Origin of the sequence: Natronorubrum halalkaliphilum (genome assembly GCF_009834785.1) — an archaeon.
In the GTDB taxonomy this organism is placed as follows: domain Archaea; phylum Halobacteriota; class Halobacteria; order Halobacteriales; family Natrialbaceae; genus Natronorubrum; species Natronorubrum halalkaliphilum.
The window spans coordinates 135173-243796 of record NZ_WUYX01000070.1; the positions used below are offsets into that span (position 1 = coordinate 135173).

Here is a 108624-nt window from a genome sequence, read left to right on the forward strand (position 1 = left end):
GCGACGGCGTTCCCGTTCCGGCATCGCGACCGCGGTCCGACGGATCAGCTACTCGCGAGTTGATCTTCGAGCGAGTCCGTCTCGTCGAGGCCGGGGAGATCCTCGACAAACCGCTTGATAATCGCCTCCTCAGCCCGGTGGAGCGTCTCGCTACAGGTCGATTTCGCGATATCGAGGTGCCCCGCGAGCTCCGTCAGCGAACAGCGTCGCGGGGTGTCGTAGTAGCCCTCCTCGACAGCTGCGGCGACTACCTCGAGCTGTCGTTCCGAAAGCAACTGGCTCTCGTGGAGGCGCTCGCGAACGTGTTCGATCCGGTACTGGAGGCCGAACTGCTCGAGCTGTTCGGCGAGCTGGGCGAGCCGATCTCGGGAGCCGGTCACTTCGATCGTCGCCTCGCCGTCGTTGATTTCGACGGGGAGCTCGATCGGCATCCCCGATTCACGAGAGGAGAACAGCAGTAGCGGCGCCGTCGTCTCGAAATGAACGGTTACCTCGTTGTCGCTCCACTGCGCGAGAGACAGTTCGGTGATCTGGGCGTGGTCGCGCATGTCCTCGACGACGTCGGCCACGTTCGGACCGGCGATTCGGACGAGCGCGAATCCGCTGTCCGATCCGGGGACGGCCGCCAGTACCCGAAACGTGGCCTCGGGATACGCCGTCGAGAGCTGTTGAATCCAGACCTGTTCCGGCATCGTGATGGTGAGTGTCGCCTGAGCCATAGCACGGTCGACAGTATACACCCCACAGTCGAATATCTTCGCGGCGGTTCCCAGCCGGTGGGAAGAGCCCCGTCCGTCGAACACGTTCGCCCGAAATGCCACCCGTCTGCGTCCGAACTATCGAACATGGCAACCGACCCCAACTCGGCGGCATCGATCCTCGACGTTCGCGACATCGACGGCCCACCGTTCGACGACATCATGGCCGCACTCGAGAATCTCGAGTCCGACGAGCGACTCCGACTGATCGCCCCGTTCGAGCCAAAACCGCTCTACGAGGTCCTCGAGGCACGCGGGTTCACGTACGAAAGCGAACAGCGTGAGGACGTCTGGAACGTCCATATCGAGCACGCGTAGCGAATTCCGGACCGGAACGAACACGTTCGGACGAACACCCTTGCAACCACACACCCCAGATCCACCTGCATGACACGACTCGACGTCAGGGACATCCCACCGGTTGACCGCCATCCGACCATCCACGACGCCTTCGACGACCTCGCGCCCGGCGAGACGCTGACGATCGTCAACGACCACGAGCCCAAGCCGTTGTTCTACGAGTTTCAGGCCGAAGTCGACCAGTTCGACGCCGACGACTACGAGGTCGAACGGGTCGCCGCCGACGAGTTCGTCGCCCGGTTTCCGAAGGGGGACGCATAGCGAGACTCGGTAGCACCGGTTTGGGACCGTTCGGACCATACCGGACGACCAACCATCTGCACTCCTGCACCATCCGACCACCTGCGTTACCCTTCTTTCTCCGCAGCCGAACACGTACGGGACGAAACCGAGGTAGCGACGGCCCGAACCGGTACGTATGCAGTCAGCCGACACCGTACTCGACCGCACCGACGCACCGACCGACCGGCCGCGAGAGATCCTCGACGTGCGCTCGCTCGGCCCGCCCGAACCGCTCGCACGGACCCTCGAGACGCTCGCCGAGGGCCCCGACGAGACGGTGCTCGTCCAGCGCAACGATCGCGCCCCGCAGTTCCTCTATCCGAAACTCGAGGATCGCGGCTACGTCTACGAGACCGTCGAACTGGATGCGGAGGTCGTGACCGTCATCTGGCGGGAGTAGCGTTAGAAGTGGTCGCACAGGAGTTCCGCTAGCCGCGCGGGCCGTTCGTGCTGGACCCAGTGGCTCGTCTCCGGGAGGAGTTCGAGCCGGCTGTTTTTACAGTACTGGTCGGCGTCGATCGCCAGTTCCGTCGCGAGCGCCGTGTCCGCCTCGCCCCAGACGATCAGCGTCGGCACGTCGATCCGCTCTCGAGGCAGCGACGGCGGATAGCGTGCGGCCGCCCGATACCAGTTGAGCATGCCCGTGAGCGCCCCGTCTTTCCGCCAGGCCCGTCGATAGCGCGTGAGTTCGAGGTCGGTGAACGTCCCCGATGGGGCGGTCTCCCGGAGCGCCCGCTCGAGCAAGCGAAAGTCGCCAACCCGGCACGCGAATTCGGGGAGCCGCGGCAGCTGAAAACAGAACGCGTACCAGCTGCGGCGCAACTGATCGGGATTCGAGAGCAGGTGGTGACGATAGACGACCGGGTGGGGTGCGTTGACGATCGCGAGTCGGTCGATCACCCCGGGGTGGCGCAGTGCGAGATCCCAGGCGACCGCACCGCCCCAGTCGTGGCCGACGACGTGTGCCTCGTCCTGACCCGCGGTCGCGATCAGTTCGGCGATATCTCGCGAGCACTCGCGAGTCCGATACGAACGGACGCCGTCCGGCTTTTCGCTCAGGTTGTACCCGCGCTGGTCCGGGACGAGTACCCGATACCCGGCGTCGACCAGCGGTTCGATCTGGTGTCGCCAGCCGTACCAGAACTCGGGAAACCCGTGGAGCAAGACGACCAGCGGGTCGGCTTCGTCGCCGGCGGCGACGACGTGTAACCGGGTTCCGTTGACGCGTTGGACGGTGGATTCCAGATCGATCGTCGACAGGGACGCCGCGTCCATCTCGAGGCGCTCGGCCGAGATTCCGTTCATGCGTCGTACGCCAACGGAGGGGCAGATACCAATTGGGGATCCGTCCGCAGCGACGGTTTGTCGCCGATCTTGAGACGGCGAAAATCGCGACCGAGCGGCTCTCGAGTAGGTCACAACGCCGTTCCACTACGACGTTACCTAGCCGAACATATCCGCCTCTTTACTACGGGGTGAGAATTGTCGATAGGGATGACCGTCCGTACACACTACGTAGAAACGAGGAGAAGCTCAATGACTACAACGACCGCAACCCGACGAACCGTCATGCAAACGATCGGCGCGACCGGCGCAATAGCACTCGCCGGCTGTCTCGACACCGACGGCTCGGAGCCCGGAACGGACGCCAACGCGTCCACCGATGACACGGGGCTCCCGCCGGCAGCAGCGGTCGACGTCGACCGCATCGCTGCCGACCCGACCGACGTTCCGCCCCCGGTAGACTGGGACGAGCCGCGAACCCACGAACTCACGCTCGAGACCGTCGAGCTCACGGCGGAAGTCGAACCCGGCGTCACGGTCGACTTCATGACCTACGACGGCCAGATCCCCGGCCCGATGATCCGGGTTCGCGAGGGAGATACGGTCGATCTCACCTTCGAGGTGCCCGACGAGCACAACAAAACCACGCACAACGTGGACTTCCACGCCGTGTACGGACCCGGCGGCGGCGCCGTCGCGACGACGATCTCGCCCGGGGACGACCCGGCCAGACTCCGGTTCAAAGCGATGTTCCCCGGCGTCCATATCTACCACTGTGCCATCCCGGCGATGGACCAGCACATAAGCCTCGGAATGTTCGGCGCGATCCTCGTCGAACCCGAGGACGGAATCCCCCAAGTCGACCGGGAGTTCTACTTCGGACAGCACGAGCTGTACACCGACGGCGACACCGGCGAGGAGGGCCACCACCACTTCGACTTCGACGCGGCCGCCGACGAAGACCCGACCTACGTCCTCCTGAACGGCGGCGTCGGAGCGATCACCGAGGACGGTCACGGTCCGGTCACCGCAGCGGTCGGCGAAACGGTGCGGGTATACTTCGCCAACGGCGGGCCGAACGCCACCAGCGCGCTCCACCCCATCGGCAACGTCTGGAGCCGCTACTACCGCGACGGCGATCTCCTGACGGCCCCCGCCAGGAACGTCGAAACGTCGCCTGTCGCACCCGGGACCGTCACCGCGGGCGAGATGGAACTCCACGTTCCCGGCCCGATCAAGATCGTCGACCACGCGCTCTCGCGAGTGGTCCAGAAGGGCGCGATCGCCGTCATCGACGTCGAGGGCGAACCGAACCCCGAGATCTACGACGACGATCTGTGAGTGGACAGCCTTCCGACCACCGCCGTTCCGTTCTCCGCCGTGTCCGTTATCCGCTACAGCTCCCGGCTCGCTCCGTCGAATCACGTCCAGACGCGAAGACAGTCGCTCGAGCAGAAGTGCAGATCGACCTGCTCGTCCGGACGCTCGGAAACGTGGGTCGTCAGGGTGTAGGCGACTTCCGCCGCCGCACAGTTATCGCAGTTCATACGCCGACGTTCGGCGTACCCGATATTCACTATGCGGTGACTATCATCTCTTCGAGGCCGTTAGCGTCGGAATAACTCGAGTCAAGTCGCCGTTGACGACGAGCAGAAATCGACAGCAAAGAGGGAGAGTCGAACGGAACGAAGAACCGAGAGCGATCAGGCCGGCGCGTTCTCTTCGGCCTCGAGCAGTTCGTGGTACCGGTTCCGAATGGTGACTTCGGAGATGTTCGCGACGTCGCTGACGTCGTTCTGGGTAACCTTCTCGTTGGTCAGGAGCGCAGCGGCGTACACTGCCGCGGCGGCGAGACCGACCGGCGACTTGCCGCTGTGGACCCCCTGTTCCGTCGCCGCATCGAGCAGGCTGCGAGCGCGGCGTTCGGTTTCATCCGAGAGGTCGAGGTCGCTGGCGAACCGCGGGACGTAGCTCTTGGGGTCGGCCGGCTGCACCTCGAGGCCGAGTTCCCGAATGACGTAGCGGTAGGTGCGGGCGACTTCGTCTTTCTCGATGCGGCTGACGGCCGAAATCTCGTCGAGGCTTCGCGGTGTCCCGGCCTGTCGAGCCGACGCGTACAGTGAGGCGGTCGCGACGCCCTCGATCGACCGCCCCGGAAGGAGATCCTCCTCGAGGGCGCGGCGGTAGATCACGCTGGCGGTCTCCCGAACGTTCTTGGGTAACCCGAGCGCGCTGGCCATCCGGTCGATTTCGCCGAGGGCCTGTTTGAGGTTGCGCTCTTTCGAGTCGCGGGTGCGAAAGCGCTCGTTCCACGTGCGAAGCCGCTGCATCTTCTGGCGCTGGCGACTCGAGAGTGACTTCCCGTAGGCGTCTTTGTTCTGCCAACCGATGTTAGTCGAAAGCCCCTGGTCGTGCATCATGTTCGTCGTCGGGGCGCCGACGCGAGACTTTTCGTCCTTCTCGGCGGAATCGAACGCTCGCCACTCGGGGCCGCGGTCGATCTCGTCTTCGTCGACGACCAGTCCGCAGTCGTCGCAGACGGTTTCGGCGTGTTCGTCGTCGGAGACGAGTCGGCCGCCACATTCCGGGCACTGCTGCCGTTCGTCGGTTCGCTCGCGCGATTCGTCCGACTCCTGCTGGCGTCGCTCACCGCTCCGCGTTCGAATCGTAGTATCTGTCATTGTGTTCTCACGACGATCGCTGGAAAACGCGCTCTCGTAGCAGTTATATAGCAACTCCGTCACTTAAATTCTTCGATAGTCTCGCGAGATGAACGGCGCGCTGTGCTGCGATACCGTCGGCTACACACCGACCGTGGGGGGCTATCTCGTGGACCGAACCCGTTTGCGTGCCGTCTGTCTCCGCGTATCGAAACCCTTACTCCCCACTGGCAAGTCCGCTCAATCATGAGCGACGACGCCGTTAGTCCCGAGGAGGTCCGCCACGTCGCGGAACTGGCTCGCGTCGATCTCGACGACGACGAGGTCGACCAGTTCACGCGGCAGTTTGCGGACATCCTCGAGTACTTCGAGACGCTGGACGAGGTGCCGGAGGTCGACCGGGACGCCGACCTGACGAACGTGATGCGACCGGACGAGGAGCGTGACTCGCTTGACCGCGAGGCGGCACTCGAGAACGCTTCCGAAACCGAGGACGGGCGCTTCAAAGGCCCGAACGTATCCTGATCATGGCCGAGGATATCTTCATCACCGAGGAGACGATCGAGGGCGACGGCAACGGCGACGGGCCGCTCGCGGACGCGACCGTCGCTGTCAAAGACAACATCTCGACCGAGGGCGTCCGAACGACCTGCGGCTCGCGGATGCTCGAGGACTACGTGCCGCCCTACGACGCGACGGTCGTCTCCCGGCTAAAAGACGCCGGCGCGACCATCGTCGGCAAGGCGAACATGGACGAGTTCGGGATGGGGTCGACGAACGAAACGTCGTACTTCGGTTCGGTCGACAACCCCGCCGCACCCGGTCACGTCCCCGGGGGCTCCTCCGGCGGTTCCGCCGCCGCCGTCGCCGCCGGCGAAGCCGACGTCGCGCTCGGCTCCGATACCGGCGGCTCGATCCGCTGTCCCGCCGCCTTCTGTGGCGTCGTCGGGATCAAGCCGACGTACGGACTGGTTTCGCGATACGGGCTGGTCGCCTACGGGAACAGCCTCGAGCAGATCGGCCCCTTCGGCGAAACCGTCGAAGACGCCGCCGCGCTGCTGGACGTGATCGCGGGCCCGGACGACCGCGACGCGACCACCCGCGAGGCGCCCCTCGAGGACGGCGAAAGCTACGCCGACGCCGCCACGGGCGACGTCGACGGCCTACAGATCGGCGTTCCCACCGAACTGCTCGAGGGCGCCGACGAGGGCGTCGTCGAAACGTTCTGGGACGCCATTGCCGACCTCGAGGCCCAGGGCGCGGAGTACCACGAGGTGTCCCTGCCCTCGGTCGAACACGCCGTGGAAGCCTACTACGTGATCGCGATGTCCGAAGCCTCCTCGAACCTCGCGCGGTTCGACGGCGTCCGCTACGGTCACTCGGCCGACACCGAGGGGAACTGGAACGAGACCTTCGCCCAGACGCGAAAGGAAGGGTTCGGCGACGAGGTCAAGCGCCGCATCCTGCTCGGTACCTACGCCCTCTCGGCGGGTTACCACGACAAGTACTACAAGAAGGCTCAGGACGCCCGCGCGTGGGTTAAACAGGACTTCGACGAGGCGCTCTCGGAGGCCGATGTGCTCGCGTCGCCGACGATGCCGGTGCCGCCGTTCGAACTCGGAGAGAGTCTCGAGGACCCGCTGCAGATGTACCTCGCCGACGCGAACACCGTCCCGGTGAACCTCGCCGACCTGCCCGCGATTTCGGTTCCGGCCGGCGAGACCGACGGGCTTCCCGTTGGCCTCCAGCTCGTCGGTCCGGCGTTCGGCGAACGACGGCTCGTTCGCGCCGCGAGCGCTCTCGACTGAGCCACGGAACTCGCAATTCGTTTTCGCGTTGCTCCCCGCCGCTGGTGAAGCCACTGCGTAGCGTCGAGAAACGGTGTCGAAAAACAGCGTCGCCGTGTCCGTCTGATCAACCGTCGGTGGCCGTGCCGATCAGTCCTCGTAGGCGAGATTCATGATCCACTGCGAGAACGCGTCGTTGTTGGGATCGACTTCCTCCTCGCCGATAAACGGCGAGAGCATGTCGCCGGCCATCAGCAGCGTGAAATCGAGATCGCGGGCGGTCGGCGTGATGTGGTAGGTGTTGTGTCCGTCGTACACCGTTTCCTCTCGGTCGACCAGTTCCTTTTCGACGAGCGATTCGACGATCCGGCTGCCCTTGCGCGAGGAAACGTCCAGTTCCTTCCAGAAGTCACTCTGGTGGATGCCGCCGCTCTCGCGAACGAGTTCGAGTCCGGCCCGCTCGTCCTCGGAGAGTTCGGCTTCGGTCGCGGAAATACTCACGGTGACCACCTCTCCGTACTCGTCGCTACAGGCAGGAGTGCGTCCATACACGTATGAGATGGATCGAGGCGCATGAATCTACCGCTCTCCGTCGGTCGCCGGGGATCTCCGCTCGGCCGCAGAGCGACTTCTGTCCGCGAGGGACTGTGCAGACCTCGAGCCGGACTACGCGATCACACCAGACCCTCGAGGTCGCGATCGATCTCGGGGTCGACCGACTCGTAGGGCGTTTCACAGGGCGGTCCCGGCGCGAACGCGTACCCCGCTGCCCGCTCGTCGCCGAGTGCAATCAGCGACGACGATCGCGTGCCGAACCCGTTCCCGTGAATGCAGACGCCGTACTCGTGGTCGCCGAGAACGTTCCCGGCGCGCTCGAGCCACGCCGAGACCGATTCGTCGCCACCGTTCTCGACCGCCAGCGTCTCGCGGACCGCTCGAGCGTTGTCGGCCTGCTGGTGCCCGACATCGGAACGGGTCGGCGGAACGTCGACGATATCGTCGACGGCGACGTTGACCACGACGTGGACGCCGGGATCGAACTCGATGCGGGAGCGCTCGCCGTCCCAGACGTAGCAGACGGCAGTGTCGGCGTCCGCGATCACGAGGTAGAAGCCGTCGTACTCGTCCCGTTCGGTCGCGTCCTCGAGAACTGACGCCGCCTCCGCGGCCGACTCGGCCGAGAGGACGTCCGCGACGAGCAAGCCCCGAGAGCGCTCGCCCGCGAGGTCGCCTTTCGCCCACTTGTTCGTGATCCCGGCGAAGACGCCGTGTTCGTTGTATCCGATCCAGGTCCCGCCCGCCTCGGCGTCCCGCGGGGCGACGATCAGCGGCTCCTCGCGGTAGCGACTCGGCGGGAGCGACTCGCGCTCGAGAGACTCGTCCCGGTTCGCGGCGACCGCGACCGGCGCGTCGTCGAACACCTGCCAGGCGAGGGCCAGTGTACACACGGCTTGTGGAAGGAACGCCAGCGCCTTAACTACGGGTCCACCGACAGCGTGGAGTTGCATAAGTAGAGCCGAGTCGAGTTGAGTGACGGCGCGACCGGCGGAGAACGCCCACACTACTCATACGGATTGCTGTAACTAGTTACCGCCGATCACCAGGGACGGGGTCGGTGATCGGCGGTCATTGACTACAGTAAACCGTATCAGGACAGCTCTTCCGCGTCGGTTCCGCTCTCGAGCAGTTCCGTTCGGACCGCGTCCCGATCTACCGTCCCGGATGCGGTCCGGGGCATCGACGCCGCGACGCCGAGCGTCTTCGGCCGCTTGAACCCGGCGAGTCGTTCGCCACAGTGGACGAGCAGCGATTCGAGATCGATCTCCTCACTACGGTCGACGGGAACGACCAGCGCCGCGACCCGTTCGCCCCACTCCGGATCCTCGAGTCCCACGACCGCGGCGTCGTCGACCACCGGATACGAGCGCACCGCCTCGAGCACTTCGCCGGGATCGACGTTCTCGCCGCCCGTGACGATCCGGTCGCTTCGGCGGTTGAGGACCCACAGCCGGCCGTCGGCATCTTTGTAACCGATATCGCCGGTGTGCAGTCCGCGGTCGCCGAACGCGGCCGCCGTCTCCTCGTCGGACAGATAGCCGGGCGTCACCGTCGGCCCGGAGACCACGAGTTCGCCGGGTTCGCCGGCCGGCACCGGCGCTCCGGAGTCGTCGACCACCGAAACGTCGGTGACGACCAGCGGCTGACCCACGGTTCCCTCGTGAGTCCTGACGTCCGCCGGCATCGCCGTCGCGATCTGGGAGGCCGTCTCGGTCATCCCGTAGGTCGGTGAGATCGGCACGCCGGCCGCCAAACAGCGCTCGAGCAACTCGCTCGAGGCCGGCGCGCCGCCGAGCAGGACGAACCGCAGCGCGTCCGCTGGCTCCCAGCCGGCGTCGAGCAGCCGTTTGCACATCGTCGGCACCAGCGAGACGCCCGTGCAGTCGTACCGCTCGAGGACCCGCTGGGTCTCTTGGCGGTCGAACTCGCGCTGGATGACGACCGTCGTCCCGTACAGCATCGAACGGAGGGCGGGAGCCAGCCCGCCCATGTGATACATCGGGAGACAGCACAGCCAGCGATCGCTCGGGTCGACGCCTAACCGGAACGCGGAGGCGGTCGCACTCGCGACGAGGTTCCCGACCGTCAATCGGACGGCCTTGGGCTCGCCGGACGTGCCGGAGGTGAACATGAGCAACAGCGTGTCCTCGCGCTCGAGGGGGACGGGATCGATCGACTGCGGGTCGCTCGAACTCGAATCCGACGGGCTGCCGGTGCCGTCTTCGTCGGCCGTACGTAGTCGTCGCGTCTCTCCTCTCGCCGGATCGTCGACGCTCAGGACCGGTACCGACATCGGCATTGATACCGACTCCGGATCCGGCGCCGAGTCGTCCGCCGACTCGACTCGCGCCGCGGTCTCGAGCGCCGCCGACTCGGTCTCGCGTTCGCAGACGATCGCGTCGAGATCGGTCCGGCCGGCTTTCCCGGCCAGTTCGCCGACCGTCTCGCGAACGTTCAGCGGAACGACGGTCACTCCGGTCCGCATGGCCGCGAAAAAGACGGTAACGAACGCGGGCCTGGTGTCCATGAGTACGCCGAGTCGACGCTCGAGCGTCTCGGTCGCCTCGAGCGCGGCGGCGACTCGGTCGACCCGTCGGTCGAGTTCCCGGACGGTCCACGACGAACCCGTCTCGTGATCGATCAGCGCCGTCCGCTGTGGCGTCGCCGCCGCCCGGTGTGAGAGAAGATCTCGAGCGGGCCAGTCGACCGGCGCGCCCATCACTCGGTCCACACCCCCTCGACGCCGAGGCCCTTGGCCTGCGGGACGACGGCCGACCCCTTCTCCAGCAGGACGGGATCCCGTCCGAGGTCGCTCGCGAGCAACTCCGCGGTCGCCACCCCGCAGGCCGGCACGTCGGGAATCGAGGCGGCGAGATGAACCGCCGCCGTCCGCGCCACGACCCCGTCGATCGTGGTCGTCACGATCGGCGTGATCTCGAGTTCCTGTACCCACGCTGCGGCTTTGCGGGCGACGTCGACGCCGCCGAGCGCCATCGGTTTGAGCACGACCGCGTCGGCTGCCTGGGCTTCACAGATCGCGTCGACGCCGTGTTCGAGGAACCCTTCATCCAGGGCGATCTGGACCCCCTCGCCCCCTTCGTGTTCGCGGAGATCAGCGTGGCCCGCCAGCGACCCCGCCGGAAGCGGCTGCTCGAGGATCGACACGTCGAGTTCGCCGAAGGCCTCGAGCGCTGTCACCGCCTCGTTGTAGGTCCAGGCCTCGTTCGCGTCGACTCGCAACTCGACCTCGGGACCGACGGCCGATCGAGTCCGCCGGACCCGTTCGATATCGGCCTCGACGGACCGGCGGCCGACTTTCAGTTTGCAACAGTCGAACCCGCGTTCGACAGCGTCGCTGACGTCGTGGACCGTTTCGCTCGGCGACCCGTCGCCGATCGTCGCGTTAACCGGGACCCGCCCGACCATCGGCCCCTGTCCGACGTAGCGGTACAGCGGCGTCGCCTCGCGGGTCGCCTGCAGATCTGCAAGCGCGAGCGCGATCGCGTGTCTGGCCGCAACCTGTCGGTCGGCGGCCTCGAGCGCCGCTGCCGGCGACGTTCGGATCTCGTCGCTGGCACGCTCGAGGGCGGCCTCGCAGTCCTCGAGGGATTCCGTCCAGCCGGCCAGCGGCGTCGCCTCGCCGTAGCCGACCGCCGCTTCGTCCCCGTCGGCAGCCGTATCGGTGATCCGGACGAGGAACCCGTCTCGTGAGTCGATCGTTCCGCCGGCCGTCTCGAGCGAGGTCGCGAGTTCGAGCGAGAACGGGCGGTACTCGAGTTCGAGCGTGGACTCGCGCTCGCCATCGTCATCGCCATCTCCCTCACCACCACCGCCTCGATCAGGGTTCTCGTTCATAGGATCACCCCGACGGCGAACAGGGCCGCGTAGATCGCGAGCAGTTTTCCGGTGCCCTCGAGTGCGGGATTGAGGGCCTCGCCGTCGGATCGGGTACAGACCGTTTGTGCGATCGCGAGCGCATAGGGGAGCGAGACGAGCGGCAGCAGGACGCTGCGGCCGACGCCTTCGACGAGCCAGAACCACAGCGGCGTGACGTAGGCGAGTGCGAGCAGGGACACGTACTCGACGCGGCTCCAGCGATAGCCGAGTCGAACCGCGAGGGTTCGCTTGCCGGCTTCGGCGTCGGTCGCTAGATCACGGATGTTGTTCACCACGATGATGGCCGTCGAAATGGCGGCCACCGGAAGGCTCGCGATGAACGCTTCTCGCGTGACCGTCCCCTCAGGAATCGTCGTGATCAGCGGCTCAGTCGGCATCGCCGCCGCGGCCTGGACGTAGTAGGTCCCCATCACGGCGACGATTCCGAAGAAGACGAACACGAAGAGATCGCCCAGACCGTGATACCCCAGCGGGTAGGGGCCGCCGGTGTAGGCCCAGCCGCAGAAGACGCTCACCAGCCCGATGACGAGGATCGGCACGCCGCCGACATAGACCAGATACGTCCCGGTGAGGATCGCCAGCGCGAACGTCAGGATCGTCGCCAGTTTGACCTGCTCCGGCGAGATGAGTCCCGACTGGGTGACCCGGGTGAACCCCTCCCGATCCTCGGTGTCGGCACCCTTGACCGCGTCGTAGTAATCGTTCGCGAAGTTGGTTCCGATCTGAATCAGCGCCGCACCGACGAACGCCATCAGCGCCGGTAGCGGGGCGAACACGCCCTCGTGGATCGCGAGTCCCGTGGCGACGATCACCGGTGCCGCAGCCGCGGGCAAGGTCTGGGGACGTGCAGCCATCAGCCACGCCTTCGTGCGTGAGATATCGACCTCGGCCGTACTCATTGCTCGTGTCTCCACCTCGCGGGAGTGTCAACGTTGGCATTGCGGTCGATCAGCGCCTTCGAGGGCCAGGACCGCCGTCTTCACCCCGTGAAACCGACGTTATCCGCTCGATAGTTCATGGTCGGATTGTCGATGATCGACGATCGGCTGTTGGCTATCGACTACCGGCGGCTGAACAAAAAGAGGAGTGCAACGATCCCGCCCAGCGTCACTAACGGTGTGAATCCCGGCACCGGATCACCCCCATCGCCGCTCGAGTCCGCGTCCGTGTTCTCCGTCGTCTCGTTGGCCTCCGTCACCGCCTCATCGTCGCCGTCTTCGTCGTCCGCGAGCGTGATCCCGTCCGGATCATCGTCGGCACTCTCCTCGTCATCCGGCGCGCCGCCCTCGACGTGGACGGTTGTGTCCCGTTCGAACGACGCCTGCGGGTTGCCGTTGATGAGCCTCGCTTCCGCATCCGTAATCTCGAGCGTCTCCGTCGTCGGCGAAAGGTCCTCGGCGACCGTAAGCGTCAGCGTCGCCGCGGTGTCGGTCGATTTCGCGCCGTCACCCGATGGCGTCCGCTCCTGGTCGACCGTCACCGCGCCGCCGTCCTCATCGATCGCGACCGAGCCATCGACTTCGGTATCATCGTCGCCCGCAGTCAGCATGGGCCCGTGTTCGACGTCGGTCACGGCGAACGCGTCGGCATCGTACTCGATCGTGAACGACAGTTCGTCGATGCCGTTGCCGGCGAGGTCACCGTGGCTACTCGCGACCAGATCGATCGTCACCGTTTCGCCGGCGTCGGCCTCGATCTCGCTCGGCTCGAGGGAGAACACCGTCGCGTTGTCACCGGCGCCGACCGTCGCCGGGACGAGCAGGCCGACGACGAGACCGCACGCGACGATGGTTGCGGCCGCGATCGAGAGCGAGCGACGGGAGCGAGAATCCGTACCCATCATCACCCCTCCGGCACCGTCAGTTCGATCGGCGGCATCTCGAGGAAGGCCGTCTCGTACCCCTGGTGGCGAGCGACCTGCGGCGGCGATTCGATCGTGATCGTGACGGCGTCGCCCGGTTGAACGTCGCCGAGTGACGCCCCGTAGTGGAGATCGTACTCGCCGTCGATGGTCTGGACGAGTTCGGTGTCGGCGACCGTCTCGCCGTCGCGCTCGATCGTCGCGCTCAGAGCCATGTCCGCGAGGGGCACTCGATTGTACGGCGTTCGGGGCGAGACGAGCAGATAGCGGTCGTCCCCCTCCACGAGCCGGGAGCCGGAGTCGAAAAGCGTCGCGAGAAATGCCGCGTCGCCGCTTCGAGGGAGGTCGGTGTCGGGGTCGTCGATTGGCTCGAGGAGCGTTCCGGGATACGCGTCGGCCGCCGGGAGCGCGGAGTAAGGGATGTCGTCGTGGTTGTGGTGGTCGTCGCGCCCGTCGTCGTGGTCGCCATGGTCATGATCGTCGTGTCCGTCGTGGTCGTCGTGGCCATCATGGTCGTGGTCGTCGTCATCGTGTTCCTGCTGATCGCCGTGGTCACCGTGACCACCGTGGTCCATCGGCTCGAGTGCCCCGCGTTGGCCCCAGTACTCCTCGTCGAGATACTCGACCTCGCCGACGACGTGGTCCCAGAACGCCTCGTCGTAGTCGAACTCGAACGTCGCGGTCGCGCGCTCGGTGAACCGACCCTCAAGTTGGCCCGTTGTCCGCGTCGAAAGCGGCGGTAGTTCGACTTCGACTGTGTAGGTGCCGTGGTCATCCAGCGGGACGTTGTCGCCGAAGTGAAAGCCCATGGCCTGTGAGATCATCGTCCAGGCCGATCGGGGCGAGCCGACCTGCTCCCCGTCCCGAAAGACTCGGATCGCGTTCCCGCTGTCGACCGGCAGAACGACGCCGGTGTCATCGTCCCAGAGGGTGAACATCATGTGCACGCCGTCCATCTGCTCGGGATCGTTGCGCTCGATTTCGCCCTCGCCACCGGCACCGCCGGTCAGGATCCAAAACGGATGCGGGTACGACAGCATCGGTGCGATGGTGTAGTCGCCGGCCTCGACCGGCTCGAGCATCCGCATCGACTCTCGGTGTGTCGGGACGTACACCGCGTCCGGCGGATCCTCGACTTCCGGAAACGCCGGCGCCTCCAGATCGTCGTCGGTTTCCTCCGTCGTGTCGTCGTTATCGTCGTCATCGTCGGTTCCCAGACAGCCCGCCAGCGCGAGCAGCCCGGTCACTGCGCCTGTCCGCCTGACGAACGTCCGTCGATCGAAATCGTGGTCCTGCATGTGTCTTATTCCGTGATCGATTGTCTCTCGGTGGTTAGGTCTCCTCGCTCGAGTCGTCGCCCGTCGGGTTCGCCGGTGGCAACGCCCGCAGCGAACGCGGAGGAATCAGGTAGTTGCCGCGTTGCGTGACGAAGATGTAGCTGCGGATGCCGTTGTTCGCGTTCGCGACGCCCAGATCGTCGCCGGTCATCGCCTCGCGAACGCGGACGAACGCTTCGATATCCTCCTGGAGAGAGAGGAAGTGCAGTCCTGGACTCTCGCCGTCGACCGTATTGAAGTCGCGTCGCAGCAGCGGCGGTTCGCCGTCCACTCTGGCTCGAGCGGCCTTCTGGGCGTGGCCGACGACCCCGCGGGTGCGAGCGTCGTCCTGGGTGGACTCGATCCGCTCGTCGGTCAACGCGTTCGTACTCGTCAGGGCCTCGCCGATGTCGCCGACCAGTTCTTCGTCGGCGTGTTCCGGGCTGAACATCTTCGTGACGCGCTGGTAGTGGTTGTCCTGCTCGAACCAGATCCGGAGCTGAAGATCCATCGAGGAGATCTGTTGGGTCGTCCCCCCGCCGAACGGTCCGTCTTCGATCGTCACCCGATCTTCGGTGGCCTGACTCCGATCGAAGCCGGAGCGAAACCCCATGAAGAACGGGGCCTCATCGGGAATCGAGTCGGGGACGCCCGAGAGCTCCGTGTGCTCGGCGGGCAGCCCCTCGCCGACGAAGCCGGTCCGGCGCTGGTCTTCGACACGTTCGAAGACGCCCGTCAGACCGGTCTCGACATCGACGCCGTTGAGTTCATCAGCCTCGCCGAACAGCCCTGCTTCGGCCTCGAGAACGACCTGCGAGCGGTCGCTGGCGAGGTGGAGCACGGCGTCGAACTCGTCGAACGTCGGGTCCTCTCGATCCGTCAACGGTTCGGGCTCCGGCAGGTCGACCGTCTCGGGCAGCGAATCGTCGAACCGATCGAAATACGCCGGCGTGTACCCCAGTGTAAAGACCAGCCCCTCGTTGCTCCACTCGTAGGCGCGCTCGAGGATTTCCAGCGCGTCTTCGACCCGCTCCCGTCCGTCGTCGCTCGGCTCGTCGATCAGCGACAAAGCGACCAGCACGTGGTGTTCCGGCGGCTGGACGTTGCCGTGGTCGTCCCGCGAGAGGGCGTCGTTCCAGGCGTGCTGTCGAGCCGGAAGCGAATCCGGATCGTCCGTGCCGGTCGGAACGTCGACGTCGTCGCTTTCGGAGACGCAAGCGCTCAGTGCGGTCGCGCCGCCGACGGCGACCAGTGCTCGGAGGTAGTCCCGGCGGGAGAGCGAAGACCGATCGGGAAGTGTCACTGGCGATAACTTAGTACCGGAGCGTTCAAAGCGTTGTCCTTCGCACCGATTCTACCGCCATCGCCGATGGAGTCGTGACGCCGACTCTCGCTTCGGACGGGCTGATACAACGTCGTTCCGTCACGTGTGAACGGTTCCGGATCGAACGGTGTATCGTAGATAGCAGCAACCATTGCCGCCGATTGTAGAGTGCCGGAAACGACTCAGTAGTGCCACGGGTAGTCGTCAAAGTCGGGGTCGCGGCCCTCGACGAACGCGTCTCGGCCCTCCTCGGCCTCGTCGGTCATGTACCCCAGTCGGGTCGCCTCGCCGGCGAACACCTGCTGGCCGACCATCCCGTCGTCGGTCATGTTGAACGCGTACTTGAGCATCCGCATCGCCGTCGGGCTCTTGGCGTTGATACGGTCGCCCCACTCGAGAGCCGTCTCCTCCAACTCCTCGTGTGGAACGACGTCGTTAACCATCCCCATCTCTGCTGCCTCCTCGGCGGAGTAGGTCTTACCGAGGAAGAATACCTCTCGAGCCTTCTTCTGGCCGATCTGTTTCGCGAGGTAAGCCGAACCGAAACCGGCGTCGTAGCTCGCCACGTCGGGATCGGTCTGGAGGAACTTCGCGTGTTCCTCGCTCGCGAGCGTGAGATCGCAGACGACGTGCAGCGAGTGCCCGCCGCCGACGGCCCACCCCGGGACGACGCAGACGACGACCTTCGGAATGTGGCGGATCAGCCGCTGGACCTCGAGGATATGCAGCCGTCCCTGTTCGGAGGATCGCTCCTCATCTCCCTCGTACTGATACCCATCGTCACCCCGAATAGTCTGATCCCCGCCGGAGCAGAACGCCCACCCGTCGTCTTTCGATGACGGCCCGTTCCCCGTCAGCAGAATGCAGCCGACGTCCGTCTGCCGTTTGGCGTGATCCAGCGCGTCGTACAGTTCGTCGACCGTCCCCGGCCGGAACGCGTTGCGCACGTCGGGTCGATCGAACGCGATCCGGACCGTTCCGGAATCGACCGCCCGGTGGTAGGTGATGTCCTCGAACTCGTCGTTCAAGTCGGCGACCGACTCCCACTGCTCCGCGTCGAAGAGTTCCGAAACCATTGCTCGTGTTTGGTGGGCAGCAGGTGAAATAGGTTCGCGTCGTGTCTCGAGGCGTGTCAACAGGACCAGCAAATGAACGAACCGGGGGCTGCGATTCGGATGGATCGACCGTGAACGACATAGCCGTCGGTATCCTGTACCACGGACGATGACAGCCGACCAACCCGATACCGACGAGCGAACGACCATCCGACCGGGCCGCAACTTCGAACGGGAGTACCGCCTCGACGCGAGCGATGCGGGCGAGTTCCTGATCGCACTCGGCAAACAGCTCCGCGACGGAGACGAGCTCACGATCAGCGACGACGAGTGGACGCTTCCGTTCGCCTTCGGCGAGCCGATCGAACTGGAAATCGACTTCGACGGCGTCGACGAACCGGAACTCGAAATCGAACTCGAACTGCCCGGTCGAACCGACGACTCGGCCCCGCGGATCGAGTAACCGGGGGTCTCGAATTCGAGTTCTCGCGAGTCAGCGAACCGAGTCGGTTTCCACCTTCCGTTTGTTGCGACCGGACTCCAATCTGGCCGCATACAGCTTTGTACGGCCAAAATGCGGCGTATCCGTCGGTTTTCAGTATCGGGAGACACTCAGCATTTGATATAGCGAATAGCAGTTTATGTGTTGGCTCTGGCCCGCTACTGATCGCTCGCTGAACGGTCGTTTGAGAACAGCCGAAGTGATTTTCACCGCTGATTACATATCGCTACGCAGTCGATGGGCGAGACGTACTACGAAGTCCTCGGGGTCGACACCGATGCCTCTCAGGACGAGATTCGGGCGGCCTATCGGGAACGCGTCCTCGAGACCCATCCCGACCACAACGACGCACCCGACGCCGCCGAACAGTTCCAGTGCGTCTCGACGGCGGAGTCGGTGCTCACCGACGGCGCCGAGCGGGCTCGATACGATCGACTCGGCCACGAAGCCTACTTGCGGCTCGCCCAGCAGACGACCGACTCGAGTAGCGCAACCGCTGACAACTCGAGCACCAGTCACGACGCCGAGGAGACGACAAGATCGAGTGCCGAGACCGCAAACTCGACCGCGTCGGGCCGAGATCGTTCGCGAACCGGTACCCACCGTTCCACTACTCGAACCAGTCATACGCGTACGGGGACGGGACGAACCCACTCGAGGACCTCGAGAACCGGCTCGGAGTCAGCCGACCAAACTACGAGTCATCACGCGCGACAGCGGAACCGACGACAGCGACGGACGACCCAACAGCAGACTGAAAACGGCTGGCCGTTCGCGTCCGGCGGTGACGACACGACCGCGAGTACCGCGACGAGTACGAAGAGCGGCCGGTCCGACGGCGAGTCGGCGTCGGGGTTTCGGTACGCCGTCCACGACTGGGACGGCGATATCGACCTCGAGTGGGACGGTCAATCGATCGATCACGCGACAGCGGTGACGCTCGGCTGTCTCTGGGCGCTCTATCCGGTGTTGGTCGGCTCGATTCTGTTTCCGGCGTTTCCGCTGGTCGTCAACGCGATCGTCGCCGCGTGTACGCTCGTTCTCGTCGGGTATCTCCTCACGAGACCCCGTTTTGCGACGGCGCTGTTCGGGTTCTGGAGTCTACTGTTCCCGCTCGGACTGCTCCTGACGGGGGTATCCCCGGTCTCGATCACCGGACTCGTAGCACTCGGATTCGTGTGGGTACCTTTCGGCTACGCCGTTGCCCTCTGGTGGGCGCTTCAGCCGTGAGATCCCTCGAACGAGTGTAAGCTCGGTCCACTGTTCATCAGTTACAGACTCACGCAACGTACCACCCAGAACCGAAGTACAGGCCCCAAAACGCCGAAGAATCAGTCCATCGACTCGCCCTCGAGCGCGCTCGACACAGCCTCGTTGACCTGTCGCTCGAGTTCCTCCCGCCTGCGGTGACTCGTTTCCGATTCGAACTGGACCGAGAGAACCTGCGTGCCCTCGCGCTCGAGGGATCGTCGATACGCCGCCGCGAAGTCGGCGGGATCGACGCGTTCGAACTCGAGGCCGTAGAGTTCCGCGAGCGAGTCGAACTCGAGGTCGTGGGGCGTCTTGAACTGATCCGTAAACGGCGGCTCGAAGTCTTCGATCGGAAGTTTGTGGAAGATTCCGCCGCCGTCGTTGTCCAACAGGACGATGGTCGCATCGACATCACAGCGATCGACGGCGAGCAGCCCGTTCGAATCGTGGTAGAACGCCAGATCGCCGGTGACGAGCACGAGCGGGTCGTCGGTCGCGCTTCCGGCACCGAGAGCCGTACTCGCGATGCCGTCGATACCGCTTGCACCCCGGTTCGCGAGTATCGTCAGGTCGGCCGATCGCGGACGGCCGAATCGGTCCGCGTCCCGGATCGGCATGCTGTTCGAGACGAACACGGTCGCCGGATCGGGCGCGTGTTCGAAGACGGCCGCGAGCACGGCCCCCTCGAAGGGGTCCGACTCGAGCGCGTCGTCGCGAACGTCCCAGTGTCGCCGCTCCGCGTCGGCGTACCGGCTCAGCCAGTCGGTTCTCGTCACTCGAGGGTCAGCTCCGTCGGTCGGTCGGCGCTCCTCGAACGTCTTCGCGAGCGTCTCGAAGACGGGGCCGGGCGCCGCCGCAACCAGATCGGTCGCGGTGAACGTTGCCTCGCGCCACGCGCCCGCGGGGTCGAGCAGGAACTGGCGGGCATCCGAATCGCGCAACGCGTGTCGAAGCGGCTTCGACGTCGGCGACGCGCCGAAGCGGACGACGACGTCCGGCGACGGGAGCGAATCGATGTAGCCGTCGTAGCCGCCATACACGATCGGGACGGCATCGTCCGACCCGGACCCATGCTCGACGCTGTCCGCAACGTGGCGACCGAATCGCAGATCCGAGAGCGGATCCGCGAGGATCGGCGCGCCGAGACGCTCGGCGACGGTAACGACGTGTTCCGGCTCGAGGCCCGTCAGATCGGCGGGGTCGGCCGGGCCCGCCACGATCATCGGTCGGTCGGCGTCCTCGAGCGAACGAACGAGCGGACGGTACTGACTATCAGCAAGCGTCTGCGTGCCGGAATCGGTTTCGACGAACGCCCCCTCGCGCCCTCGTCCGGCCAGCGTTTCCGCAAACGAATCCGGCACCGCATCCGGCACCTCGAGGGGCTCGAGTGGCTTTTTGAACGGACAGTTCAGGTGGACGGGGCCGGGTTCGGGCCCGCCGGTCTCGGACAGCGCCCGTGCGGCAGTGGTCCGGAGGCTTCGAACCGTTCGCTCGTCGGCTTCGGGTTCCGGAAGTTCCGCGTACCACCGGACCGCGTCGCCGTAGAGTTTGACCTGATCGACCGTCTGATTCGCGCCGCTGTCCCGCAGTTCCGGCGGTCGATCCGCCGTGAGTACGAGCAGCGGTACCCGCGCTTGATCGGCTTCCATCACGGCGGGGTGGAAGTTGGCCGCCGCCGTTCCCGAGGTACAGACCAGCGCCGTCGGCTCGCCGGTTCGTCTCGCACGACCGAGCGCGAAGAAGGCCGCCGACCGCTCGTCGAGATGCGAGTACACGTCGATTTCGGAGTGTTCGGCGAACGCGACCGTCAGCGGCGTCGACCGACTGCCGGGCGCGATACAGACGCCCTCGAGCCCGCCCTTTGCGAGTTCGTCGGCGAGGACGCGACCCCACAGCGTCGCTCGGTTGGGTGCAGCCATCGGATCACCTAAGTTCGTCGAGGATCGGTCGGAACTTCAGCTGTACTTCGTCCCACTCGTCGGCGGGATCGCTGTCGGCGACGATGCCGTTGCCCGCGAAGAGCGTGACCGTCTCGTCGGTCGCGACCCCCGAGCGGATGCCGACCGCGAACTCCCCGTCCCCGTCGGCGTCGAACCAACCAACTGGCGCGGCGTACCAGCCGCGGTCGAACGTCTCCGTGTCTCGAATCGTCTCCCAGGCCGCTGCCGGCGGGACGCCGCCGACGGCGGGCGTCGGGTGCAACGCCTCGACGAGTTCGAGAACGTGTCGATCCCCGTCGAGCGTCGCCGTGATCGGCGTCTGTAAGTGCTGAATCGTCGCTAACCGTCTGATCGTCTGCTCGTCGATCGAGAATTCCCGCGCGAGCGGCTCGAGTTGATCGCGGATCGACTCGACGACGAGCCCGTGTTCGCGCTGCACCTTTTCGCTGTCTCGCATCCGATCGGCGTGTGCTTCGTCTTCCTCCGGCATATCGCCGCGGGGCACCGAACCCGCAAGCGCCTCCGTCTCGACGCGTTTGCCGCGTTTCGAGACGAGGCGTTCGGGCGGTGCACCGAAGAACGTCCCGCCGGTGTCGTGGCCGATCAAGAACCGATAGCAGTTCGGATACTGCCGGCGCAGACGCTCCAGCGTGCCGGAGACGTCGACCGACTCCTCGAGCGCGACCGAAAGCGACTGGGCGAGGACGACTTTCGTCAGCTCGTCCCTGTCGATCCGCTCGAGGGCGGTTTCGACCTGTTCGGTCCAGGCTTCGGGAGAGGTCGTCCGCCGGGTCGAGACGACACCGGGACTGATTCCGCTGGGTTGCATCGCCGGCAACTCGGCTACCCGCTCGCTCCAGCGCTCGAGACGCGCCGTCGCCTCCTCGGACTGGGTCGCGACGGCCGTCAGCCACGTTTCCGCCTCGCTTCGGACGACGAGTACCTGTGGAACGACGAACGCGGCCGCGCCGAACCCGGTCCAGGGCGGCCCCGGCTCGTGTTCGTCGTGAAACGAAAACCCGCCGAATGCTCGCGGCCGGGCCACTTGCGGCCCGTCGTGTTCGAGCCCGTCGAACGTTCGATCGGCCCGCGTGCGGATTTGCTCGAATCGGTCCGGGCCGCTGGCGGTCACCCGAGCGGCGACGCCTCGGCCGACGACCTCGAGACCGTCGGGTGTCGCCCACTGCACTCGCGACTCGGCAGTGGTGTCGACGATCGCGCCGAACGAAACGTCCTCGAGTTCTCGACTGCGGCTGACCAGTGTGGGTGCGGCGTCTGCTGGCTGTTGGCTCGATTCAGCTGCCAGCCGACGGTCACCCGACGATCGATCCATCGAACGCAGTTCAGGACCGCCGCGCCTTCAGCCTAACTATTCCAGAAAGAGCCTAGCTGTATCGCTCTTCGGCCCACGGGTTCGCCGTCTGGGAGTAGCCCCGCTTCTCCCAGTAGCCGCGCTCGGGTTCGGTGAGGAACTCGACGCCGTCGACCCATTTTGCGCCCTTGTACGCGTACTTGTGCGGCGTGACGACGCGCAGCGGTCCGCCGTGATCGGCGGGGAGTTCATCGCCGCCGTACGCCCACGTGAATAGCACTTCCTTGCGCATGCATGCCTCGAGCGAGAGATCGGTTGTGTAGTCGTCGAGCGCGGAAAACATGACGTGGACGGCGTCGTCGTCGACGCCGGCACGCTCGGCGAGCTCGGGGAACGGAACCCCCGTGAACTCGCAATCGAATTTGCTCCAGCCGGTGACGCAGTGAAAGTCCTGTCGCTGCGTTTCGGCGGGTAGATCACGGAACTCGTCCCACGAGAACGTGAGTTCGTTTTCGACGGCACCGGTGACGGTAAACTCCCACGTGTCGGGGTCCCAGTCCGGCGTTCCGCTCTTCGAAAGCACCGGAAACGCAGACGTTTCACGCTGTCCCGGCGGCAGTCGCTGATCGTCGAACTCCCGATAGAGTTCCGTGACGTCCTTGGCCATACGTGGGCGTTCGTGCGGACGAACGTAGATGTGACGTCTCGAGACGGAGGCAGTTCTCGAGGTGATACGAGCCGACACGATTCGACGGCACCGCCCGTTCCGTCTCCTCGCGCTCGTGTTCGGCGCTTCCGCCTCGAGAGAGATGATTTCCGACCGGTAACCACGTATTTCCGGGACGTGGACGCCGCCGAAACGGACTGTAATAGTCGGGTCACCGTCACAATTCAGGGCCTTCCTCGCGAAACCCTCGCCATCCCTTAGTACGGTCTCGGCTATTCTCTCCCTGTATGGCGAGCAGACAACAAATGACGGAACGGGAAGTATCTGGACAGACAGCAGAAGAAGTCGGCGAAGAAGCCATGGGGCCCGCATTCATCGCGTCGGCCGCGTCGGTCGGGCTCTCGCTGTACTACTTCTTCATCCGTGGCGAGCGCGAGCTCGGCACGTTCATCGGCCTCTGGCCGCCGACCATCCTCGCGTTCGCGAGCTACTTCAACCAGCGAAAGATGCGAAACCAGCTCGATTCGATTACCCAGCCCGGGACGACGCTGAAGAACGCGTTCGACTCGATGATGGGGAACAAGTAACGACTGCAACGCGACCGATGACGACTCCGAAATCGGCGACTGCGGTCTCGAATCGATTCGGAGGCTGACGGTCGCCGGTTTTCGGCAGTGTCGAAATAACCGAGACGGCAACGGTACCGATCGCACCGCGTACGTGCGAATTACGTTCTTCCTCGTGAGCAGTCCCTCTCGTTCACCACCGAGTAACGACCGGAAAACGGCCGAAATCCGCCGCCATAAACGTAAGTACCACCGACTGAGTCGTCTCAGGCTGTATGGAGTCCCCGTCAAACCTAAATACCCCCTCGCCGAAAGCCGAATCAGATGCCGAAAGTAGAGATCACCATACCGGAACACCTCGAGATGCAGATCGCCCAGATGGTCGAACGCGGCGAGTTCGTCAACCGTGAGGAGGCAATCGAGGACCTCCTCTCGACGGGCATCAAGGCCTACAAGACCAGTGGACCGATGGACGAAGAGGAAGGAACGAGTGGTGGCACCGGCCTCGAAGACGATGGCATGATGGGCCACGACGACGAGTACGTCTTCTAACTCCCGGTTTCCGCTCCCGTTCGTTTTTCTAGAGTCCGACCGTGAGCAGCGGGATTCCGAACGCGATCACGGCGCCGACGACCATGATGATGAAGCCGATACCGGCCTCGCGAAGCGTGAACTCACTCATCGGGGCGGTCGTTCGCTCGGCCGCGAGGTCGTGGCCGACGTCGGCGGCCGAATCCTCATCCACTGCTGGGTCCGTGTCGTCTGCCATACCCGTCCGTTGTCGCCTCGAGTCCTTAAAAACACCTACACGGAGCGACCATCGGGTCGCCACGTCGCCGGTTGGTCCATTCCTCATCGCTTCAACAGGAAATATTTACTAATAGACCAACAACTGGGAGTGATGCCCTCCAACGGAACGATCTCTCGCAGGCGGACCCTCGCCGCCACCAGCGGCGTTCTCGGTGCCGTACTCGCCGGGTGTGCCGGCGAAAGCGAAAGCGAAAGCAGTTCGACGGCCGAATTCAACGAAAGCGACGGGGCCGCGTACGAATCGACCCACGAGTACGAGGTACTGTCCGTGCGCTCGACGGACGATGAACACTTCGTTCACCCGAGTAAAGATGAGGCGTCGGCTGAGGACGATGCCGATGACCGGCTTTCCCCACGGTACAGGCGGACGCTGCAGTTCGTGCTCGACGAGGACGAAGCCGACGCGCTCTGGATCGAGGACGACCGCACTGACGGCGACGTGCGAGACCTTCGGGAGTTCGTCGATGCCACGGACTTCGACACCCAGACGATCGTCATCGATCAGCGAACCATCGACGACTGCTACGAACGCCGCGTTCGGGGCGTTCTGGCCGAGAGCGACAGTCTCCGGACGCGGTACTGTCAGCGCCTCAAGCCCCCCGAAACGCCCTGCGAAGCGGACAAGACGGTCATGGAAGCGGTCGTCTTTCGGATCGAACGGTCCTACGAGGAGTCGCCCTCGAGTCGCGGCAGTTCCGAAGGGATGTCGTGTCGCGGGCCGGTCGTCGCCACCAGGTCCGATGCCCACGCCGACACCGTGGAGGGGAGCGACTAATGAGCGGATCTGGCAACCGAGGCCGACGAGAGCGAAGGAATCGGCCCGGACACAGCGGTAACGGTAAAGGCGTACGCGGAGGTGGAAACGGAAGTGGGAGCAACGGCAACGCCGAGGCCGAAGGCGGACACGAACGCAACCGCGTACGGCCCCACCGCCGTCAGTTCCTCGCTGGCGTCGGTGCAGCCACCGGCGTCGCCATCGCCGGCTGTGGCGACCTTCCCCTGATCGGCGACGAGACGGCCACGACGTTCCCCGCCGGCGAGGTCGATAGCGTCCTGCGCGACGAGGAGCCGCCGATCGAGTGGCCGGCTCCGGTCCAGCCCGATTCGAGCGCCCTCGAGGGCGAACTCGAGCGGGTCGGCGAACTGCTGGCCGAGGTCCCGGAATCGATCGGGCGCGAGGACGTTCCGAACGGTGTCGTCAGGGAGACGATCGAAGAACAACGAACCGAAGCGACCACGTCCCGCGACGAAGCTGCCGATACGGTACGTAAAGAGCTGTACCACGGACTCCGGGATCTACGAGACGGCCGCGAGACAGCCCGCACAGCCGCAGTCACGTGGCTCGCGGTCGACGCGGACGAGGAACAACTCGTCGACGAACTCCGGGACGAACGCGACGCGGTTCGGTCGACAGTCACCGGCCGACTCGAGGACGGTGAGTACCACGGCTCCGATACCGACGACGGACGGCTCCGAGCGGCGCTGTATTTCTTTCGGCGCGAGACGGATCTCGGTCACGCCGAGCGGAGCCTCGAGCGAGCGAGTGTTACCCACCACCACGCCGTCATCGATATCGGCGAGTCGGCGGGGACCCTCGAGTTCGGCGCGGCGACGGCCGGTATCTGGGAGCACTTCGACGAGCGGTACGACGCGGCGTTCGACGACGGAGTCGCGCTCGAATCCCCCTTCGAAACGGCCCTCGAACGATCGATCGACCGTGCCGAGACCGCCGACTTCCCGGCGCAGGACGGCGAGGAGTGGTACGAGGCTGTCGGCGTCGGGGTGGAGGACGATCAACTCGAGCTGACAGTCTGGCACGCCGGCAGGGACGTGTTGAATGCCCGAGACCGGATGCACGACGCCCTCGACGCGGGGAACCTCGGAACGGGACTCTACGGTGCCCTCCGGTTCGAACAGCGGTTCCGGGCGTTCGAGCGACTTCGTGATCGGATCGCGGACGGGGCGGTCGCCGCGCCGGAGACCGTCGGCGAAATCCGGGACGAACGGGAGCGAGCGCTCGAGGCTGCGGCCGCGGCACGCGAGCAGCTTTCGCGGCCGTCCCTCGGCGAGTACGCGCTCGCCGAAACGCTGCAGGAACTCGCGTGGGTCGACGACGGCGTTCGGCGCGCTGCTGACGCCGACCCCGAAACGTCGGTCTCGATCCGTGACGAGTACGGCGACTACGCTCGCCGCGAGGCGGAGCTTACTGTCCTCCCCGACGCGGTCGATGTGTTTCGGGCGCGGCTCACGGACTGACCTGTGATCTGGGCGGAACGGTCGGAATTGTTCGATCCAGACGGCTTTACTACCCTCGGTGCGAACGGTCGGTTAACGACCATATGGTACTGACCAAGCGTATCATCCCGTGTATCGACGTCGACCTGGACGAGGATGGGAACCCGGCGGTCTACACCGGCGTTCACTTCGAGGACCTGAAATACACCGGCGACCCGGTGGAGATGGCCAAAGCGTACAACGAAGCGGGAGCCGACGAGTTCGTCTTCCTCGATATTACCGCTTCCGCGGAGGGCCGCGAGACCATGCTCGACGTCGTCGAGCGCGTCGCCGACGAGGTTTTCATCCCGCTGACCGTCGGCGGCGGCATCCGCACCACCGACGACATCAAGGAGACCCTGCGCGCCGGCGCGGACAAGGTCTCGATCACGACCGGCGCGCTCGAGCGCCCCGAACTGATCACCGACGGCGCGAGGGCCTTCGGCAGCCAGTGTATCGTCATCAGCGTCGACGCCAAGCGGCGCTACGACGAACAGGGCGAGCACTACGTCGAAATCGACGGCGAGTCCTGCTGGTTCGAGTGCACGAAAAAGGGCGGCCGCGAGGGAACCGGGATCGACGTCCTCGAGTGGGCCAAGGAGGCCGAGTCCCGCGGCGCAGGCGAACTGTTCGTCAACTCGATCGATCAGGACGGCACGAAAGAGGGGTACGACATCCCGCTGACGGCGGCCGTCAGCGAGACCGTGGATACGCCGGTCATCGCCTCGTCGGGCTGTGGCGGTCCCGAGGATATGCACGAAGTGTTCACCGAGGCCGACGCTGACGCCGGTCTCGCAGCGTCGATCTTCCACTTCGACGAACACTCCATCGAGGAGGTCAAGACGTATCTCGACGAGCGGGACGTTCCCGTTCGGTTGTAACGTCCACGAAGCGGAACCCGTCGCCCCGTTCTGTCTCAGTATACTTTTCAAGTATCTAATCGAATCCGTGGTATGCGAATCGCTGTCATTTCCGACACGCACGTTCCGGAGCGAGCCGAGGCGATCCCCGAACCGTTCCGCGAGCGGATCGAGGCCGCCGATCACGTAATTCACGCGGGCGACTTCGAAACGCCGGCGTTCCTCGAGGACGTTCGCGATCTCGCATCCGAACTGACCGCCGTCCACGGCAACGCCGACCCGGCCGAAGCCGCGCTCCCCGCCGTTGCGGACGTCACCCTCGAGGGCGTCACTTTCGTCGTTACCCACGGGACGTTGAACCACGTCGAAGCGGCGGTCTACGGCCACGACGGGATGGTCATGAGCCAGGAGGACTGGCTGAACGCGATCGCGGACACGGCCAGGGCCCGGACACGTGCGTGGGACGGCGACACTCTCGTCGGAATCGGCGGCCACACGCATCGGGTCGAGGACGACGTTCACGAGGGGGTTCGCGTTCTCAATCCCGGCTCCGTGACGGGGGCGGACCCGGCCGAGACGGCGACGATGATGGAACTCGACGTCGAGGACGGAACCGTCGACGTCAGCCTCCTCGAGGACTAACCCGGGACGTACTCGAGTTCCGATCGCCGTATCGGCTCGAGCGGATCGCCGGTCTGACTCGGAGACGGAACGAGGACGGATCCACAGAGCCGTCCCAATACGCTTATTTCGTGGGCGTCCCGCTGTACTACCTGTGAAGTGGCGGTGTACGTGGTGTGGCAAACCACACGAGGAGAACGACCCTCCCTGCGACAACTGCGGCCATAACAAGTTCGAGAAGGCCATCGTCCGCGAGGGGGAAGGCGAACAAGAACCCGGGACCGGAGACGACACCGCAGCGGGGACCGTCGACACCGGCACCCAGTACATGTGGGTCTGCGACGACTGCGGCCGCCAGCACATGCGAAACAACCCGCCGTGCTCGCGCTGTGGCAGTCACGACCTCGAGAAGATCGAACAGCGCTACGACGACATCGATCGAGAGCTCGAGACGCCGAGCTGGTTCGAGGTCGCGAAACCCTACACGCCGATTTTCGTCGTTATCGGGCTGGTCGTCGCGCTCTTTGCGACCGGCATCATCCCGCTGTCGGTCCTCCCCGGACTCGGCGAGCCGTCGCCACCCGACGCACCCGGCGAGGGAACCGAAGCCGCGGGAATCGACCTCGAGGCTACGGAATCGGCGGTACACGATCGACTCGAGGCCGAGCGCGACGTGTCGCGAACGTACGACGACGGACTCGCGGCCTACGCCGAGTACCTCAATCGAGCCTTGATCGCGATCGAGTACGAGGACGCCGATCCCGAAGGGGTAGAGCCCGGTGACTTCGGCGTTGACTGCCAGGACGAGTTGCTCCACGGACAGTTGCCGGTGACCCTGACGATTACCGACTACGACGACGAGGGAGCACTCGCCGACGACGTCGTCGACTCGCTCCGCGAGAGCACCGGCGGCTCCGAGTTCGGCGGCGAAGGGCTGGACCTCCACGTCGTCGACGGCTCGGTTTACGTCTTCTACGCGGCGTGTTGAACGGGCGTTTTTATCGCCGGTATTCATCCGACGCCTTCGTCGAGCGTCGGTGGTGTCACTCGGAGCTCAGAACCCGGAACTGAGTACTCAGAACCCGGAACTCGAGACTCCAACCCAGCCGACTGCGAAAACGAGAAAACCGACCGATCGAGAGTCGAGAACGCCCGTAGTTTACGCCGCGGCTTCGAACGCCTCGCGGAAGGCGACCGTCTTCTCGCGGACGTCGACCGCCGCTTCCTCGAGCGCTTCGAGGGGATCGACGCCACCTTCGGTCTTGATCGTGAGAATCGGTTCCGTCTGGCCGCCCGACTGTTCGGGGTTTACGTCGTAGGTGGCGGCGCTTACGTCGTCGTGCTCGAGCAGTGCACCCTTGAGGACGTTCATGAACGTGTGATCCTCGCCGGCGATTTCGATCGAGAGTTCGTCCTCGGTGCTCTCGGTGACCCGCAGTTCCATGCTCCGTTCTCCGTTCGTCGGCTGCTTGTACCTTTCCTTTCCGCGGCGAGCGCGCGGACTCGCCGGGGGACCGGCGACGCGAAGCGGCCTCTCGAACGTAAATCCCTATACAGCCTCGCTCGAAGCACATGGTATGCTTTCGATCGCGTCCCTCCTGACGCTCGCGCTCGCGATCGTCACGGTGGCGACGCTACTCGGTTCCATCGCGGTCGTCGGTCGACTCTACCCGGGACCGCAGATAGGCGAGATCGCTCGCTCGAGGCTCGTGATGGGGGTCCCCTGGGGAACGCTGCTCGTCATCGGTCTCGTCTGCTGTGTCTACCTGTTCGTCCAGGACGGGATCACGGCGTTCGACGATCCCGTGACGATCCCCTACCGGGCGTACTCTTACTTCTATCCGCTGGGGATGCTGACGGCGTCGTTCTCCCATGCGGGGCCGAACCACCTCATCGGAAATCTCGCCGGTGCGGTCGTCGCCGCGCCCATCGCGGAGTACGCCTGGGGCCACTATCCGGACGAACGGGACGACCACTCGTCCGCGTCGTGGCGAGCGAACCCGTGGGTACGGGCGCTGGTAATCTTTCCGCTCGCCGTCGTCGCGGTGACGATCGTCACGAGTCTGTTCGCGCTCGGCCCCGTGATCGGCTTCTCGAGCGTGGTCTTCGCCTTCGCCGCCTTCGCCCTCGTCCACTATCCGATCGTCACCATCGTCGGCGTGCTCGGCGTTCAGGGCGTCGTCCTGACCCTGTACCGGTCGTTTCTGGACCCGATCGCCGTCTACGTCGCCCAGCCGAGTCCGCCCTCAGCACCGTCGTGGGCCGGAATCGCAATCCAGGGACACGCGCTCGGCTTTTTTATCGGCCTCCTCCTCGGGATTGCAGTGCTCCGCCGGCGAGACCACCGCCCCGATCCGTTCAGGCTCTGGCTCGCCGTCCTGCTCTACGGCTTCGGACAGGGGCTCTGGCAGATCTACTGGTTCGGCGAGGAGAACACCTACTTCCTCTTCCGCGGTCCCGGCGTCCTGCTCGTCACCGCGCTCGCGCTTGTGGTTACGCTCGCGGTCGCGGGTCCCGAACGGTCCGTCGTCCCGGCGCGAGTCGATCGGCTGTTCGCTCGAGAGGATCGGGCGGACGTCGATTCACCCGTCGAACGGCCCCTGGAGATCGCCGCCGGGCAGTTCGAAGAGCGGACCGACGCTGCCGCCGCCCGACTCGAGCGGATCCGCGAGATCGCCGGTCGCACCCGATCGCGAGCACACGGATCCACCCCGCTGTCGGAAGTCGGCCAGCGCCAGACGGCTTACGTCCTAGTCCTCGTCGTCTTTGCAGTCCTGGCCGGCGTCGCGATCCCCATCAACTTCACCGTCCCCGCCGGCGACGCCGCCGGTTCCGAGACGGCCGTGCAGGTCGAGGATTACACGATCGAGTACGCCGAGGACGTCGAGAACGAACTCACCTCGCCGATCAGGATCGGCCCGCTCGAGGAAGCGGCCACGCTCGAGTACAGCGGCGTGATCGTCACGAGCGAGGAGCGCCACCTCTGGTCGGAGGTCATCCCGGCCCACCGGCTCGCGTTTTCGGGCGAGGAGTCGGTCTCCGTGGGCGGCCCCGGCTGGCGCGAGACCGTCCACGTCGAGCGGACCGGCTGGGAGCCGGTCAGCAACGACACCGTCTATCGGGTCGAAATCCGGGCGGACGGCGAGGAGTCCCAACTCGCGTACGAGTCCGACAGTTCGCGCGCGGACGTTCGCATCGACGGCCGAACCGTCACGATCGCGCCCGAGGACGGCGAGTTCGTTCTCGAGGTCGAATCGAGCGCGGGCGACGCCGTGGCGACGACGGCGGTGCCCGAGGACGGCGAGTCGACGACGGCGGGTGGGATCGGGTTCGAACGTGCGGACGGGACCGTCTACGCGGCTTCGAACGGAACGCAGGTCGCCGTCGCAAGCGAGGAGACGTACGAGGACTAGCAATCGCTGGCCCGGTCGGCCACCCTGAGTTCTCGGTGTCCCCGCGACGGCCGTAGGGGCACACCGGAACAAACTACAGCAGTTTGAGTGAATCGGTCGGGCACAGTACCGTATTTACGACGCTTCGATCGAGTGTAGTGTCATCGTAAGGTTGCCGTTTCGTGACCGTCCCGGAACTCGTCACCGCGTTGGACGAGTAGTACCGTCGCTCGTAGCGTCCCTTTCCTGAAGATCGAGCGACGGCCCGAACGACGGGTAAAACGGATCTCTCCGCAGAACGAACGCGACGGTGCTTCGAGTATCTGCAGGCGACTGTCTGTTGTACATGGAGGTTTCGAACGGTCCGACGTTGGATTCGTGGCGCGAAATTCATCGCCGTAGCTGACCGTCGGCTTCTCCTCACAGTGTCGCTTGGAAAACAGTTCATCGCCGATCAACGATCCGGTTAACGGCATCATGGCTGTGGGAAGCCGGAGAGAAACAATGTCCCGATGCGCCGTTCGCTCGAGTGAGTTGAATTCTGGACAAATGAACCACCGGACACCACAGCAGGCGACCGCTTCGGACGGCCGGGCGAACGACGGCGGCGGTCCCACGGCTGCCGTTCGACTCGAGGGGATCACCCACGAGTACGGAGCGAGTGGCGGTCGCGGCCGATCGAGCGGTGACCGGACGGTAACGGCGCTCCAGGACGTTTCGTTCGACATACAGGCGGGCGACATCGTCGGACTCGAGGGACCGAGCGGGAGCGGCAAGTCGACGATTCTCCACGCGGTCACCGGGCTGTTAGTGCCGACGGCGGGCACCGTCGAACTGCTGGGAACCGACCTTACCGAACTCTCAGATCGGAAGCGAACGCGGATCCGACGCCGACATGTGGGTATCGTCTTTCAGCGGTTTCACCTCCTGCCGTCGCTGTCGGCGCGGGCGAACGTCGCGTTGCCCCTCGTCCAGGCGGGGATCCCCAGATCGACGCGACGGGAACGTGCCGAGACGCTGCTCGAGCAAGTCGGACTCGGCGACCGGAGCACCCACCTGCCGGGCGAACTCAGCGGCGGCGAGCGCCAGCGCGTCGCCATCGCGCGAGCGCTCGTTACCGATCCGGACATCATCGTCGCCGACGAGCCGACGGGTGAACTCGACACGGCGACCGGCGACGACGTGCTCGACCTTCTGACCGATATCGGCCGCGAACGGGCGGTACTGGTCGCTTCACACGACGACGCAACGCTCTCCGTCGCGGACCGAGTGGTCACGCTTCGCGATGGCCGGGTGGTATCGAATGCGGGATGACGACGAGTTCGATCCCGAGAACGACGGCACTCGTCGAACTCGCTGGAGCGGCCTCGTCGGCGTCTCCGTCGGCCGACTCTGGAAGCGAACGGTTCGAACCAAGTCGGGCCGTATCGTGGCGACGACCGGTGCCGTCGCGCTGACGATCGCGCTCCTGATCGTCGTCACCGGGATCGCACTGGCACTCGCCGACGGCGGGACCGTCACCGACACCGACGCCGACGTCCAGATCGCGCCCGAAGAAAGCGGGACGCTGTCGGCCGTCGACGGCGTCGAAGGTCCGCGACTCGGCGAGACCAACGAACGCGCCGAGGCGATCGGCTCTCAGGACGGCGTCGACCATGCGTCGCCGATGCTGGTCGAACCGGTCAAACTCGAACCCACGGTCGAAGACGGTGATCCACAGACCATCTTGCTCGTCGGCATCGTTCCGGACGACGAACCGCGAACTGTGGGCGGACTCCCGACTGCTGGCCTCGAGCCGGGAGACACACACTACAACGACGGGAACTACGACGGGCCACAGCGGGGCGAGATCGTCCTCTCCGAAGCCGCCGCCGACCGACTCGAGGCAGGGCCCGACGACGAGATCGACGTCGCAGGCTCTCAGTTCTCGGAGGACGCGCTGACACCGTCGGTTACCGTACGGGCCGTCGAGACGGCCGGCGACGGTGACGACGAGACGCCGATCGCGCTCGTTCACGCGAGCGAATTGCAAACCGTCGCCGGGGCCGATAACGGCCAACTCGCGGATCAGGTCCTGGTCTGGGGCGACTCCGAGGCGGCGACGGCGGCCGCGGACGACGCGTATTCCGACGCGGCGATCGAATCGACCGGCGGAACCGACCCCTCGTCGCTGTTCGGCGACGGCCTGGCGTTCGCGACGAGTCTGCTTGCCCTGATCGTTGGCGTGGCGATCTGTGCGTCGTTCGTCGCGACGACTGCGGGGATGACCGTCAACGAGGACCGGCGGATGCTCGCCGTCCTCGAGTCGGTCGGCTTTCCTACCCACAGTCGGCTCCTGATCATCGCCGTCTCGACGCTGCTCACGACGCTGGGTGGTGCGCTCCTGGGAATCGTCCTCGGCGTCGGCGGGATTTACGTCGTCAACGCGGTGGCGGGGGCGACGGTTGCGCCGGGGGCCGTCGCGCACGTCCATCCGGTATTCGTCCCGTACGCAGTCCTCGTCGCCCTGGTCTCCGGGCTGGTCGCCGTCCCCTATCCGCTCGCGGTTGCCGCTCGAACGTCCGTCCTCGAGGAGGTGGGTCGATGAGTCTCCGCCGAGCGGCGGTTCGGCTGCGGGCCGTCGTCGGCCTCGCGTTCGCACAGCTTCGCCGCTCGCCCGGCCGGACCGCGCTCACCGTGTTCGCGGTGATGCTCGCGGTGCTGTCGGTGACGCTGCTCGCGAGCCTCGGCGTCGGCGTCGTCGAAACCGGCGAAGACGGACTCGATAACGCCGGTCGGGACATTTGGGTCTCGAGCGATCCCGTCGATCCCTCGGCCAGCGGGACGGAGAACCCGATCGTCGGTGCGCACGCGGTCTCGGCCGAGATGACCGAACGCGACGACGTCAGTTCGGCCTCGCCGATCGCCATGCACGACGTCTACATCGGAACGGACGCGGACGACCTCGAGCGGACGCCGGCGATCGGCGTCCACGAGACCCACGACGAGTTCGACTACGAGGCGGGCGGCGGTTTCGAACTGGACGACAACGTCACCGAGGGCGAGCGACCCCCCGAACCGACGACGGAGGAACTGCTCCTCGATCCGGACACGGCCGAGTCGCTCGGTGTCGAGGTCGGTGATACGGTCTACATCGGGACCAGCCGGGAGACGGCTCAGAACCACGAGTTTACCGTCATCGGTATCACGGGGTACTACTCCCAGTATCTGGGATCGGATGCGGCGACCGTGCCGCTGACCGATCTGCAGGCGGTCGCCGGGACGACCGGAACCGACCGAGCGACGTTCATCACCGCGAGTGTCGAAGACGACGCGGACCGGGACACCGTTGCGGCCGATCTCGACGACGAGTACGCGGCGTACGACGTTCGGCCCAGCGACGAACAGATCGGTGCGATGGCCGAAGAACAGCCGCTCATCCTCGCCAGCGGGGCGACGCTCGTCGGCCTCGCCATCGTCGGCGGGATCGTCCTGACCGTCAACCTGTTCGCGCTCGTGGCCTACCAGCAACGGGACGAACTCGCCGCGCTCCGAGCGATCGGCCTCTCGCGGTGGGTGTTAGCCGGAACGATCGCCGTTCAGGGGCTCGTTATCGGGATTCTGGGCGGAGTCGTCGGCCTCGTCGCGACGCCCCTCCTCGCCGCGGCGCTCAATCGCCTCGCGACGTCGGTTATCGGCTTCGAGGCCCTCCTGCAGACGCCGATCGAGGTCTACCTGATCGGACTCGCGCTCGCGATCGTCGTCGGGACGGTCGTCGCGCTGCTCACCGGCTGGCGAGCGGGCCGCTACGCGCGGATCGAACAACTCGAGGGCTGAGACGAAGCTGAAAGTTGTGACGAACGCGACGAGCGCCGCGGACGCGGCGAACCGCGAAATCAGACGAAACAGACGAAACCGAAACCTCGACCGCCCCACACCCCGCTACTCCCACTCGATCCTGAACACTTCCGCCTCCAGCGTCTCCTCGGCCGCGGTGTGAAACTCGAACCGGTTCGCGATCGGAAACTCAGCCTGAAACGCGTGCGTGACCGCGCCGCCCTCGTCGTCCGCGAACGATTCGACGAACGCCTGGCTCCCCTCGTTGTGGATCGTATAGGAGACGTCCGCGATCGACCGCGCAACCTCGAGAAACTCTCGATCGGCGTGGCGGTTGCCGCGCTGGGCACCGAACGGCGGGTTCGAGAGCACGGTCGCGTCGGTCAGCGAAAGCGGCGGTCGAGTAACGTCGCCACGGACCCACTCGAGCGTCCCGCGGCCCGCTTCGTCGATCCGCGCCGCGTTCGCTCGAGCCAGTTCGAGGGCCTCGGGATCGACGTCGATCCCCGCGACTCGATCGGCACCCGCGAGCGCGGCCGCGATCGCGAGCATCCCCGTCCCGGTGCCGAGATCGACGACTCGATTCTCGAGGTCGCCCTGCAGTCGGGCCTGATGAACGATGTGCGCCGCGATATCCGGCGGCGTGAGATACTGTTCGAGTGCAGCGGACGGGTCAGAAAAGTCGTCGAGCGTTTCGAGCACTCGAGCGAGAGTTCGTCGCGACGGGCCGGACATGACCTCGCGTTAGGACTCGAGCGTGATAGCTCCCTCGAGTTCCAGCGCGAGCCCCTCTCGTTCGGCCCGTTCGGCACAGGCTGCCAGCGCGGGACGGACTTTCTCCGGATCGGCGACGTCGTCGACGCGGACCGTCACGGTCCCGACGCCGAGGAAGGACCCGGCACGCACGTAGCCTCGCACGCGATCGATCTCGTCCTGCGTCGCGAGCGAGCAGTCCTCGTCGAAACAGGTCTCGACGGTCAACTCGGCCGGGAACAGCCCCTGTTCGGTCAGTTCGCGCTTGAAATCCCGGAGGAGTCCGGGGGCCGTCGACTCGAGCGTCTCGGCCTCGAGGGTCACGGGAGTGACGTCGGCGGGTTGACAGCCGTCGATCGCTGGCTCGGCGTCGGTAGGCGATGTCGTACTCATTACAATCACATACATAGGCCGCATACAAAAACATTTGCAAATGCCCAATAGTAATATTTCGCTGCAAAAGCGGTTTCGAGAACTCCGTCGTTTCGAGCTCAGACCGGACACCGACTCTCGGTTTCATGATACGTTCGAATAGAGTTAAGGAGAGTCCGTGTGAGAGACAGGTATGGAGTGTCCACGGTGTCAGGGCTCGATCGAAGAACTCTCGCTGGGCGAGGTTTCGACGGTGATGTGTTCGAGCTGTGGGTTCGCGGACATCCCCGTCGAACACGTCCGTGAGGGCGAAGAGACCGAATCCTGGCGAGACGCGTTCAATCGGTTCTACGAAGAGTAACGCAGTTTCGGCCGGTGGGGACACCGGGACACCACGATAGCCGGCCGAGCGAGTAGTGTCGCTTCGGGACGCGATACTCGATACTCGAGACTAAAGACCTGAAACGTGAGACAGGAGAGCAACGGCTGCAGGCGAACGGCTACTCGAGAGCGAACCGAAAGGAAAATCCGCTGATGCGGTGTTACTCGGCTGCCGCTTCGGCTTCTTCCTCGTCGTGATCGACGTCCTCGTCGGAGCGGGCCGCGACGAGTCCACCGCGTGCGACGCTGTAGAGCGGTTCGTTCGCGTGCGTGACGCCGCTGATCGAGAACGGAATGTTCGCGTCCTCGAGGTGGTCACGGAACAGCGCCTCGAAGCCGCTCGGACTCGAGGTACCGCCGGTGACGACCACGGGGACGTCGAGGCCTTCCTCGACGTCTTCCTCGTCGACTTCCTGGACGATGTTCTCGATGACGTAGTCGAGCAGGTTCTCGTAGTAAATCGAGAGCGCGCCCTCGACGCCGCCGACGTCGGTCGTGAAGTCGAGTTCGAAGTCGTCTTCCTTGATCGAGGTAACCTTGTCGACCGGCGTCCCCGTCGCGCGGGCTGCCTGCTCGTCGACCCAGTCGCCACCGCGGGCGACGGAGAACTTCATGACGGGCACCGCGTAGTAGGACAGACAGACGTTCGTCATCCCGGCACCGAAGGAGATGCCGAGTCCGGTGAAGTTGTTGTCCGCGAGTTCGCTGTAAATGACGGACATTCCTTCGTTGATCGGTTCGGAGTCGTATCCCATATCGTCGAGGAACGACTCGATCGTCTTCTGGTGGTACAGCGTCGAGAGATCCGAGTCGATCGGATCCGCGGGCGAGGAGAAGTACAGTTTCTCGTCGGGATAGGCTGGTTCGCCGACGACCTGTTCGATGATGAGCTTCATCATCGGGATCGCGCTCTTCTCGTCGTTCGAGAGGATCCCGTGTTTCATCGGCCGTCGGGTCTCCTTGTTGAAGATGTTCGCAAAGTTGAGGGCGTCGTCGCCGACGACGTACACCTTGTCATCTTTCCGAATGTGGAGTACTTCGCTTCGCGAGAGCATCTGCTCGGCCATATCCGAGTACTCGATCTCGACGAATGAGTTACGCTGTTGCACGAAAACCGTGTCGTTCCCATCCTGCTGTGCAGACAGGATGTTCATCGTTCCAACGTCTAGGCCTTTCGCCATAGTTGGGCAAGGCGGCCGACGGATTATAAATCTATGTGAATTGGTTACAGCTCAAAATAGTCTCCAATAAGAATATTTTAACCGCAGGTAGCACGAGATTACTCGCGGCGAACGAGTTCACGAAACCGGTCGACGACGCCTGAGAGGGGCGAGAGTACGCCGTCGTCGTCCGCCGTCGCCAGTTCCTCCGCGCGCTGTTGCTCGCGCAGTTCCTTCAGTTTCGCCGTCTGGTCGTCGACCGTCGATTGCGAGGTCGTCTTCTTCTTCTCGCCGCCTTTCAGTCCCTTGAGGCCGGCGACCTGCGCGTCGACGCCGGTCGAACGAGTCGTCTTCGTTCCTGCGTCGGTGTCGACCGAAACCTCGTCGAAGTTGTCCTCCGAGAAACTGAGGCGTTTGTGTTCGGTTTTCTGGACGCCGCCCCACGAGAGTTCGACGTCCTCCATCGCGTCGTCGATATCCCTCCGCACGTCGGCGTCGGAAAACTCGTCTTCCTCGTCGGCCCCGTCGTCGCTCTCGATTGCGTCGACCCGCTGGGCCATATCGAGATAGTGGGCGATGAGCGCCGCGCCAGTCGACGCGGTGATCCCGGCGAGTCCGACCGCGTAAACCGCGACGATTTCCGCGGTGTAGTCGGCTCCATACCCGTTCCAGTCGTCGGGGTAGGCGTACAGGAATCCGGCGACCGCGACGACCGTGATGGCGACCCCCACGAGCGACGTGTACAACACCCGACGCTCCGAGGGAAGCAAAACCACGATCCCGAGCATCAGGAGGGGGAGCGCAAGCATGACGATCGCGTACGCGGGTTCGGCCCACGTGACGTAGGCCGCGCTGCGAGCCTCGAACGTGCTACTCCAGAAGAAGAGCAACAGGGCGATGATCGCGAGGCCGATTCCGCCGAGGAACAGACCGAAGCCGACGTAGACGTCGGTCCGATCCTCCGGTTCGCCGATGTATCGACGGTAGAGGTCGAAGAGATATCCGTCTGCAGGCTGTTCCGCTGGCATTAGCCACCCGTTTACACTCCAGTACTATGACTGTTGGGTCGCCTTACCAGTTAGTCGGCGACCGGGAGTAATCGACGCCGGAACGGGGCGATTCCCGCGGGCGAACGGCAGTCAGTACGCAGAATCCCCAAAGCGCCGCCGTTATACGTCCGTGGCCGTTAGGGCGGTCAATGAGTCAGGAGTCGGAGTACACCGAAGGGGACCTCCGGAACACCGGAATGCGTCTCAAGCACGATCGCGAGTGGGACTACGAACTCGAGCAGATCGTCGACGCGATCGAGGAGCGGGACGCGAAGAAAGTCGGCCTGCAGTTTCCCGAGGGACTGAAACGACGGGGACCCTCCGTCGCCGACGACCTGCGGGAACTGGCGGACGACGACGTGACGTTCATGCTCTCGGGACAACCCTGCTACGGTGCCTGCGATCTCGACACCTACCTGATGAAACGCACCGACGTCTTCGTCCACTTCGGCCACTCGCCGATGAAGGATACGGACAAGGTGATTTACGTCCCGCTGTTCTCGAACGTCGAAGTCACGCCGATTATTGAAGAAGCGCTGGACACCCTCGAGCCACCCGAAGAGACCGGAGACGTCGGTCTCGTCACCACCGCTCAGCACATGAATCGCTACGAGGAGATGACCGAGTTCCTCGAGGAGCGAGGCTACGACGTTCACAGCCGTCGTGGCGACGACCGGCTCACACACGAAGGGCAGGTGCTCGGCTGCAACTACGCGAGCGCGGACGTGCCCGCGGATCAAGTGCTCTACGTCGGTGGCGGGAAGTTCCACCCGCTCGGACTGGCGATGGAACACCCCGATAAACACGTCGTCATCGCCGATCCCGTCAACAACGTCGTCACCGTCGCGGACACGGAGAAGTTCATGAAACAGCGCTACGGCGCGATCCACCGCGCGATGGACGCCGAGAAGTGGGGCGTCATCTTCTGTACCAAGATCGGACAGGGTCGCTGGGAGATGGCCCAGAAGATCATCGACGACAACGACAACGCCTACCTCATCACGATGGACGAAGTGACGCCAGACCGCCTGCGGAACTTCGATATGGATGCGTTCGTCAACACCGGCTGTCCGCGGATCACGACAGACGACGGCCCGCAGTTCCACAAGCCGATGCTCACCCCCGGCGAGTACCGGATCGCCGTCGGTGACGAACCCCTGGATAGCCTCTCGTTCGACACGTTCCACGGGACCTGGTAGGCAGTTCAGCAGTTCAGCGAGTCTCGAGTTCTTCGGTCTCCTCGTCATGATGATCGCCGTGTTGGTCATCACGTCCGCCGTGGTGCTTTCCGTCCTCCCGTAGCCCTCCGTGTTCAGTGAAGAATTCGTAGCGCCGGCCGACGTTCTCCCAATCGACGACGTTCCACCACTCTTGGACGCACGCCTCTCAGTCGTTCTCGTACTGGAGATAGTACGCGTGCTCCCAGACGTCGAGCGTTAGAATCGGGACGGCGGCCTGATGGGCGAGTTCGTTCTGGTCTTCGACCTGTCCGACGACCAGCGTCTCCGCGAGCGGTTCGTAGAACAGCATCGCCCAGCCGTCACCCTCGACCTCGTTCGCGGCCGCGCTGAACTCGGCCCGGAAGTCCTCGAACGAGCCGAACGCCGCCTCGAGTGCTCCCCCGAGTTCGCCGTCGGGAACGCCGCCGTCGGGGACTCATGTTCTGCCAGAAGATAGTGTGATTGACGTGTCCCGAAAAGGTAGACGAGAAGTCGCGTTTTGCGGCCCGAATATCCTCGAACTCGCCGGCTTCGCGCATCGACTCGAACTCATCGAGGGCCTCGTTTGCTCCATCGACGTGTGACTGGTGGTGCTCGCCGTGGTGCAGTTCCATAATGCGCTCGTCGATGTGCGACTCGAGCGCGTCGTACGCGTAGGAAAGTTCCGAAAGTTGATATCGTGGCTGCTGTGCGTTCTCACTGTCGGTCTCGGCTTCCGTCGTAGCCTCATCCTCGGGGTCGTGTTCCTCGGTGGTGGCCGCTGCGGTCGCGCCCGAACCGAGTAACGAGACACCGGCCGTGCCGCCGAGCGTCTGCAGAACACTGCGTCGTCGAAGCGCCGAATCGATCGACTCGTCTGACATGCGGTAGAAACCGGCACCGGAGAACGCGTTAACCTTGAACCGGCGAGAGAATGGGTTCGGATACGTCCGAATCGAGGACCAACAGCTGCCTACAGCTATCGTAGGGACCGAACGGTATCCTCGCCAGAGAGACAGGAAAAGTTGAGTATCACGGATCGATACCGAAATCCGTTACTACTATCCGACGGAATTTAGTGTTCTATTGGAGATAGTCAACCTCGACTTGGTAATCACGGCCTAATTCCAAAGTGGTTTGGAGCTGTTCTTTTGCCCGATACTACCCGACCAGTAGTCGATGAGTAATCCAGCCGTCAGCGAACGATCGACGCGTTCCCGGGACGAAATCTTCGATGTACTCGCGGACGACAAACGGCGCGAAATCCTCCGTATTGTCCGCGAACGATCGCCGACTGGAATCACGAAAACCGACCTTGCCTACGAACTCGCCGCGGTAACCGCGGATAAATCGCTCGTCGCGGTGACCGACGACGAACATCGACGCGCACTCGTCGAGTGCCAACACCGATCGCTGCCCGCCCTGATCGACGCCAACTTCCTCGAGGAGACCGACGGAGATCGAGTCGCGACGACCGACCATTGGTTGTTCGACGACGCCGAACTCACGGTCGCTATCAACGGCCAAACGAACGAGTTCGGAACCGATCTCGACGCTCTCTTCGAAGCGCTTTCCGACTCGCGGCGTCGAACGGTTCTCGCCGTACTCGCAAACCAGTACCACCCGATCTCGACCGAGACGCTCGCTCGAGATGTCGCGGCTCGCGAAGCGGGAACGACCGAGCGCGAAATCGGCCAGGATGACCTCGAGCGAGTGCTGGCCTCGCTCGTCCACGTTCACCTGCCCGTCCTGACCGACGCCGAACTCGTCGGCCACGACGCCGAGACGGACAACGTCTCCTACGAAGGTCACCCGGCGCTACGCGTTAGCTGGCTCGAGACCGAGAGTGAGGCTGAAAGCGAAACCGAAACCGAAACCGAAAGCGACGGAGATCAGTCGGCTACGGGCTCGTCGGCAGCCGACTCGACTTCTGAAGCCGTTCGAACGCTGCACGGCCGTGAGCAGATCGTCACGACCGGTCAGTCGCTGTGCGAGCGGGCGGAGAACGAACTGTTCATGATGTTCGCGACGACGGGGCTGCTCGAGGAGGGCTGTTTCCGGCGGATCGAGGACGCACTCGACCGCGGCGTCGACGTCTACGTCGGCTCACGCGATCCGCGCGTACGCGAGATCGTTCGAGAACGAACACCCGAAGTCGTCGTCTGGGAGCCCGAGTTAGACTGGCACAACCTGCCGCCAAACGGTGCGTCGGTCGGCCGATTGGTGTTTGCAGACCGAAACGCAGTGCTGCTCGGGACGCTCGGGACGGCGGCCGACGACAGCGAGTACGCTGAAACGGCGATTCTCGGCGAGGGCATCGATACCGGTCTCGTCGGCCTCATGCGCCAGTTGATCGGGGCGCGACTCGACAATCTGGATCTCCAGAGTGAGACCGTCTCGGAGATTCCGCTGTAACGGTATTGACGTCCCGAACCGATCGACGAGTCGAATCGTGCCAATTCCGCTGACACACTCGGATTACTCCCGCTCGGTTTTCGCGGTCGAAATCCAGTATTTTCGATAGCTTCTGCCAGTCAGCGCCGCCCGCGGATACAACAACACTTACCCAGTCTGTCCTCGCACGCTCACGTATGATACAGAGCGACTGGGAAGACTGGCTCGTCCGCGACGTCGAAGACGCAGCGCCCGACAGCGTGGCGATCTGGTATCTCGGCTGTAACGGCGTTATCCTCAAAGGGTCGGCAGGGACGACGATGTATATCGATCCCTATCTCGGCCTCGGCGATCCGCCGCGAACCGTCCGGATGATTCCCGTCCCATTCGATCCCGAAGACATCAGCGAGACCGACGCCGTCCTCGCGACCCACGAGCACACCGACCACGTCCACGGCCCGAGTCAGGCCCCGATCCTCGAGAACACTGGGGCGACGTTCTACGCGCCCGACGACAGCCTCACCGTCGCCCGCAAAGACGAGAGATGGGCGGACGAGTGGGACCTCACGGACGACCAGTTCAGCGAGGTCGCGGAGGGAGAGACCTTCGAGGTCGGCGAGTTCACGGTCCACGTCGAGACGGCGAACGATCCGGACGCGTCCCACCCAGTGAGTTACGTGATCGAACACGAGGCCGGCACGTTCTTCCACGGCGGTGATACGAAGCCGACCGACGAGTTCGAACGGATCGGCGACGAGTACGATATCGACCTCGGCGTCCTCGCGTTCGGTACCGTCGGACAGATTCCCGACAAGCAGACCCGCGAGCCGAAGCGGACCCGCTGGTACAACGACGAAAATCAGATCGTCGAAGCCGCGTCGGCGCTCGAACTCGAGGCGCTCATGCCAACGCACTGGGATATGTGGCGTGGTCTCACGTCGGATCCGACGGTGCTCCACCATCACGCGAGGAGTTTCACGCATCCACGACGGTTAGAACTCGTCGAGATCGGTGACCGCGTCGACCTGTAGTATCGTGACTCAGATCTGATACTGTCCGTATCATTTATAGTAATGCTCTGGTAACGTTGGCTTCATGAGTAGCACCGCCGACACGGACGACGTGATCGAGGTCAGTGCTGATGGGTTATCCGTCCAGAAAACGTTCGCGGCGGACGAGTTCCCTGTCCCTGCGCTCCGCTTCGAGATCGAATCTGAACATGACGAACAAGTAGCATTTCGGCTCTCCGAAGATATCCCCGAATCCTTTCCGATGGATAAGGTCGGATTTCATCCCGACTACCACAGCGACAACTGGACCGCGTTCCAGGACAATCACGTCGAGTTTACCGGGACGCTCGAGCCGGACGAACGGCTCGTCACGGTTTACGGGATCCGCATCGATGACGAAAGCGCGGCCGAGGAGTTCCTGACGGAGCCGGACATCGTCGAGGTCAGTTCCGAAAGCGAGAGCGGCAGCGACGCCGAGGAGGTCGCCGACGACGTCATCGGAAACATCGTCTCCGAGGACCGCAATCAGGCAGTCAAGGACATGATCGCCGGCGAGTCCGAATCCGTTCCCGGGCTCGAGGACGAGACTGACGATCAAGACGCTGACGATACCGACGACACCGACGTCGACGATAGCGACACCGACGCCGAACAGACGGCACAAGACGCCCTCGAGGAGGAGTCCGGCGGCCTGGATCTCGACCTCGGCGACGTCGATACCGAACCCGCGCCGGTCGACGACGAACCGGCCGCGGAAGCCGAAGACGACACGCCGGACATCGATCTCGGATTCGGCGAGGACGAGATTCCGGACCCCGACGAGCCGGCTGCAGATGAGGCGAGCGCGGACGACGGCCTCGAGATCGACCTTGACGACGAAGGGATCGAGGACGAGGCAGATGCCGGCCTGGATGCCTCCGAAGAGAGTGAAGAAACGGACGAACCCGAGATCGAACTCGATCTCGAGTCGTCGGCAGCCGCCGTCGACGACGGCGACAGCGACTCGCTTGACCCCGTCGGCGAAAGCACCTCGGACGAGACCGACTCGCTCACAGACGATGGGGCGTCCGCCGTCGACGATGGCGATCTCGATCTGGAACCCGACGCCGACGACGGAGACGACCTCGATCTGGAACCCGAGGAAACGGGCGATTCAACGGGCGATGTCGAGAGAGACGCATCGGTCGAATCCGATGTGGGGCCGGCGACCGACGACGCGGACACGGCAGCAACGACACCGGACGAGGACCGCAGCGACGCCGCCGATACCAGGTCCGAACCGACGGTGGCGGCGTTCGATGGCTCGATCGCGACCCGACTCGCGACCGAGCTTCGAGAGGGCGAAATCAACGACGCAGACCTCGAAACCCTCCAATCCGAACTCGATCTCGAGCCGTCGGGTCCCGAACTGGCGAAGTTCGAACACCTCCAGTCTCGCGTCGAGGAAGTCGCCGCCTATATCGGCTCCCTCGAGCAGTTCCTTGAGGACAACGGCACCGGCAAACAGCTCATCGAGGAGATCCAGACCGACCTCGCGTCCATCGAAGCGGAAATGGATGGGATGGACGACCGCATCGGCGGAACCGAAGGCCGCCTCGACGAGGTCGAAACCGATCTCGAAGACGTACAGGCTGACGTCGTGACCGTCGAGGAAGCGGTCGACGACGTCGAGGCCGACGTCGAAGTCGTTACGGACGACGTTACCGATCTCGAGGCCGACATCGAGGACGTCGAGGACGATCTCGAGGACGTTGCAGACGATGTCGACGCGGTTGAAGCGGATCTCGAAGCCGTCGAAGATGACCTCGAAGCCGTCCAGGCTGACGTTACCGACATGCAGGAGTGGCGCGATCAGCTCGGCTCGATGTTCTCGGACTGATACGACCACGGCCACAGCCATACCATTCTGCTGGAAACGCAACTCGTTTATCCGTCGCCGGTCGAGAACCGGTCGATGGGCGAGACGATTCCGATCGCAGTTCCACGAAAAGGACGACCGCTCGAGTCGGTACTCGATCGACTCGCGAGTCGACTCGACGTTCCCGACCTCGCGGACGATATCTCGTCGACGCTTCGTCACGAGAAAGCCCTTACAAAGGGAACAGTCGATGCCGAACCCGACGCCGAGGAACACGTCTACCATCGTCTCGCAGCATACAGCACCGTCGACGATCCGACCGAACCCGAGTACACGCTCGTCCGGGACGATCGCGCCGGCAAACCCCGGCGGATCGTCTTCGACAGCGTCACGATTCCGCTCGAGGATGTCGACGGGATCCCCGACGACACGGCGATCCAGCTCGTCGGTCGCGAGGAGCCCTTCCGAGCGCTGCGAACTCACGAGTTCGCGCTCGGCTTCGACAGCGCCGATCTCGTGTTAGAGGAGGTCGTCGAGCTTCGCCCAGACCCCCTCGACCGAATCGGCGACGTCAACGCCCGGATCGATCCCTCCGATACCGACGTCCGCGTGGTCACTGGGCTCGGCGACACCGTCTATCACACCTTGATGGCAGCGCCCGACGTTTCGCCGTCGTCGAAGCCCCTCGATCGAGACTTCCTCGAATCCTACGAGGGGCCCCTGTGTATCGAACCCCGCTACGAACGACTCGTCCAGGCGGTGCTCGGAACGCAGACCCTCGACGGCGTCCGCTTCGAGTACCCCGAGGAAGGCCGCGAAGAGGAGGCCGCGATCGCTGACACGGGGCTCGGGGTTTACCTGACGGTGACCGGTTCGACGGCTCGAGACCACGGGCTCTTGCTGGGCGAACAACTATTCCCGAGTGAGACCGTGCTCTTAGAGAGTACGCCGGAAGTGTCCGATACGATCGCGGGCGTCCGCTCGCTGTTGAACGGGGCGGACCTCGAGACGGAACTCGCGGTCGAACCGTAGGTTCGGCTGGAGCGACTGGAAACTGAGTCCCGCGGTATCGTGAACGTCTCTCCCGCGACTAGCACCAGATTGGATATAGCGGTGTATGATTTATGAGCGCGAGTTCAAACATATGAGAGAACTACCAACGTAGTAAATCTAGATAGAGTGCTGACTTTCTCTGGACAGTCGCAATCGATCGGTCGAGTATTCTTCGGCGTGTCTCGACGGAGAAACCGCCGTCAGGGGCTCACGGAGTAGATACAGTCGAGATATGTCTGCCGAACGCGGTCGCCCCAGTTGTGGGTGTAGGTGTCGATCACGTCGCTGGCGACGTCACCGCGGAGGTACTGCACGATTCCACGGTCCCCGGTCCGATCGCGCAGGTGCGTCGTGAAGAAGTGTCGGAAGTAGTGGGGCGTCACGTTCTCGGTCGTGCCACCGCCCGTCCGATACCAGCCGTGTTCGCGAGCGTGTTTTTCGACGATGTAGCGGACGTCCGACGGGGTCAATCGCTCGCCCCACGAATCCCTGGTATCCAGAAAGAGCGGTTCGGCCGGTGACACAGAGTCCGGGCGAATCGCGAGCCACTCGAGGAGGAGCCGTCGAAGTTCGTCGTCGACGGGAATCACCGTATCGCGCTTTCGCTTGTTCGAGGCGGTTCGTTCCTCCCCGTTGACCGTCGCGCCGCGTGCGGGCTCTGCGGAGACGAACATCGACGACGGACGTCGGTCGAGTTCGACGCGAGGCGTCCACTCGACCGCAAGATCCGGAGTGGCGAGACGAAGATCGCGACGATCGAGATTACAGAGTTCGCCGACTCGCATTCCGGTCTTTAACAGCGTGACGACGACGGCCCGCTCGAGTGGATGGGTGATCGAACCGACAAACGACCGGATCTCCAGGACGGAGATATCGCGACGGGTCGGATCGGTATCGATCGATTCGGACATCTCCTCCATCACGAGCGCCATGGGATTGTCGTCGAAGACGCCGACGCGGGTCATATAGTCGTAAAACCGGTTGAGATACGACGCATACGTCGCGATCGTACTCGATTCGAACTCGCCGCGAAGGGAGTGAACCCAGGCCATACACTCCCGTCTTCCGGCGTCACGAAGGCTCTCGGCGCCGTCGAATCGACTCCGAACGAACGAATCGAACTCGTGGAGGACTCGATCGTAGGCCTCGAGCGTGCGCTCGCTTTTGCCGTGATAGCGCTGATCGTCGAGGAAGTAGGCGATCGGATCCGCGACTTCCTCCGGCGTCTCGGTTCCGGGTTCACTCGCCATCCCCACCACCGTCACCGACCGTCGTGTATCCGCCGTGGCGACCGCTGTATCGAATTCGGTTTCGAGATTGGAGTTCCTCGAGCGTGTCATCGAGTCGAGATTCGATGTCGTCGCTGACCGCCTCGAGGAGTTCGTCCCACGAATACGTGTCAGAACTTAGTAAGTTGAGGACCTGTGTTTCGAGGGCGTTACCCCCAGGGTCTGACCCCCCAGAAGAGGGTTCCGTTGTAGCGGATTCGAACCCCTTCCGACCCGCCTGAACCATCGTCCGAACGAACTCGCTCTGGCTCATGCCGAGTTGCTCAGCATGTGATTGCCACTCGTCTTTCTGGTACGCAGGGACGTATGTTTTGACAGATTTCCTCTCGGTATCCGCCGACTCGCTCATACGCGACCAATCAAACGCGGTGATCTTCAATCTACCTATTATTCGGGCTAAGTGAGTTTATCTCACTTGGTAGGCCGTTTTTCACCGAGTGTGTAGAACCATAATTCCGCATTATCGATATTAGTGTCCTATGATTTCGTATTTAGTTTTGGTAGAGCATGGTTCCATAATTCAACATGGAAGAAGTAGCATGTCCAAGAGTTCGGAATCGAATGCGTGCTCTCAAGCGATAGTCAGTGACGGACAGGTGAAACGTTCTCGAGAGCGGGCGTCTCGATCCAGTATCTGCGACCGGTAATTCTGGGTGACGACAGAGTATATGTTCACCTGGTATCGGTCGTAACGATGCTGTGCAGAATGGGCCACCGTGGACTCGGAGCTATCAGTTTTGTGTCTATTATTGGGAAGGCAGCGATCACAACGGGAAACGGCTACTTCGGCTGGACGGTCGGCGATCCGATGCCGGTTGCTGGACGGCCGTGAGCGGGCTCATCAGTACCCGTTCCACCGAACACAGGAAAGCCTGCCTCACGGCCGAGTTCGAGAAACTGCTGGTCCCGAATTAATCACCTCGACACCGCAGCGGGCCGGACCGCTGTTACACCACGATTCCTGTGGCGACGGATCCACGCAATCGAACGGTGGTGCGTTGGCGGTCAACTCGTCCGACGACAGTGTCGTCAGCTACAGCACCACCTCGCGCCCCGCAGTCCAGGACTCGAGCCAGGGACGAGGGGCCTCCGGCTCAGTACCACAATAGCGAGAGCGTTCAAGGGCATCCCGAGTCTCGTGACCGAACGCTCGAGAACGGGTGCGGTGACTGGCGTGCTCTACCGGCTGCGGTGTGTTCCGTCGTCCGCTACGCCATAGATCACTGAGGTGGCGTGCGTACCCACCTATCGAAGCATCCGCAAGCTGGTCGGCGATTGCCGGAACTGACGTACACAATCCATGTCCATCAGAAACGCCGACTGCCTCATGACCTCGGGTCCACTGATACGGCGTCTGCTGGCTGGCTGTTCCACACGATTGAGAAGAGTGTAGCTGACCGTTCAAGAGCGGTAGTTGGCTGCTGGAGCGGCCATGAATAGACGGTGCTGTAGAACACCAGGTGCAGATGGCAATTCGAAAAAGCCGGCTCAGCGAACGCTCAACCCGGTACGTTAAGACACCTCTAGAAACTCCTCTCGCGAGCACTCGAGTCAGTCCGTGAGCCGATACGCGCTGGGATAATGCAGTGTATTGGTGATCAGAGACGAAGAAACAGCGATCACGTTAGACGTGTGTTTCCGAACGATCATCTGCTGTGCCGTCTTGCACTCCTCTCCGTACCGTTTCGATTTGGACCCTCGAATTCCAATCCCCTCGAGAATGTCGTTTTCGACCGATTTCCTGGGAACCAGTTCGAAATGGAACTGGGCCATCTCGGTCATATAAACTCTATATCGCTATACTGAAGGAGCGTAGAGTTCTAGATCGAACCTGGACAAACCTGTACACCGTTTTCCACCGTGGGAACTCGTCAGTACTATCTGATCGTCAACTCGACAGCCAGCTGCACATTGCTAAACGCAGTTCTAACCGGGTTCGAAAACTCGAGTTTGTGGTGAGAACGCCGCCTATAAATTTCCGTCCCAAACAATGCTGGCAGCGGTTCTCAGAGAACACCTCGAGACCGCAGAAACGACACCTGTCGGTACATCCGACAGCCGAGACAGAACCCGGTCGTAGCCGCGAGTCCCGCGAGGAGTCCAACGGCTGTAGCGATCGCGAACCCGCCGGTCGAGATACCGGCGATGAGAAACAGCGACGCCGCGACGGCACCGGTGGCGCCGAGTAGCTTCGCGAACCGATGTGGTGCGGCAGGCTCCGGTTCGTTCGGGCGACCGAGCACGGGAATCACGACGTATTCCCAGGAGAGCCGGTAGAGATCGAGTCGCCACCGCGATACCGTTGCCAGTCCGAGAATTACTGCGACAGTGTAGATGAGGACCGGTTCAGCGAGGACGACACCGACCAGTAACAGCGTCGCCGTGATCGATTGGCCGAATCGGGGTGCTCGTGGATCGATGACCGTGACATCCGACTCGGCAGTCGTCTGTGTAGCGTGGGACATCTGTTCCGTACTCATGGGACACATACGCATCCGAAGGGCAAGAAGACGAGGTCGCTGTGGGTGAGCTATCGAAAATACGTGAAAATCGTTGCGAGCTGCCGTCAGCGTCAGTGGGTCGCTGTGCGAACGTCTTCGACACGATACAGATCCTCCTGGAGTCCGTCCCCCTCACAGTCGTCGCTCGGACATTCGTAGTGCCAGCCGTCGTGGGTTGCCTCGGCCTCCTGAAATCGGTCCCCACATACCTGGCAGAAAAGCTGTCCCTTTTTACACGTGTCTCGGTGAAGTTCGAGGGCGAGCTCGGTCTGGAAGGACTGGTTGCAGTTGCGACAGGTGTGCATATTTTGTCTGACGCGAGCATCCCTCAAAACTGCTTGGGTTCTTTTATTCCATCGGGATTCTGTCCGATTCGCCTTCTCTCCCCCGATTTAGGCACGACGGTCCGGGAAGAAAGAACGGTTGTATTTCCTGTTTACTCGGCGCTGGGTATGCGTTTTTCTGTCATGTTCGACAATAGTTATCGTGTGTTACAAGATCACATTCAGCTATGTCAGCATCATGGGAATTGCGTGTGAAACATTCGGTAACTTGCCTCGAGGTTTCACCGAAAACTGACGAGCCACCGAACTGAGACATGGTGAGGGACAGTACGTACGACCGGGATGATCCGTTCATCCGAAAAAAGACGAAACAACCGCGCGGAACCGATAGGGTCAGTCGTCCTGTCCGAGGATCCCGCGTTCGGTCATCTTGCGGGGGTCAAGCACCTCGTCGGCCTCTTCTTCGTCGAGATAGCCCTTCTCGAGGACGACCTCGCGAACAGTTTTGTCCTCTTTGAGCGCGGTCTTGGCGACCTCGCTGGCCTTGTCGTAGCCGATGTGGACGTTGAGCGAGGTGGCCATCGCCATCGACTGTTCGACGCGCTCTTCGCAGTACTCTGCGTTGGCCTCGAGCGGCGAGACGAATCGCTCGGCGAAGATCTGACTCGAGTTCGAGATCAGTTCGGCGGACTCGAGGAAGTTGTGAGCCAGGACGGGTTTGTAGAGGTTGAGGTCGATCTGACCCTCGGCTGCGCCGGCGGAGACGGCGGCATCGTTGCCGACGACCTGCTTGTGAACCTGGTTGACGGCCTCGGCGACGACGGGGTTGATCTTGCCGGGCATGATCGAGGAACCGGGCTGGTTCTCGGGCTGTTCGATCTCGCCGAGCCCGTTGCGCGGGCCGGAAGCGAGCAGGCGCAGGTCGTTGGCGATCTTGTTCAGCGAGCCGGCGATGACGCGGAGCGCGCCGTGGGCCTCGGACATGGCGTCGTGGGCGGCCTGGGCCTCGAAGTGGTTGTCGGCCTCGCGGAACTGGACGCCGGTCTCTTTAGTGATGTACTCGGCAGCGCGACCGGGGAACTCCTCGTGAGTGTTCAGTCCCGTCCCCGTGGCGGTGCCGCCGAGGGCGAGTTCTGCGAGGTGGTCACGAACCTTGTCGACGCGACCGAGGCCCTTTTCGACCTGCGTGCGGTAGCCGCCGAACTCCTGGCCGAGCGTGACCGGCGTGGCGTCCTGCAGGTGCGTGCGGCCGGTTTTGACGACGTCGTCGAACTCCTCCTCTTTCTCCTCGAGTGCTTCTCGGAGGGTGTCGAGCGCGGGAAGAACGTCCTTTTCGACGGCCTCGAGCGAGGCGACGTGCATCGCGGTCGGGATGACGTCGTTGCTCGACTGGCCGTAGTTGACGTGGTCGTTCGGGTGGACGACGCGGTCGCCGATTTCGGCGCCCGTGATCTCGGCGGCCCGGTTGGCGATGACCTCGTTTGCGTTCATGTTGGAGGAGGTCCCCGAACCGGTCTGGAAGACGTCGACCGGGAACTGATCGTCGTGTTTGCCGGCGATGACTTCGTCGGCCGCCTCGATGATCGCCTCGGCCGTGTCGTCTTCGATCAGGTCGAGGTCGCGGTTTGCCTGTGCGGCGGCCTTTTTGACGACGCCGAGTGCGCGGATGAAGCGTCGACTGAACGAAATCCCCGAGATCGGGAAGTTCTGAATTGCACGTTGGGTCTGGGCCCCCCAGTAGGCGTCCGCGGGAACCTGCATCTCGCCGAGACTGTCCTCCTCGATACGGAATTCCGTGTCTTCGTCTCCCATACGAACAGGGTTGCGACGGGTCAGGTAAAATCCACCGAAAGCCCGACGATACCCTTAAGCCATTTCGGGCGACAGCCCAACGTTCTCGTCTCGAGCACGGTCACGAAGCGTTCGCTGGAGTTGCTTCCGGCTGTTTTCGTGGGCAGTCCGAGCGTCCTCAAGCCCCATGTTCTCGATCGTCGGGACGGAGCCGGTGAACGTTCTCGAACTGGCCGTATCGACGACCAGGGAGGCGAGACCGAGCCGTCGCTGGAAGAGCGATCGACGAGTCGTGACGGTCTGAATGCGGAAGTAGGGTATCACGGTCGTCTCTCGGCGCCAGAAACCACGGCGGATGACGAGATGGTCGTCGCCGACGTAATAGCCCATGTGCGTCCACTTCAGGTGCGCTGCCGGCGGGACCGCTGCGAACGCGACCGCGGCGAAATACCACCGCTCGAGTCCGATCACCTGCGCCGTGAGGAACGCAGCCGCGACTACGAGAGTGGCCAGTATCGCGTAGCGGGCGAGATACCGCCGCCGAGCCATCGCGGGGTGTGAGGTGAACTGTGGCCGTTCGACGCCGGCGATTCCTTCGGCGAATCGATACACGCGGGATTCGGCGGCGAACGGCACGGTCGACTGACTCCCACTGGAGTCGCCGGGACCGTAGCCGGCCGTCTCGACCGACAGGCTCGCGTACCCGAACAGCCGCTGGAGGAGGGTATCCGAAATCGTCACCGACTGGACTTTCTCGACGGGGATCGACCCGCTGTAGCGCTCGATCAGCCCGCGCTCGTAGACGAAGTCGTTGCCGTCCCGCTCCAGCCGGAAGTCGTAGTAGCCCGCGACCGTGTACGCCGCGCTGATGGCGGACGTGGCGAGTGCCCACGCGACGATGCCTATCGCGGACAGCGCGACGAGGGATAACTCGGTGATCGATTCCGGAACGAGACTCGTTGGATCGCCGGTGAGAACCAGCAACAAGAACAGCGGGAAGATCGCCGCACCCGGCCGGATCGCGGTCCCGGCGTAGAGCAGCAGTTCGCGGAACTCGAGTTCGAACAGGAGTTCTCGAGCAGCGCGTGGTTCGGCGCTGTCGGTGCGATCGCCAGCAGACGTGTCCGCCTCCGTAGACGGTGCCGGGCGGGTGTCGTCACCGTCGTCCGCCTCGATTGCAGCCGTCAGTCTGCGGATCTCCGCCTGCACTCTGTTGGCCTCGTCCTCGGCAACGAAATTCAGCGTCGCCTCGGTGTCGCCGCCGCCCGCAGTTTCGATCGAGACGACGGCGACACCGAACAGCCGGTGTACCAGTTTCTGTCGAACGTCGACGTTCTGAACCCGGCCGTAGGGAATCTCGCGGGATTGCACCGAGAGAACACCCGAGGTAACGTCGAACGTCTCTGCCGTGAGTTCGTACGAGAAGCGGTAGTATCGCGCGATCCCGTAGCCGACTCCGATAGCGAGGCCGAGCGGTGCGACCACGAACACCCAGGACGAGTCGATACCCTCGACGCTCTCCCCGAGGATGGCGAACGCGGCAACCGGGAGCAAGAGCCCGGAGATCGCACCGCTGAGCGCCATCGACACTGCACTGAGGGTGTGTAAACGCCTCATGTGCGGTTAGACCCCATCGTCAGCTTCGCTCTCGACGGCTAACTCTCGAAGCGTATCCTGCAGATCACGGGCCCGGTCGGGCGTCAGCCCGGGGATTCGTACGTCCGCGTTTCGCGATCCCGCCGTGTAGACGACGACGCTCGAGAGGCCGAGCGCCCGCTCGATGGGGCCGAACTGCGTGTCGACGTGCTGGACGCGAACGAACGGAACCGCGGTCTCGACGAACGTGATGACGCCACGCTCGAGGTAGAGCGCATCGGACTGGAGTTCGAACTGCCAGACCTGGTAGAGTCGGACGGCGTAGGCGATCCCCAGGACGAGGCCGAGAGCGACGATGCCGGCGATGACCGACGTCGGAACGTCGGTAGCCCACTGATCGACGGCGGCGAGAACGATGCCGAGGACGAGCGCAGCGATCGCTCCTTGCGCAATCCAGAGCAATCTGATGCGGGGATTGAGGATTTCCATACGAGACGGGTGCCATCACAGTTAAATAAAATCAGGGGATTCCATCAGTCAAAGCACGGACGGTCAGTATCGATCGACGATCAGGTGAAGTCTACGGTGAGTCCCAGATCGTCGTCACGAGCGCGCTCGCGCAAGGCCGACTGGAGCCGTTTGCGACCGGCCGTGTGGGCCTCACGCGCGTCCTCGAGATCGACGTCGTAGATCGTCGGCGTGCCCCAGAAGAACGTCCGCGAACTCGCCGTGTCGATGACCAGCGAGGCCAGTCCGAGCCGGCGCTGGAAGATCGATCGCCGCGTCGAGACGGTCTGGATCCGGTAGTAGGGAATCACGGTCGTTCGTCGCTGCCAGAATCCTGATCGGACGACCAGGTGGTTCTCCCCGACGAAGTAGCCGATGTGGACGTACTTCAGGTGTGCTGCCGGCGGGACCGCGACGAAGACGACCGCGGCGAAGTACCAGCCCTCGAGTGCGGTCACCTGCGCGAGTCCGAAGACGGCTGCGACGATGACGGCAGCGACCAGGGAGTACCGAACCAGGTACCGTCGACGGGCCATCGTCGGCGGACTGCGGAACGTCGGCGTCTCGACGTCGGTGAGGTTTTCGGTGAATCGGTGGACGCGGGACTGTTCGGCGAGCGGAACCGCCGACTGGCTACCGCCGCTGCTCTCGGGTCCGTAACCCGCCGTTTCGACCCACAGTCCGGCGTAGCCGATCAGGCGCTGGAGCGGGTTGGCGGTCACCGTCACCGACTGGACCTTTTCGACGGGGATCGACCCGCTGTAGCGCTGGAGGAGCCCGCGCTCGTAGACGAAGTCCTCGCCGGTTCGCCCGAGTTCGAAGTCGTAGTAGGTGGCGAACGTGTAGGCGACGCTCAGCAGGTAGGTGATGACGATCCCGTTGATCATCGAGACCACGGTCAGGATTCCGTAGTTCGTGGCCGTTCCCTCCCCGATCTCTTGTGGCCCGCCGACCGGCTGTGCGGTGGCCACGAGGAGGTCGATGATCGGATCGGTCGCAAGGAAGAAGACGAACAGCACGGCCGCCACGGCGGCGGGACGGAACGACGTAAAGGAGTACAGCAGGAGCTCCCGGGCCTGGAGATCGAACAGGCGTTGTCGGCGTTGCCTGTCCGGTTCGGACGCGTACGCTCGGCGCTCCGCGTCCGGTTCCTCGCCGTCGACGGGCGTCGAGTCGGGGTCGGTTCGATCGGCTCGGTCCGGTGGAACCGCCGTCGGGTCGGACGGCGTATCGGTCTCGGCACCGGAGACGGCCCCCGTTCGGTCGGCATCGCTCGAGTCCGCGTCGGGTTCGGTCGGTCGCTGTGACCCCTGCTGCTCCCCCTCGTTCGCGGACCGTTGTTTGGTCCGTCGCTGTTCTTTCACGTAGGCGGTTCGCCGACGGATCTGGTCTTGCAGCCGATTGGCTTCGGACTCGCTGACGAAGTTCAGCGACGCTTCGGTGTTGCCGCCGCCGGCGGTCTCGATCGAAACGATTGCAAGGCCGAGCAGTCGCTGCAAAACGCCCTGTCGTACGTCGACGTTCTGAATCCGGCCGTAGGGAATTTCGCGGGAGCGTCGGGCGAACACGCCGGAAGCGACGTCGAACGTGTCCGGGGTGATGCCGTACTCGAACCGGTAGTAGTAGGCGATTCCGTAGGCCGCTCCGGCGAGGAATCCGAGCGGTGCGGCGATGGGAGACCAGGCCGGACTGATCGGATCGAAGATCCCGCCGAGGGCGAGGACGAGCACGATCGGCACCCAGAGCCAGAGGAAACCGTACTGGATGGCGTACGTGACCGCGCTGAGTGGATGAAGTCGATTCATAGTGGTTAAACTGCGTCGTCGGCTTCGCTCTCGACCGCGAGTTCGCGAAGCGTATCCTGCAGATCACGAGCCCGGTCGGGCGTCAGTCCCGGGATTCGAACGTCCGCGTTCCGCGAGCCGGCCGTGTAGACGACCACGCTCGAGAGGCCGAGCGCGCGTTCGATGGGGCCGAACTGCGTGTCGACGTGCTGGACGCGAACGAACGGGACGGCCGTCTCGACGAACGTCACGACGCCGCGTTCCAGATAGAGCGCGTCGTTTTGCAGTTCGAACTGCCAGACCTGGTAGAGCCGGACGGCGTAGGCGATTCCCAGGACGAGGCCGACGGCGACGACGCCGGCGATGACCGCCGTCGGAACGTCGGCGAGCCACTGATCGACGCCCGCGAGAACGACGCCCAGAACGATCGCTGTGATCGCCCCCTGGGCGATCCAGAGCAGCCTGATTCGGGGGTGAAGCGATTCCATACGCATATCCTATCAGGAACGCAGGATAAAGCTGCGGTTCCGATGGCGGTGCTGGGGTTGACCGGACCGACGGTGAAACTGAACGGGACGCCACCAGTGCTCTACAGCGTTTGGTACCGTCTCAAACCGTCACGACTCGTACTCCTCGTACTCGTCGGGCGTGTACGTCGACAGTTCGAGGGCGTGAATGTCCGTCGTCATGTGATCGCCGAGCGCGTCGTAGACCGCCTGGTGTTGCTGGACCAGCGGGAGCCCGTCGAACTCGGGCGAGATAACGGTCGCCGCGAGGTGGTCGTCATCGTGTTCGTCGCGTGCGTGTGTCACGGTCGCCTCCGCGTCTTCGAGGTCCGCTTCGATGAGCTCCTCGATATCGGCTAACTCCATACTCGAGTGGTCGGGCGCTCGCGGCAAAAACGCCGCGGTCCCGGTCGGTAACGAACACCGACGGCAAACGTTTCCACACCCACACGGCCGCAGTCGTCGCGTTTATACTGGTATAGCCCGCTGTCGAGAGTATGTCACTGGCAGCTGAAACCCGTCGTGCCGCCGAGTCGCATCCGTTCCTCGTCGCGGCACTTCGAGCGGGCGTCGTCAACTACACCGCCGCTGCCCGGTTTCTCGAGGGCGAGGGCGACGTCCAAGGCGAGACCGACGCCATCGCGACGGCACTGCGCCGGTACGCCGAGGAGTTGCCGGACTACGAGCGCGAGTCGCGCGACGTTCGCGTCAGAATGGAGAGCGGCATCGGATCGGTCGAGTCCGGGGCGGCCGACGCGCTGCTCTCCGTCGGCGGGACTGCCTTCGGCCCGACGGACGGCGACCGAACGGCCATCGTCGCGACCGGCGCCGTCGATGCGACCGCGCTCGGGGACACGCTGCGGCGATTGTCACTCGCGGATATCTCGCCGCACGCAGCGGCGGTCGACGCCGAATCGATGATTGTCGTCGTCGACCGACTCGAGGGGGCGAATGCCGTCCGAGCGGTCGAGAGTGCGCTCGAGAACGTCCGGCAAAGGACGTAGCCGTTCGCAGGCGAAACGGTTACTGATGGGGCGACCCGCCAGTCGCGCGCTGAAGATATTTACAGCGTCGCTGACATTGTTCCGATAGCAATGTCATCGTCGACTTCCGATCTGGAGCCGCCGGAGCTGACCGCGGACGACCTGCTCGTGCTCGAGGACCCGAACTTCACCCCTGAAACCGTCGCCATCGTCACCGGTGCGGCCTCGGGCATCGGCGAGGCGCTGTCGGTCGCGCTCGCGGTGAACGGCCTGACCGTCGTCGGTGCCGATATCGACGAGGAGGGTCTCGAGGCCACGGCGTCGACGGTCGAATCGTTCGATCCGTCAGGACGGTACGTCTCGGTGCCGACGGATCTGACCGACGACGGCGACGTCGAGGCGGTCGTGGAGGCTGCCGCCGAGGAGGGAACCCTCTCGGTCGTCGCCAACATCGCCGGGATCCAACACATCGATTCCATCGCGGAGTTCCCGGTGGAACAGTACGATCTGCTGCAGTCGGTGATGGTCAGAGCGCCGTTCCTGCTCGCGAAACACGCCATGCCCCACATCGAGAATAGCGGCGACGGCACGGGAGCCATCGCGAACATGTCCTCCGTCCACGGCCACTACGCCACAAAGGACAAGGCACCGTACATCACGGCCAAACACGCGCTAAGCGGGTTGACGAAGTCGATCGCTGCCGAAGGTGGTGGTCACGTACGCGGGTTCAGCGTCAGCGTCGGGTACGTGCTGACGCCGCTGATGGTCGACCAGATCGCCGATACGGCGGCGAAACGCGGGATACCCGAGGCCGAGGTCGTCGAAAACGTGATGCTCGGTCCCGCTCGTTCCAACGAGATGATGACGCCCGCGGAAGTCGCGAACCTTTTCGTCTTCGGCTTCTCCCGGCATGCAAACCACCTCAACGGCGGTGATCTCCTCTTCGACGGAGGCTACACGACTACCTATGAGTGAGACGAACGACGACGCGGAGCAACCTGAGTCGACGGAGAGACCGACCCCGAACCCCTGCTCGGATGACGGGGAACCCGACTCCGATGGGGTGACGCAGGTCGCGATCGCGTGTCAGGGTGGCGGCAGTCACACCGCGTTCACCGCCGGCGCGCTCCGGGAACTCCTCTCGGCGGCCGACTGGGAAGAGGAGTTCGAACTGGTCGGCATCAGCGGCACCTCCGGAGGCGCGTTCAACGCCCTCGCGGTCTGGTACGGCCTCGTTACCGGCGACGAGGCGAAGGCGATCGACCTGCTCGAGCGCATCTGGTCCGATATGGCCGCGAGTGACTACCCCGATATGGTCGTCAACCAGTGGGTCTCGCTGCTCTCGCGGTTCCAGAGCGAAGGGGTTGGAATCCCGAACGTCAGTCCGTACTACTCGCCGGGATCCGACTGGGGCCAGCAGCGGATCGTCGACATTCTCGAGCGCCACATCGAGTTCGAGAATATTCCGGCCCTCTGTGCGTACGAGGAACCGGAGCTCGTCGTCGGGACGGTCAACGTCAACGACGGGGCCTTCGAGACCTTCACCAACGAGGACGTCACCGCCGACGCGGTTCTCGCTTCGGCAGCGATTCCGACGCTCTTCGAGGCGGTCGAGATCGACGGCGAAAGCCACTGGGACGGGCTGTTCTCGCAGAACCCGCCGGTCAAAGACCTTATGTCGGTACCCGGCGACCGAACGCCCGACGAATTATGGGTGATTCAGATCAACCCACAAGAGCGGGAGGGGACGCCGACTCGACTGCCCGAGATCACCGACCGACGGAACGAACTCGCGGGCAACATCTCGCTGAATCAGGAACTGCGGACCATCGAGCGGATCAACGAGTGGATCGAGGACGGTCACTTCGACCACCCCGAGTACACGCAGACGACGATCCGACGGCTCCAGCTACGGGGGTATCATCACTCGACCAAACTCGACCGCGATCCCGACTTCCTCGAGGAGTTGATCGAGCACGGCGCACAGGAGGGCGCAGCGTTTCTCGAGGGATTGAACCTCGAGGACGACGTGGAGTACCCTGCCCGGCAGTGAAGCGGGGAGCGCGGACGAACTACGCGTTACCGCCGTGTTGGCGGTACCAAATCTGTTCGCCGACCGGCGACTCGTGGTCAGCGATGTCCAGTCTGCTGACGAAGAGGTCTCTGATAGCGACCGTGACGACGAGTTCGACGGTCTCACCACTCTCCGTTTCGACGGTGACCACGCAGTGTCCGTCTCGGTCATCGATTCCCCGGATCGTTCCGACCGACCAGCGTTCGATGTCGTGGGTCGGTTTACGAGCGTGGATGCGGTCGTGGGTCACAGTCGATCGACGGCCAGCAGAACCGTATAGCTCCCCCATGCTCGCTGTCTCACTGTTCCCGGATCGCCTCGGCCCCTTCGAACTATTGACAGCGTTTAACTGGAGGCCGGAGGTAGACGTACCCAATGACCCTACACGTGACGAACACGTTGACGGGCGAGAAAGAGCCGTTCGAGCCACGGGACCCCGAGAACGTCTTGCTCTACTACTGTGGCCTGACGGTTTCGGATCCGCCCCACCTGGGCCACGCGCGGTCGTGGGTCCACGTCGACGTCATGCACCGCTGGCTCGAGTACCTCGGCTACGACGTGCGTCACGTCGAGAACTTCACCGATATCAATGAGAAGATCGTCGCCCGCGTGGGCGAAGACGACCTCGGTGAGGACGAGGCGGACGTCGCGGAGACGTACATCGAACGGACCCTTTCGGACATGCGCGCGCTCAACCTCCTGCGGGCCGAGGTCTATCCGCGCGTCTCCGAACACGTCCCCGAGATCGTCGACCTCGTCGAGACGCTGATCGAGAAGGGCTACGCCTACGAGTCCAACGGCTCGGTCTACTTCGACGTTACCAGCTTCGACGAGTACGGCAAACTCTCGAACCAGGAACTCGAGGAGATCGAATCCCAGGGCGATCCGGACGAGCGCTCGGAGAAGCGCAACCCGGCGGACTTCGCGCTCTGGAAGGCCGGCGGCGTCGACGAAGCGGCGATCGAAGAACACCGCCACGAGGGCGCTGCCGACGCCGAACACGCCTGCGAAACGGCCCAAACGTGGGAGTCGCCGTGGGGCGAGGGCCGTCCGGGCTGGCACATCGAATGCTCGGCGATGAGCATGACCCATCTCGACGAGACGCTGGATCTCCACGTCGGCGGGCGCGACCTCGTCTTTCCCCACCACGAAAACGAGATCGCCCAGTCCGAAGCCGCAACCGACCAGCGCTTTGCAAACTACTGGCTCCACTGCGAACTGTTCCAGATGGACGACGAGAAGATGTCCTCGAGTCTCGGCAACTTCGTCACCGTCGAAGCGGGCGTCGACCAGCTGGGAACGAACGTCCTGCGGACGTTCCTGACGGCCGGGTCGTACAACAGCAAACAGCTCTATTCGGACGAGACAATCGCCGAGGCCGAAGAGCGATGGGATCGACTCGAGCGCGCCTACGACGCGGCCGTCGAGGCGCTGGATTCGCCGGACGCCCGGACGAAGGTCGAAGACGAGTCGCTGCGCGCCGACGTCGACGAGGCTCGCGAGTCGTTCGTCGCGGCGATGAACGACGATTTCAACACGCGCGAGGCGCAGTCGGCGCTGCTGTCGGTCGCGACGGCGATCAACGCCCACCTCGAGGACCGCGAGGAGTACGACTATCGCGGGCTCCGAACCGCCGTCGAGACGCTCGAGGAACTCGGTGCCGTCCTCGGACTCTCCTTCGTCGGCGAGACGACGGGGACAGCCGACCTCGCTGGCGACGTCGTCGACCTCGTGCTCAACGTGCGCGAACAGGAGCGCGATGCGGGCAACTACGACCGGGCCGACCAGTTGCGCGACGAACTCGAGGCGCTGGGCATCGAGATTCAGGATACGGACGACGGCGCGAGCTATCGGCTCCCGTCCGGCGAGTAGTCGAACGGCTTGGACTTTATTCCGTGTCGATCGATTTCGAGGCTGGCAATACAGTTCAAGTACCGTGAGTTCGTGGTTCGGGTAATGGCCCCCACCAACTCGTTCGTCGGCGCTGGATTCGACGCACTGCCTGCACGCGTCGCGATCCTCGACGGCGACGGGGAAATCGTCTACACGAATCAGTCGTGGGAGTCGTTCGGTACTGCGGCGGGGATCGCCCCCGATTCGGGCGGCGTCGGTACGAACTATCTCTCGGTCTGTGACGGCAGTACGGATCAGGACGGCACCGAAGCCGCGGAGGGGATCCGAGCCGTCGCCGCCGGCGAACGGGAAGCGTTCTCCTTCGAGTACCCCTGTCACGGGCCGTCGGAAGAAGGGTGGTACATGATGGAAGCGACACCGTACACCCACGAGCAGGAGGAGTACGTCCTCGTGATGCACGTCGATATTACGGAGCGGCGACTCCTCGAGCGGCAGGCCCGCGACCAGGCCGAGCAGATGGAAGCGTTCGCGACGTTGCTCTCGCACGATCTCCGGAATCCCCTCGCGGTCGCGATGGCACAGTCACAGTCGCTCGAGGCGGCCGAGATCGACTGCGGATCGGCGATCGGTGACGGGACGGATTCGGTCGGATCGACGTTGTGCTCGTCGCTCGAGCGGATGGAAACCATCATCGACGACGCACTGGTACTCGTCAAGACGGAAGCTGTCGACCGACCCAGCGCGGTCCAACTGACGACGGCAGTCGAGAACGCGTGGTCGCATGTCCGGACGGACGACGCTACCCTGTCTGTCGTCTCGCCGATGACGGTTCACGCGGATCCGTCGCTACTCGGACATCTCCTCGAGAACCTCTTTCGCAACGCTGTGGAGCACGCTGGCGAGGGCTCGGCGATCGAGATCGGTCCGCTCGAGGCTCAGGCCGCAGCCGAAACGGGAACCGAGTGGGCCGGCGAATCGACGGGTCGTCCGGTCACCGACGGAACGGGAGACCGATCCGGTATCGAGGGGTTTTACGTTCAAGACGATGGCGCGGGCATTCCGCCGTCGGATCGCGAGCGAATATTCGAGTCGGGCTACACGACCGACGCCGGCGGTTCCGGCTTCGGACTCGCAATCGTCAACCGTGTCGTCGACGCCCACGACTGGACGGTCAGCGTGACCGATGCCGAGGACGGTGGGGCGCGGTTCGAACTTCGCGACATGATCGCGTTCGATCAGTCTCGGACGGATCGACGTCCGCCACACGACTGAAGTGGGCTTGTAACCGTCGAACAGTTCGTGTCAGTGTGTGGCAATTATCGGCCGATACTCACTCGAGTGGCCGTGTTCAGGCCGTCTACAGCGTATTCCGTACCGTGACAATCATCACGAACTTTATTGGTTAGAGTACGGTCGACCAGCATAGTATGAATCGAAGACGGTTCGCCGCCGCGGTTACGGCCGGAGCGGTGAGCGCATCGGCAGGGTGTCTCAGCGATCTCATCGACGACGTGACGACGTTCGAGGCCTCGCCAATTCGGGTTTCCGAGACCGCCGCCGATGAGGCCGGCTACGAGTACCAGGGAACCGAAGAACGGGTCGAAGAACGGGAAGTCGCCGGTGAGAGCATCGAGGCGACGAACTACATCAGTCGGTACACCCGGACGATCGATCTGCCGATCGATGCCCTCGGCGGAGAGACCGAGGCGGGCGTCTTCGGCGTCGTCTCCACGCCCCAGGTTCACGTCGCGGGCGAGGACTTCAACCCGGTCGGCGACATGAACGAGGCCGAACTGGCCGAACACGTCCAGGACCAGTACGACGAACTCGAGATCGATCGGAACGTCGGCGGCCGAGCTATCGAACCGGACGAACTCTCCTCGACGGTCTCGTTCGAGACCTACGAGGGAACGGCGACCCTCGAGGGAGAGACTGGCGTCGACGTCTACGTCGATATCGCCCAGCCGGACCACGACGACGACCACCTCGTGGTGATCGGCGTCTACCCCGACGACGAGGCCGTTCCGCTCGAGGACGAACGGGAGCGAATCGATACGCTGGTCGCCGGCCTCGAGCACGGCGACGACGTGGATGTCGATATCGTCGAGGGGAGTGCTGATGATGGAGATGGCGACGGTGACGATGACGACGACGGCGATGACACAAACGCAGACGACGAGTAGGTTCCTGCGGGCGGCAAAACTGTGACAGTCTCCGCGTGCAACGATCGGTAATCGAACGACCCCGGTCGAGAGCCCTTCGACGGTGACAGAGCATGTAGCGGTCTCGGTGGTTTGTGTTTTCACCGGCTCTCAGTCACTCAACTCTGCTCGAGATCCGGGGCTCGAGTCCGCTCAGAATCCGAGTGCTGCGGTAAGCGACAGCCCGCTCGCGATCGCACCGAGCAGGTAGCCGCCGATCGCACCGCCGTTGAGCAGCGGAAGCCCCGCGTGAGCCCGTCCCTTGAGGACCATATGCATGAGCACGAGCAGGCCCGCGATCGTTCCGAGGAGCGCACCCAGTGCGGGGAGGTTCAACGCGATTCCCGGCACGTCGATCGTGCCGACGTCGAGGAAGTACGCCGCGCTCGCGACGAGGATCGTGGGGATGACGGCGTCTCCCAGACCGATGAACAGCGCGTCGCGCTCGAGAGCGTCAGCGACCGATTCGTCGGCGTCGGGTTCCGACTCGACGTCGCCGGGACTCGAGTCGGCGTTGGAGCCGGCTTCGGCAGTTGTCTCTGTCGCGCCGGTCGCCGCTTCCGCTGGACCACCGTTGGCTACAGCGTCCGGTGTCGATTCGGTGGTGTCCGAGCGAGGGGAAGCATCGGTCGAGCCGTCGCGTTCGTTTTCAGTGTTATTGGAATCGTCGAGAACGTCGTCAGTGCTGCCCGACTCGAGATAAGAGAACGAAAGCGACGTGGGGATGACGAGGATGACCGGAATCTTGAGATCCATCACGCCGTCGGCGAGGTCGAGCATGTGCTCGGTCTGGTAGACGCTGATCGCGTCGTAGACGGCGAGGACGGTAAGTAGCAGAATTGCCGGCAGAAGTCCGAAACTAATGCCGAACAGGGCGGCGGCGCCCGCACCCATCACCACGCCGGCGATGTCGATCACGTACCACTCCGGATAGAACAGGAGCGCGGCCCCGAACGCGACGGCACCGAGCGCGGCGATGACGTTGACCGAGCCCACGGTGATCGTCGGCGGGGCGAGTTCGGCGAAGACGAACCACGCCAACATCATGCTGACGCCGATGATCATGGCCTTGATGAGCCACTCGACGTCGTACTTGAACGTCACGAGCATGAGCGCGGTCGCCGCGAGAATAATTGCGAAGTAAACGAGACTGTTCGCCGGATCGTCGGGGTCGTCGACGGCCTGATGGCCCGCTTCCTGGAAGGGATCGACCAGTGCCAGCGCGCCGAGCTGGACACCGAGGAAGAGCACCACCGTCACGCCGACGGCGAGGAGGGCTCGCGTCCGAGGGTTCATAGGCCGGCGTTTGCACCCCGCTCCTATGGGTGTTTTCGTCTCCGCTCGAGTCGGGTGTCCGTTTGTGCGGGGCGTGTCCGGTCCCACGCGACGAGAGCCGCCGCACCTATTTTCCGGGCGATCGCTGGTCAGCGAGTGTAGAGCGTCGATCCGACCAGCGACGGCAGATGGACGCCGTCGTCCGGCGTCACCGTGACGTAGGGGCGATCGACCGGCCCGAAGACATCGACGACGCGGCCGACCTCCTCGAGCGAATCGTCGAGGACCATCGTCCCGATCTCGTTGCGGTACGTTTCGCCGTCGTCCTCGTCGGTGTCGTCGGTCCGCAACACGGCAAGTCCCTGTGCGGTACGGACGACGGAGCCAACCCGGCGCATCTTACTCGCGCATCGCGACGACGTACGCCGCGACGGCTTGGACGAGATCGTTCTTCGACGAGTCGTCGGCCCCGCGGACGACGACCCGGCCGCGGTCGGCCCAGTGCTCGCGGGAGTAGGCCTTGTCCCGCTCGATCGTGGCATCGTACCCGATCTGCTGGACTGCCTTGGCGATTTCGTCGACCGACGGCTCTTCGACTGCGAGATCCTGTGACACGCGCCGCCCCTCGGCCCGTGAGAGGCCCGCATCGAGATAGGCGGGCCAGATAACGTTCTCGACCATGCGTTCATCTCGAGGGGCCGGTGAGTAAACCTTTTTCAAAATAAGACGACAGTGAGACGGTTATCTGCGGCGTGCGAGGAAGGCAGTTCCGAGGAGTGCGGCGACGGCCACGGGGATACCGAAGCCGGGGATCGTTTCGGCCGCGTCATCGTCCTCGTCTGCGTCGGTATCGCTCGCATCGTCGCCGTTCTCGTCAGTCGCGCTGTCATCGCTCTCGGTGTCCTCGAGGCCCTCGACCGCCGCCTCGTAGGCGTCAGGGTGGACAGCCTCGACGATGTCGACGACCGCGTAGACGACCTGCGGAGCGGGCTGGTTGAGCTGGTTGGCGTCGACGGCGATGACGTTACCGTCCTGGTAGGCCGACGTCGATTCGGCGATGTCGGGCATCAGAACCTCCGGCTCGGCATCGTCGGAGTGGATGATCCAGTCGGGATCTTCCTCGACGAGCGTCTCCTCGGAGAGCTGTTCGTAGCCGGATATTCCCGCGCGTTCGCCGATGTTCTCGACGCCGGCGGTCGTCAGCACTTCGTGGATGAACGTCTCGGTTCCGGCGGTCGTTCCGTCGTCGCCCATCGCGTAGTAGGCAAGCGGCCGATCGGCGTCTTCGAGGGCCGTCTCGACGGTCTCGAGGCGCTCGTCCATCCAGTCGACGGTTTCTTCGGCACCGTCGCACTCGTCGGTGAGTTCGCCGGTCTGGAAGACGTTGTCGCGGACGTCGTCGACCGATTCGGCTTCGTCGAAGTGGTAGACGTCGAGGCCGGCCTGACGGAGCGTGTCGATATCGTCGTCGAACGTCGCGTTTGCGGCCAGAACGACGTCCGGCTCGAGGTCGATCACGCGCTCGTGGATGATCTCGTAGCCGTCGGTGATGGCCTCACGGTCGCCCATCTCGAGGTCGGCCGTCGCCGGGTTATCGGGCATGCCGGTGAGTCGGTCTTCGGCGCCGATTTCGAAGACCGTCTGGGCGTCGCTCGGCTGGAGCGCGACGACGGACTCCGGTGGTTCATCGAGCGTGATCGTTTCGCCGGTCGCATCTGTCACCTCGAGTGGGTACTCACAGTCCATCTCGTCCGATTGGGCGGCGGCCGAAGCGTCGAGTCCGACGCCGGTTCCTGCCCCTGCTCCCGCCCCCGCGACGGCGGGCGCGAACAGCGAGAGGGTGAGTAACGCGGTGATGAGTACAACGAATTTTTGTCGCATCATCCGATAGATCGTGGTTCTTCAACAAATATTTGTCTAACCCAACCGAGGTTGTAGTGTATGGAACACGCGGTCCGGACCGTTTCGTGGTCGGCGGGGCTGGTGGTGGTGCTTGTCGCCGTAGTCGTCGCTAGCGCTGCACTCGGGGCGGTCAGGATCGATCCGCTGATCGTCGGAATGGCGATCCTCAACAGTGTCGCCGTCCCGTCGGGTTTCACACTCGGCAGTTCGACGATCCCCGCTATCGGTGTCGGTATCCCGTTCCCGAGCGTCGAGTACACCTCGGTCTTCTCGTTCGACGTGCCGGATTCCCACCAGACCATCGTCACCGACATCCGGCTTCCGCGGATCGCCCTCGCAGCGACGGTCGGCTTCTCGCTCGCGGCCGCGGGAACGGTCATGCAGGGGTTCTTCCGCAACCCGCTCGCCGATCCGTCGATCATCGGCGTCTCCTCGGGTGCCGCCGCGGGGGCTGTCGCGGCCATCGCGTTTCCGGCGCTGATTCCGTTCGGCGGCCTCCACCTCGCGGCGTTCGTCGGCGCACTGGGGACGGCGTTTCTCGTCTACGCGATCGCGACCGAGGGCGGACGAACGCCGGTCGCCACGCTGTTGTTGGCGGGCGTCGCGATACAGGCCTTTCTCGGGGCGCTGATCTCGTACATGCTCGTCTACAGCGGCGACGACCTCAGACAGGCCGTCATCTGGATGATGGGGCACCTCAGCAACAGCAACTGGAACGACGTCGCGTTCGCGTTACCGGTGACCGTCGTCGGCGTGGCGATCCTGCTCACCTACACCCGCGAGATGAACGTCCTTCTGCTGGGCGAGGAGGACGCCCACCACCTCGGCGTCAACGTCGAGCGGACCAAGCTCCTCTTGCTCGCGCTCGCGAGCATCGTCACCGCGGCCGGCGTTGCCGTCGCAGGCGTCATCGGGTTCGTCGGCCTCGTCGTTCCCCACATCATGCGGCTGCTCGTCGGCCCCGATCACCGGATCCTGTTGCCGACCAGCGCGCTCGCCGGAGCCTCGTTTCTGATCGCGACGGATACGATCGCTCGCCTCGGAACCCTCTCGCTGCCCTTCGGCGTCGCCGTCGACACGCCCGTCGTTCCCGTGGGCATCATCACGGCCGCGCTGGGGGCCCCGTTCTTCCTCTTCTTGCTCACCCGTCGGGAGGTGCACTCGGTATGAATCCGTTCTCGAGTTCCTCGAGTGCCTCGAGTGGAAATTCGAACGACGATACCGAAGGCGGTGAGGACGCGGGTGGAGTTGACGGAAGCGGTGATGGGAGCACGCGCGATGCGGATCGGCGGGCAATACAAACGGGGTCAGAACACGCATCGGAACCGGAAACGCTCGAGCCCGCGACGATCAGCGTCGAGAACCTGTCGCTGTCCTTCGGAGACCTCTCGGTGCTCGAAAACGTTTCGCTGACCGTCGACCCCGGCGAGTTCGTGGGCTTCGTCGGTCCCAACGGGGCCGGCAAGACGACGCTCCTCCGGGCGATCAGCGGCGCGCTCGAGCCCGATAGCGGAACGGTGACGATCGACGACACCGACGTTCACGACGTCTCCTCGAAGGCCTCGAGTCGACTCGTTTCGGTCGTCCCCCAGGATACCGCGCTGTCGTTTTCGTTCCCCATCCGCGACGTCGTCGAAATGGGACGGCACCCACACCGGTCGCGGTTCTCGTCCCCGACGCGCGAGGACAGCCAAGCGGTCGAGCATGCCCTCGAGCGGACGCGAACGGCCGACCTCGCCGACCGACCGATCGACGAAGTGAGCGGGGGACAGCGCCAGCGAGTCGTCCTCGCGCGGGCGATTGCCCAGGGAACGCCGGCGATGTTGCTCGACGAGCCGACCGGAAGCCTCGACATCAACCACCAGCTCGAAACCCTCGAGTTGGTCCGAGAACTGGTCGACGACGGTCGAACCGTCTGTGCGGCGATCCACGACCTCGATCTGGCCGCGCGGTACTGCGACCGACTCGTGATGCTCGCCGACGGCGGCGTCTATCGGAGCGGGCCCCCGGCGGAGGTCCTGACCGGCGAGGCGCTCGCCGACGTCTTCGACGCGTCCGCGACGGTCACGGAGAACCCGATCACGGGGACGGAAACGGTGACGGCGCTTCCGGATCGGATTCGATCCGGCCAGATCCCGAGAGACGACGACAGCGACACGCAGGTTCGCGTCCACGTCCTCGGCACCGGTTCGATCGCGGCGCGCGCCCTCACCCGACTGGACGCCACAGGTGCGGGCCTCGAGGTCTCCGTCGGCCCCGTCACGAGCGGCGATGTCGCGGCCCAAACGGCTCGGTCGCTCGCGGTCGACCGGCTCGAGATCCCGCCGTTCGAATCGCTCTCGCCGGCGGATCTGGTGACGTTCGAGAACCGCGTCGAGGAAGCCGACGCGGTCGTCATCGCCGAGAGCGTGTTCGAGTCGAGCGGTCCGGGGACGCGACAACTCCTCGAGTCCGCGGATGCAACGGCCGACTCGATTGTGATCGTCGCGGACGACTCGTCTCGAGCGGACACCGCCGGCTCTCGGGACCGAACTCGGGGTACCGAGGCGACGCCGGAAACGCTCCTCGAGGCAGTCTCGAACGCGGTCGAGAACGGTCCCGATTCGTCGGCCCCGGTTTCCGATCGGGCCTCGTCGGGAGCCGGGTCCGGATCCGGATCCGGGTCGACGTCTTCGGACCGGGACTCGAGTTCGGGGCTGTCGGCCGAGTCCTCCGGGGACTGATACGAACTGCCGTAACGAGGTACCGCTGCAACCACATGCTGCAACTACGGGCCGTCGATGGTCCCACCGGTACTGACTTGCAGGGGGCCGTGCGTGACTAGTGCCCGAGCAGACGGAGGATGACTCCGAGGACGAGACCCGAAATCCCGACGACGATCCCGACGCCGGGGATGACGGGGATCGGAATGAGACCGATCCCGAGAACGATCGCGAGGACGATGACGATCGTGGAGAGTCGGACCATACTCGAGATAACCGGGAAAGGCGTGTAGCCGTTATGCTTGCTCTCGCGGCCGACAACACCGGTCGTATTCACCGCCGCGATCTGACCGTAACAATCGAAAATCACGCGAGTGCAGCTAACAGGTCCTCGTACAACCGTTCCTCACGATCCGCGAGATCGTGGATCGTCTCGGCGGTGTCGGTCAACGCCGGCCGCAACCGGTCGGGATCGGACCGCTCGCTCGCCTCTTCGAGCGATCGACCGACCGCCGTCCAGTCGGTCGCGATGGCGTTCATGCGCGAGACCGCGTCGTCGGGGAGTTCGGGCACCGTATCGTCGACCGTCTCGAGGAAATCGGCGTACAGTTGGCGGAAGGCACCCCCGCCGGTTCCGCGGCGCTCGACGTTCTGGTAGGCGAACCTGACGCTCCACTGCGGGTCCTCGAAGTCGACCCAGGTTGGCAACTCGTCGGCGAAGCGTCTGATGCCCGCGATTCCCTGGGTTCCGAACTCGCTCTTACGGTCGCTCGTACCCACACACTCACTCTCACCCGCGCTCTCGCTACTGCTAGCCGTCCCGCTATCTCGTCCGATCGGTCCGTCGGAACCGCTGGAGGCGAGCATGCCGCGAGCCATTTCGGCGATAGCCTCCGGCGCGGCCGCCTCGAGCGATCGATCCGGCCCGGGGTCGGCGACGACGAGGTGGCGGTTCCGGAGGGGCAACACGGAGTTCGATGACATCGCGTCGTGGAGCCGATCGAACGGCACCCGCTGGAGCGCGTCGAATTCGCTGTCCGAGAGGACGACGGTCTCCTCGTCGTCTTCGACCCCCACACAGAGAACCGAGTGAGGCGCGAAGTGGGTGTCCGTCTGGAAGTAGTCGAGGTGGTAAATGTCGGTGAAAACCAGCACCGGGTCACCGCCAGCGACGCGAGCACGGATTCGGTCGCGAACCGTCCGCCAGTCGTCTCCTTCGCGACTGTCGACGGCGATGCCGAGCGTCTCAAAGAACGTTTCCTCGAGTCGCGGCGGTCGGCCGAAGAAGCCGCGGTGAGGGCTCTCTGGGAGCTCGAAATAGGTGAATCCGAGCCCGGCGGCCAGACCGAAACAGGTCTCCTCGTCGTACCCCCAGTCGTAGTACAGCGCGAGGTTTCGAAGGGCGGTCGAGCCGCAGTGACGACCGGTCCGGTGACGGTAGTCGTTCATCGTCGCTTCCATGCGTGCTACTGCCAACGAGAGTCCAATAACGATTCGGATCGGCGTGTCACCGGCGAATACACCGAGCGAGCAGTGGGCGAGTGCCAGTCCGGCCGCAACTGGACGGTTTTTTACCCTTCCGTCTCCGAGTGGCCGCCAATGAGCGAACACGACTACGACGAGCTCGGACTCGTCGCCGGGCTGGAGATCCACCAGCAACTCGAGACGGCGACGAAGCTGTTCTGTCAGTGTCCGACCGAGCTTCGCGAGCCCGAGGAGTCGACGCGCCGGTTTACGCGCTATCTCCACCCAACCCGAAGCGAACTCGGCGAGATCGATCAGGCCGCACTCGAGGAGAGCAAGGTCGACCGCGAGTTCGAGTACCTCGCGTACGACACGACCTGTCTCGTCGAGGAGGACGAGGAGCCGCCACATGAACTCGACGAGGAGGCCCTCGAGACGGTCCTCGAGATCGCCCAGCTGATGGACATGAACGCGGTCGATCAGGCCCACGTCATGCGCAAACTCGTCGTCGACGGCTCGAACACGTCGGGCTTCCAGCGCTCGACGCTGATCGCCACCGGCGGACAGATCGAGACCAGCGACGGAGCCGTCGGGATCGAGGACCTCCTGCTCGAGGAGGAAAGCGCCCAGCGCGTCGCGGAGACCGACGACGGCGTCCGCTACAGTCTCGATCGGCTCGGGATTCCGCTGGTCGAAATCGGAACGAGCCCGGACATTTCCTCGCCCGAACAGGCCCTCGAAGCGGCCGAGCGGATCGGGATGCTCCTGCGCTCGACCGGAAAAGTCAAACGCGGCCTGGGGACGATCCGCCAGGACGTGAACGTCTCCATCGCGGAGGGGGCCCGCGTCGAGATCAAGGGCGTCCAGAGCTTAGACGACATCGACGACATCGTCCGCAACGAGGTCGCCCGGCAGGTCGAACTCGTCGCGATTCGCGACGAACTCGAGGAGCGAGAGGCGTCGGTCGGCGAGGCCCAAGACGCGACCGAGGTCTTCGACGGGACAGAAAGCGGCGTCATCGGCGGCGCGCTCGATTCGGGCGGCTCCGTGATGGCCGTCCCGCTGTACGGGTTCGACGGCCTCGTGGGCCGCGAAATTGCGCCGGACCGACGGCTGGGGACCGAGTTCTCCGACCACGCGAAACGCCACGGCGCGGGCGGCATCTTCCACACGGACGAGTTGCCTGCCTACGGCGTCACCGAAGCAGAGGTCGCGGACCTGCGGGAGGCCGTGGGTGCCGGCTCCGAGGACGCCGTGGCGATCGTCGCCGCGGACACCGGCGTCGCGGAGGCGTCGATCGATGCCGTCGCCGAACGCGCCGGAACCGCACTCGAGGGCGTTCCCGAGGAGACCCGCGGCGCGAACGACGACGGGACGACCCGTTACCTGCGGCCGCTTCCCGGCGCGGCGCGGATGTACCCCGAGACGGACGTGCCGCCGGTCGAACCGGATCCGAGCGACGTGCCGGAGCCCGAACTGCTGACGGCGAAGGTCGAGCGCTATCAGGACGAGTACGACCTCGGCGCGGGGCTGGCCGAGCAGGTCGCCTACGGCAAGCGGATGCCGCTGTTCGAGGACGTGGTGGCCGACGGTATCGATCCGACGCTCGCGGCGTCAACCCTCGAGTCGACGCTGACCGAACTGCGGCGCGACGACGTGCCCGTCGAGAACCTCACCGACTCCCACATCGAGTCCGTGCTCCGTCTGGTCGAAGACGGCGAGCTACCGAACGAAGGGGTAACGGATCTTCTCGAAGCGTTAGCCGACGATCCAGACCAGACCGCAGAAGAGGCTGCCGAGGCGGCCGGGCTCGGCGGCGTCGGCGAGGACGAGGTCCGCGAGGCTGTGGTCGACGTCGTCGAACGAAACGAAGCGCAGGTCGCTGACGAAGGCATGCAGGCGTTCTCGGGGCTCATGGGCGAGTGTATGGGCGCGCTGCGGGGCAAGGCTGACGGCGACCTCGTGAGTCAGGTGCTCCGCGAGGAGATTCAAAAGCGAACGTGAACTGAGACGGACTGCGTGCTGTACGCTTGCTGATCCGGTGTTTCGCTCCACTCACAGGGCAAGGGCGGCCCCGTCAGAGAGTACCGGTTTACCGGTTATCCTCGTTCGCTACTCGTCGACTAACTCCTCGAGTAACGTCTCGAGGCTGTAACTCTGTAACGCGTCCCGTTCTTCGATCGCGGAGATCACGAACGTCGAGTCGGTTCGGTCGACGCCGTCGAGTTGTTCGAAGTCGGCGATGAGTCGCTCGACGGTTTCGCTGCTGCTCAGTCGGGCGAGGACGATGAAATCGGTCTCGCCCATCGTGAAGTAGACGTTCGTAACCCCCTCGATGGTCAGCAGCCGATCCGAAAACTCCTCGTACGAGCCCCGGTAGTCCGCGTGGACCTCGACGAGAACGGTCACCCCGAGCCCGAGTTCCTCGAGGTCGACGTCGTAGCGGTCGTTCGTGATGACCCCCTCCTCTCGAAGGTTCGTAAGTCGATAGTGGATCGTCGAGACGGGAATGCCGGTCGCCTCGTGGAGCTGTTCGGGACTTCCGGTCTCGAGTTCGGCGATCGCTTTGAGCAGTCGGACGTCGCGTTCGTCCATGCGAGAGAGTTCGGAGCGCCTGGAAAATATGTCCTTCGGTTGATGAAATTGGAGATATATCCAACTTCTGTTCCTGGAGTGGATGGGGTTTCGGATTAGATCCATGTGTGTGGTTCTGAATTCGTCGATGTCGACATCGTTGTAGAAGGACCTAAGTATAGCAACTCATTTCGAACTCGGTATGACTATGCTCGATTTTATTCCAAATGGGTGCCGTGAACTGGTGCTCTTTTCGATACTCGCGCTCTGTTGGGGCAGCTCGTTCGTCGCGATCGAGATCGGTCTCGAGTACGTTCCGCCGCTGCTGTTCGCCGGCCTCCGCTACGGACTGGCGGGACTGATCGTCCTCGGCTACGCGGCCGTCGTGACCGACCGAATTCGTCCCGTCGATCGTGGAGAGTGGATCGCAGTTTCGGTCGCCGGCGTCTTCGTGATCGCGCTCTATCACGGGCTGTTGTACATAGGTGAACTGTACGTGTCGGGCGCAGTCGCGGCGACAGTCGTCAGTACGGCACCGATCCTCACCGTCGCATTCGCGGGGGTTATACTCCCGAGCGAACGGCTCAATCTACTCGGCGTCGTCGGCTTCGTGCTCGGGCTGATCGGCGTGTTGCTCGTCGTCCAGCCATCGTCATCGGCCCTCGCCGGCGACACGATGCTCGGCGCTGCGCTCGTCTTCGCCTCCGCCATCGCGTTCGCGCTCGGCAGCGTGCTCTTACGACCGATCGAATCGGACCTGCCGATCGAGACCCTCGAGGCCTGGGCGATGTTGCTCGGTGCCGGCGTGTTATTCGGCTGGGCGGGCCTCCGCGGCGAATCGGTCGCCGCGATCGAGCTGACGACGACGGCGCTGGTCTCGTACGCCTACCTGACGTTCGTCTCCGGCGTCTTCGCGTTCCTGCTCTACTTCGAACTGCTCGACCGAAGCGGGGCGACGCAGGTCAACCTCGTTGGGTACGCCGAGCCAGCGGTCGCGATCGGCGTGAGTTGGCTCATTTTCGGCTCTATTGTCGACTCGCTCACGATCGTCGGTCTCCTGACGATCCTCGCCGGCTTCATCGTTATCAAGCGCGAGACGCTTCGGTCCATCCTGCGATCCCGATCGACGACGCCCGCAGAGACGCCGCCGGTCGCGGCGGAACAACCCGAACCGCGAACCGACGGCGGGGTCGCACTCGAGTCCGATACGCGGGAGTTAGACCGCGACTGTCGATCCGACTAACGGGTGACACCGACGACTGTCGGTTCGTCCTGAAGTGTTCAACTCGGGCCACAGTCAGGAAATGTAGCTCAGGGAAGATTTATTAGCGAGAACGTGGCCGTTATGATCGATGACAACGCCGACAACTACAGTTGTGTGCCACGTTCGCGCACCGCTGTTACTCGAGCCAGTCGACAGACAGATCGAAACCCTCCAAGCCTGCGAGTCGGAGGGAACGATCGACGAGCTGTTGCTGCGCAGTTGGCCCAAAGAGATCGCACTAACCGACGAGAGTCCCTATCAGGAAGCCCTCGAGAGCTTCGAGCGGTTCGAACGATGGGCCGACGAGCACGGGGTGAGCATCCGACCGCCGTTCAGAAAGCGCTCAACGACGTCCCAGATATCCGGCGAGACCAGAACCTTGCTCGTGATGCCACTCGCCTGTCTCGAGGTCTACGCCGACGACGAACTGGTCGGCGTGTTCCCACACAGCGACGACGGGAGCGAGGAAACGTACACGACGGACGAAGCCATCGCCGCGCTTCGAACGGGTGCCCTGCCGACGCCGCTTGGTGGGGCCGGCGAGACCGGTGTGTCGGCGGTGGTGGACGCGGATGTAAACGGAAGTGCAAGCGCAAACGCAAACGCGGACACGAACGGAAACGCGAACGCCAACGCGAACTCGAGCGACTGTCCCGACTGTAACCGCTCCCTGATCGACGGTCAGGGACTGTTCGCCTGTCCCGACTGCGGCTGGGTCGGCACTGTCAGCGAGACCGGACAGTACGTCGCGCGCACGGACCGGTCGACAGCGGAGACAACCACCTCGCCGGTCGTTCGGACTCGCTAAGCGACTTTCCGAAGCGGACACAGAAGGCTCGCAACGCTATTCTCCGATATCTCGGCCGACTCGATCAGTTCGAGCGCTATTCGCCGGCGAACTCACCCGTATACTCCGCCTCGATGAGCACGCTCGCCCCGTCACGGGCGATATCGCGTGTATCGGCCTCGGTGCCGAACGCCGACTCGAGACGGTCGACGTCGACCCGGTCATCGCCAGCGTAGGTGACGACGGCGGTCGCCGTCGCGTCGTTGCCGACGTTCCCGTCCCCGACCCCGTTCTCGTTCTCGCTCTCGAGCGAGAGTTGCTGGTGGACGCCGTTGGCCCCCTCGACGCCGCCGAAGGCGAACTCGAGCGAGGCCGAAAGCTGCGGCTCACCGAGTGAGTCGGGATCGAATTCGTCGCTCTCGGTGTATCGTCCGAGTGAGATGCCGCCGGTGGCTCCGCTCCGGAGCAGACGTTCGAAATCGTCGTCGATCTCGTGTTTCGGCGTCCGCTGCCCGGCGGCCGTGGCGACGGTTCGTTCGACGGCGTCAACGGGGTCGAAGCCGGGATCGAACTGGTTCGGAACGGTACACGCGAACACATCCTCAGTGAGTCCGACAGCTTCGCCGGAGTCGGCATCGCTGTAGACCGTGTACGCGTCTTCGTCGCGTTCCCGTTCGTACCCCGCGCTCTCGAGGCCGGTGTGGAGGGTATCACGGTCGTAACTGCCGAGGAGTGCGTAGACGCCGTTGGCATCTACAAGTTCACCGTCTTCGAACGGCGTCTCGTCGTATTCCTGGTAGACGGTAAACGCCGTGACGTCTCCGAGTTGTGCAAAGCGAATCGCCAGCACGATTGGGTTGCCGACGAGGGGGTCGGCCGGGTCGTCACCGTCCCCAGCGTGCTGATTCTCGACGATCGATTGCAGCGTCGGGGCGTCGATCGACCCGTAGAAGTACGCCTCTCGGTTGGTCTCGGGAAGCAGCGATGCGTACGTGGGTAACTCGCCGTCAGGGTCGATGGTCGTCTCGTTCGATTCCTCGGTCGATCGGCCATCGTCGTCCGACGGGTCTGCGGACTCCGAACACCCTGCCAGAAACGCCAGCCCTGCGCTCACCAGTCCAAGCGCTCGTCGGCGATCCACGTTGGTCATCGCGTACTGCTGGTCGGTGTGGTCGTATTACTCTACTGGCCGGCCGAGTCCCTCACAATCGCGTTGTGCACCGGTTACAACCAGCGAAACCGCGGACGACGGCAAACTCCGATACAGATACGGATACCGATCTCGATTCGATCGGGCAGGGAAATCTCGACACACGGAACGTTACGGCGTACACTCCAGGTGATATACGCCGAGGCCCCCCTTCCCCTCATCGCTCGCTTTGTACACTCGTTTGCCATCGATCACCCCTCCACAGACATCACATTTCATTGCCGGGTTCACGGCCTCATAGAAGTAAACGCTGGTGTTACAACGGGAGAAGTAACAGCGGTGAACGGAGGATAGCACTCTTCTACCGGCGACGCTGTTTGGGTAACTCGACCGCTGAGAATCGACCCCATTACTGATCCGCGGGGCGTTCCGTCGCCCGACGGAGCAGCCCGAGGAGCGTGTTCGCCTCGCCTTCGGTCAGATCCGCCCGCCCGTAGACGCGCCGGAGCATTCGCATCGTCTTGTCCCGTTTCTCCTCGGGATGGTTGATTTCCTCGAGCAGGTCCGCCCATTGATCGTACATGCGATCGAGCGTCGGTTCGGCGGCACGAGTCCGCTCGAGGTCGGGAAGCTGCGTCTCGTCGTCCGTCAGCGTCACCGACTGAAGTTCGTAGAGGGTGATGGTCGCGGCCTGTCCGAGGTTGAGGACGGGGTAGTCGGCGCTTGCCGGAATGGAGCAGATTTCGTCGATACGGGCGAGTTCCTCGTTAGTCAAGCCGACGCGTTCGCGCCCGAAAACGAGTGCGGTCGGAGCCTCGACGGTCGGCAACCGGTCCGCGAGTTCCGCGGGCGTCGAGAAGGGGTATCGGACGTGACTTCGGTCGTCCTCGTTGGTGACCGCGGTACAGCCGATCGTGTGGTAGTTCTCGGCGAGGTGATCGAACGACACTTCGGTCGCGTTCGGGAGGATGTCCTCTCGAGCGTGGCCCGCGAATCCGTACGCTTCGCCGTCGGGATCGAGTTCCGGCGGATCGACGAGCAGGAGGTCTTCGAAGCCGAAGTTCTTCATTGCGCGAGCGATAGTACCGACGTTGCCCGGTGCCTGTGCGTCGACGACGGCGACCGTCGGTGGGGTCCGGCGGACTGAACTGTCCCCTTCGGGCAACTCCTCGCTCATTGCTCTCTGTCGGATAGAGACTCGAGGAGCGGGTTACCCGTTTCGATTCCGTGATCGGATAGAGTCCGATGGATGCTCTCACCGGCGACGAGAATCGGTGGAGGTCGACTGAAACGCGTCTGGAGAGTGGCTGAAACGTAGCTTCTCGGGACGGTCCTGAAGCCCTTTGATTAGGCTGCGGTGTTCGGTCGGCTGTCTCCGCTTTTGGTTTCTTTCTTCTTTCCTATTCTCTTTCTCTAGTTCTAGATCTAGAAACTAGTCTAGAACGTCTACGGAGACGATCTTCTGAACGGCTTCTGAAGTTCGATTCTCCGAACGATCTCTGAGTCGAGTTCGATTCTTGGCTTTGGACTGCGTTTCGAGTCTCTAGCGTTGGATGTTGTCGAGACGGACTCAGCTCTCGAGACGAAACAGATATACGAGGGGGGACACACCCCCTTCGCGTTTGTAACTCCGTTTAGGTGTGGGGGAGGTCTGAATGGGAACACACCAATGTCGCGGGTGTAAAACCAGGCCGATAACGGACCGAAAATGCCTAAATCCAGGGATTGGCCTGACCCCCACCCACCCGTTCGGCGTTACATCCGCGACGGGGGTGTGTGTCCCGAACAGCGAGTAGATGGACAACACGTCGCCATCCAGACAGTTTCCCGAGGTCGGAATTTCGGCGTCCTCGGCGTTTCTTCGGATAGCATCTCGGATCATGCTCGAGTCCGGGTGTCTCGTTTTCTCCTGTTCGTGAGCACTCGTTCCCGATAGCCTCACGGACGGTTCCGCCAGCAGTGTCGCCGGTCACTCTCGACGCGTTACATCCGCGACGGGGGTGGGGGTGTTTCGCACGCCGAACGTAGTGACTTCGAGTCGCCGGTTAGAAACGCGAGGTCGGCGATACACCATACTCTCGTCACACGGACGTATTTCCGCATCACCGGGGGCGAAGACGGTTCATTTACATACGCGAGCAAACTCCATACCTTTATTTCAATTCAGCTGAAAAGCTCCCGATACTGCAATGTCCGCCAACGACGATCGTGATCCACTCTTTCGGTACGACGATCCGGTCTTTGCCGACGAGCGGTTGCTCGAGATCACGCACCTTCCCGGGCCGGACCGGATCGTCGGCCGAGACGAGCAGATGCAGCGGGTTGCGGACGCCCTGAACCCGGCTATTTTCGGGAGCGAACCCAACCATCTGTTCATCTTCGGGAAGACCGGAACCGGCAAATCACTCATCTCGCGGTCGGTGACCCAGCGGGTTATCTCGGAAGCCCAGCGCGACGATATCACCGTCAAGTACGCGTTCATCGACTGCGGCGAACAGAACACCGAAGCATCGATCATCAAGACGATCGCTCAACTCGTCAACACCCCCGATCAGAGCGGCGTCACCGTCCCCGATCGGGGTCTCGGAACCGGCGACTACTACAAGCGACTCTGGCAGGCCGTCGATCACTGCACCGATGTGACGATCGTCATCTTAGACGAGATCGACATGCTCGAGGACGACGAGGTCCTCCGGAAGCTCTCTCGGGCCGGCGAGAACCGTCGCATCTCGGACTCGAGTATCGGCATCATCGGCATCTCGAACAAGATCGACTTTCCGGATCATCTCTCCGAGCGCGTCAAGTCGAGTCTCTCCCGGGACGAACTCGTCTTCTCGCCGTACGACGCCAATCAGCTCGTAGAAATCCTCGAAAAACGTCGCGACGCGTTCCACGACGGGGTCCTTTCTGACGACGTTATCCCGCTTACCGCAGCGCTTGCGGCTCAGGAACACGGCGATGCCCGCAAGGCGATCGACATTCTCCGGAACGCCGGCCGTATCGCGAAGAAACAGAACGCGACGCGAGTCACTGCAGATCACGTCCGCGACGCCAAGGAGAAGACCGAAGCCGACCGATTCAACGAACTGATCGAGGGCTCCCCCCAGCAGGCCAAGGCGATCCTCTATTCGCTGACGCTCCTGACGGAAAACAGTACGGAAAAGGAGTTCCCGACGAAGATTATCTACAACCAGTACAAGGAAGTTGCCCGGCAGCTCGATTTCGACGTCCTTTCGGAGCGACGAGTCCAGGAGATCCTTCAGGAACAGAACTTCCTCAACGTCATCCAGTCCGAGCGCGAGGGTCGCGGGCGCGGACGCGGTGCCCACGCCAAACACCGCTTGCTCGAGAACCCCTCGATCGTCAAGAAAGTGCTGCTGCGGGATTCACGTCTGGCGGTGCTCGAAGACGGCGATGGGGACGAGTAAGAAGGGATCACTGGTAGTTCGACACTGGTTCGTCGCTCTCGTTTTGTGCGTTCTACTGACCGTTCCGCTGTCCGTTTCTGCTGACCGTTCCGCTATCCGTTTCTGCTCGGCCACAATCTCCCGGTTCGGGCCGGTAAACCGCCGAGCTGATCACGTCGTCCTATTCTGCCAGAACCGGGGGTCATTTCCGTCTCCTCTCCTCAGACCGGATATGAACAACGTCGACGCGGCGGGGCTACAGATCGGTGACGACCATCCACCCCGGATCATGGGCGTGTTGAACGTCAGCGAGGAGTCGCCCTACGATCCGAGCGTCTACGACGACCCGGGCGAGGCGGCCCAGTACGTCGACGAGGAGCTTATCGGCGAAGGCGCCGATATCGTGGATATCGGCCTCGAGTCGGCGAATAAACGCTTCGACGTTCTCTCGGCCGAAGAAGAACTCGATCGACTCCACGTGGCTCTCGACACGATCGAGAGCGTCTCCGGGGACGTGATCTTCTCGATCGAAACCCGGTACGCCGAGGTGGCCGACGAGGCGCTGTCGCAGGGGTTCGATATGGTCAACGATATCGCCGGATTCGCCGATCCGGAGATGCCGACCGTCTGCGAGGCACACGACGTCGCCGTCGCGAAGATGGCCAGCCCACCGGACCTCGAGCGGCCGGGTGCCGTCGAGGAAACTGACTGGAGCAGCAGAAAGTCGCCGGCGTGGGCCGCCCAGGCGGAGTACGTCGATCAGGTTTACGAGGCGCTCAAGCAGAACGGAGTAACCGACAAGACGATTCTCGACCCCGCCTTCGGCGGCTGGAGTGAGGCCCAGACTCTCGAAGACGACCGCGAGACGTTCCGCCGACTGCGCGAGTTCCGCGCGCTCGGCCAGCCGATGCTGGTCTCGATCAACCGGAAAAACTTCCTCGGTGAGATCGCGGACCGCGAGACCGAGGACCGACTGCCGGTGAGCCTCGCTGCGACGTCGATGGCCGTCGAACGCGGTGCACACGTGATCCGAACCCACGACGTCGCGGAAACTCGCGACGCGGCGCTGATCGGGAAGGCGTTTACCGAGCGCTCACGCGTGGCCGACGACCGGTTCACGGTCACGCGGCTGGATATTCATTCGAGTCGCGATCTCCGGGCACACCTCACGGAGCGCGGAATCGATCCCGCGATCGCCGACGATTGGGACGTCCAGGTCGTCCAGATCGAGGGACTCGACGAAAGCGAGCGAAGCCGGTTGGAATCGGCGTTCTCCGACGCTGCCGTCACTGTGTCTAATGGGAACAATAGACACACAATACTCATGGGTTCGACAGCTGCCATTTCCGACGTGTCACGCCGTCTTCTCGAGGGAGACGACGATCTGGCCGTCCTCGGCGACTCCCTGCGGGAAATACTGTAGTAAGAGAAAGCTTATGCCGGAGGCTTCGAAAGGAGGGAGTGGACGCCGGGCGGCCTCCCGGGTAGGGGTACTTTGGAGGCGACCCCCGGCCCACAACACGGATTATTGTGCGGTGTTACGCCGACAAGTGACGACTGTTTCGATCGGCGACTGGCTCGACCGTGAGTTCAATTAGAAAAGGCGACGCTGTCGAGCCTGACCACCCGTCTCGTCGGCTCTGATCGCAGAACGCTTCGGTAGCAACGACGGCAAGTCAGAACTCCCAAACGGTTCCGCCTCCGATCACGACCATGGAGTTCGACGACTGGGAGCCGGTTTACGAGGCGATCCTTCGGGACTTTGGGTACGATCGGGCCGGCGACGAACGGGCACGCGATGTGCTCGGATCCCTGACCGACGGATTCGACTTCGAGCGACTCTCCGGCGCTCGAGAGGCGACCGTCGCCATCGCGGGTGCCGGACCCTCGCTCGAGTCCGACGCCGATCTCGAGCGAGCGCGGGAGGCCGACGTCGTCTTCGCAGCCTCGACGGCCGCGGATACGCTCGCAGCCCACGGCATCGAGGTCGACTGCATGGTGACGGATCTCGACAAGAATCCCGAAACGGTTCGCCGGCTGACCAAGCAGGGCGTTCCGGTCGCGGTCCACGCCCACGGCGACAACATCCCGGCGGTTCGCGACGTGGTTCCCGACTGCGTCGACGACGCCGTGTTGCCGACGACGCAGGCCGAACCGCAGGGTCCCGTTCGGAACGTCGGCGGCTTCACCGACGGCGACCGAGCGGCGTTCCTGGCCGATCACCTCGGCGCTTCTCGGCTCGTCTTCGTCGGCTGGGATTTCGACGATTCGACCGTCGAACCGACGAAAGCACGGAAACTCGAGTGGGCCGAACGCCTCCTCTACTGGCTCGAGTCGCGTCGAACCGAGCGGTTCGGCGTGTTAGACGGCCGACGAGAGTCGATCGAGACGCAGGATCTCCCGCTCGAGTGACCGCGACCGCTCGCTGGAACGATTTTCCGCGCGAGTTACGGATCATCAGTTTCCGTGACGAAACGCTCTCCCGTGTCGGTCAGGCCGGTTGGCACCAACTCAACCTCAACACCTACTCTCAACCCCAACCTCGATCTCAACCCCAAACTCAACTCTCAACCTCAACTCCTACTCTCAACCCCAATCTCAATCGATTCGATACGTGACAACGTCGTCTTGTCCGCACGTCGGACAGTTCGGCGCGTTCGACTCGAGGGTCGTTCCACAGCGGCGACACTCGTCGATGATCGTCTGTCCGTCGCTCCGAAGCAAGACGGTCTCGACTACTTTTCGAACTCTCGACCTCGAGTGCGTCGATCCACGGGTAGAGTGGCGCTGACTTGCCATACACGCCTAGCCGATCATATCGTGTATCGTTATTGTCTTCTTACCGTGAATGACACGAAAATCGATGATTCAGCGAGACCGACACCGCTGCCGAGACGACAGTAATGGAGCCATTTACGGCCGAGATTCGTACTCGAGTGGGGTCTTGCCGACTCGAACGATCGCCCCCGTTCGCTGGAGCCGTCGGCAGTGGGCTGCCGCCTCGCCGGCGCCGAATTTGGCGTGGATCCCCTCAAGGTCACCGAACAGGTCTACGGCGAGTTTCCAGGGTGTCGCTGGGACAACATCGCCCTCGCTTTCGTCGCGTTCGAGACGAGCGAGAACGCGCCGGGATCGCGCTCGATGGTGGTCCCGAATCGCCGTCGTCCGGCCGTCGGAGATCTCCGTCCCGTGGCCGGGGAGCAAGTGCTTGGACCGATCCTCGAATTTCTCGAGTCGCTCGAGCGTCTCGAAGTAGTCCGAGAGCGGATCGGCATCGGCCGTCCCGAAATCCGCCGCCTCCTCCGATCCGGTCGCTTTCGTCCCGCTGTCGATGGCGAGCGTTCGCGTATCACTGCCGCCGACGTTCGGCGTGTACGTCGGCAGGACGGCATCGCCGACGAGCACGAACTCCTCGCCGGCGAAGGCCGTGTGGCCGAGCGTGTGACCCGGCGTCGGGACCGCCTCGAGTCCGGCGATAGTGTCTCCCTCTTCGAGTCGTTCGACCGGTATCGACTCGGGCATCGGCGAGACGGAATCGCCCTCGATAATATCTTCGACGATCTCGGCCGGAACGCCCCAGCGGCGCATCGTCTCTCGATCGCGCTCGAGACGCCGCTCGCGTTCGCTTCCGTACGCGGCGACGAGCGGCGCGTCCGCTTCTCCCATCGCCAGCGTCGCGTCGGCAGCCTCGGCGAGTCGCGGTGCGAGTCCGGCGTGATCGACGTGCCAGTGGCTGACGAGGACGTACTCGAGGTCGGGAAGCGAGACACCGGCACGCTCGAGGCCCTCCCGAAGATCGGTCCAGGCGCGGTCGGTCGGCGGTCCGGGGTCGACGACGAGACGGTCGTCAACGAGATACGCGCTGTTTTTCCCCTCCGGGGTCCCGCTGCCGATCCCGATTCGGTCGATCCTGTCGGCACTCATACGGTACGGGTCGATCTCGAGGTTCGTTACAGCGACGATTCGAACGTGAATCGATCCGGGACGAGAATTAAAACTATAATTAAAATAGCGCGTCGAGTTCGCCGCCCGTATCGACGAGCGAGGCGAATTCGTCCTGGGCGTTTGCTTTGACCTGCTCGGTCGTCTCCTTGGCTTCGGTTGCGACCTGCTGGAGCTGGTCGATCCGCGGGACGTCCGTCACGCCCGAGAGGAGCACGATCGCGCCGGTCTCGTCACCGTCCGGGATCGGATAATCGCCGCCGCGGATCTCCATACTTCCCGTCTCGTCCTCGAGCCACTGGCGGCCGCGTTCGACGCCCTTGCGACTCAGATGCTCGGACGGCCCGGTTGCGACGACGAGACCGCGATCGGCGCTTCCGACGTCACACGGAAGGGTGAGTCGCCCCAGCGTTGCCTTGCGGACGAGGCTCGTCATTCGGTTGGTCGCGCTCCCTTCCTCGAAGCCGTCGTCGTCTCCGGTGAGAGACGAGAGGAGTCCGCCGCTGTTCGTCTCGACGGTCTCGCTCGCGTAGCCGATCGTCGAGATGCCGCCGCTCGAGAGCGTGTTGATGATTTCGGAGGAGTCGACGACGCTTTCGGCGACGTCGTCGCCGTGGCTGACCTCCCCGGCGGCGAAGAGCAGTCCGAACCGTTCGACGATCTCGCGGTTGATCCGGTCGTACCCTCCTTCGACGGACTCGCCGGCGCTGCGCCAGACGTCGTTGTCGAAGACGAGCAGGTTGTCGACCTCGCGGACGAACGTCCGGAACGACCGAGCCGCGTTGAGCGTGTAGATTCCGCCCTCGTCCGTCGCCGGGAGGAGGCCGAGCCCGTAGACGGGCTGGGTGTAGATCCGTCTGAGGTGCTTTGCGAGGACCGGCGCGCCGCCGGAGCCGGTCCCGCCGCCCATGCCGGCGACGACCAGGAACGCGTCGATCTCGTGGGTCGGAATCCGATCGATGGCGTGTTGTACCTCGTCGACGTCGGCCTCGGCGATCTCGGCGCCGAGTTCGTTGTCGGCACCGACGCCGTGACCGTTCACGCGCGCCTGTCCGATCAGAACGCGATTCTCCCGTGGAACGTGCTCGAGTCCCTGCAGGTCCGTCGTTGCGGTGTTGACCGCGATCGCGCTCTCGACGAAGCCCCCGTCGATCGCGCCGTCGTACGTCAAGAACTGGTCGACTACCTTCCCGCCTGCCTGCCCGAAACCGATGAGTGCAAGTTTCATAGCTATCTCTCGTGGCCGTCCCCCGTCACGAACGCCCGATCCGTGGCTCGCGGTCGGTTCGCCGGGTGGGGAACGGGTTCCACGTGCAGTTCAAACGCCACAACTGGATATTGTTATGACACCCATACACTGGTGAAAAAGAAGGTCAGGAACTCATTATATTCTACTTTCTACGATAATCATCGACTACTAACTATCATCGAATACTAGATGATCGGGCCGAATGGGAAATTACGTCCCGACCGTTCCTATCGTCCTCATCATCCCCATCGTCCCCACCGACCGCCCGCTGCGTCATCTTCTCGAGATGTCGTCTCGAGAGTAAGTCCTTTACTCTGTGGTGGCGTATCCACCTTCGTATGAAGGACGTCGCTCCGCCGACGACCCGGCGGGGGCTGCTTGCAGGAATCGGTGTCGGTGCGACCAGCGCCCTCGCCGGCTGCTCGGAGCGACTCTGGTCGCAGGCGGAAACGCCGGGCTCGGAGCAGGTTTCGCTAACGATCAAGACCGTCCCGGCGGATGATAACCGTCTCGCCGCGTCGATTGCGAGTCATCTCCGTGAAAATTACCGTGCAGCCGGAATCGACGCGACACACGAACCTGTGACGAAGGCTGAACTCTACCGAGATATCCTCCTCGAGGGAGACTACGATGTCTTCGTCGCCAGACATCCCGGTCTCGACGAGTACGATGCGCTTCGTGGATTGTTGCACTCTCGGTTTCGAAGCGAACACGGGTGGCAGAACCCGTTTCAATTCTCCGACGTCACGGCCGACGACTACCTCGACCAACAGCGGGTAGCGACCGAGAGCGATCGACGGGATCTCCTCACGGACCTGATCGATCATCTGGCAGAGACGGCTCCGTACACGGTCGTTGCCTACCCGCATCCGCTGAGTGGAGCCTCCGCCGAGATCACCGTCCCGAGCCCACCCCGCCAACCGCAGGAGTACATCGAGATTCTGTCTCAGTCCGATAACGGACCGCGAGATGGGCCCCTCGAGGTCGGCGTCTTCGGCGAAGAACTCACGGAGCGGTTGAATCCGCTTACCGTCGACCGAAACCGGATCGACGGGCTACTGGACCTGCTGTACGACCCGTTGGCCCGTCGGATCGACGGCGAGTACGTTCCGTGGCTCGCCGAGGAGGTCGAGTGGACCGAGGAGGACGGAATACAAGCCCGAGTCACGCTTCGGGAGGGCCTGGAGTGGCACGACGGCGAGTCGCTCGATGCGGAAGACGTCGCGTTTACGCTGCGATTTATCGGAGATACGTCGATGGGCGACGTCGACGGCGGTGTTCCTGCACCGCGGTATCGAAGCCAACAGACGCTGGTCAGTACGACCAACGTCGTCGATTCTCAGACCGTCGTGCTGTCGATGTCCGACACGACACCGGCGGCTGCGCGTCGAGTACTCACGATCCCAGTGCTCCCGGAACACATCTGGGACGACCGGTCGGAACTCCTCGCTGACCGACAGACTCGGGCGCTCGCCGACGACAACGACGATCCGATCGGCTCCGGACTGTTCTCGTTTGCGGACGCGACGACCGATCTCGAGATCGAACTCGAGCCCTTCGAGGAACACGTCCTTCGTGGGGCGACTACCGGGCCGGATATTCTCGACGGGTTCTCGCAGTTCGAGGGGATCACGTTCCGCGTGTCTCCGAATCCGGGAGCGATGGTCGAGGCGCTGATCGACGGCGAAATTGACGTTACGGCGAGCGAGCTGCCGCCACAACACACCGAACCGATCCGAGACGCCGAAAACGTCTCGACGATCACAGGGACGACCGACGCGTTTTATATGATCGGCTACAACAACGCCCACGATGAACTCAGCAATCCGTACTTTCGGCGGGTCTGTTCGCGGCTGATCGACCGCGAGCACGTCGTCTCCGAATTCTTCGAAACCTTCGCTCAGCCCGCCGCCTCGTCCGAGGAACTCGTTGGGGTCAACAGCGAGACGTGGGGACACGATAATCTCGAGACCGACGACGAGCCCGAGATTCTGCGTTTTCCCGGCACGGACGGCGAGGTCAACACGTCTCGAGTCCGGTCGCTGTTTCAGGATATCGGCTACCGCTACGAGAACGAGGAACTACTCGAGTGACGGCGGGCCCGAACTGGACGAGGCGTTGGGAAACCTTGAAAGAGTTAATGGCCTACGTGCCGTAGAGACAGCAGGTACCCCGTATGGCACTTGTCGAAGTTCTGCTCGAGCTCGTTTTCATCGTTGCGGCGATGCTCGTGACTGCGACGCTCGTACTCGTCGGGCCACGGCGCATGGTTGCAGCACTGTACGGGTTTCGGTGGCGTCTCGAGGCGTGCGTATTGCCGTTTGCTGCACTCGTCGTCGTCCTCCTGTTGCGGTGGTCGACACAGGATATCGTCCAGCGACTCGAGCGGCGCGTACTTCGGAACAATATTACGCCGTATCTGTTCGAACTCGACCAGGCGCTGTTCGGTACCGATCCCGTAGCCGTCCTACAGTCGCTCCAAACTGACGTCCTGACTTCGTTTTTCGTCTTTATATACATCTACGGCTACGCGTTCTTGCTCCTGTTTCCGTTCATCGCGTACTTCGCTCTCGACGAGATGGACGACCTTTCGAACCTCGTCGTTGCGTTTACGGCCAACTACGGGATCGGACTGGTCTGCTATACGCTGTTTATCGCGTTCGGGCCGCGAAACGTCGACCCGCTGTTGTTCGAGGGGCTGCTCTACGAGGCGTTCCCGCAGTCCCGGACGCTGACGAACGAGATCAATCAGAACACGAACGTCTTCCCGTCGCTCCACACTTCGCTGTCGATGACCGTGTTCTTTCTCGCGTGGGTAACTCGCGAGAAGTATCCGCTGTGGTTCCCCATCTCGGCCGTCTTCGCGATTAGCGTCGCCTTTTCGACGATGTATCTCGGGATCCACTGGTTCTCCGACGTCATCGCCGGCACGGCACTCGCGCTCGTCAGCGTCTACATCGGCGTCAACTATACGATCGAAGGCATCCTCGTTTCGATCCGACAGTTCTTCGAGGCGCAGGGTCAGCCACCGAACGCTGACGGCGAGTAGGACGGCTTTGCGGCTAACGGTGGTGCCGAAATTCAAGTGATTTGCTGAGCCGACCAATCGTCTCACACCGATCGAACGACTGTTGTGCGATCAGATGCGCACTGACTTCCAGTGACTACTACACCCCACTCACTATCACTCTCGATGTCTCGACCCGACGGTGCTCGTCCTCGGTTCGACGGTCCTCGAGACGCCTCTCTCCCGGGACCGTTGCTACTCGAAAACGAATGTGGAGACGCCATCGGGACGAAGTCGACACCGAGCATTCGGACTCAGAGCCCAGTTATTGCACTTACAGCCCCTCTCTATCCACTTTGTCACTCAGCCACGTTTGCCATTATGTTTATCCCGAGAACAGTCGTAGCTCTCGGTATGTCCTCCCCAGCCGATCCGTCGTGGTCCGATGGGGCGGTGGACCCGACCCAGGCCATCATCGAAGCAGTTGCCGCCCGCGAGGGCGTCGACGTCACCGACGTCGAACCGCCGGCCTACGAGCCGCTGTATACAGTGGTCAATCCGGAGGCGCTGGATAGACTGTTCCAGACCCAGGCCCAGACGCCGTCGGTCGGACCGAGCGTCGACGCCCGCGTCGTCCTCGAGTACGAGGGGTACGAGATCGTCGTCCACAGCGACGGCCGCGTCGAGGTGAGCGAGCTGTCGGGGATCGACGACTCGGTCGATGGATCGATCAGTAGCTGATCTGCAATAGTTCTTCGGCACCCGAGTCGACCGCCGGCCGTTTCTCACTCCGCCCAGTAGGCCTCCCCGGGCTCCGTCTCGAAGACCGCTCGATCGAGGAGATCGATCGCCTTCTCGAGGCCCTCGCGGGAACTCGTCAGCGAGTCCTCGTGTTCGATGCTCAGGGCACCGTCGTAACCGACCATCCGCAACGTCGAAACGATGTCCTTCCAGTGGGATTCACCGTGGCCGTAGCCGACCGACCGGAAGAGCCACGAGCGGTTGGGTTCGTCGTCGTAGGCCGTCGTATCGAGGACGCCCTTTTCGCGGGCCTGTTCCTGGTAAATCTTCGTGTCTTTGGCGTGGACGTGATGAATCGCGTCGCGCTCGCCGAGATACCGGATCGCGTCGCTGATCGTGATTCCTTGCCAGTACAGATGTGAGGGATCGAAGTTCGCACCGATTCGTTCGCCGGTCTTCTCGCGCAGACGGGCCATCCCGTGGGGCTCGTAGACCAGCATGTTCGGGTGCATCTCGATGGCGATATCCACGCCGTGGTCCTCGGCGTAGTCGTCGATATCGTCCCAGTAGGCCACTGCCCGTTCCCACTGGTACTCGAGGGCCTCGTTGTGTTCCGGCGGCCACGGAGCCGTGATCCAGTTCGGCACCGAATCGTTCGGTCCGCCCGCAGGCAGTCCTGAGAAACAGGTGACGGTGTTCACGTCGAGTTGATCCGCAAGCTGAATCGCCTCGCGAAGTTCGGTATCGGCCTGTTCGGCCCGCTCGTCGTCGGGATGCAGCGGATTGTTGTGCGTCGCGAGCGCGCTGATTCGCATGTCGTACTCCTCGAGGCGGTTTCGAACCTCCTGTTGGGCGCTGTCGTCGTCGAGGTGCTCCGCCCGCGGCAGGTGGTCCTGCCCGGGATGGCCGCCGACGCCGGGTTCAATCGCGCCCACGCCGAGTTCGGCGAGGTAGGAGAGCGCTCCCTCGAGAGACTCGTCTGCTAGCGGTGGAGTGTGTACGCCGATGTCCATACGGGACGACCGACGACCGCCGGTGAAATAAAATGGGGGCCAACGATGAGGACAGGGGCCGGCGCTCGGAACGCGACTGCAACCGTGATCGTGGCGGTGGCTAATACTGTTGGACAGAACGACGTGACGCCGATCGTTCTGCTGGAGTCGCCACCGTCGGCGACGACCCCGAATTCACGATCGGTTTCGTATTGACTGCTGTCCGACAGTATAAACTACGACTGCAACCGCGTTCGCTAACCGCTTCCGGCTACCTCGTTTGCGGACCGGGCCGGCGCGGCGAGTGCTCCGTCCTCGAGCGCGGAAGCGCTCGAACGAGGTCGGCCGTCGGGTCGTACGTCACGCGTTCGGTCGACGGTTTGGTCGCGACGACCTTCCAGAAACCGGGCGAACGAAACGTCAGTTCACACCGGCCCTGCGCGTCGGTTCGCTTGCGCTTCGATCCCGCCTCGACGACCGCTCCCTGGATCGGTCGATTGCCACGGTCGCGGACGCGAACGGATACCGGCCGGCCGACCGGCACCTCGTGACGACTGATCTCGAGGACGAGCTGGCGTTCGATCCTCATGCGAGTGATTACCACAGCGACGAAGAAAACTCCGTACTTGCACCCTCACGCTCGTCGGGCGATTCGGGGGTGGAGCGAAATTACGTCGAGTGTACCAGCGGACCGAACTTCACTCGCCGACAGCGATCGTGTGCCCCTCGTCGCTCGAGCGATAAATCGCGTCGATGATCCGCTGGACTGCGAGTGCCTCTTTGACGCTGTTGTCGTCGGGAGTGTCCCGGCCGATTCGGTCGAAAAACGCCTCCTGTTCTTCCGTGTGAGTATCGCTCTGGCGCGTCTCGATCGACGTGTCCTCGAGATGGTCGGGGCCGTCCGAACTCGCCGAATGAACGGTAAGATCCCCCTCGAGGAGATCGAACCGAGCGGCCGACTCGGTCCCGCGGACGACGAACTCGTGGTTTGCCGGTCGGTTGGTCGCCCAGGCGACTTCCAGCGAGATGGTTCGGTTATCGGCACAGCGGATGAACGCACTAGCGGAGTCGTCGACGTCGAACCCGGCCGGCCCCGCGTCTTCGCCCCACATGTCCAGATAGGCGTACTCCTCGCTCGTCCCGAACTCTCCGCGTGCGACGCCGTTTACCTCTTCGACCGGCGGATAGCCGAGCAGATACAGCGCCAGATCGATCGCGTGAACGCCGAGATCGATGAGTGCGCCGCCGCCGGCGATCTGGCGGCGAGTAAACCACGATCCGCGCCCCGGGATTCCACGGCGGCGGACGTAGTTCGCTTCTACGTGAGTCACCTCGCCGAGTTCGCCGCGGTCGATCCGGTCTCGGACGATCCGAACCGTGTTCGCAAAGCGATTGTTGAAACCGACCATACAGTGACCCTCGGATTCGGCCGCCCCGTCGGCGATTCGCTGGGCGCTCTCGATCGAGTGAGCCAGTGGCTTCTCGAGGAGGACGTGGAGGTCTCGCTCGAAGGCGTCGACGGCGTACTCCTCGTGGTACTTGTTCGGGGTCGTAACGATGATGGCATCGACGGTGTCGTACAGTTCCTGGTGATCTTCGTAGACGTCGATATCGTATCGGCGGGCGAATCGCGACCGTGCTTCGGCGGCGACATCCATCCCCCCGACGAGGGGGACGCCGAGATCGACGAGACGCTCCGCGTGGTACTGACCGATGTTCCCCAGACCGACAATCCCTGTTCTGATGTCGCTTCGATCGGTTGTCATTGGACTTTTGTCACAATTGGCGTGTCTCTTCTCGAACTGATACACCCAATATTGCTATACCAAATCATTGTACTCGAACGTCTTCTGTCCGTCGCCAAACGGCACGTCGTGAGAGGGGCTGCTGACCGACGCCGAAACCGATGATCGGAACCAACACTGTTGGCTCTCCGGATCGGTCCGATCGTCAGCTCCCATCAGCTATCAGCTTCCGTCGGAGTCGTTCCTGAATCGCGCCCGGAGAGGTTGGTGATGCCGTGGAGCAGCGCCTGCCCCGTCGCCGTCTCGAAGAGGTGAATCTTCGATCGGTCGAGTACGACATCGACGTTCTGTCCCTCTTCGATCGGCGTATCGGGTGTAACGCTCATCAGCAACTGGTCGGCCGACGAACTGGGATCTTCCTCCATCGATCGCTCCGCACCCTCGGCGAGCAGCAGGTAGACGAACATCTCGTCGCCCATCGGCTCGATGACGTCGGACCGCGCATCGATCGGGTCGGTGGGCTGAGCCACGGTATCAGCGGCCGTCGTGAGGTGGACGTCTTCCGGACGAACGCCGAGTGTCACCGCGTCGCCGACCGTCATCCCCGGGACGTTTCCGGGATCGAGATCGACGTGGAAGTTCTTGGTCCGAACCCCGTCTTCGACGAGTTCCCCCTCGGCGAAGTTCATCGACGGCGAGCCGATAAAGCCCGCAACGAACCGATTTGCGGGCTCGTTGTAACAGGTCAACGGCGGCGCGATCTGCTGGAGTTCGCCCGCGTTGAGCACGGCGATACGGTCGGACATCGTCATCGCCTCGGCCTGATCGTGAGTGACGTAGATGATCGTCGTATCCAGCTCCCGGTGGAGCCGCTGGAGTTCCGTTCGCATGTGAACCCGCAGCTTCGCGTCCAGATTCGCCAGCGGTTCGTCCATCAGGAACACGTCCGGGTTGCGAACGATCGCGCGGGCGATCGCGACCCGCTGTCGCTGTCCGCCCGACATCTCATCGGGCATCCGATCGAGCATGCCCTCGAGTTGAACGATATCGGCCGCCTGTTCGACGCGTCGTTGGATCTCCTCGTCGTCGTACTTGCGTAGTCGCAGGCCGAAGGAGATGTTCTCGAAGACGTCCATATGCGGAAACAGTGCGATGTTCTGGAAGACCATCGCGACCCCGCGATCCTTGGGAGCGAGCGTGGTGACGTTATCGTCGCCGATGTACACCTCTCCCTCCGTCGGCCGGGTGAGACCCGCGACGGTCTCCATCGTCGTCGACTTTCCACACCCCGAGGGACCGACGAAGGTGACGAACTCGCCGTCCTCGATCTCCATGCTGATGTCGTCGACTGCCGTGACGTCTTCGTAGCGTTTCGTGACGTGTTCGAGTCGTACTCGTGCCATAATCTTACTCTTTGAGTGCGCCCGCGGTCAGGCCGCTGACGATCTTCTCCTGGGCCACGATCACGAGGATCGCGACCGGAATGACGCCGATGATGCTCGAGGCCGCCATCAGGTGGTACATCACCTCGTACTGGCCCTGGTAGCCCAGGATGCCCTCGAGAATCGGTGCCCAGTTCTCCGGTTGGCCGTCGGTCATCAGGAACGAGAAGAAGAACTCGTTGTAGACGGCGATGAAGGTCAACACGCCCGCGGTCGCCACGCCGGGTGCCGACAGCGGGATGATGACTCGGAACAGCGCGCCCAGCCGGGTCGTTCCTTCGACGCGTGCGGCGTCCTCGAGGCCGTCGGGGATTTGCGCGTAGAAGGTCGTCAAGATGAAAATCGCGAGCGGCATGAAGATCGCCGACAGCGGCAACACCATCGCGCCGGGCGTGTTGTAGAGGGTGCCGTCGCCCGTGATCGGCTCGAGGAGGAAAAACGAGGTGTTGAACAGGTCGTTCAGCGGGATGAAGAAGGCGGCCGGCGGGAAGAACGAGATGATCAACACCAGTAGCATCAGCGGCGTCTTCCCCGGGAACTCGAGTCGCCCGAAGGCGTAGCCGGCGAGGCTGCCGATGACCAACACGAGGATGGTCGATGCCGTCGCGATCACGAAGCTGTTGAACATATACCAGTGGAAGGGGAGGACCTGGAAGACCTCGATGAACGCTCCCGGGTTGAACCCGTTGGGCGTGAGGATGATATCCTGCTGTTGGCCTTCCGGCGTCAGCGCGACCATGAGCAGCCAGTAGAAGGGAAACAGCGTCGTGAACAGGAAGAAAATCGTCGCGGTGTAGAACATCGACCGGTAGACGCGCTCCGGGTTCGAAATGGAGTCGGCGACCCACTGCTGGAACGGGCCGCGATCCAGTTCAGCCTCCGTGTCTTCGGTCAAGATACCGCTTCGCGATTCGTCGGCGGGCTGTCCGCCGTCGGTCATCTCTCGCGTGCGCTTCCAGTGCTCCGGGACGCCGTCGCTGTCGCCGTTGTCGTCGCCGTCGCCATCGGTCCCCCGGACGCCGTCATCCTCGCGTGCTGAGTCGTTGTCGTCGAACATCAGTAGAGTCCTCCCTCGGTGTCGCGGAAGAAGAACACGTACACCGAGATGATCAGGCCGATTACGAGCGCGGTCGCGAACGCGACGGCGGCGGCCGTCGCGAAGATTCGGGTCCCGCCGAACATCGCTTCGACGACGAGACACGTCAGCGACGGCACGGTCGTACAGCCGGCCGTCGATTCGATCAGTCCGTACACCCGCATCGCGTCCATCGTTCGGAACAGCATCGCGACGAGCAAGGCCGGCATCACCAGCGGCAACGTGATCATCTTGAACCGCTGCCACGGCGACGCTCCCGCGACGCGTGCGACGTCGTACAGACTACGGTCGACGCTTTGGAGTCCGGCCAGGATCAACAGTGCCATGAACGCCGCGGACTTCCAGATGTCGGCCACGAGGATAATGATGAACGCGTCCTGGCTGTCGGCCAGCGGGTTGGGGCCGAAGATACCCAGCCACTGCATGAGGTCGCTCCCGAAGCCGACCTCGGGCTGGAACAGCAGGAAGAAGATCATCCCCTGAATGACGATCGGTACCGCCCACGGCAGGATGATGGCCACGCGAACCCAGCGCCGACCGCGGAAGTCCTGATCGAGCACGTAGGCCTGTCCGAAGCCGATGACCGTCTCGAAGAAGACGCTGATAACCGCGAATCCGAGCGTCACGAACAGCGCCTGTTGCAGGAGCGGCACGCCGAGTTCCAGGAACGGGAACGAGGCGGATACCGAGATGTCCATGAACTGCCGTGCGACGCGTGCGTTGCCGGTCAGGATGTCGACGTAGTTGTCGATCCCGACGAAACCGCCGAGCGGTTCCGCGCCGCGAGTCCGGTCTTCCCGCAACGACATGATGAACGTCATGATCAGCGGGTAGAACGCGATGAGCGTCAACAGCGCGAACGCGGGCAACAGGAGCAGGTAGGCGTAGGCGGCCTCGCTCAGGTTCTCCATCCAGTTGACGACCGCGTTGCCGCTCCGGTCGCGTTCGGTCTCGGTCTCGCCGCCGCCGATGGGGCCGTCCGTATCAGTCGCCATGCTGTTCTGCGACCTCCGTCTCGCTCTGTTCGAGTCGATCGGCCAGATCGTTCATCGCTCCTTCCGGCGATTTCGCGCCACGATAGGCCGCGTGGATCTCCTGAAACATCAGTGCGGACTGCTCCGGCCAGACGTCCGTTACCGGTCGCGGGACCGCGTTCTCACCAGCCATCTGGAGCTGATCGACGTATCTCGCTATCGGACCGATCTCGTCGGGGTCGGCGTCGTCGAGTAAGTCGAGGTTCGGCGGGAGGAAACCCTGCAGTTCGAAGATCGTGAGCATGACTTCCTCCTGGGTGAACGCCTCGAGGACCTCCAGGGCCTGCTCCGAGCGGTCCGTGTAGGGGCTCAGCGTGAGGTTCCAGCCGCCGAGTGCGGCGGCCGTTCCGCCGACGCCCTCGTGTTCGGCCTCGTCTTCGGAGACGGCGTACGGCTGGGTCATGACGCCGAGATCTTCGCCGAACACGTCCTCGTCGCCGGCTTCGGCGATCGAAAACGGCCAGTTTCGGTGGGCGACGGCGTCGCCGCCCGTGAAGGGGCCGAGCGACTCCTCTTCGGACCACTGGACGATCGCCGACGGGCTGATCTGGGGGTAGTCGTCGTGAGCGTGTTCGTCGTCGTCCCCGTGGATGAACGCCCGCATCATACGAATCGCGTCGAGGACCGACTCGTCGGTGACGGTGATCGGCCGGTCGCCCGCCGTGAACAGGTTCTCGGTGCCGCCGAAGTAGCCGCCGCCCCAGGTCGACATTACCTCGTTGAACGAACAGCAGGCCAGCCCCTCGTAGGCGGCCGCCTGCGTGGTGAACCCGTAGTTGAGATCGTGCTCCGACCGAGCGTCCGCGACCGCCTCGGCGAACTCCATCCACGACGGCGGCTCGGTTCCCCAGTCGCTCGTGTCGTAGCCGACATCCTCGATGAGGTCCTGTCTGTACAGCATCATCCCGAAGTCGGGAAACAGCGGAATCCCGTGTATCTCGTCCGTCTCCGGGTGCCGGGCGGCCTCGAGGGCCTCGTCGAGATACTCCTCTTCGACTCGATCGACGACGTCGTCGGGGAGTTCCTCGCTCAGGTTCGTCGTTTGCTCCCGGAGGATAAACGGAATCGTCCAGCCGGTGTCCATCATGTGAATGTCCGGCGGTGCCCGGCCCGCCTGGAGCGTCGACTGGGCGTCTTGCATTCGCTGGACCGAGTCGCTGACGACGGTCTGCAACTCGACGGTGATATCCTCGTCGAGTCCGGCGTCCCACAGCGCCTGCTGGACGGACGGTTCACCCTCCTCCGTGTGAAGAATCTCCTCGAAATCCGTCGCTCCGGTCATCACGACGGTGTTTGGCTCGCGTCCGCGACCGACACAGCCAGCGATAGCGACCGCCCCGACTGCCGTCGATGCCGACGCTGCTTTCACGAACGACCGGCGGGACACTCCGGCACGTCGCTTCTGGCCTGTGTTCTCTTGTCCCATCCGACATCAGTAGACACTATTCTGTCCCTTAATTGATCGGCTTGCACGGCTGTACCTACTTAGAACAGTCGTAATCGCATGTTCGTACAATCGGTTATTACGCTGACTCTCTCGGTAACTGCGGTCCCGTATTCACTCCGTTCTCGCGTCCCAGGTCGTGTATTCACGTTCTACTGGACTCCACACCGCGGCCTCGATTTACCCGCGGAGCCTCCGGCTTGAGCCACGCAACGACGACCGAGAGATCGCTATCGGCGCTCCAGCGGCGCCACGATGGCCAGTAACGAGATTCGTACTCGGACGTTACGCACCGATCGGTTCACCGCAGAGCCGATCGGCGTCGATGAAAAGACGAACTTCACGGTGAATCCGTGCTTACGCTTACCGTTACTCCTCGAGGGTCGGCGGCTCGTGGCGGCCGATGTGGATCTCGTGGGCTTCGACGTCTTCCAGCGCGGCGACCCGACCACCGATAGAGAGCTCCTCGCCTTCCGCGGTCTCGATGGTGAGGCTGGCGACCTCCTCGCTCACTTCGAACGAAACGTCGAGGATCCGACCGCGGACGACGCGTGGTCCGCCGACCTCGACGTCGCGACCCTCGATCGTCGCGTAGAACTCGCCGCCCTCGTCCATGACGTCCTTGACGCAGCGACGGATCGAGGCGTACTTGCGGGGGTAGGTTCGCGCGCGGCCGTCCTCGCCCAGCGTCCGTTCGGCGGTCGTCCAGAGGACGGTCCCGAAGAAGCCGGAGACGAGGAAGCCGAGCGCCGACCGGTTGAAGATGACGCCGTACCGATCCTGATCGTCGCGCAGCGCATCTTGAGTCGCGTAAATCGAGTAGTTCCCGTCGGCAACGGCGACGACCGGCGTCGTAATCCCGCGTCGGGCACGAGCCGTCGTCGCGACCTCGAGGTAGTCGAACTCCGCCGGGTCGGGTGCCTCGGTGGCCGGGGTCACGATCAGGTCGACGCTCACGCCGGCGTCGACGGCCGCTTTCAGGTCCTCCTCGAACCGGGTCAGCAGATCCGGGGTCAGCGACAGGGAGAGTTCGTAGTCGGCGTCGTCGATGACTTCCTCGAGATAACGAAGAATCGTCGACCGCGATTTCACGAGGGAGACCGCCTCCGTGTCCCGCGCCGGCGCAGTGTAGCGGGCCTCGAGTTCGGTGATCATCTGCTCCAGGGAGTGTTGGACGTTCTCGAAGGCTTCCTCGGGATCGATCGCGACGACTTTCATCGGTCGGGACTCGCGCAGTTCGACCAGCCCGCGATCGCTGAGACTGCGGACGGTGTCGTAGACGCGTGGCTGTGGGATATCGGTCCGATCGGCGATTTCGCTCGCGGTGAGTTGGCCCTGCTCGAGGACGGTCAGGTAGGCGTCGATCTCGTACTCGCCGAGATTGAATCGATCGCCGACCTGTTCGACGGTCGAGCGAAGTTCGTCTGGTGCCATACCAACCCCTACGCTCCCGACGGATAAATGATTTATTATACTCTGAGTAGCATCTGTTTTCGAAATCGGGTTGTTCCAGTGATTGTGTTGCGCTATCATCCGTCAACGAGAGTGTGAAGGTCAGAACGCTTAACCACTGCCGGCATGAGTGTGTTGCCATGCGCGGGGTGTTACAGGGCGACGAGACCGAGAACGAGACGGCCGAAGCGGTCGAAGAGTTTCAGGGCTATCTCCCGTACGATGTCTCACAGACCACCATCGAAATCGTCCTCGCACTCTTCGTCCTGGTCGTCGGTTGGTACCTCTCGAAACTCGTCGTCCGTATCGCCGGCCGGACCGTCGCCCGCAAGATCGAACGCCCCAGCGTCACCCGAACCGTCCTCCGCGGCGTCAGGATTTCGGTCTTACTTCTGGCGGGGTTCATTGCTGCCGGCATCCTCGGCGTCGGCGACACGCAGATCCTCCTCTCGGTGACCGTCATTTCGGCCGTGATCGCGGTCGTCCTCGCACCGCTCGTCGGGAGCCTGATCAACGGCTTTTTCGTCCTGGCCGATCGCCCCTACGAGATCGGCGATATGATCGAGGTCACCGACGAGGGCCACAAGGGGTTCGTCGAGGATATCACGATCCGGTACACGAAGATCTTCACCCTCCAGAACACGTTTATCGTCATCCCGAACTCCGAAATCCACGAACGCGACGTGATCAACTACTCCGCCGAGGACGAACGGACGCGGATTTCAATCGCCTTCGACGTTACCTACGGTAGCGACCTCGAGACTGCACGCAAGCAGGCCGAACGGGCGGCCCGAACCGTCGATTTGGTCATCTCGGGCGGCCCCGATATCCGGATCGGGAGCGCTCGCTACGCCGCGGCACCGCTGTGTAACATCGAGGAGCACGGCGACCACGGCATCGCACTCGAACTCTACTTCTGGATCAAACACCCCTACAAACAGGCCGTCGCCCGGTCGGACGTTCAGGCGGCGGTCCGCAAACGGTTCGCGGAACTGGACGTCGAGTTCGCCTACCCGCGACGACATCACGTCTTCGACGAGAGCAGCGGCGTCGCCCGAATGGCCGTCGACGGTCGCGGGTCCGACCACTCGAACCCCGAGTCCGGGTCCGGGCCCGGGTCGCCGGTCACGCCGGGAAACCGACTCGCGGACGGCTCCGAAGCTGAGACGCCGCCGGAGGATGAACTCGACACCGAGTCCGACACGGAAGACCGGCGGGAACAATAACGGGTCGAGTTCACCGGCATCTCGAGGCCACCATCCACTCCCAATACAATCGCAGTCACTGCTCGTATCGCGACGCGGTTTGCAGTTGCAGCAGGCCAATCGGTACGGTGTTCTCCGATTCGGACGTTCTTCAGTATTCGCCGATTCCGAACCCCTTCCTCCCGCTGCCCGGGTATCGTGGTGGTATTTTATCCGGTTGCCCATCAAAGTCGAACGATAGCTCACAGATGTACGACGATATCCTTATTCCGACGGACGGAAGCGAGACGATTTCCGAGACGCTGGCCCACGGGTTACCCATCGCCGAACAAAACGACGCGACGGTCCACGGGCTGTACGTGGTCGACAGCCGGATCACCGCAGCGGCGACCGACGAGACCGGACCGGAACTGGAGCGGTCGCTCGAAGACGAAGGGGAAGACGCCGTCGCCGCCGTAGCGGACGACGCAGCGGCGAGCGACCTCGAGACCGTCAGTGAGGTGCGGAAAGGGACGCCATCCAAGACGATCCTCGAGTACGCCGACGAGCACGGGATCGACCTGATCGTGATCGGCACGCGCGGGAAGAGTCCGCGCGAAAAGGTGGTCTCGCTCGGGAGCGTCTCGGAACGAGTGGTCGATAACGCCGAGATTCCGGTCTTCGTCGTGCGCGATGCGGGCGCGGGTGAGTAATACTGTCGGACGGCAGTCAATACGAAGCCGATCGTGAATTTGGGGGTCGTCGCCCACAGTGATGACCCCAGCAAAACGATCGGATTCGCGTCGTTCTATCCAACAGTATCAGTAGACGTAACAGGGCCCGAATCGCAATCACACGGGACCCCGTCGTACCGCTAGGCGCGGGCGCTCTCGACCGTAATAACCTCACAGTCGAGATGCGTCCGAAGATACTGATCGATGTTCGGATTGTCGGTAAACCGCCGAAAAATCCGTCGCAGCCGACTCGCCTGTTGACTCCCGATCACGACAGCGTCGGCGGCCTCCGCCGCGACTTCGTCGAGAATACTCTCCTCGACGAGAAAGCCCGTCCGGACGACGTAGCGGACGTTCTCGAGGCGACCGAACGTGCTCTCGACGGCGTTTTTCAAATCTATTCGCGTGACTTTCTTTCCATTCTGATAGAGATCTACGTGTAGAACCGTCAACGCGGCATCTCTCTCGCGGGCGACCTCGATTGCCCGCTCGAGCGTCCGCCTCGAGTGCTTTGTCAACGGATACCGAACGGGGACCACGACCAACGACATTATACAATCGAACGATACCCTCGCGGGTAAACCTTTCAGTTCGGACAGTCTCGAATGCGATACTTTGTCACACACATGTGGCGGCTACGGTCGCCGTCGAGTACACCGACGGATGGTCGGTCGGACAGACAATCATTTACCGAACGCGCGGGTAGACGGGAGTATGCAACCCAGGTCAATCGAAAACGGAGAGACGATCTACATCTCCGAAACGGACGGTGACAGGGGATCGAAGGGCCCGTTTCTCGTCGCCTACGAGTCTCGAGATACCGAGCGCCGTTACGGCTGGTTCTGTGCGAACTGTGAGACCCTAGACAACGCGATGGATTCGATGGGCCGAATCAAGTGCAACGAATGCGGGAACTTCCGCAAGCCGACCGAATGGGACGCCGCTCACGAGTGATCGTCGTCGGTCCGGAAACCTCCGGTTGCTGCTGGTTCTGGCGCTAGCGGGAGTACGTCTCCGGTCTCGTGCTCGAGTCACCGAATCAACGTGTCCTCGACGTAATCAGCCGACTCTGCCCAAAAATCGGACGAGGTCGTTCTCAATTTTGCTCTTTCGACCGGGATTGGTTCCAACACGTGGAGAAAATCCTCCGAGTTCTTGTGACGTACCAACATTTATGGTGCAGGCCCGTGTAGGTAGCTGTGAATGGGTCCTGTTAACATGCGACTCGTCGAGCAGGCCAGGTCGATCTTCGCAGAGCTGGGATACACCGTTGAAGGAAACGGCCCGAAGTTCCGCGCCGAACGCGCGTGGAAGGTCGTCCACGTAAGTACCGTCCTCGAGACAGGAGAGTTACCGTCCGAGTCGGGACAGTTCCACTGTTTCGTCGCACAACCGGAGGACGCCGACAATCTGGAGAACAAACTTCGAAGCGTGGATCCGGACTACGAATGGGCCATCATGGTCGTCGACGGAGACGACTATCAGGTCGAACGCGCCCCGCCAGGACCGCGAGTCTCGGCGTAACGCTCGACCCCCGTACCCCGCTTATTCTTCGAGCGCGCGTCGCGTCGCCGTCACGCCGGCACCGGGATCGACGTCCGCACCCATCGACTCGAGGACGTCACCGAGAGCGGTCACCACGTAGATCACGTTTTCCGGCCGTGCGGAGTGTCCCATACAGCCGATCCGGAAGATTTCGCCGTCTAAATCGCCCAACCCGCTCGCGACCTCGAGATCGTAGCGATCGATCAGTTCGGAACAGACCTCGCCGTCGTCGACCCCGTCGGGGACGCGAACGGCGTTCAGACTGGGCAGCCAGTACTCGTCGGGTGCGTTCATCTCGAGGCCCATTCCTTCCATGCCGGCTTTCAGCGCGCCCGCGAGACGTTCGTGGCGCGCCCAGCGCGCTTCGATTCCTTCTTCCGCTACGAGACGGAGCGCCTCGCGAAGCGCGTAGACGTTGGTGATCGGTGCGGTGTGGTGGTAGGCGCGTTCGTCGCCCCAGTACCCCTCGAGCAGGGAGAGATCGAGGTACCACGACCGCGGCTCTTCTTCGCGCGCGAGGACTTTCTCCATCGCTTCGTCCGAGAGAGTAAGCGGGCTCGCCCCCGGCGGACAGGAGAGACACTTCTGTGGCCCCGCGTACGCGACGTCGATGTCCCACTCGTCGACGCGCAGTTCGACGCCGCCGATCGAGGTGACGGTGTCGGCGATTACCAGGGCGTCGTGGTCGTGGGCCGCGGCGGTGAGTTCCGGAACGTCGGGCTGGAGTACGCCCGTACTCGTCTCGGCGTGGACGAACCCGAAGACGTCCGGGTCGTGTTCGGCGAGCGCGTCGGAGACGTCCGCGGGGTCGAGTGGTTCTCCCCACGGCGCATCGACCTCGACGACCTCGCCGCCGGCCCGACGAGCCATCGAGGCCATTCGACCGCCGAAGTAGCCGTTCGTCGGCACGAGCATGGTGTCGCCCGGTTCGACGACGTTACCGATCGCGGCCTCCATGGCTGCGGAGCCGGTCCCCGATACCGGGATCGTCCACTGGTTGTCAGTTCGGAAGGTGTAACGGAGCAACTCCTGTACTTCGTTCATGATCTCGACGAACGACGGGTCGAGGTGACCCACGAGCGGCGTCGACATCGCCCGCAGAACGCGGGGGTTGACGTCGCTCGGTCCGGGCCCCATCAGCGTTCGATCCGGTGGCGTCAGTTCGCCGATCTCGGCTTCGTCAATCCGCTCGTCAGCATCTACCATGCATACCCATGGTATCGGGATCCTCAAAAACGTTCACGCATCGGCGACGACCGGTGGAAACTGCGGTCGGATGGATTTCACTACGAGTAGCCGGCGCGGAACTCCGCCGCCGGTTCCGTCAGGCGAATCCAGCCGATCGAACCGTCGGTTCCGTACGTCGCTTCCTCGGATGACTCTTCTTTGAGTTCTTCGCCGATCGGCTCGAGGTCCCGCTCGTCGATCTCGTTCCCTTCCTCGAAGACGAGAACGAACCCGTAGTGAGCGTTGTCCTCCTGTATCTGAACGACGCTGATATCGAAGACGAGTTCTTCGAGTACGTCTGCCGAAATATCCATCGCGGATAGTATCGAGCGTCCGAAGGTCCGCGTCATATGGGCTTCGGGCAATCGGTCGACCACTCGATTGATTCCCTCGAATTCGTCGGCGTAGCGTCGTTCATCCCCGTTTTCAACTTCGATGAGGCTGTCGATGACCGATCGCCCGCCGGAGGCATCGGAACTCGTGATTACGGTTCCGTCAGCGACGGCATGCACGTACTGGCTATTTCCATAGTAGTCGTAGCCGTCTTCGTGTCCGACGTGGTCCGGTCCATCATCCTCGAGGGCCGGCCCGACCGTTGCCGGATCGATATCGCCCTCGTAGACAGCGAAGCCGACTAACTTGTCGATTTCGTCATCGACGTACTCCGTAGTAATAATCCGATCGAGATCACGTAATCCGAGGGAGTCGACGCCGAGCCTGTCCAACTGGTATTCGACTGGTTCAAGAGCATCGTCCTCGAGAGCGTCGTCCGTCGCCACCAGCTCGGCTGGTGACCACGAGGAGATGATATAGTCGTCGGTGTCCAGGACGGACGGAGCCGGTACCCATCGGGTGACGCAGTCGTAATCGCCGTCAAAGGGATCGTCGAATTCATCGTCGATCCCGTCGGATGCGCTAGTTCCGACTCCGAGGCAACCGGCGAGACCGACCGTCGCTCCAGCAACCAGTCCGCTACTCGCGCTGAGATATCGCCTTCGATCCATCGCCCCTCATTGGTTACGTCTTCGGTGATAAACATCCGGCTCAGAACGATGTCGTCGTCCCGGCCTCGTTTCGTTCCACCGTTTTCGTCTCAAAAACAGTGGCTATTGCTATCACTAGCCATATATTGAAGTCCGTTCGCGGTGTAGACCGGCGGGCAATGGTCTTCAAGAAGATCACCCTGATCGGAACGAGCCCGGAGAGCTTCGACGCGGCGGCCGACGACGCCATCGACCGCGCCGAAGAAACACTCCAGAACGTCCACTGGATCGAAGTCGACGAACTCGGCGTCGAAGTCGCAAGCGCCGACGACCGTGAATATCAGGCGGAAGTCACCGTCGCCTTCCAGCTCGAGGACTAGCGAGCGTACCGTACCCGAACAGCCGCTATTTGATTTTTTGCGGGGAGGAGTTGTCTGCGCGTGACTCGAGTTATCGACTGTTCAGGGGCCGATGACAGATCGCAGTGTGCTGTCCCAACTGTTCAACTGTTCCAACTGTTCTAACTATCTCAATGCTTCGGCGAGAGCGGACGGCAACGTGCGGGCGAAAACGGGAACGGGAACGGGAACAGGAACGGGAAACGGGAAACGGGAACGGGAACTACGTTCGGAACGATTCGCCACAGCCACACTCGCTGACGACGTTCGGATTCTCGACGTGGAACCCCTCGGCCTGGAGTCCCTCTTCGTAGTCGAGAACGCTCCCTTCGATATACTTCAGGCTCGCGGGATCGACGAACACGCGCAGCTCGTGGTGTTCGTAGATCGTATCGTCGTCGTCCGGAGAGTCGTCGAACCGCATCCCGTAGGAAAGGCCAGCGCAGCCACCTTGCTGGACGAAGAGTCGAAGCCCCGCTTCGGTCGGATCTAGATCCTCACTCTCGAGCAAGGAACGCGCCTGCTCGGCCGCTATCTCCGTCACTTCGATCTGGGGGCGCGTGTTCGCCTGCCCGCCGTCTACACTGTCCGTGCTCATACCTTTCCCTTCCGTCGCAACGATGTTAACTGTGACGCCATCGACGACCACGTTACGGTCGCCGGCCGTGCGTACGATTCACTTGGCTCTGCCGTACGTCCACGAGTTCGACTGCATCCGTCACACGCCGGCGAACTATCGCTTCGCCACTCCACCCACGTCTTGCAGCGACTCAACACTGCTGTACTGACCGGTAGTACCAGCCGAACTGCCGCTTATCGTTCCGGGAGAGTTCGATGTTATGCTGGGCCAGTAACTCGAGCATCCGCTCCGGTTCGCACTCGTACCACATCGAAAGGAGCCGGACGTTTTTCTGTGCGTAATCGTAGTTCCGCTCGAGAACCCGCCCGTCAGTCGGATCGACCGCAGGCTCGCGCTCATGCTCGTGCTCACGCGGTGGCATCACGCGTTTTCCTCACACGCCCAGTACCGTAAAACCGGGTTGCAAATCATTGAGGTACCCTACGACGCCGTAACGGCCGATTACGCGTCGTCGCCGTCGCGATCGAGTCGTCGCCGAACGCTTTCGGCGTGGGCCTCGAGCCCTTCGGCAGCCGCGAGCGTAGTGATCGTCTCGCCGATATCGGCTAACCCTTCCCTCGAGAGGCGCTGTACGGTCGTCGACCGGAGGAACGTTTCGACCGACAGCCCGCCGGTTATCCGCGCGCCGCCGTTGGTCGGCAGCACGTGGTTGGTTCCGCTAGCGTAATCGCCCGCGGCGACGGGCGTGTTCGAGCCGAGGAAGACGCTACCCGCGCTGTCGATCCGCTCGAGGACCGATTCGTCGTCATCGGCGATGATCGAGAGGTGTTCCGGCGCGTACTCCTCGGTGAAGAGGATCGCTTCACTCATCGACCGGGCGAGCAAGACACCGCTGGCCTCGTTGTCGAGCGCATCACGAATCACTTCTTCGCGCTCGCGCGCGTTGGCTTGCTCGTCGACGGCCGCGGCGACTGCTTCGGCGGTTCCGTCGTCGGCCGTGACGGCGACGACCGAGGCGTTAGGATCGTGTTCGGCCTGAGCGACCAGTTCCGCCGCCACGAGGTCCGGATCGGCCGTTTCGTCCGCGACGACGACCACTTCGCTCGGGCCGGCGAGGAAATCGATCTCGACGTCGCCACGAACCGCGGCCTTGGCCGCGGTAACCCACTTGTTTCCGGGGCCGACGATCTTCTGGACGCGGTTGATCGACTCGGTACCGTACGCCAGGCCCGCGATCGCCTGTGCGCCACCGACGCTGTAGACGACGTCTGCACCCGCAGCGTGAATCGCCGCCAACGTGGCGGGATTTACCTCGTCGGCGGGGGGCGTGACGACCGCGATATGGTCGACACCCGCGACGACCGCCGGCACGACGCCCATGATCGCACTCGAGGGATAGGCTGCGGAGCCACCGGGAACGTAGACGCCGACGCGATCGAGCGGGCGAAATCGGCGGCCGAGCTCTCGTCCGTCCGAAAATTTTTCCCGCCAGTCATCGGGCACCTGTGCTTCGTGGAACTCCGTGACGTTCGTCACAGCGGTCTCGATCGCTTCTCGGAGGTCATCCGGAAGTTCGTCGTACGCGCGCTCGCAATCGTCAGTGATTGCCATGTTGCCGAGTTCGACGGCGTCGAACTCGCTCGTATACTCACGAACGGCGACGTCGCCCTCCTCGCGAACACGGTCGACGATCTCCCGTACGTCTCCCCTGATTGCTTCGATACCGGCATCCCGGTTGAAGAACGCGGCGCGATCGCTCGGCCCGAGATCCGCGATTTCCCGCACGTCAACTGTCATACCAACGCTTTCGTGCGGTAGTCGAAAAACGGTTTCCTTCTCCCCATGTAATAGTATAGTAGCCTCTGGGAGTTAGTGCACGATTGCACGACGCGAGCGCGGTTCGGAGCCCGACGTGTGAGAACCGCGGACAGTGTGATCGGTGTGTAAACAGGCCCAGTTGTTACTCTAGCTTAGGCGTTCCCGTTCTCAACGGACCAGATACCGACGGCGTCGAGCGTCGCCCTGATGAATAGATAGACGACGATGAGGAACCCGATGGTCGCAAACGGTGCCTGCAGAAGCTCTGCCACACCCCGTCCGAAGATCAGCTGGCTGAATCCGCGGACGAAGAAACTCAGGACAACGAGCCCGATTCCGATTACTGCGAGCTTGACGAACCCCTCTCGGTCCATACGTACTCATCCAACGGCGGCCGCTAAACCGTATCGATTGCTCTCGTTTCCATCCCCTGTATCGATCACCGATCACCCCTCACAGATCGTGGTGGGGCGTGTCATTCAGGCGCTGCATAACTATTCATCGCCCAGCGCACCTCCGCAATATGTGGCCATGGGAACACGCGATTATGGGTTATCTCGTCTATTCGCTGTTCTGTCATACCGTGTTTCGTGACTCGCCCGGCGGCCTCGAGGCATTTGCGGTCGTGTTTGCCTCCGTCCTGCCGGATCTCATCGACAAGCCACTGGCCTGGGAGTACGGCGTCTTCGATGTCGGCTACGCCATCGGTCACTCGATATTCTTTGCCGTTCCGCTGTCGATCATCGTTGGGCTCATTGCACGGTCGGCCGGTCGGCCTCGAGCCGGGCTTGCGTTCGCGCTCGGCTATCTCATCCATCTTCCGGCCGACGTGCTCGACGCCTATCTTCGTGATGACGTCGTTCAGTTCGAACTCATGCTCTGGCCGATTGCGACTGTCGACGGAGACGACCCCAGCCACGGCTTCCTCGACTACTTCGGACAACTGTTCGGTCGCTACCAGAGTGAGTTGCTAGCCGGTGATCTCTCGACGTACCTCTGGTTGCAACTCGGCATGGCCCTCTTCGCACTCTCGCTGTGGCTTTACGACGGCGCACCCGTTCTTCGGGAACTCTTGGTCGGCTGCAAGCGACTCATCCTCGGCGTACTCGGGCGCGATCGGTCGGCCGAGGATACTCTCGAGCGATGAGTGTGATCTCGAAGCGTTACTGCATACTCCCTCTCAAACCCACGTATTCGGGTTCCGAACCACGAACGGACGATAGCCATCGGTAATCGATACAATACCGTCCGCGTTGCGCGGTCACACGAGTGTCAGAGTGTTGGATTCGAGAGACTGTCTCCGCGAGAATGATCAACGTGGTACAGACGGCGACCGAGACGACGGCCTTATGTATGGACTCGGACTTCCGTACTAATGCGAACGACGTGGCGTATCTGCCACGTCCCCTCCGGCCGTGTTCCGGCACGGAGGTAGGCACTGCATCCATGCTTTCGACCCGGATATCGATCGACGGTTCCGGTCTCGAGGGCGCTCGGATCGTTCGTGGATAACGCCGTTTCATCGGCGTTGCGGTACGATGCCCTTATATGCGCTGGGCGCGTATCGTATATTGCACGAATGGTCTCCCCGGTTGCGGTTTCCGGTGAGCTCCGATCCGACGCCCTTATATGCACGAGGGCATTCGGATGTGAATGCAAAGAAGAAGTGATCGACGGAACGTTCAACTCGTTCCGTCATCTCGGATCACTCGAGTCCGAAGGGGTTATGTACCC

General features: G+C 63.4%; 109 protein-coding genes and 1 pseudogene (1 of these 110 running past the window's edge). 49 read left to right on the plus strand and 61 right to left on the minus strand.

Annotated features, from left to right (window positions below; translation table 11 throughout):
• Positions 1-63: the final stretch of a hypothetical protein gene (locus tag GS429_RS20080; RefSeq protein WP_160067526.1), read on the plus strand. The gene continues 270 nt to the left of window position 1, outside the view; the window shows 63 of its 333 coding nt (coding positions 271-333); the start codon falls outside the window, past its left edge; the stop codon is at positions 61-63.
• Here GS429_RS20080 and GS429_RS20085 read toward each other — a convergent pair.
• On the minus strand, positions 45-719 hold the full coding sequence (locus GS429_RS20085) for a helix-turn-helix domain-containing protein (RefSeq protein ID WP_160067528.1): 675 nt from the start codon (positions 717-719) through the stop codon (positions 45-47). The genes GS429_RS20080 and GS429_RS20085 overlap by 19 nt on opposite strands.
• A gap of 126 nt (positions 720-845) precedes the next feature.
• On the opposite strand from GS429_RS20085, the gene GS429_RS20090 reads away from it, so the two are divergent.
• The 3 genes from GS429_RS20090 to GS429_RS20100 all read left to right on the plus strand — a co-directional run bounded on the left by GS429_RS20090 (position 846) and on the right by GS429_RS20100 (position 1800).
• Positions 846-1076 carry a DUF2249 domain-containing protein gene (locus GS429_RS20090; RefSeq protein ID WP_160067530.1) on the plus strand — a complete coding sequence of 77 codons (231 nt, stop codon included), beginning with the start codon at positions 846-848 and terminating at the stop codon, positions 1074-1076.
• A 69-nt stretch (positions 1077-1145) separates the two neighbouring features.
• Positions 1146-1379: a DUF2249 domain-containing protein gene (locus GS429_RS20095; protein WP_160067532.1), complete on the plus strand. Its 234-nt coding sequence runs from the start codon at positions 1146-1148 to the stop codon at positions 1377-1379.
• 157 nt (positions 1380-1536) lie between these two features.
• Positions 1537-1800, plus strand: a complete 264-nt coding sequence (locus tag GS429_RS20100; protein WP_160067534.1) for a DUF2249 domain-containing protein — start codon at positions 1537-1539, stop codon at positions 1798-1800.
• 2 nt (positions 1801-1802) lie between these two features.
• Here GS429_RS20100 and GS429_RS20105 read toward each other — a convergent pair whose 3' ends face one another.
• Positions 1803-2705, minus strand: a complete 903-nt coding sequence (locus GS429_RS20105; protein ID WP_160067536.1) for an alpha/beta fold hydrolase — start codon at positions 2703-2705, stop codon at positions 1803-1805.
• A gap of 231 nt (positions 2706-2936) precedes the next feature.
• On the opposite strand from GS429_RS20105, the gene nirK reads away from it, so the two are divergent.
• On the plus strand, positions 2937-4025 hold the full coding sequence (gene nirK / locus GS429_RS20110; RefSeq protein ID WP_160067538.1) for a copper-containing nitrite reductase: 1089 nt from the start codon (positions 2937-2939) through the stop codon (positions 4023-4025).
• A gap of 80 nt (positions 4026-4105) precedes the next feature.
• On the opposite strand, the gene GS429_RS22440 is transcribed toward nirK, so the two are convergent.
• Together GS429_RS22440 and GS429_RS20115 are read right to left on the minus strand one after the other, a co-directional pair.
• Positions 4106-4231, minus strand: coding sequence for a hypothetical protein (locus GS429_RS22440; RefSeq protein ID WP_268892319.1), 126 nt, complete (start codon positions 4229-4231; stop codon positions 4106-4108).
• Positions 4232-4387: 156 nt separating this feature from the next.
• On the minus strand, positions 4388-5365 hold the full coding sequence (locus tag GS429_RS20115; protein WP_160067540.1) for a transcription initiation factor IIB: 978 nt from the start codon (positions 5363-5365) through the stop codon (positions 4388-4390).
• A gap of 225 nt (positions 5366-5590) precedes the next feature.
• Here GS429_RS20115 and gatC point away from each other — a divergent pair, with 225 nt between their 5' ends.
• Positions 5591-5869 (plus strand): Asp-tRNA(Asn)/Glu-tRNA(Gln) amidotransferase subunit GatC, encoded by a 279-nt coding sequence (gatC, locus tag GS429_RS20120; protein WP_160067542.1) that lies wholly within the window; start codon positions 5591-5593, stop codon positions 5867-5869.
• A gap of 2 nt (positions 5870-5871) precedes the next feature.
• Positions 5872-7152 carry an Asp-tRNA(Asn)/Glu-tRNA(Gln) amidotransferase subunit GatA gene (gene gatA / locus GS429_RS20125; RefSeq protein ID WP_160067544.1) on the plus strand — a complete coding sequence of 427 codons (1281 nt, stop codon included), beginning with the start codon at positions 5872-5874 and terminating at the stop codon, positions 7150-7152.
• Between the two features lie 129 nt (positions 7153-7281).
• Here gatA and GS429_RS20130 read toward each other — a convergent pair whose 3' ends face one another.
• The 9 genes from GS429_RS20130 to GS429_RS20170 all read right to left on the minus strand — a co-directional run bounded on the left by GS429_RS20130 (position 7282) and on the right by GS429_RS20170 (position 17163).
• Positions 7282-7632, minus strand: a complete 351-nt coding sequence (locus GS429_RS20130) for a helix-turn-helix transcriptional regulator (RefSeq protein ID WP_328821511.1) — start codon at positions 7630-7632, stop codon at positions 7282-7284.
• A gap of 173 nt (positions 7633-7805) precedes the next feature.
• Complete coding sequence (locus GS429_RS20135) at positions 7806-8579, minus strand: NRDE family protein (RefSeq protein ID WP_328821512.1); 774 nt, start codon at positions 8577-8579, stop codon at positions 7806-7808.
• A 200-nt stretch (positions 8580-8779) separates the two neighbouring features.
• A complete protein-coding gene (locus GS429_RS20140; RefSeq protein WP_160067548.1) occupies positions 8780-10408 on the minus strand; it encodes a class I adenylate-forming enzyme family protein in 1629 nt (542 codons plus the stop codon).
• Entirely contained in the window at positions 10408-11544 is a 1137-nt protein-coding gene (locus tag GS429_RS20145; RefSeq protein ID WP_160067550.1) for a mandelate racemase/muconate lactonizing enzyme family protein, read from the minus strand. Before GS429_RS20145 ends, GS429_RS20140 begins: the two co-directional genes overlap by 1 nt.
• Positions 11541-12485 carry a 1,4-dihydroxy-2-naphthoate polyprenyltransferase gene (locus GS429_RS20150; protein ID WP_160067552.1) on the minus strand — a complete coding sequence of 315 codons (945 nt, stop codon included), beginning with the start codon at positions 12483-12485 and terminating at the stop codon, positions 11541-11543. Before GS429_RS20150 ends, GS429_RS20145 begins: the two co-directional genes overlap by 4 nt.
• 161 nt (positions 12486-12646) lie before the next feature.
• The gene (locus GS429_RS20155; RefSeq protein ID WP_160067554.1) at positions 12647-13426 is read right to left on the minus strand and encodes a cohesin domain-containing protein; all 780 of its coding nucleotides are present in this window, start codon (positions 13424-13426) and stop codon (positions 12647-12649) included.
• Between the two features lie 2 nt (positions 13427-13428).
• Positions 13429-14745 carry a DUF7350 domain-containing protein gene (locus GS429_RS20160; RefSeq protein WP_160067556.1) on the minus strand — a complete coding sequence of 439 codons (1317 nt, stop codon included), beginning with the start codon at positions 14743-14745 and terminating at the stop codon, positions 13429-13431.
• Positions 14746-14779: 34 nt separating this feature from the next.
• Complete coding sequence (locus GS429_RS20165) at positions 14780-16066, minus strand: DUF7405 family protein (RefSeq protein ID WP_328821513.1); 1287 nt, start codon at positions 16064-16066, stop codon at positions 14780-14782.
• 203 nt (positions 16067-16269) lie between these two features.
• A complete protein-coding gene (locus GS429_RS20170) occupies positions 16270-17163 on the minus strand; it encodes a 1,4-dihydroxy-2-naphthoyl-CoA synthase (RefSeq protein WP_160067558.1) in 894 nt (297 codons plus the stop codon).
• 148 nt (positions 17164-17311) lie between these two features.
• Between GS429_RS20170 and GS429_RS20175 the strand changes: the two genes are divergently transcribed.
• Both GS429_RS20175 and GS429_RS20180 read left to right on the plus strand, forming a co-directional pair.
• On the plus strand, positions 17312-17605 hold the full coding sequence (locus tag GS429_RS20175; RefSeq protein WP_160067560.1) for an amphi-Trp domain-containing protein: 294 nt from the start codon (positions 17312-17314) through the stop codon (positions 17603-17605).
• 276 nt (positions 17606-17881) lie between these two features.
• On the plus strand, positions 17882-18874 hold the full coding sequence (locus tag GS429_RS20180) for a J domain-containing protein (protein WP_160067562.1): 993 nt from the start codon (positions 17882-17884) through the stop codon (positions 18872-18874).
• A gap of 101 nt (positions 18875-18975) precedes the next feature.
• Here GS429_RS20180 and menD read toward each other — a convergent pair whose 3' ends face one another.
• From menD to GS429_RS20195, 3 genes are read right to left on the minus strand one after another with little or no spacing between them, the layout of a single operon-like run.
• On the minus strand, positions 18976-20814 hold the full coding sequence (menD, locus tag GS429_RS20185) for a 2-succinyl-5-enolpyruvyl-6-hydroxy-3-cyclohexene-1-carboxylic-acid synthase (protein WP_160067564.1): 1839 nt from the start codon (positions 20812-20814) through the stop codon (positions 18976-18978).
• Between the two features lie 4 nt (positions 20815-20818).
• Entirely contained in the window at positions 20819-22168 is a 1350-nt protein-coding gene (locus tag GS429_RS20190) for an isochorismate synthase (protein WP_160067566.1), read from the minus strand.
• 52 nt (positions 22169-22220) lie between these two features.
• Positions 22221-22814 carry a sulfite oxidase-like oxidoreductase gene (locus tag GS429_RS20195; RefSeq protein WP_160067568.1) on the minus strand — a complete coding sequence of 198 codons (594 nt, stop codon included), beginning with the start codon at positions 22812-22814 and terminating at the stop codon, positions 22221-22223.
• A 287-nt stretch (positions 22815-23101) separates the two neighbouring features.
• On the opposite strand from GS429_RS20195, the gene GS429_RS20200 reads away from it, so the two are divergent.
• Positions 23102-23401, plus strand: coding sequence for a hypothetical protein (locus tag GS429_RS20200; protein WP_160067570.1), 300 nt, complete (start codon positions 23102-23104; stop codon positions 23399-23401).
• Positions 23402-23704: 303 nt separating this feature from the next.
• Complete coding sequence (locus GS429_RS20205) at positions 23705-23932, plus strand: ribbon-helix-helix domain-containing protein (protein WP_008895334.1); 228 nt, start codon at positions 23705-23707, stop codon at positions 23930-23932.
• A 28-nt stretch (positions 23933-23960) separates the two neighbouring features.
• Here the strand turns inward: GS429_RS20205 and GS429_RS20210 are convergent, their stop codons facing one another.
• Positions 23961-24149: a DUF7550 family protein gene (locus GS429_RS20210; RefSeq protein WP_160067572.1), complete on the minus strand. Its 189-nt coding sequence runs from the start codon at positions 24147-24149 to the stop codon at positions 23961-23963.
• A 132-nt stretch (positions 24150-24281) separates the two neighbouring features.
• Here GS429_RS20210 and GS429_RS20215 point away from each other — a divergent pair, with 132 nt between their 5' ends.
• From GS429_RS20215 to GS429_RS20235, 5 genes are all read left to right on the plus strand, one after another.
• The gene (locus tag GS429_RS20215; RefSeq protein WP_160067574.1) at positions 24282-24965 is read left to right on the plus strand and encodes a hypothetical protein; all 684 of its coding nucleotides are present in this window, start codon (positions 24282-24284) and stop codon (positions 24963-24965) included.
• Positions 24965-26446 (plus strand): transposase, encoded by a 1482-nt coding sequence (locus GS429_RS20220; RefSeq protein ID WP_201294056.1) that lies wholly within the window; start codon positions 24965-24967, stop codon positions 26444-26446. Before GS429_RS20215 ends, GS429_RS20220 begins: the two co-directional genes overlap by 1 nt.
• A gap of 83 nt (positions 26447-26529) precedes the next feature.
• On the plus strand, positions 26530-27345 hold the full coding sequence (gene hisF / locus GS429_RS20225) for an imidazole glycerol phosphate synthase subunit HisF (protein ID WP_160067576.1): 816 nt from the start codon (positions 26530-26532) through the stop codon (positions 27343-27345).
• 72 nt (positions 27346-27417) lie between these two features.
• Entirely contained in the window at positions 27418-27966 is a 549-nt protein-coding gene (locus GS429_RS20230; RefSeq protein WP_160067578.1) for a metallophosphoesterase family protein, read from the plus strand.
• Positions 27967-28099: 133 nt separating this feature from the next.
• Positions 28100-28933 carry a hypothetical protein gene (locus GS429_RS20235; protein WP_328821514.1) on the plus strand — a complete coding sequence of 278 codons (834 nt, stop codon included), beginning with the start codon at positions 28100-28102 and terminating at the stop codon, positions 28931-28933.
• 171 nt (positions 28934-29104) lie between these two features.
• Here the strand turns inward: GS429_RS20235 and GS429_RS20240 are convergent, their stop codons facing one another.
• Positions 29105-29389: a DNA-directed RNA polymerase subunit L gene (locus GS429_RS20240; RefSeq protein WP_160067580.1), complete on the minus strand. Its 285-nt coding sequence runs from the start codon at positions 29387-29389 to the stop codon at positions 29105-29107.
• Positions 29390-29522: 133 nt separating this feature from the next.
• Between GS429_RS20240 and GS429_RS20245 the strand changes: the two genes are divergently transcribed.
• From GS429_RS20245 to GS429_RS20260, 4 genes are all read left to right on the plus strand, one after another.
• Positions 29523-31358 carry a rhomboid family intramembrane serine protease gene (locus tag GS429_RS20245; protein ID WP_160067582.1) on the plus strand — a complete coding sequence of 612 codons (1836 nt, stop codon included), beginning with the start codon at positions 29523-29525 and terminating at the stop codon, positions 31356-31358.
• Positions 31359-31886: 528 nt separating this feature from the next.
• Positions 31887-32651, plus strand: coding sequence for an ABC transporter ATP-binding protein (locus GS429_RS20250; RefSeq protein ID WP_160067584.1), 765 nt, complete (start codon positions 31887-31889; stop codon positions 32649-32651).
• The gene (locus GS429_RS20255; protein ID WP_160067586.1) at positions 32641-33924 is read left to right on the plus strand and encodes an ABC transporter permease; all 1284 of its coding nucleotides are present in this window, start codon (positions 32641-32643) and stop codon (positions 33922-33924) included. The genes GS429_RS20250 and GS429_RS20255 overlap by 11 nt, the downstream gene beginning before the upstream one ends.
• Complete coding sequence (locus tag GS429_RS20260) at positions 33921-35153, plus strand: ABC transporter permease (RefSeq protein WP_160067588.1); 1233 nt, start codon at positions 33921-33923, stop codon at positions 35151-35153. The genes GS429_RS20255 and GS429_RS20260 overlap by 4 nt, the downstream gene beginning before the upstream one ends.
• 105 nt (positions 35154-35258) lie before the next feature.
• Here GS429_RS20260 and GS429_RS20265 read toward each other — a convergent pair whose 3' ends face one another.
• Together GS429_RS20265 and GS429_RS20270 are read right to left on the minus strand one after the other, a co-directional pair.
• A complete protein-coding gene (locus GS429_RS20265) occupies positions 35259-35888 on the minus strand; it encodes an METTL5 family protein (RefSeq protein ID WP_160067590.1) in 630 nt (209 codons plus the stop codon).
• 9 nt (positions 35889-35897) lie between these two features.
• Complete coding sequence (locus GS429_RS20270; RefSeq protein ID WP_160067592.1) at positions 35898-36299, minus strand: DUF7961 family protein; 402 nt, start codon at positions 36297-36299, stop codon at positions 35898-35900.
• Between the two features lie 172 nt (positions 36300-36471).
• On the opposite strand from GS429_RS20270, the gene GS429_RS21995 reads away from it, so the two are divergent.
• Positions 36472-36639, plus strand: a complete 168-nt coding sequence (locus tag GS429_RS21995) for a hypothetical protein (RefSeq protein WP_201294058.1) — start codon at positions 36472-36474, stop codon at positions 36637-36639.
• Between the two features lie 181 nt (positions 36640-36820).
• On the opposite strand, the gene GS429_RS20275 is transcribed toward GS429_RS21995, so the two are convergent.
• Together GS429_RS20275 and GS429_RS20280 are read right to left on the minus strand one after the other, a co-directional pair.
• Positions 36821-37840: a disk-shape morphogenesis protein volactin gene (locus GS429_RS20275; RefSeq protein ID WP_160067594.1), complete on the minus strand. Its 1020-nt coding sequence runs from the start codon at positions 37838-37840 to the stop codon at positions 36821-36823.
• Between the two features lie 98 nt (positions 37841-37938).
• Entirely contained in the window at positions 37939-38847 is a 909-nt protein-coding gene (locus tag GS429_RS20280; RefSeq protein ID WP_160067596.1) for a cell division protein CdpA domain-containing protein, read from the minus strand.
• Positions 38848-39017: 170 nt separating this feature from the next.
• On the opposite strand from GS429_RS20280, the gene dph2 reads away from it, so the two are divergent.
• Positions 39018-40067: a diphthamide biosynthesis enzyme Dph2 gene (gene dph2 / locus GS429_RS20285; RefSeq protein WP_160067598.1), complete on the plus strand. Its 1050-nt coding sequence runs from the start codon at positions 39018-39020 to the stop codon at positions 40065-40067.
• A gap of 187 nt (positions 40068-40254) precedes the next feature.
• On the opposite strand, the pseudogene GS429_RS22525 reads toward dph2, so the two are convergent.
• Both GS429_RS22525 and GS429_RS22530 read right to left on the minus strand, forming a co-directional pair.
• Positions 40255-40446: pseudogene (locus GS429_RS22525) on the minus strand (Fe-Mn family superoxide dismutase); the annotation flags it as partial.
• Positions 40409-40951 carry a superoxide dismutase gene (locus tag GS429_RS22530; protein ID WP_328821515.1) on the minus strand — a complete coding sequence of 181 codons (543 nt, stop codon included), beginning with the start codon at positions 40949-40951 and terminating at the stop codon, positions 40409-40411. The pseudogene GS429_RS22525 and the gene GS429_RS22530, both read right to left, overlap by 38 nt.
• A 295-nt stretch (positions 40952-41246) precedes the next feature.
• On the opposite strand from GS429_RS22530, the gene GS429_RS20295 reads away from it, so the two are divergent.
• The 4 genes from GS429_RS20295 to GS429_RS20310 all read left to right on the plus strand — a co-directional run bounded on the left by GS429_RS20295 (position 41247) and on the right by GS429_RS20310 (position 46361).
• A complete protein-coding gene (locus GS429_RS20295; protein ID WP_160067600.1) occupies positions 41247-42482 on the plus strand; it encodes a DUF7344 domain-containing protein in 1236 nt (411 codons plus the stop codon).
• Between the two features lie 176 nt (positions 42483-42658).
• Positions 42659-43492 carry an MBL fold metallo-hydrolase gene (locus GS429_RS20300; RefSeq protein ID WP_160067602.1) on the plus strand — a complete coding sequence of 278 codons (834 nt, stop codon included), beginning with the start codon at positions 42659-42661 and terminating at the stop codon, positions 43490-43492.
• 64 nt (positions 43493-43556) lie between these two features.
• A complete protein-coding gene (locus tag GS429_RS20305) occupies positions 43557-45350 on the plus strand; it encodes an AAA family ATPase (protein WP_160067604.1) in 1794 nt (597 codons plus the stop codon).
• A gap of 75 nt (positions 45351-45425) precedes the next feature.
• The gene (locus GS429_RS20310) at positions 45426-46361 is read left to right on the plus strand and encodes a phosphoribosyltransferase HisG-related protein (protein ID WP_160067606.1); all 936 of its coding nucleotides are present in this window, start codon (positions 45426-45428) and stop codon (positions 46359-46361) included.
• Between the two features lie 221 nt (positions 46362-46582).
• Here the strand turns inward: GS429_RS20310 and GS429_RS20315 are convergent, their stop codons facing one another.
• The 10 genes from GS429_RS20315 to GS429_RS20360 form a co-directional block, all read right to left on the minus strand.
• Complete coding sequence (locus GS429_RS20315; RefSeq protein ID WP_160067608.1) at positions 46583-47632, minus strand: tyrosine-type recombinase/integrase; 1050 nt, start codon at positions 47630-47632, stop codon at positions 46583-46585.
• On the minus strand, positions 47622-48020 hold the full coding sequence (locus GS429_RS20320) for a DUF5805 domain-containing protein (protein ID WP_160067610.1): 399 nt from the start codon (positions 48018-48020) through the stop codon (positions 47622-47624). The genes GS429_RS20315 and GS429_RS20320 overlap by 11 nt, the downstream gene beginning before the upstream one ends.
• A gap of 1657 nt (positions 48021-49677) precedes the next feature.
• On the minus strand, positions 49678-50151 hold the full coding sequence (locus GS429_RS20325; protein ID WP_160067612.1) for a DUF4395 domain-containing protein: 474 nt from the start codon (positions 50149-50151) through the stop codon (positions 49678-49680).
• A gap of 92 nt (positions 50152-50243) precedes the next feature.
• Positions 50244-50477, minus strand: a complete 234-nt coding sequence (locus GS429_RS20330; RefSeq protein WP_160067614.1) for an HVO_2901 family zinc finger protein — start codon at positions 50475-50477, stop codon at positions 50244-50246.
• A gap of 372 nt (positions 50478-50849) precedes the next feature.
• Positions 50850-52268 carry a class II fumarate hydratase gene (locus tag GS429_RS20335; protein ID WP_160067616.1) on the minus strand — a complete coding sequence of 473 codons (1419 nt, stop codon included), beginning with the start codon at positions 52266-52268 and terminating at the stop codon, positions 50850-50852.
• A 54-nt stretch (positions 52269-52322) separates the two neighbouring features.
• Positions 52323-53831, minus strand: coding sequence for a PH domain-containing protein (locus tag GS429_RS20340; protein ID WP_235920870.1), 1509 nt, complete (start codon positions 53829-53831; stop codon positions 52323-52325).
• Positions 53832-53870: 39 nt separating this feature from the next.
• Complete coding sequence (locus GS429_RS20345) at positions 53871-54332, minus strand: PH domain-containing protein (RefSeq protein WP_160067620.1); 462 nt, start codon at positions 54330-54332, stop codon at positions 53871-53873.
• An 80-nt stretch (positions 54333-54412) separates the two neighbouring features.
• Positions 54413-56155 (minus strand): PH domain-containing protein, encoded by a 1743-nt coding sequence (locus GS429_RS20350; RefSeq protein ID WP_160067622.1) that lies wholly within the window; start codon positions 56153-56155, stop codon positions 54413-54415.
• Positions 56156-56160: 5 nt separating this feature from the next.
• Positions 56161-56622, minus strand: coding sequence for a PH domain-containing protein (locus tag GS429_RS20355; RefSeq protein WP_160067624.1), 462 nt, complete (start codon positions 56620-56622; stop codon positions 56161-56163).
• 129 nt (positions 56623-56751) lie between these two features.
• Positions 56752-57006 carry a BolA family protein gene (locus GS429_RS20360; protein WP_160067626.1) on the minus strand — a complete coding sequence of 85 codons (255 nt, stop codon included), beginning with the start codon at positions 57004-57006 and terminating at the stop codon, positions 56752-56754.
• A 131-nt stretch (positions 57007-57137) separates the two neighbouring features.
• On the opposite strand from GS429_RS20360, the gene GS429_RS20365 reads away from it, so the two are divergent.
• The 3 genes from GS429_RS20365 to GS429_RS20375 all read left to right on the plus strand — a co-directional run bounded on the left by GS429_RS20365 (position 57138) and on the right by GS429_RS20375 (position 59676).
• On the plus strand, positions 57138-57644 hold the full coding sequence (locus tag GS429_RS20365; protein WP_160067628.1) for a DUF7523 family protein: 507 nt from the start codon (positions 57138-57140) through the stop codon (positions 57642-57644).
• A gap of 90 nt (positions 57645-57734) precedes the next feature.
• Positions 57735-58598, plus strand: coding sequence for an SDR family oxidoreductase (locus GS429_RS20370; protein ID WP_160067630.1), 864 nt, complete (start codon positions 57735-57737; stop codon positions 58596-58598).
• Complete coding sequence (locus GS429_RS20375) at positions 58591-59676, plus strand: patatin-like phospholipase family protein (protein ID WP_160067632.1); 1086 nt, start codon at positions 58591-58593, stop codon at positions 59674-59676. Before GS429_RS20370 ends, GS429_RS20375 begins: the two co-directional genes overlap by 8 nt.
• Positions 59677-59695: 19 nt before the next feature.
• Here the strand turns inward: GS429_RS20375 and GS429_RS20380 are convergent, their stop codons facing one another.
• Positions 59696-59947 carry a DUF7861 family protein gene (locus GS429_RS20380; protein WP_328821516.1) on the minus strand — a complete coding sequence of 84 codons (252 nt, stop codon included), beginning with the start codon at positions 59945-59947 and terminating at the stop codon, positions 59696-59698.
• Between the two features lie 125 nt (positions 59948-60072).
• On the opposite strand from GS429_RS20380, the gene cysS reads away from it, so the two are divergent.
• The 3 genes from cysS (at position 60073) to GS429_RS20395 (ending at position 63734) form a co-directional block, all read left to right on the plus strand.
• A complete protein-coding gene (gene cysS / locus GS429_RS20385; RefSeq protein ID WP_160067636.1) occupies positions 60073-61569 on the plus strand; it encodes a cysteine--tRNA ligase in 1497 nt (498 codons plus the stop codon).
• 84 nt (positions 61570-61653) lie between these two features.
• Positions 61654-62823, plus strand: a complete 1170-nt coding sequence (locus GS429_RS20390) for a PAS domain-containing sensor histidine kinase (protein WP_160067638.1) — start codon at positions 61654-61656, stop codon at positions 62821-62823.
• 155 nt (positions 62824-62978) lie between these two features.
• Positions 62979-63734: a DUF6517 family protein gene (locus tag GS429_RS20395; RefSeq protein ID WP_160067640.1), complete on the plus strand. Its 756-nt coding sequence runs from the start codon at positions 62979-62981 to the stop codon at positions 63732-63734.
• Positions 63735-63905: 171 nt separating this feature from the next.
• Here GS429_RS20395 and GS429_RS20400 read toward each other — a convergent pair whose 3' ends face one another.
• The 4 genes from GS429_RS20400 to GS429_RS20415 all read right to left on the minus strand — a co-directional run bounded on the left by GS429_RS20400 (position 63906) and on the right by GS429_RS20415 (position 66908).
• Positions 63906-65048, minus strand: a complete 1143-nt coding sequence (locus GS429_RS20400) for a presenilin family intramembrane aspartyl protease PSH (RefSeq protein ID WP_160067642.1) — start codon at positions 65046-65048, stop codon at positions 63906-63908.
• Positions 65049-65176: 128 nt separating this feature from the next.
• Positions 65177-65425: an H/ACA ribonucleoprotein complex subunit GAR1 gene (locus tag GS429_RS20405; protein ID WP_160067644.1), complete on the minus strand. Its 249-nt coding sequence runs from the start codon at positions 65423-65425 to the stop codon at positions 65177-65179.
• A 1-nt stretch (position 65426) separates the two neighbouring features.
• Positions 65427-65708, minus strand: coding sequence for a signal recognition particle subunit SRP19 (gene srp19 / locus GS429_RS20410; RefSeq protein WP_160067646.1), 282 nt, complete (start codon positions 65706-65708; stop codon positions 65427-65429).
• Positions 65709-65768: 60 nt separating this feature from the next.
• Positions 65769-66908 (minus strand): PGF-CTERM-anchored ABC transporter substrate-binding protein, encoded by a 1140-nt coding sequence (locus GS429_RS20415; protein WP_160067740.1) that lies wholly within the window; start codon positions 66906-66908, stop codon positions 65769-65771.
• Positions 66909-66968: 60 nt separating this feature from the next.
• Between GS429_RS20415 and btuC the strand changes: the two genes are divergently transcribed.
• Positions 66969-68099, plus strand: a complete 1131-nt coding sequence (gene btuC / locus GS429_RS20420) for a vitamin B12 ABC transporter permease BtuC (RefSeq protein ID WP_160067648.1) — start codon at positions 66969-66971, stop codon at positions 68097-68099.
• Positions 68096-69652 (plus strand): heme ABC transporter ATP-binding protein, encoded by a 1557-nt coding sequence (locus GS429_RS20425; RefSeq protein WP_160067650.1) that lies wholly within the window; start codon positions 68096-68098, stop codon positions 69650-69652. The genes btuC and GS429_RS20425 overlap by 4 nt, the downstream gene beginning before the upstream one ends.
• 97 nt (positions 69653-69749) lie before the next feature.
• Here GS429_RS20425 and GS429_RS22000 read toward each other — a convergent pair whose 3' ends face one another.
• Positions 69750-69896 (minus strand): hypothetical protein, encoded by a 147-nt coding sequence (locus GS429_RS22000; protein WP_201294059.1) that lies wholly within the window; start codon positions 69894-69896, stop codon positions 69750-69752.
• Positions 69897-69997: 101 nt separating this feature from the next.
• Positions 69998-71092: a BtrH N-terminal domain-containing protein gene (locus tag GS429_RS20430; protein WP_160067652.1), complete on the minus strand. Its 1095-nt coding sequence runs from the start codon at positions 71090-71092 to the stop codon at positions 69998-70000.
• 138 nt (positions 71093-71230) lie between these two features.
• Here GS429_RS20430 and gatE point away from each other — a divergent pair, with 138 nt between their 5' ends.
• Positions 71231-73099 (plus strand): Glu-tRNA(Gln) amidotransferase subunit GatE, encoded by a 1869-nt coding sequence (gene gatE, locus GS429_RS20435; RefSeq protein WP_160067654.1) that lies wholly within the window; start codon positions 71231-71233, stop codon positions 73097-73099.
• Positions 73100-73207: 108 nt separating this feature from the next.
• Here the strand turns inward: gatE and GS429_RS20440 are convergent, their stop codons facing one another.
• On the minus strand, positions 73208-73690 hold the full coding sequence (locus GS429_RS20440; RefSeq protein ID WP_160067656.1) for an Lrp/AsnC family transcriptional regulator: 483 nt from the start codon (positions 73688-73690) through the stop codon (positions 73208-73210).
• 181 nt (positions 73691-73871) lie between these two features.
• Between GS429_RS20440 and GS429_RS20445 the strand changes: the two genes are divergently transcribed.
• Positions 73872-74912, plus strand: a complete 1041-nt coding sequence (locus GS429_RS20445; protein WP_160067658.1) for a DMT family transporter — start codon at positions 73872-73874, stop codon at positions 74910-74912.
• A gap of 109 nt (positions 74913-75021) precedes the next feature.
• The gene (locus GS429_RS20450) at positions 75022-75741 is read left to right on the plus strand and encodes an HTH domain-containing protein (protein WP_160067660.1); all 720 of its coding nucleotides are present in this window, start codon (positions 75022-75024) and stop codon (positions 75739-75741) included.
• 76 nt (positions 75742-75817) lie between these two features.
• On the opposite strand, the gene GS429_RS20455 is transcribed toward GS429_RS20450, so the two are convergent.
• Together GS429_RS20455 and GS429_RS20460 are read right to left on the minus strand one after the other, a co-directional pair.
• The gene (locus GS429_RS20455; protein WP_160067662.1) at positions 75818-76870 is read right to left on the minus strand and encodes a hypothetical protein; all 1053 of its coding nucleotides are present in this window, start codon (positions 76868-76870) and stop codon (positions 75818-75820) included.
• 409 nt (positions 76871-77279) lie between these two features.
• A complete protein-coding gene (locus GS429_RS20460; protein ID WP_160067664.1) occupies positions 77280-78047 on the minus strand; it encodes an RNA methyltransferase in 768 nt (255 codons plus the stop codon).
• 1012 nt (positions 78048-79059) lie between these two features.
• Here GS429_RS20460 and GS429_RS20465 point away from each other — a divergent pair.
• From GS429_RS20465 to GS429_RS20475, 3 genes are all read left to right on the plus strand, one after another.
• Positions 79060-80298: a Cdc6/Cdc18 family protein gene (locus tag GS429_RS20465; protein ID WP_160067666.1), complete on the plus strand. Its 1239-nt coding sequence runs from the start codon at positions 79060-79062 to the stop codon at positions 80296-80298.
• Positions 80299-80509: 211 nt separating this feature from the next.
• Positions 80510-81700 (plus strand): dihydropteroate synthase, encoded by a 1191-nt coding sequence (folP, locus tag GS429_RS20470; protein ID WP_160067668.1) that lies wholly within the window; start codon positions 80510-80512, stop codon positions 81698-81700.
• 290 nt (positions 81701-81990) lie between these two features.
• A complete protein-coding gene (locus tag GS429_RS20475) occupies positions 81991-82689 on the plus strand; it encodes a 6-hydroxymethylpterin diphosphokinase MptE-like protein (protein ID WP_160067670.1) in 699 nt (232 codons plus the stop codon).
• A gap of 501 nt (positions 82690-83190) precedes the next feature.
• On the opposite strand, the gene GS429_RS20480 is transcribed toward GS429_RS20475, so the two are convergent.
• Both GS429_RS20480 and GS429_RS20485 read right to left on the minus strand, forming a co-directional pair.
• On the minus strand, positions 83191-84201 hold the full coding sequence (locus GS429_RS20480; protein WP_160067672.1) for an MBL fold metallo-hydrolase: 1011 nt from the start codon (positions 84199-84201) through the stop codon (positions 83191-83193).
• Positions 84202-84280: 79 nt separating this feature from the next.
• The gene (locus GS429_RS20485; RefSeq protein ID WP_160067674.1) at positions 84281-85447 is read right to left on the minus strand and encodes a tubulin/FtsZ family protein; all 1167 of its coding nucleotides are present in this window, start codon (positions 85445-85447) and stop codon (positions 84281-84283) included.
• Positions 85448-85806: 359 nt separating this feature from the next.
• On the opposite strand from GS429_RS20485, the gene GS429_RS20490 reads away from it, so the two are divergent.
• From GS429_RS20490 to GS429_RS20500, 3 genes are all read left to right on the plus strand, one after another.
• Positions 85807-87561 (plus strand): ABC transporter substrate-binding protein, encoded by a 1755-nt coding sequence (locus GS429_RS20490; RefSeq protein WP_160067676.1) that lies wholly within the window; start codon positions 85807-85809, stop codon positions 87559-87561.
• Positions 87562-87644: 83 nt separating this feature from the next.
• Positions 87645-88517, plus strand: coding sequence for a phosphatase PAP2 family protein (locus GS429_RS20495; RefSeq protein ID WP_160067678.1), 873 nt, complete (start codon positions 87645-87647; stop codon positions 88515-88517).
• Between the two features lie 372 nt (positions 88518-88889).
• Entirely contained in the window at positions 88890-89216 is a 327-nt protein-coding gene (locus GS429_RS20500; protein ID WP_160067680.1) for a HalOD1 output domain-containing protein, read from the plus strand.
• 44 nt (positions 89217-89260) lie between these two features.
• On the opposite strand, the gene GS429_RS20505 is transcribed toward GS429_RS20500, so the two are convergent.
• From GS429_RS20505 to trmB, 8 genes are all read right to left on the minus strand, one after another.
• A complete protein-coding gene (locus GS429_RS20505; RefSeq protein ID WP_160067682.1) occupies positions 89261-90229 on the minus strand; it encodes a sugar phosphate isomerase/epimerase family protein in 969 nt (322 codons plus the stop codon).
• A 250-nt stretch (positions 90230-90479) separates the two neighbouring features.
• Complete coding sequence (locus GS429_RS20510) at positions 90480-90797, minus strand: carboxypeptidase regulatory-like domain-containing protein (RefSeq protein WP_160067684.1); 318 nt, start codon at positions 90795-90797, stop codon at positions 90480-90482.
• 109 nt (positions 90798-90906) lie between these two features.
• Entirely contained in the window at positions 90907-91974 is a 1068-nt protein-coding gene (locus tag GS429_RS20515; RefSeq protein ID WP_160067686.1) for a Gfo/Idh/MocA family protein, read from the minus strand.
• 194 nt (positions 91975-92168) lie between these two features.
• On the minus strand, positions 92169-93356 hold the full coding sequence (locus GS429_RS20520) for an ABC transporter ATP-binding protein (RefSeq protein WP_160067688.1): 1188 nt from the start codon (positions 93354-93356) through the stop codon (positions 92169-92171).
• Positions 93357-93360: 4 nt separating this feature from the next.
• Positions 93361-94452, minus strand: a complete 1092-nt coding sequence (locus GS429_RS20525; RefSeq protein ID WP_160067690.1) for a carbohydrate ABC transporter permease — start codon at positions 94450-94452, stop codon at positions 93361-93363.
• Entirely contained in the window at positions 94452-95486 is a 1035-nt protein-coding gene (locus tag GS429_RS20530) for a carbohydrate ABC transporter permease (protein WP_160067692.1), read from the minus strand. The genes GS429_RS20525 and GS429_RS20530 overlap by 1 nt, the downstream gene beginning before the upstream one ends.
• Positions 95476-96951 (minus strand): extracellular solute-binding protein, encoded by a 1476-nt coding sequence (locus tag GS429_RS20535; protein ID WP_160067694.1) that lies wholly within the window; start codon positions 96949-96951, stop codon positions 95476-95478. Before GS429_RS20535 ends, GS429_RS20530 begins: the two co-directional genes overlap by 11 nt.
• 387 nt (positions 96952-97338) lie before the next feature.
• Complete coding sequence (trmB, locus tag GS429_RS20540; RefSeq protein ID WP_160067696.1) at positions 97339-98403, minus strand: HTH-type sugar sensing transcriptional regulator TrmB; 1065 nt, start codon at positions 98401-98403, stop codon at positions 97339-97341.
• A 158-nt stretch (positions 98404-98561) separates the two neighbouring features.
• Here trmB and GS429_RS20545 point away from each other — a divergent pair, with 158 nt between their 5' ends.
• Positions 98562-99647, plus strand: a complete 1086-nt coding sequence (locus GS429_RS20545) for a mechanosensitive ion channel family protein (RefSeq protein WP_160067698.1) — start codon at positions 98562-98564, stop codon at positions 99645-99647.
• A gap of 227 nt (positions 99648-99874) precedes the next feature.
• Positions 99875-100318: a universal stress protein gene (locus GS429_RS20550; protein WP_160067700.1), complete on the plus strand. Its 444-nt coding sequence runs from the start codon at positions 99875-99877 to the stop codon at positions 100316-100318.
• A gap of 161 nt (positions 100319-100479) precedes the next feature.
• On the opposite strand, the gene GS429_RS20555 is transcribed toward GS429_RS20550, so the two are convergent.
• Positions 100480-100890, minus strand: coding sequence for a universal stress protein (locus GS429_RS20555; RefSeq protein WP_160067702.1), 411 nt, complete (start codon positions 100888-100890; stop codon positions 100480-100482).
• A 163-nt stretch (positions 100891-101053) separates the two neighbouring features.
• On the opposite strand from GS429_RS20555, the gene GS429_RS20560 reads away from it, so the two are divergent.
• Both GS429_RS20560 and GS429_RS20565 read left to right on the plus strand, forming a co-directional pair.
• Complete coding sequence (locus GS429_RS20560; RefSeq protein ID WP_160067704.1) at positions 101054-101293, plus strand: DUF5816 domain-containing protein; 240 nt, start codon at positions 101054-101056, stop codon at positions 101291-101293.
• Positions 101294-101557: 264 nt separating this feature from the next.
• Positions 101558-101863, plus strand: a complete 306-nt coding sequence (locus GS429_RS20565) for a DUF7116 family protein (RefSeq protein WP_160067742.1) — start codon at positions 101558-101560, stop codon at positions 101861-101863.
• Positions 101864-101884: 21 nt separating this feature from the next.
• Here GS429_RS20565 and GS429_RS20570 read toward each other — a convergent pair whose 3' ends face one another.
• Both GS429_RS20570 and GS429_RS20575 read right to left on the minus strand, forming a co-directional pair.
• Positions 101885-103090, minus strand: coding sequence for a pyridoxal-phosphate-dependent aminotransferase family protein (locus GS429_RS20570; RefSeq protein ID WP_160067706.1), 1206 nt, complete (start codon positions 103088-103090; stop codon positions 101885-101887).
• Between the two features lie 80 nt (positions 103091-103170).
• On the minus strand, positions 103171-104115 hold the full coding sequence (locus tag GS429_RS20575; protein ID WP_160067708.1) for a hypothetical protein: 945 nt from the start codon (positions 104113-104115) through the stop codon (positions 103171-103173).
• A gap of 158 nt (positions 104116-104273) precedes the next feature.
• Here GS429_RS20575 and GS429_RS20580 point away from each other — a divergent pair, with 158 nt between their 5' ends.
• A complete protein-coding gene (locus tag GS429_RS20580) occupies positions 104274-104474 on the plus strand; it encodes a dodecin (RefSeq protein WP_160067710.1) in 201 nt (66 codons plus the stop codon).
• A 241-nt stretch (positions 104475-104715) separates the two neighbouring features.
• On the opposite strand, the gene GS429_RS20585 is transcribed toward GS429_RS20580, so the two are convergent.
• From GS429_RS20585 to GS429_RS20600, 4 genes are all read right to left on the minus strand, one after another.
• Positions 104716-105090, minus strand: coding sequence for a HesB/IscA family protein (locus GS429_RS20585; protein WP_160067712.1), 375 nt, complete (start codon positions 105088-105090; stop codon positions 104716-104718).
• A 172-nt stretch (positions 105091-105262) separates the two neighbouring features.
• Positions 105263-105493, minus strand: coding sequence for a hypothetical protein (locus GS429_RS20590; RefSeq protein ID WP_160067714.1), 231 nt, complete (start codon positions 105491-105493; stop codon positions 105263-105265).
• 80 nt (positions 105494-105573) lie between these two features.
• Complete coding sequence (hisD, locus tag GS429_RS20595) at positions 105574-106869, minus strand: histidinol dehydrogenase (protein ID WP_160067716.1); 1296 nt, start codon at positions 106867-106869, stop codon at positions 105574-105576.
• Positions 106870-107042: 173 nt separating this feature from the next.
• Positions 107043-107264 (minus strand): hypothetical protein, encoded by a 222-nt coding sequence (locus tag GS429_RS20600; RefSeq protein ID WP_160067718.1) that lies wholly within the window; start codon positions 107262-107264, stop codon positions 107043-107045.
• A gap of 149 nt (positions 107265-107413) precedes the next feature.
• On the opposite strand from GS429_RS20600, the gene GS429_RS20605 reads away from it, so the two are divergent.
• Positions 107414-108037, plus strand: coding sequence for a metal-dependent hydrolase (locus tag GS429_RS20605; RefSeq protein ID WP_160067720.1), 624 nt, complete (start codon positions 107414-107416; stop codon positions 108035-108037).
• Positions 108038-108624: the final 587 nt, after the last annotated feature.

Bases quoted from the DNA above. Each gene is read 5' to 3' on its own strand.
- GS429_RS20270 (WP_160067592.1), bottom strand. From the start codon at position 36,299: ATGAGTACGACATCGCCTACCGACGCCGAGCCAGCGATCGACGGCTGT.
- GS429_RS20515 (WP_160067686.1), bottom strand. From the start codon at position 91,974: ATGACAACCGATCGAAGCGACATCAGAACAGGGATTGTCGGTCTGGGG.
- GS429_RS20155 (WP_160067554.1), bottom strand. From the start codon at position 13,426: ATGGGTACGGATTCTCGCTCCCGTCGCTCGCTCTCGATCGCGGCCGCA.
- GS429_RS20440 (WP_160067656.1), bottom strand. From the start codon at position 73,690: ATGGACGAACGCGACGTCCGACTGCTCAAAGCGATCGCCGAACTCGAG.
- GS429_RS20260 (WP_160067588.1), top strand. From the start codon at position 33,921: ATGAGTCTCCGCCGAGCGGCGGTTCGGCTGCGGGCCGTCGTCGGCCTC.
- GS429_RS20475 (WP_160067670.1), top strand. From the start codon at position 81,991: ATGGAGTTCGACGACTGGGAGCCGGTTTACGAGGCGATCCTTCGGGAC.
- GS429_RS20480 (WP_160067672.1), bottom strand. From the start codon at position 84,201: ATGAGTGCCGACAGGATCGACCGAATCGGGATCGGCAGCGGGACCCCG.
- GS429_RS20200 (WP_160067570.1), top strand. From the start codon at position 23,102: ATGGCGAGCAGACAACAAATGACGGAACGGGAAGTATCTGGACAGACA.
- GS429_RS20215 (WP_160067574.1), top strand. From the start codon at position 24,282: ATGCCCTCCAACGGAACGATCTCTCGCAGGCGGACCCTCGCCGCCACC.
- GS429_RS20280 (WP_160067596.1), bottom strand. From the start codon at position 38,847: ATGCCAGCGGAACAGCCTGCAGACGGATATCTCTTCGACCTCTACCGT.
- GS429_RS20320 (WP_160067610.1), bottom strand. From the start codon at position 48,020: ATGAGCGAGTCGGCGGATACCGAGAGGAAATCTGTCAAAACATACGTC.
- GS429_RS20315 (WP_160067608.1), bottom strand. From the start codon at position 47,632: ATGGCGAGTGAACCCGGAACCGAGACGCCGGAGGAAGTCGCGGATCCG.
- GS429_RS20605 (WP_160067720.1), top strand. From the start codon at position 107,414: ATGTGGCCATGGGAACACGCGATTATGGGTTATCTCGTCTATTCGCTG.
- GS429_RS20530 (WP_160067692.1), bottom strand. From the start codon at position 95,486: ATGGCGACTGATACGGACGGCCCCATCGGCGGCGGCGAGACCGAGACC.
- GS429_RS20525 (WP_160067690.1), bottom strand. From the start codon at position 94,452: ATGTTCGACGACAACGACTCAGCACGCGAGGATGACGGCGTCCGGGGG.
- GS429_RS20310 (WP_160067606.1), top strand. From the start codon at position 45,426: ATGGGCGAGACGATTCCGATCGCAGTTCCACGAAAAGGACGACCGCTC.
- GS429_RS20400 (WP_160067642.1), bottom strand. From the start codon at position 65,048: ATGAACCCTCGGACGCGAGCCCTCCTCGCCGTCGGCGTGACGGTGGTG.
- GS429_RS20115 (WP_160067540.1), bottom strand. From the start codon at position 5,365: ATGACAGATACTACGATTCGAACGCGGAGCGGTGAGCGACGCCAGCAG.
- GS429_RS20095 (WP_160067532.1), top strand. From the start codon at position 1,146: ATGACACGACTCGACGTCAGGGACATCCCACCGGTTGACCGCCATCCG.
- GS429_RS20450 (WP_160067660.1), top strand. From the start codon at position 75,022: ATGACAACGCCGACAACTACAGTTGTGTGCCACGTTCGCGCACCGCTG.
- GS429_RS20300 (WP_160067602.1), top strand. From the start codon at position 42,659: ATGATACAGAGCGACTGGGAAGACTGGCTCGTCCGCGACGTCGAAGAC.
- GS429_RS22440 (WP_268892319.1), bottom strand. From the start codon at position 4,231: ATGAACTGCGATAACTGTGCGGCGGCGGAAGTCGCCTACACCCTGACG.
- GS429_RS20495 (WP_160067678.1), top strand. From the start codon at position 87,645: ATGGCACTTGTCGAAGTTCTGCTCGAGCTCGTTTTCATCGTTGCGGCG.
- GS429_RS20245 (WP_160067582.1), top strand. From the start codon at position 29,523: ATGCTTTCGATCGCGTCCCTCCTGACGCTCGCGCTCGCGATCGTCACG.
- GS429_RS20365 (WP_160067628.1), top strand. From the start codon at position 57,138: ATGTCACTGGCAGCTGAAACCCGTCGTGCCGCCGAGTCGCATCCGTTC.
- dph2 (WP_160067598.1), top strand. From the start codon at position 39,018: ATGAGTCAGGAGTCGGAGTACACCGAAGGGGACCTCCGGAACACCGGA.
- GS429_RS20195 (WP_160067568.1), bottom strand. From the start codon at position 22,814: ATGGCCAAGGACGTCACGGAACTCTATCGGGAGTTCGACGATCAGCGA.
- GS429_RS20550 (WP_160067700.1), top strand. From the start codon at position 99,875: ATGTACGACGATATCCTTATTCCGACGGACGGAAGCGAGACGATTTCC.
- GS429_RS22000 (WP_201294059.1), bottom strand. From the start codon at position 69,896: ATGGTCCGACTCTCCACGATCGTCATCGTCCTCGCGATCGTTCTCGGG.
- GS429_RS20100 (WP_160067534.1), top strand. From the start codon at position 1,537: ATGCAGTCAGCCGACACCGTACTCGACCGCACCGACGCACCGACCGAC.
- GS429_RS20205 (WP_008895334.1), top strand. From the start codon at position 23,705: ATGCCGAAAGTAGAGATCACCATACCGGAACACCTCGAGATGCAGATC.
- GS429_RS20560 (WP_160067704.1), top strand. From the start codon at position 101,054: ATGCAACCCAGGTCAATCGAAAACGGAGAGACGATCTACATCTCCGAA.
- GS429_RS20265 (WP_160067590.1), bottom strand. From the start codon at position 35,888: ATGTCCGGCCCGTCGCGACGAACTCTCGCTCGAGTGCTCGAAACGCTC.
- GS429_RS20590 (WP_160067714.1), bottom strand. From the start codon at position 105,493: ATGCCACCGCGTGAGCACGAGCATGAGCGCGAGCCTGCGGTCGATCCG.
- GS429_RS20405 (WP_160067644.1), bottom strand. From the start codon at position 65,425: ATGCGCCGGGTTGGCTCCGTCGTCCGTACCGCACAGGGACTTGCCGTG.
- GS429_RS20445 (WP_160067658.1), top strand. From the start codon at position 73,872: ATGACTATGCTCGATTTTATTCCAAATGGGTGCCGTGAACTGGTGCTC.
- GS429_RS20460 (WP_160067664.1), bottom strand. From the start codon at position 78,047: ATGAGCGAGGAGTTGCCCGAAGGGGACAGTTCAGTCCGCCGGACCCCA.
- GS429_RS20175 (WP_160067560.1), top strand. From the start codon at position 17,312: ATGACAGCCGACCAACCCGATACCGACGAGCGAACGACCATCCGACCG.
- GS429_RS22530 (WP_328821515.1), bottom strand. From the start codon at position 40,951: ATGTCAGACGAGTCGATCGATTCGGCGCTTCGACGACGCAGTGTTCTG.
- GS429_RS20240 (WP_160067580.1), bottom strand. From the start codon at position 29,389: ATGGAACTGCGGGTCACCGAGAGCACCGAGGACGAACTCTCGATCGAA.
- GS429_RS20580 (WP_160067710.1), top strand. From the start codon at position 104,274: ATGGTCTTCAAGAAGATCACCCTGATCGGAACGAGCCCGGAGAGCTTC.
- srp19 (WP_160067646.1), bottom strand. From the start codon at position 65,708: ATGGTCGAGAACGTTATCTGGCCCGCCTATCTCGATGCGGGCCTCTCA.
- GS429_RS20390 (WP_160067638.1), top strand. From the start codon at position 61,654: ATGGCCCCCACCAACTCGTTCGTCGGCGCTGGATTCGACGCACTGCCT.
- GS429_RS20250 (WP_160067584.1), top strand. From the start codon at position 31,887: ATGAACCACCGGACACCACAGCAGGCGACCGCTTCGGACGGCCGGGCG.
- GS429_RS20555 (WP_160067702.1), bottom strand. From the start codon at position 100,890: ATGTCGTTGGTCGTGGTCCCCGTTCGGTATCCGTTGACAAAGCACTCG.
- GS429_RS20370 (WP_160067630.1), top strand. From the start codon at position 57,735: ATGTCATCGTCGACTTCCGATCTGGAGCCGCCGGAGCTGACCGCGGAC.
- GS429_RS20355 (WP_160067624.1), bottom strand. From the start codon at position 56,622: ATGGAATCGCTTCACCCCCGAATCAGGCTGCTCTGGATCGCCCAGGGG.
- trmB (WP_160067696.1), bottom strand. From the start codon at position 98,403: ATGGCACCAGACGAACTTCGCTCGACCGTCGAACAGGTCGGCGATCGA.
- GS429_RS20170 (WP_160067558.1), bottom strand. From the start codon at position 17,163: ATGGTTTCGGAACTCTTCGACGCGGAGCAGTGGGAGTCGGTCGCCGAC.
- GS429_RS20105 (WP_160067536.1), bottom strand. From the start codon at position 2,705: ATGAACGGAATCTCGGCCGAGCGCCTCGAGATGGACGCGGCGTCCCTG.
- gatE (WP_160067654.1), top strand. From the start codon at position 71,231: ATGAGCGAACACGACTACGACGAGCTCGGACTCGTCGCCGGGCTGGAG.
- hisF (WP_160067576.1), top strand. From the start codon at position 26,530: ATGGTACTGACCAAGCGTATCATCCCGTGTATCGACGTCGACCTGGAC.
- GS429_RS20180 (WP_160067562.1), top strand. From the start codon at position 17,882: ATGGGCGAGACGTACTACGAAGTCCTCGGGGTCGACACCGATGCCTCT.
- GS429_RS20565 (WP_160067742.1), top strand. From the start codon at position 101,558: ATGCGACTCGTCGAGCAGGCCAGGTCGATCTTCGCAGAGCTGGGATAC.
- gatA (WP_160067544.1), top strand. From the start codon at position 5,872: ATGGCCGAGGATATCTTCATCACCGAGGAGACGATCGAGGGCGACGGC.
- GS429_RS20085 (WP_160067528.1), bottom strand. From the start codon at position 719: ATGGCTCAGGCGACACTCACCATCACGATGCCGGAACAGGTCTGGATT.
- GS429_RS20230 (WP_160067578.1), top strand. From the start codon at position 27,418: ATGCGAATCGCTGTCATTTCCGACACGCACGTTCCGGAGCGAGCCGAG.
- GS429_RS20395 (WP_160067640.1), top strand. From the start codon at position 62,979: ATGAATCGAAGACGGTTCGCCGCCGCGGTTACGGCCGGAGCGGTGAGC.
- GS429_RS20375 (WP_160067632.1), top strand. From the start codon at position 58,591: ATGAGTGAGACGAACGACGACGCGGAGCAACCTGAGTCGACGGAGAGA.
- GS429_RS20140 (WP_160067548.1), bottom strand. From the start codon at position 10,408: ATGGGCGCGCCGGTCGACTGGCCCGCTCGAGATCTTCTCTCACACCGG.
- GS429_RS20490 (WP_160067676.1), top strand. From the start codon at position 85,807: ATGAAGGACGTCGCTCCGCCGACGACCCGGCGGGGGCTGCTTGCAGGA.
- btuC (WP_160067648.1), top strand. From the start codon at position 66,969: ATGGAACACGCGGTCCGGACCGTTTCGTGGTCGGCGGGGCTGGTGGTG.
- GS429_RS20535 (WP_160067694.1), bottom strand. From the start codon at position 96,951: ATGGGACAAGAGAACACAGGCCAGAAGCGACGTGCCGGAGTGTCCCGC.
- GS429_RS20455 (WP_160067662.1), bottom strand. From the start codon at position 76,870: ATGACCAACGTGGATCGCCGACGAGCGCTTGGACTGGTGAGCGCAGGG.
- GS429_RS20090 (WP_160067530.1), top strand. From the start codon at position 846: ATGGCAACCGACCCCAACTCGGCGGCATCGATCCTCGACGTTCGCGAC.
- GS429_RS20430 (WP_160067652.1), bottom strand. From the start codon at position 71,092: ATGGAAGCGACGATGAACGACTACCGTCACCGGACCGGTCGTCACTGC.
- GS429_RS20325 (WP_160067612.1), bottom strand. From the start codon at position 50,151: ATGAGTACGGAACAGATGTCCCACGCTACACAGACGACTGCCGAGTCG.
- menD (WP_160067564.1), bottom strand. From the start codon at position 20,814: ATGGCTGCACCCAACCGAGCGACGCTGTGGGGTCGCGTCCTCGCCGAC.
- GS429_RS20150 (WP_160067552.1), bottom strand. From the start codon at position 12,485: ATGAGTACGGCCGAGGTCGATATCTCACGCACGAAGGCGTGGCTGATG.
- GS429_RS20190 (WP_160067566.1), bottom strand. From the start codon at position 22,168: ATGGATCGATCGTCGGGTGACCGTCGGCTGGCAGCTGAATCGAGCCAA.
- cysS (WP_160067636.1), top strand. From the start codon at position 60,073: ATGACCCTACACGTGACGAACACGTTGACGGGCGAGAAAGAGCCGTTC.
- GS429_RS20210 (WP_160067572.1), bottom strand. From the start codon at position 24,149: ATGGCAGACGACACGGACCCAGCAGTGGATGAGGATTCGGCCGCCGAC.
- GS429_RS20505 (WP_160067682.1), bottom strand. From the start codon at position 90,229: ATGGACATCGGCGTACACACTCCACCGCTAGCAGACGAGTCTCTCGAG.
- GS429_RS20220 (WP_201294056.1), top strand. From the start codon at position 24,965: ATGAGCGGATCTGGCAACCGAGGCCGACGAGAGCGAAGGAATCGGCCC.
- GS429_RS20600 (WP_160067718.1), bottom strand. From the start codon at position 107,264: ATGGACCGAGAGGGGTTCGTCAAGCTCGCAGTAATCGGAATCGGGCTC.
- hisD (WP_160067716.1), bottom strand. From the start codon at position 106,869: ATGACAGTTGACGTGCGGGAAATCGCGGATCTCGGGCCGAGCGATCGC.
- GS429_RS20275 (WP_160067594.1), bottom strand. From the start codon at position 37,840: ATGGCGAAAGGCCTAGACGTTGGAACGATGAACATCCTGTCTGCACAG.
- GS429_RS20465 (WP_160067666.1), top strand. From the start codon at position 79,060: ATGTCCGCCAACGACGATCGTGATCCACTCTTTCGGTACGACGATCCG.
- GS429_RS20585 (WP_160067712.1), bottom strand. From the start codon at position 105,090: ATGAGCACGGACAGTGTAGACGGCGGGCAGGCGAACACGCGCCCCCAG.
- GS429_RS20485 (WP_160067674.1), bottom strand. From the start codon at position 85,447: ATGAAACTTGCACTCATCGGTTTCGGGCAGGCAGGCGGGAAGGTAGTC.
- GS429_RS20335 (WP_160067616.1), bottom strand. From the start codon at position 52,268: ATGGGAGACGAAGACACGGAATTCCGTATCGAGGAGGACAGTCTCGGC.
- GS429_RS21995 (WP_201294058.1), top strand. From the start codon at position 36,472: ATGGAGTGTCCACGGTGTCAGGGCTCGATCGAAGAACTCTCGCTGGGC.
- GS429_RS20545 (WP_160067698.1), top strand. From the start codon at position 98,562: ATGCGCGGGGTGTTACAGGGCGACGAGACCGAGAACGAGACGGCCGAA.
- gatC (WP_160067542.1), top strand. From the start codon at position 5,591: ATGAGCGACGACGCCGTTAGTCCCGAGGAGGTCCGCCACGTCGCGGAA.
- GS429_RS20305 (WP_160067604.1), top strand. From the start codon at position 43,557: ATGAGTAGCACCGCCGACACGGACGACGTGATCGAGGTCAGTGCTGAT.
- GS429_RS20360 (WP_160067626.1), bottom strand. From the start codon at position 57,006: ATGGAGTTAGCCGATATCGAGGAGCTCATCGAAGCGGACCTCGAAGAC.
- GS429_RS20345 (WP_160067620.1), bottom strand. From the start codon at position 54,332: ATGGAAATCCTCAATCCCCGCATCAGATTGCTCTGGATTGCGCAAGGA.
- folP (WP_160067668.1), top strand. From the start codon at position 80,510: ATGAACAACGTCGACGCGGCGGGGCTACAGATCGGTGACGACCATCCA.
- GS429_RS20415 (WP_160067740.1), bottom strand. From the start codon at position 66,908: ATGCGACAAAAATTCGTTGTACTCATCACCGCGTTACTCACCCTCTCG.
- GS429_RS20570 (WP_160067706.1), bottom strand. From the start codon at position 103,090: ATGGTAGATGCTGACGAGCGGATTGACGAAGCCGAGATCGGCGAACTG.
- GS429_RS20425 (WP_160067650.1), top strand. From the start codon at position 68,096: ATGAATCCGTTCTCGAGTTCCTCGAGTGCCTCGAGTGGAAATTCGAAC.
- GS429_RS20575 (WP_160067708.1), bottom strand. From the start codon at position 104,115: ATGGATCGAAGGCGATATCTCAGCGCGAGTAGCGGACTGGTTGCTGGA.
- GS429_RS20330 (WP_160067614.1), bottom strand. From the start codon at position 50,477: ATGCACACCTGTCGCAACTGCAACCAGTCCTTCCAGACCGAGCTCGCC.
- GS429_RS20350 (WP_160067622.1), bottom strand. From the start codon at position 56,155: ATGAATCGACTTCATCCACTCAGCGCGGTCACGTACGCCATCCAGTAC.
- GS429_RS20160 (WP_160067556.1), bottom strand. From the start codon at position 14,745: ATGCAGGACCACGATTTCGATCGACGGACGTTCGTCAGGCGGACAGGC.
- GS429_RS20340 (WP_235920870.1), bottom strand. From the start codon at position 53,831: ATGGCGCTCAGCGGTGCGATCTCCGGGCTCTTGCTCCCGGTTGCCGCG.
- GS429_RS20145 (WP_160067550.1), bottom strand. From the start codon at position 11,544: ATGAACGAGAACCCTGATCGAGGCGGTGGTGGTGAGGGAGATGGCGAT.
- GS429_RS20255 (WP_160067586.1), top strand. From the start codon at position 32,641: ATGCGGGATGACGACGAGTTCGATCCCGAGAACGACGGCACTCGTCGA.
- nirK (WP_160067538.1), top strand. From the start codon at position 2,937: ATGACTACAACGACCGCAACCCGACGAACCGTCATGCAAACGATCGGC.
- GS429_RS20520 (WP_160067688.1), bottom strand. From the start codon at position 93,356: ATGGCACGAGTACGACTCGAACACGTCACGAAACGCTACGAAGACGTC.
- GS429_RS20510 (WP_160067684.1), bottom strand. From the start codon at position 90,797: ATGAGGATCGAACGCCAGCTCGTCCTCGAGATCAGTCGTCACGAGGTG.
- GS429_RS20500 (WP_160067680.1), top strand. From the start codon at position 88,890: ATGTCCTCCCCAGCCGATCCGTCGTGGTCCGATGGGGCGGTGGACCCG.
- GS429_RS20295 (WP_160067600.1), top strand. From the start codon at position 41,247: ATGAGTAATCCAGCCGTCAGCGAACGATCGACGCGTTCCCGGGACGAA.